A 112891-nucleotide genomic window follows, 5' to 3' on the forward strand; every position below is an offset into this window, starting at 1 on the left:
TCATGCGGGGGCGGTCCTTTCGTTACTTCAGGCAGCTGCCCGCGTCGACGGGAAGCGTGACCCCCGTGATGTACCGGGCCTCGTCGGACGCAAGGAACAGCACAGCGTTGCTGATGTCCTCGGCGGTCACCCACGGGATCGGCAACATGTGGAAGGTCTGGCAGACCGGTGCCATGTCGTCGGGGCCCGGGTTCTCCAGATCCGGCCGGAACATCCGGTACGTCTGCTCGTTGTGTAGCAGCGGTGTGTTCACATGCGTCGGATGCACGGAGTTGACGCGGATGGAGTGCGCGCCGAGTTCGACGGCGAACGTCCGCATCAGCCCGACCACGCCATGTTTTGCCGCCACGTAGTGACCGGTGTGCGGGTAGGTCTTCAGCCCCGCGACCGAACTGGTCAAGATGATCGACCCGCCCCTGCCGCCGGCCAGCAGGTGCGGGACGCCCGCCTTGACCGACTTCCACACCCCGGCGAGGTTGACGTCGATCATCTCCTGCCAGATGTCTTCTTTCATCCGGTCGAGCCTGGTTCCGATCGTTCCGATACCGGCGTTGGCGACGACGATGTCCAACCGGCCTAGCTGTTCGACTCCGCTGTCGACGGCCGACTTGAGCGCGTCGTAATCGCGGACATCGACCTCGGCGGTGACGATGCGGCGATCCAGCGCCTTGACCAGGTCCGCGGTCTCGGCGAGGTCTTCTGGAGTTGCCGGCGGAGCGGGCGAGTCGGCGAAGGGTCGGCAGATGTCGACGGCGATTATGTCGGCGCCTTCCTGCGCCAGGCGCACAGCGTGACTGCGTCCCTGGCCGCGCGCAGCGCCGGTGATGAATGCGACCTTGCCCGCTACTCGACCCGTCATGACCCTCCTCGATGATGTCGATATGCATCATCACCTGACTCCGGCGCCCGTGCTGAGCACTTGCACAAATTCGGCTCGGATCGTCAGTGCATGGCGATGCGAATGTTCTTCACTTGGAGGAATTCGTGCAGCCCTTCCAGGCCGCCGGTCCGCCCGAAGCCGCTCTGCTTGAAGCCGCCGTACGGTCCTTGCGGCGCCATGTCGCTGAAGGTGTTGACCCATACCGACCCGGCCTCGATCCGGCGTGCGACCCGGTGTGCCCGGCGCACATCGTTGGTCTGGACAAATGCGTTCAAGCCGAATCGCGTGTCGTTCGCGATGTGCACCGCTTCGGCTTCGTCGCTGAACTTCATCACCGAGACCACCGGACCGAACGTCTCGGTCTGGGCCAGCGCAGAGGCGTTGTCGACACCGGCGAACACAGTTGGCTCGATGTAGTAGCCGCCGGCGAGTTCGCCAACGAGACGCTGGCCGCCGGTGACCAGCTTCCCGCCGTCGCTGACGGTTTGGTCGATCACCCCGAGGATGCGTTCGACCGCCCCCTGGCTGATCACCGGCCCGAAGACCACCTGCGGGTCGAGCGGATCGCCGATCGCTGACCCCTCGATCACGGCGACGAACTTCTCGAGGAACGCGTCGTACACCGATTCATGCACCAGCACCCGGCTCGCGCACGCGCAGCTCTGCCCCGACTGCATCAACGGTCCCTGATGCGCGGCCAACATCGCGGCCGCGTCGAGGTCTGCGTCGTCGAAGACGATGTTGGCCGATTTGCCTCCCAGCTCGGTCACCACAGGCGTCAGATTGGCGGCCGCCGAGACGAGCACCTTGCGCGCGGTCGCATCTCCCCCGGTGAAGTGGATCTTGCGGACTCCCGGATGCCGCACCAGAGCGTCGCCGCCCTCCGGCCCGGCGGGGACAACATTGACGAGCCCGACGGGCAGACCGACCTCGAGACACAATTCTCCGAAGCGCAGCGCGGCCAGCGGCGCCACCTCGGATGGCTTCAGCACCACCGCATTTCCCGCCGCCAACGCAGGCGCGACGCACGATCCGGTCACCACCAGCGATCCGTTCCACGGGGTGAGGACGCCGACGACACCATATGGCTCGCGCTCGATCAGGTTGACGTCGAACGACCCAGCCACCGGCGTAGAGGTGCCATGCGGCTTGTCGGCGTAACCGGCGAAGTGCCGCAGGAAGCGTTCCAGCAGGATCGCGTTGCCTGCGAAGGAAATTGGCACCGCGTAATCCTGAACGTTGAGCCGGGCCAGCTCGTCGAGGTTCTCATGCACCGCGTCGGCGAGGTCGATCAACAGGTCGCGACGCCGGTCGACGGTCAACGCCATCCATTCTCGATGGGCATCCCACGACGAGGCGACTGCCCGGTCGATCTCGTCGGCGCCTGCCAGCGGGATATGCGCATTCGGCTGGCCGGTCGCCGGGTAGATGTGGGCGTACGTGCCGCCGGACGTTTCTGTCACGCGGTCGCCGGCTATGAGCACTGCTCCTCCTGACGCCACTCGTCGAGCACGCGTTGCTTCTGCTCACCGATCACCTGGTTGAGGTGGGATGCTTTCGCCCAGCCGTAATAGGCACCGAAATGCAAAGCCAGTTCGCCCATTTCGTCGAAGGACACATCTCGGCTCTTCAGGGCGGCGTAGACATGGCTCATGATCGGATACGGTGCGTCCTGGAACGCCACGCACGCTATGGTGATCAACCGCCGTTCCTTCATACCGAGTCCTGGCCGCAGCCACATCTCGCCGAAGACGAAATTCAGAATGCCGGCACCTTGATACGGGTTATCGCGTTGCGGGGCGAACGGTAGGCAGTTGATGTCTTTGAACGACTGTTCGCCGGTGAGCAGCCGTTCTTCGGGGTCGCTCGGCGTGACAAGAGGCAACAGGGGCTCGGGCGGCGGCACGGCCTGTCCGCGTTCATGATGAATCCGCTCCCACAGCTCGTCGACGATCATGTTGAAGCGCGACGCCTTGGGCCAACCGCTGTACACCGCGAAATGTAGTACAGTTTCCCGCATTTCGGCGATGGAGACATCGCCGCTGTTCAGGGCCGCATACACATGGTCTCTCAGCGGCCCCTCAGCGTCGGCCGCCGCCACGCACGGCAGCGTGACGAACCGCCGGTCTCGTCTGCTCAGCCCGGGACGCGACCACACCTCGCCAAACACGAAGTCGATCAGGCCGGTTTCGGTCGCCGGGCTGGAATCGTCGGGCGGCGCAACGGTCATCACTTCCGCGAACGTCCGCCTGCCGCGCTCCACGCGCTCGGTGTCCAGGGTCGTCATCGCAGCGTCACTCCGGCGTCGACCTTGAACTCCAGACCTGTCACAAAGCGGGACTCGTCGGAGACCAGGAACAGCACCGCGTTGCTGATGTCGACGGCCTCGGCCATCACCGCGGGCAGTGCGTTGAGGAAGATCGGGACGAGATCGGGGCGCTGCTCGCCGAGAAGCTCGTGCAGGGACGCGGGCTGCATACCCGTCGCGACGCCGGTCGGGTGCACGGTGTTGACCCGAACATTCTGCGCGGCAAGCTCGTTGGCCAATGCGCGGCTCAACCCGACGACGCCATGCTTGGACGCGGTATACGGAAGGTGCAGCGGAGTGCCCTTCAGACCCGCAGCCGAACTGATATTGACGAGGCTCCCGCCACGCTCCACCAGATGAGGCAGCGCCGCCGCGCAGGTGTTCCAGGTCCCGATCAGGTTGACGTCCAACACCGTTCGCCATTGCTGTTGCGTTGTCTTGTCCCACGTGCCAACTGTCAGCACGCCGGCATTGGCGACGGACGCATCGAGCCCACCCAGTTCGGAAACGCCGTCGTTGACGATCGCGGCCAGCGCTTCCGCGTCGCGCACGTCGACGACAGCCGTGACGACCCGACCGCCGTGCTTTTCGGCTAGTCGCGCGGTCTCGTCCAGATCTTCACGCGTAGACAGCGGGTACTCCAGCTCAGATATCGACTCGCAGATGTCGACGAGGATGAGGTCGGAGCCCTCTTCGGCCAATCGCAACGCGTGGCTGCGACCCATTCCCCTTGCGGCGCCGGTGATCAGGACGCGCTTGCCGTCGACGCGACCGCTCATAATTTGTTGCAAAATCCGGCGTCGACGGGCAACGTCACCCCCGTGACGTATTTGGCCGCATCGGACACCAGGTAGGCGATCGCGTTGCTGATGTCTTCGGGCTCGAGCAGTTCGACCGGCATCGGGTTCTGTAGATGCGGACCGCCGTCGGGATAGTTCTCCAGGAAGGACACCATCGCCGAGTTGACCGCCATCATCGTGTTCACGGCTGTCGGATGCACGGTGTTGACGCGGATGCTATGCGGGGCAAGCGCATTGGCGAGCGTGCGCATCAGCCCGACGATGCCGTGCTTGGATGCCGCATAGCCAAGACCGCCGCCCTGCAGCCCGCCGAAACCCCTCAAACCGGCGGTCGAGCTGGTGAACACGATCGAGCCGCCCTGTCCCCCGGCGATCAGGTGCGGTATCGCAGCCTTGGCGGTGTGGAACGCACCGACGAGATTCACGTTGAGGACGTCGGTCCACATTTCGAGGTCTTCCTCGTCGGTCAGCTCACGAAACGCCATCGTCGCGATGCCCGCGTTGGCCAACACGATGTCGAGCCGGCCGAACTGCTCCACCCCGGCATCCAGTGCCGCCTTCAGCGCGTGGAAATCACGGACATCGGCGACTGAGGCGACCATCTTGCCGCCCTCGGCCTCGACCAGCGCCACCGTCTCGTCGAGCTCGTCGCGAGAAGCCATCGGGTAGCCGTTTGAGGCAATGTCAGCGCAGATGTCCACGCCGATGATGGCGGCACCGTCGGCGGCCAATCGCACCGCGTGGCTTCTGCCCTGGCCACGGGCCACGCCGGTGATGAAGGCGACCTTGCCGTCCAAAGAACCCATCGATCCTCGCTTCGTTGCCTGAGTAACCGCGTTACACCCGGTACGGTAACCTGGTTACTCATGGACGGCAAGGGGCAGGACCGGATTCTCGAGATCGTCGTCGAGTTGCTCGAAACCGAGGGCTACGACGCGGTACAACTGCGCGAGGTCGCCCGGCGGGCCCGCACCTCGCTGGCCACTATCTATAAGCGATACGGCACCCGCGACGAGTTGATCCTGGCCGCGCTGAACTGCTGGATGGAGGAGAACCGGTACTCCGGGTTGACGAAGCCGCATGATGCCGACGAATCGTTGTATGCCGGGTTGATGCGCGTGCTGCGCACGATTTTCGAGCCGTGGGAGCGCCACCCCGCGATGTTGAACGCGTACTTCCGTGCCCGCTCGGCACCCGGCGGTCAGAAGCTGGTTCGGCGTGGCTTCGACGCGGTGGTGCCCGCGGCGATGGAGGTGCTCGCCGACGCCGACCCCGCATTCGTCGAGGACGTCGACGACATCGTGTCCAGCGCCGTCTACGGCTTGATGGGTCGTTTCGCCGCCGGCGAGATCGACATCACCGCGATCCTCCCCAGCCTCGACCGCACGGTGTTCTACCTGACGGCTGGATATGAGGCCTCGCAGTCGCTCAAATAATTGCCGCGTACCGAGCGACAACTGATTTGTCGCTTGCTACGCGGGCACTTTCGAATACTCCCTCAGGACAGCCCGCTCGCGTCCGCCACCATGCGGATAGTTAGACATGCGTCAACTATTTACCACCGCGAATCTGGCTGCTACAGTCGGCCTGTGCCCAAGAACAGCGTGGCTGTAGCGGCTGACGGTGGTCAGCGGCGGGCTTCCTATCAACGCGCGAGGTCCCACGAGACGAAGCGTGCTTTGGTGCAGGCCGCGATGGCGCTATGGCGCACCAACGGCTACGCGAAGACGACGGTGGCCGACATCTGCCGCGCCGCCGGCGTCTCGCGCGCGCTGTTCTACTTCTATTTCCCGGCCAAGGAAGACGTGCTCTTCGAGGTCGGCCTGCTATCCACCCGCGCCGCGCAGAAAACCGTGCGCTCGCTGCTGCAGAAGGACTACGAGGTCGACGCGGTCATCGTCGAAGCACTGCGTAGCCTCGAACGCTCGATGGCACGCAACCCACGTGACCTGATCATCGAAACGATCCTGGAGGGCTACCGCCACGAGCACCGCATCCTCGCCGGCGAGCCACTCGACGACGGCGACGCCGATATGTTCGGCGAACTGTTCGCCAAGGCGCAGCAGGACGGCAAGCTGGCGCCGCATGTCGATGTGCGCCACCTGTCCCACCTCGCCGGCATGCACGTCAGCGAAGGTGTACGGCATTGGGCCGCAGGCACTTACGGCGACCGCTCGTTCACAGAGGTCGTCAGCCGCGATATCACCGCGTTGATCGCCGGCTACAACATCGTCACCTTCAACTGAAAGGACGCCCGCAATGGCGTGGGACTTCGAAACCGACCCCGAATACCAGAAGCTGCTGGACTGGGCCGACGAGTTCGTTCGTGAGGAGTGCGAGCCACTCGATCTTGCGTTTCCGCATCTGCAGTTCGTGCCGCTGGACGACAACCGGCGCAAGGTCATCGACCCGCTCAAGGAGGAGGTGCGCCGAAAGGGTTTGTGGGCCACCCACCTTGGCCCCGAGCTCGGCGGCCAGGGTTACGGACAGCTCAAACTCGCATTGCTCAACGAGATCCTCGGCCGGTCACAATGGGCGCCGATCGTGTTCGGGTGTCAGGCGCCAGATACCGGGAACGCCGAGATCATCGCCCACTATGGCACTGACGAGCAGAAGGAGAAGTATCTGCGTCCGTTGCTGGACGGCGAACTCTTCTCGTGCTACTCGATGACCGAACCGCATGCCGGCGCAGACCCGACGCTGTTCAAGACGAGTGCGGTGCGCGACGGTGACGACTGGGTGATCAACGGCTGGAAGTTCTTCTCCTCCAACGCGAGCACGGCTTCGTTCCTGATCGTGATGGTGGTGACCAATCCCGACGTCAGCGCCTACCAGGGCATGTCGATGTTCCTGGTGCCGACCGACACCCCGGGTGTGAACATCGTCCGCGACGTCGGTCTCTATGGCGAGCCCGAAGGCGAGGGTTCGCACGCACTCATCCACTACGACAATGTGCGGGTACCTGCCGAGGCGCTGCTGGGTGGCGAGGGACAGGCGTTTGTGATCGCGCAGACCCGCTTGGGCGGCGGGCGAATTCACCACGCGATGCGCACCATCGGCATGTCGCACAAGGCGCTGGACATGATGTGCGAGCGCGCGTTGAGCCGCAAGACCCAGGGCAGCCTGCTGTCGGACAAGCAGTTCGTGCAGGGCTACATCGCCGATTCCTACGCGCAGCTGCTGCAGTTCCGGTTGATGGTGCTCTACACCGCGTGGGAGATCGACAAATACAACGACTACAAGAAGGTGCGCAAGGACATCGCGGCCGTCAAAGTGGTGATGCCGACCGTGCTGCACGACATCGCCTGGCGGGCAATGCAAGTGCACGGCGCGCTCGGGGTAACCAACGAGATGCCGTTCATGGGCATGGTCACCGGCGCCGCGGTGATGGGACTGGCCGATGGACCGACCGAGGTCCACAAGACGACGGTCGCCAAGCAGGTGCTGCGCGGCTACCAAGCGACCGAGGACACCTGGCCGACCGAGTGGCTGCCCGCTAAACGCGAAGCCGCCCGCGCCAAGTACGCCGACTTCATGGAGAACGAAGTGGGGAATCTGTGAGCGAGATAGACGTTGTGCGCCTTGCCGATTGGATGGATGGTGAGGCGCTGCCGGGCAAGGGTGAGCCACTCGAGGCTCGTTTCCTGTCGGGCGGAACGCAGAACGTGATCTACGAGTTGCGCCGCAGCGAGGAGCGCTGTGTGCTGCGCATGCCGCCGCCGGGCGCTCCCCCGGACCGCGACAAGGGCATCCTGCGCGAGTGGCGGATCATCGAGGCGCTCGACGGTACCGACGTGCCGCATACGAAGGCCGTTGGGGTGTGCTCGGACGCTTCGGTGTTGGGCCGGCCGTTCTACCTGATGGGGTTCGTCGATGGCTGGTCGCCGATGGATCAGCACGGCAAGTGGCCGGAGCCGTTCGACAGCGATATGAGCACTCGTCCCGGCCTGAGTTATCAACTGGCCGAGGGCATTGCGTTGCTGTCCAAGGTGGACTGGCAGGCGAAAGGACTGCAGGATCTCGGCCGTCCGGACGGTTTCCACGAGCGACAGGTCGACCGGTGGACCGGCTTCCTCGACAGGATCAAGAAGCGCGAGCTACCCGGCCTCGAGGTGGCTACCGCCTGGCTTCGGGCGCACAAGCCGCTGGACTTCATCCCCGGCCTCATGCACGGCGACTATCAGTTCGCCAACGTGATGTATCACCACGGCGCGCCCGCACGGATGGCCGCGATCGTCGACTGGGAGATGGGTACCGTCGGCGACCCGAAGCTGGATCTCGCCTGGATGGTGCAAAGCTGGCCGACGGATACGGCGCAGGCTTCAGAGATGAGCTACGTCGACATGCGCGGAATGCCCACCCGCGACGAGGTAGTCGAGCATTACGCCAAGGTGTCGGGCCGCCAGGTGGACGACCTGGATTACTACCTGGTGCTGGCCAAGTGGAAGCTGGCGATCGTGCTGGAGCAAGGCTTCCAACGCGCGGGCGACGACGAGAAGCTGCTGGCCTTCGGACCCGTCGTGACGGATCTGATGGCCTCGGCGGCCGAGCTGGCCGAATCCAGCGACTATCGCTGACATGCGCGCCGCGGTCTGCCCGGCCTATGGGCCACCAGATGTGGTGTGTGTGGAGGAGCAACCGGCGCCGGCCATCGCGCCGGGACAGGTGCTGGTGAGGGTCGGCGCAGCCGCGGTGAACTTCCCCGACGTGCTGTTGATCGCCGACCAGTATCAGATCAGCGTGCCACCGCCCTTTGTCCCGGGCAGCGAGTTCGCAGGCATGATCGTCGAAATAGACGATGACGCCGCGGAATTCGCTGTCGGCGATCGCGTCACGGGTACCGGACTGTTCGGTGCGTTCGCCGAAGAAGTCGCGGTATCTGTCGGCGCGCTTTCCAGAACACCCGACGGTGTCGACGATCGCACTGCCGCGGCGTTCGGCGTCGCGTATCGCACCGCCTACCACACGCTGAGATCAACGGCCCGGGTGCAGGAGGGCGACGAGGTGGTTGTGCTGGGCGCAGGCGGAGGTGTCGGCCTGGCGGCGGTCCAGCTGGGAGTGCAACTCGGCGCCTCGGTGACAGCGGTCGCATCGTCGACCGAAAAGCTCGATGTGGCAGCGGGTTACGGTGCCAAGCACCTGATCAATCACAGATCAGCCGACGTACGCGCCGCGTTGAAGGAGGCCGTCCCCGGCGGCGCGCACGTCGTCATCGACCCTGTCGGTGGTGAGCTTTCTGAACCCGCCTTGCGGTCGCTGCGCCGCGGCGGGCGGTTTGTGACGGTCGGTTTCGCGTCCGGTGTCATCCCCCGCATCCCGCTCAACCTGGTGCTGGTGAAGGGCATACATGTTCTCGGGTTTCAGTTTCAGGACGTTCCGCCAGATGAATTCGCCCGCAATGAAAACGAACTGCGCGAGCATCTGGTCAGCGGACGAGTGCGCCCGCACGTCTGCGCGGTCTATCCGCTCACCGAAACCGTCGCCGCGCTCAAACATGTCGCCGACGGCCGCGCCATCGGCAAGGTGTTGATCGACCTGACTTAGCTCGCCGGTACCAAATCAGCAGCGACCGACACCGACATGCCGCAGCGGAACGTCTCGGCGTGTGCGACAGCGGCCTCGGCATTGGCCGCTGCCAGCGCCTGCGACTTGAAAGCCCTTGCCGCAGCGCTCAAGTGGTGCTCGACGGAGTCGACGCTCTCATCGAGTTCGGCAGGCAGCCGCTCACCCCACAGCGTCACCTCCGTCGCGCCCTGCTCCAGCGCGTTGAGGACATGCTGATGTACCCGCGGATCGCTGTCGAACAGATCGGCGGCGACCGCGACCGTCTGCGGATGCGGGCGGTCTTCCCACGCCTCGAGCACCGACTCGAGGTCACGAACCCGCGCTCCGAGGATCTCGAGCGGACGCGCGTCATCGTCGTTGCCGATCAGGACGGTGACGTCCCAACCCGCCATCACCCGGTCGTAGATCCAGCCACCCGCGAACGTCACCGCGTCCAGCACGGTCGGGGCCACCACGTCCAGCCGGTATCTCATGTCGTGCTCCTGGGCGCCAGCTCGCGACCCAGCGACTCGGCGTACCCCTTGAACACCTCGGCCAGCGGGATTGATCGATCGAGTAACCATAGGGTCTCCATTCCGGTGATGAAGGCGAGTATTTCTACGGCCTTGCTGGACGCGTCGAGGTCTGGGCGGAACTGTCCATCACTCTGACCGCGCCTGATGATGTCGGTGACGATGTCGACGGCATCGCTGTACCGCTTGTGCATTCGGTCGTGCAGCGGAGCGTCGGGCGCGATGTTCTCGACCAACAGCACGGTGAAGGTGCCGATGAGCTCGGGGGCGCGTTCGAATCGCTCGGGCACCCGGCTGAGTTCGGCGATCAGGTCACCGGACTGATAGTCGGCATGTATCTCGTCGTCGGCGTCGCGCGCATCGAGCACCGCGTTGAGCAGTTGCTCCTTGGATTCGAAGTGGTGCAACAACCCCGCGGGCGTGACACCGGCTTCCTTCGCGATCTGAGCCAACGAGGTGTTACGCCAGCCGTTGCGCGCCAGCAGCCGCTCGGCCACGGAAAGTATCCGCTGCCTGCGGTCCTCCCCCTTGGCGAGGAGAGACTCATACGGCCGTGACACTTGGCTCCTTCGTCGCAACCAACCTAGTGAACACACAGTAGGTAGGTTTGCGGCGTGTGACAAGGGTCTCAACTGAAATTGGCTCAGATCGGTGTCGCGCCGCAGGTCAGACGTCCGGAGGCAGTTCCGCACTACCCGGCGGCGGTCGAAGTTCCCAGGTATCACAAGCCGTCGCCAACATCGCGTACGTCCCGAATACGAAGATGAGCTCCATCGCCTGGTGCGTGCCGAGGCCCTCGACCAGGCGGCCCCACGTCTGCGCGCTGGCTCTGTCGTCGGCGAGCATCTCATCGGTGGCTTCCAGGACGAGCCGATCCACACCACCGAACTCGGCATTACCCCGGGCGAGTTTGGCGATGTCGTCTTCAGACATGCCGCCCGAAGCCGCAATCCGGTAATGCTCTCCCCAGAAGAACGCCGAGCGCCTGGCGTGCGCAAGCCGCAGAATTACCAACTCACGCAACCGCACCGGCAACTCGCCGCGCTGCAACAGAAAAGCGTTGTACCCCAAGAACTCTCGAGCCATCGCCGGGTGGCGCGCCAGCACACCGAGGATGTCGAAATGCGACGGGTCCCTCGGCTGTCCCGACCCGGCCCGCGGCACTTCGTCTGCCGACATGCCGAATAGTCGTCCTACGGCCGCGTATTCATCGTCGCCCCATTCATCCACGGCCAGCGGCGGTAGAAGAGCCACCTTCACCCTCCGTGCAGTTCAGCCAGCGCGTGAAGCTGCTCGAGGTAGTGCTCCAATGAGCGGGCCAGGAAGACGGCGGACACGGTAGTGGTTCCGGCAGCCGCCAGAGCATGCAACGATTCCTCCGCCTGCCCCGGATTGCCCACCGGGTCGAGGAGCTCTTCGGCCATCAAGACGACCTCGAACCCTTCAGGCAACTCCCACGCCTTCAGCCATTCTGCGGCGGTGGCCAACGCAACGTTGAACGGACACCAGCCATCGGCGAGCGTGACCGCCCGCCGCAAGGAGCGCTTGGTGCGGCCGCCGATCCAGAACGGCATGTGCGGCTGCAACGCACAAGGGTCGACGGTGAGCCCACCGAACGAATAGAACTCCCCGTCATAGGCGGGTTCGTTACTCGGCAGTGCCGCTCGCAGTGCGCGCAGCGCATCGTCGCCGCGGGCACCTCGATCATCGAATGGCACACCGAGGAGGTCGAACTCCTCCTTCAGCGACCCGACGCCAAGGCCGAGTATCACTCGGCCATTGCTGACGTGGTCCAGTGTGCCGTAACGCTTTACGATCTCCAACGGATGGTGGTAGCCGAGCACCAACGTCATGGTTGCGAACCGTATCCGGCTGGTGCGAGCCGACACATAACCGAACGTGGCCAGCGGATCCCAGTACCGCGTACCGCGCCTGGCAGCTTCGGAAGAGGGCAAACCGATGTGCTCGCTGCACGTCATGTGGTGATAACCGAGCCGATCCGCGGTCTCGGCGATCCGACCGACATCGTCGACTCCTGCGTTCTTCTCCCATGTCAAGGGGGCGCCCGCGACGTTTGTGACGACGGGCGTCATGATGCCGAGTTTCACTGCAGCGGCTCTTCGCCGGCCAGGATCGTGCGATGCATGAGTCGGCCGCTGTCGACCGGATACTCGCGCACCCGGTGCATGGTTCCGGTGTTGTCCCAGATGAGGAGGTCACCCACTTGCCACTCGTGCCGATAGACATACTGCGGCTGGGTGGCCCAATCACGAAGCCGGGCAAGCAGAGCGCGGCTCTGCTCCACCGGCATTCCGACGACATAGTCGGCCGTCGCGCCGAGAAGCAACGATTTACGCCCCGACTGGTGAGTCCACACCATCGGGCAGACCTTCGTCGGCGACTTCTGCCAGAAGGTGATCTCCTCGTAGCTCATCTCCGGACGGACGTAGTACTGCGACCGTTCGGCACTGTGCACCACTCGAAGGTCTGCGATCAGTTCCTTGTCGGCGGTCGGTAGGTCGTCGTATGCGGCATAGGTATTGCAGAACTCGGTGTCGCCCCCGGTGTCCGACAGCTTGACGGCCCGCAGCAGCGTCGCGAGATTCGGATACGGCTGCAGCGAGCCGTCGAAGTGCCAGAACATGGAGCCCTTCAGGTATTCGGCTCGCTGGTTGACGTTCGTGTCGAGCGAGATCTTATAGATGCCGCTCTCCCCTTCGTTCTGCACAATGTTTCCAAGGGTTTTGGCAATGGCGACCTGTTGCTCGTCGCTGATCTCCTGGCCGCGGAAGAACACCACCCCTCGCTGCTCCAGCGTGGCACGGATGTTGTCTGCTTCCCGTCCACTGAGCAGCGTTTCGAGATCGGTCTTGATCTCGCTGCCGATCCGCGGGCTCAGGTCGACGACATCGAGTTGGGCGGAGGTAAGTCCCATGTTCAGCTCACTCTCGTGAGAATGGTTTTGGCGGAGTGCTTTACGCGCGGTTGCTTCCACAGCTCCACTGCCAGGGAAACGGTGATCAAGGAGTAGAGCAGGTTGCGTAGGTTGGCGACGTCGTCGGGCAGGGGTTCGGAGTAGTCGAACTTGTCGATGTAAGTCACCGCCTCCTCGGCGAGCGGAAACACCTCGTCGTAGAACGCCTGGATTTCTGACATCGAGCTGTTCACCCGTTTCAGGTAGCGCTCGTGCCCGTCTTCGATCGCCCACTCCGGGACCAGGTGCTCCAGCCGTGAAAACTCCGGGGGCAGAGTCGCAGTCATCGCTTTTCACCCGCTTCGACGTATTCTGCGACCGTCTTGTGGAGATGGCGCAACAGGATCTCTTCGTCGTTCATCGTGAAATGGGTGAGCGCACCACTGTTCAGCATCGCCTGTAGCCCTTCCGACGGGCTGGCGTCTTCCAGGATGATGTCGTTGAGGAACGTCACCGTCAGCTCCTGGCCGAGCCGCTCCTTGTGTGTCTTGGGCGGCTGGTAGAACATCTCGACTTCAAAAATGTGCGAGTGGGGACCGGTCGGCCAGTGAGTGTGCGTGGAGAAGCCCGACGACCCGAAGATGAGCACGAAATTGGGAAAGAACTGGAACGAGTCGAAACCGTATTTCTCCGACCGCGTCGGATTGATTCCCGGCGGCATCGGCCCCCGATCGACCCGCTTGTTCCACGGGCCTGCCGCGCTGGCCTCCATCACGCACTCAATCGGCTTGGAGTACGGCGTTTTCTGCGATGGCTCTCCGGAGAACGAGAACATCCGGTGCGGACCCTTGATCTGGTAAGCAAGCGCGTCGGTAAACGGATTCGGTTGATCAAACGCTTCCCTGGCCTCAGCGGTCAGGGCCCCGAACGAGGAGGCATGCAGATAGGGTCCGTGATAGCTCTCGGCGAAGCTGTCGACGAAAATCTTCCAGTTGCACTGTAATTCGGTCTTGAATCGGTACACCTGATGCGGGCCGGCGAAGGGGTAGCCCTCGATGCCGTGCGCCAACTCGCCGAGATACGAGCGCAGCGGTTCGGTGTTGTGCGGGTCGAGGTTGATGAAGATGAAGCCTTCCCACACTTCGCATTGAATGGCAGGCACTCGACAACTATCCGCGTCGAAGTCGAGCAGCAGATCCGTGCGAGTGGCCGAGTGCAGTGAGCCGTCGAGCTTGTAGCGCCAACCATGGAAGCGGCAGTAGAGCAGCGGGGCGCGGCTGGCCACCTCCTGAAACGGGTCGTCCTCCCAGAGCATCTTGTTACCGCGGTGCGGGCAGATGTTGTGGAAGGCACGGATCACGTCATCCTTGCCCCGCACGACGATGACGGAGGTGTTCAGGAACCTCAGTTCGCGGGTGAAGTAGCTGCCGGACTTCGGCACGCGTTCCACCCGGCCGACGTAGAGCCAGGTCTTGGAGAAGACATGCTCACGCTCCTTCTCGTAGAACTCGGGCGAGACGCAGTCTTCGAGTGATACCGGACCTCGGCCGAGTTCGGGATAGGCGTCGGTCCAATGTCCGCTTGCGGGTTTGGTCACCAGGCTGTTGTGACTCATGAGGCCTGACGGTACAACTGGCTGATTGACCGAAATAGCCGCAAAACCGCAACACCCTGTTGCATATTTGGAACACATGGAGCAGAACCTGCCCTTCGACGTCGACGCCTTGCTGGTTTTCGGCAAGGTCGTGGAGTCGCGGAGCTTGTCGAAGGCGGCGACGTTGCTGGGCATGCCCAAGTCGACGGTCAGCCGCAAGCTGACCAGGCTGCAAGCCGACCTTGGCATCAAGCTGCTGCGCAAGAACACCCACCAGCTCACCGTCACCGACCTCGGCCAGCAGGTCTACGCACACGCGATGAACATCCTGACCGAAGCCAACGGCGTGCGCGCCCTGGTCGAGGCCAGCAAGCAGGAACCGCAGGGCGAACTGCGAGTAGCCATACCGGTCTTCGTCGGCATCGATTACGCGTCCAGAGTCGGCGCCACCTTCCTGCAGCGGTATCCCAATTCGCAACTGGACATCCGACTCGTGGACAACATGGTCGACCCGATCAAGGACGGATTCGATGTGGTGTTCGGGACCGGCCCGCTACAGGATTCGACGCTGATCGCACGAAGGGTGTTCAGTCTCGAGCTCTTTCTGTGCGCCTCGCCGGACTTCGTCGCACAGCTGGCGGAGCCGATCGTCGAACCCACGCAGTTGCACGGCCTGCCCTTTATCGAGTTCGGCTTCGGCGGTCCCCACAAGATCGTGCTACGGAACAACCGGCGGCGACATGAGCTTTCGCCTCAGGTTCGGGCGCGGGCCAACAACTTTCAGGTGTGCAAGCAGTACATACTGCACGGGCTCGGAGTCGGCGCGATGCCAACCCAGATCCTCTGCACGGACGAACTCCGCGACGGCACGATCGTGCCCGTACTGCCGAAATGGAAACCCGAACCGTTGGACGTGCACATGATCTATCCGTTCGAGCTGTCGTTCTCCACCCTCATCAGCGCCTTCTACGAGGCGGCGTGCGACATCATCGTCGAGAACATCGCGCGCGCCTAACGTTCTACAGGCCCAACGACTTGGCGATGATCACCTTCATCACCTCGCTGGTGCCGGCGTAGATGCGGGCCACCCTGGCGTCGGTGTACAGCCGGGCGATCGGGTACTCCATCATGTAGCCGTATCCGCCGAACAGCTGCAGACACCGGTCGATGACGCGCTGCTGCATCTCGGTGCAGAACAGCTTGACCCGCGCGGCATCAGCGGCCGACAGTTCGCCGTCGACGTGTAGGGCCACCGCCCGGTCCAGCATCGCCTGGCCTGCCTCGACCTCCGTCGAACAGGCCGCGAGTTCGAACTTCGTGTTCTGGAACGACGCGACGGGTGTGCCGAACGCCTTGCGGTTCTTCGTGTAGTCGATGGCCGCTGCGATCGCCGAGCGGGCCTGCGACACCGAACCGACGGCGACGGTGAGCCGTTCCTGCGGCAGGTTGTGGCCGAGGTATCCGAAGGCCTCGCCCTCCTCCCCCAGCATGTTGGCAGCAGGAACGCGGACGTCGACGAACGACAACTCCGCAGTGTCCTGCACCTTGCAGCCCATCTTCTCCAGCTCGCGGCCGCGGGTGAAGCCGTCCATGCCGTCCTCGACGACGAACAGCGTCAGACCCTTGCGCCGGTTGTCCGGATCGGTCGCAGTACGGGCCACCACGATCACGAGATCGGCCTGCATGCCGCCGGTGATGAATGTCTTGGCGCCGTTGATGATCCAGTCGTCTCCATCGCGCACCGCAGTCGTGCGCATGCCCGCAAGGTCTGAGCCCGTGCCGGGCTCGGTCATCGCGATGGCCGTCAACAGGGTCCCTGCGGCCAGGCCGGGGAACCACCGCTTGCGCTGCTCCTCGTTCGCGTAGTGCAGGAAGTAGGGCAGGATCACCTCGAGTTGGGTGCGTACCGTCGACAGCGTGACCAGCGCGCGCGCCGCCTCCTCCTGCATGACGACGTTGTAGCGATAGTCCGGCTCCCCGCCGCCGCCATACTCGTCGGGGATCGCCATCCCGAGCATGCCGAGAGAGCCCATCCTCTCGAAGACCTCACGGGGCATGCGGCCGCCCTTCTCCCACTCGGGATAGGCGGGCACGACCTCCTTTTCGACGAAGTCGCGGCACAGCTCCCGAAAGGCTTCATGATCCTTGGTGAACAGATCGCGGCGCACTGGTCCTCCTCTTCAGTTCTTGTCTATGCGATGAGTTCGACCAGTGTGGCGTTGGCCGTCCCGCCGCCTTCACACATGGTCTGCAGGCCGAAGCGAATCCCGTTGTCGCGCATGTGATTGATCATGCGCGTCATCAGCACCGCGCCCGAAGCACCGAGCGGGTGGCCGAGCGCGATCGCCCCGCCCAGCGGGTTGAGCTTCTCTTCGTCGGCGCCGGTCTCGGCCAACCAGGCCAAGGGCACGGGCGCGAACGCCTCGTTGACCTCGAACACGCCGACCTCGTCCAGCCCGACACCGGCCTTGTGCAGCACCTTCTCGGTCGCGGGGATCGGCCCGGTCAGCATCAAGACCGGGTCCGCTCCGGTCACGGCACCTGCGCGGTAGCGGACGATCGGCGTCAACCCCATCGCGACCGCATTCTCCGCCGTCATCACCAGCAGTGCGGCCGCGCCGTCGGAGATCTGCGAGGAGTTGCCTGCGTGAATGACGCCGTCCTCCTTGAAGGCAGGCTTCAGGCCGGCCAGCTTCTCGACCGTCGTCCCCCGGCGAATGCCTTCGTCGGCCACAACCGGTTCACCGTCACCGAACACCGGCATGATCTGCGTATCGAACGCGCCGTTGTCCTGCGCCTTGGCCGCCAGGTCATGCGAGCGCGCCGAGTACTCGTCGAGACGGGTGCGCGAAAATCCCCACTTCTGCGCGATCAACTCCGCCGAGATGCCCTGGTTGAACGAGAAATCCCCATAGCGCGCAAGCACTTTCGGTCCGTAGGGCATGCCGGTCGCGCGCGCCGAACCGAGCGGGACCCTGCTCATCACTTCGACGCCGCCTGCCACGACGACGTCTTGCTGGCCGGACATCACGGCGTGCACGGCGAAGTCCAGCGCCTGCTGGCTGGAACCGCACGCGCGGTTGACGGTGGTACCCGGAATGGTCTCCGGCCAGCCGGCGGCAAGCACCGAGTAGCGGCCGATGTTGCTGGACTGGTCGCCGACCTGCGACACGCAGCCCCACACCACGTCGTCGACGATGTCCGGGTCGATGCCCGCGCGTTCGGCGAGCGCGTTGAGCACAATCGCGGACAGGTCGGCGGCGTGCATCTCGGACAGTCCGCCGTTGCGCTTGCCGACCGGTGTGCGCACCGCCTCGACGATTACGGTTTCACGCATCGATCTCACTCCGATCTCGGTACGGCCCATCGGCCGGTGAATGCGGGCTCGCGCTTCTCGGCGAACGCCGCGTACGCCTCTATCGAGTCTGCGGTGGCGAAGTTGCCGGGCTGCGCGCGGGCCTCATTTGCGAGCGCTTGGCGCAGGGTCGCGTCGGCGCCGTCGTTGAGTAGCGCCTTGCTCTGTGCCAGCGCGACGGGTGGGCCTGCCGCCAGCCGACTGGCCAGGTCGGCCACGAAAGCATCGATCTCGCCAGCCGGCTTTACCCAGGTGACCAAGCCCAGCGATTGCGCTTCCTCGGCGTCGATCATGTCGGCCAGCAGCACCAGACGCTTGGCCTGCTGCAGCCCGACCAGCTTGGGCAGCAGCCACGACCCACCGAGGTCCACTGACAGCCCACGCTTCGAAAAGACTTGGCAGAACCGTGATTCGGGCGTCGCGACCACGAAGTCGCAGCCAAGCGCGAGGTTCCACCCCGCGCCGACGGCCACACCGGTCACCTTTGCGATGGTGGGGATGGCCAGCTCATGCAAGGCCAGCGCGACGTCGGTGAGCCTGCGCAGCTTGTGCCTCGGGTGGATGTCCTCCGGCACCGAAATATCCGCACCCGAACAGAAGGCGCCGCCGGCGCCGGTGATCACCAGGGCGCGCACGTCGTCGCGGGCGGTGGCGCGCAGCGCGTCGGCCAGCTCATGCCACAGCTGCGGGTTGATCGCGTTCCTGCGCTCGGGACGGTTCAAGGTCAGCGTCCGGACGCCGTCGTGGTCGGTCGACAGCAGCACCGATTCTTCGCTCATCAGCAGCTATCCAATGACTCCGTCGGCACGCAGCGTGGCGATCTCCTCCTCGGCGAGCCCGAGTTCGGCAAGCACCGCATCCGTGTGTTGGCCCAGCCCGGGCACTGCCCCCATCGGCGGATCGTATCCGGCGATGACGGGCGGCGGCAGCAGCGACGGAATATCGCCCTTGGAGGTGCCGATGCTGCGCCAGCGGTCACGCGCAATCAGGTGAGGGTGGACCACGACTTCGCTCGGAACGTTGTACCGCGAGTTGCCGATGCCCGCGTCGTCGGCGGTCTTCTGGATGTATGCCAGGTCGTGTTGGGCACACCACGATCCGATGGCTTCGTCGAGAATGTCGCGATGCGCGCAGCGCCCCGGGTTGGTGGCGAACCGCGGGTCATCAGCGAGGTCCGGGCGATCGATGATTTCCCTTGCCACCCTTTGCCATTCGCGGTCGTTCGTGGTTCCGAGCACCACCGTCTGGCCGTCGCGGGTAGCAAACGCGCCGTAGGGCGCCACTGCGGGCGAGCCGACGCCGAGCGGTTCCTGGTCAATGCCGGAATGCTGGGTGTAGGTCAGCGCATAGCCCATCACGTCGGTCATCACGTCGAAGAGGCTGAGTTCGACGGACGGCGCCGGCCCGGCCGGGCGATTACCACGCCCGACCAGCAACGCCAGGATCGAGATCGCGGCGTACAGACCCGTGGTGAAGTCCGCCATGGCCGGCCCGGGCTTGGCGGGCATGCCCGGGTAGCCCGTGATCGCGCACGATCCGGATTCCGCCTGTACCAGAAGGTCATACGCCCGCTTGTGCGATATCGGACCGCCCGGTCCGTAACCGTCGATCTCGACGGGAATGACGTTGGGGTGGCTGTGCGCCAGGTCGGCAGCGGCGATGCCCATCCGGGCCGTCGACCCCGGTGCGAGGTTCGACACGAACGCATCGGCGCGATCGAGCAGCCGGTGCAGGATGTCCATACCCTTCGGCGACTTGGTGTTCAGCGTGACCGACTCCTTGCCGCGGTTGCACCAGACGAAGTGCGCGGCGAGTCCGCCGGGGCCGTTGACCACGTCGTCGTAGTCGCGGGCGAAGTCGCCACCGTTGGGGTTTTCCACCTTGATGACGCGCGCACCGAGATCGGCGAGGACGCGCGTGCACATCGGCGCGGCCACGGCCTGTTCCATGGCGACGACGGTGACCCCGGCAAGAGGGGCGTTCACATGACCATTCCGCCGTCGACCGGCAGCACCTGTCCGGTGATGTAGGACGCGGCGTTCGACGCCATGAACACGAACGCTCCTGCGATCTCCGCCGGGTCGGCCCAGCGCTTCATCGGGATTCGGTTCATCATGTTGGCCGCGAATTTCTCGTTGGTGCGGATGGTTTCGGTCATCGGTGTGGCTGCCAGCGGGGCCAGGGCGTTGACGTTGATGTTCTTGGTCGCCAACTCACGGGCCAGAGATTTGGTGAAGCCGATGATGCCGGCCTTGGCCGCCGAGTAGTTGACCTGGCCAAGAGTTCCGGTGAGACCGGCGGCCGACGTCACGTTGATGATGCGTCCGGTTCCGTCGGTCGGGATGTACTGCAGGGCGGCCTGGGTGACGTTGAATGCGCCCATCACGTGGATGTCGAACAGCAGCCGGAACGACTCCTGCGTGGTCTTGTCGAACATCGCCGGTTTGGTGACACCCGCGTTGTTGATCACGATGTGCAGCGCGCCGTCAGCGAGCGCGGCCGCCTGCGCGGCCGCAGCGTCGGCGGAGTCGCGATCCGACACGTCAAGCGCCGCGGCTTCTGCCCTACCACCCGCGCCCGAAATACGTTCGGCCACAGCGGCGGCGCCGTCCTTGTCGAGGTCGGTGACGAGCACAGCTGCGCCCGCCTCCGCCAGCGCGGTCGCGACGGCCGAGCCGATTCCGCCCGCGGCGCCGGTCACCAGCGCCGAGCGGCCGGTCAGGTCGAAGTAGTTCGTCACTAGTAGCTCCTTGGCATTCCGAGAACGTGTTCGCCCAAGAAGTTCAGGATCATCTCCTGACTCACCGGCGCGATCTTCATCAGGCGCGACTCCCGGAAGTACCGGGACACGTGGTACTCCTCGGAATAACCCATCCCGCCATGCAGCTGCAGCGCACGGTCGGCGGCACCGAAGCCGGCGTCGGCGCACAGGTACTTGGCCGTATTCGCCTCGCGCCCACAGGGTTTGCCATTGTCGTACAACCAGGTCGCCTTGCGCAAGACCAGCTCTGCGGCATCGAGCCGGGCCAGCGAATCGGCCAACGGGAATTGCAGGCCTTGGTTCATGCCGATCGGCCGGTTGAACACAACGCGCTCGTTGCCGTAGCGGACGGCCTTCTCGAGTGCCACCCTGCCGATGCCGAGCGCCTCGGCGGCGATCAGCATGCGTTCGGGGTTGAGCCCGTCGAGGATGTACTTGAAGCCCTTGCCCTCTTCGCCGACGCGGTCGGACACCGGCACCATCAGGTCGTCGATGAAAACCTCGTTGGAGCTCACCGCATTTCGGCCCATCTTGTTGATCGGCCGGATGTCGACATGGTCGCGGTTCAGGTCGGTGAGGAACAGCGTCATGCCGTCGGTCTTCTTGGTCACCTCGTCGTAGGGAGTGGTCCGCGTCAGCAGCAGGATCTTCTCCGACTCAAGCGCCTTGGAGATCCAGACCTTGCGGCCGTTGACGCGGTAGTGGTCGCCCTCGCGTTTGGCGAACGTGGTGATGCGCGAAGTATCAAGGCCCGCACCGGGTTCGGTGACACCGAAGCACACATGCAGATCGCCGTTCACGATCCGGGGCAATGTGGCCTTCTTGAGCTCCTCGGAGCCGTGCTTGACCACCGGCTGCATGCCGAAGATCGACAAATGGATGGCGCTGGCGCCGTTCATCGCCGCGCCCGAGCGCGCGACCTCCTCGAGTAGCAGCGTCGCCTCGGTGATGCCCAAGCCGTGGCCGCCGTACTCTTCCGGGATCGTCATGCCCAGCCAGCCGCCCTTGGCAATGGCGTCGTAGAACTCCTGCGGGAACTCGTGCGCCTGATCCTTGGTCATCCAATAGTGATCGTCGAACTTGCCTGCCAACTCGGCGACGGACTTACGGATCAGCTCCTGATCCTCGGTCAGCTCGAAACTCATACCGCCGGGCACGGTGCCCCTCCTCAAGTCACATAGCAGTACGCCGGTGCGTGAACGGTCCGTCCGCACCGGCGCACTTCACCCTTAAAGCTACGACCTAGTCCTTATTGCCCGTCAACTCCTTGGCATTCGCGGCGAAGTCCGCGAAGTTCGCGCCGCCGTGCTCGTGCTTGGACAGCGCCTGGATGGAGACATCGTGGCCCTCGGCCGCCTTGCGCAGCGCGCCAACCGTCGCCTGCTCCTTCGGGATGTGGGTGAACGGATCCCAGTGATACCAGCGCATCGCGTTCTCGAAGGTTATTTTGTTGACCTCGTCGTCGGGCACGTCGTTCTTCTCGAGCACCTCGTGCAGTTGCTCCGGCGCCCCCGGCCACATGCTGTCGCTGTGCGGGTAGTCGGCTTCCCAGCAGATGTTGTCGATGCCGATGTCATTGCGCAGTTTGACGCCAACATGATCGGAGATGAAGCAGGTCAGAAAGTGCTCGCGGAACACCTCACTGGGGAGCTTGCCCTTGAAGTCCTGACCCGTCCACGTCGAGTGCATCTCATAGGTGCGGTCGGCCCGCTCGAGGAAGTAGGGAATCCAGCCGGTGCCGCCCTCACTCAGGGCGATCTTGAGGTCCGGGTACTTCTTGATCGGCTTGGACCACAGCAGATCCGCGGCGGCCTGCACGATGTTCATCGGTTGCAGCGTGATCATCACGTCCATCGGCGCATCCGGGGCAGTGATCGCCAACCGGCCCGACGAACCGATGTGCACGTTCATCACGGTGTCGGTGTCGACAAGCGCCTCCCACAGCGGCGTCCAGTACTCGTCGTGGAAACTCGGATATCCCATTGCCGCCGGGTTCTCGGTGAAGGTCAGCGCATGCACACCCCGCTCGGCGTTGCGGCGCACCTCTTTCGCGCAGGCCTCGGCATCCCAGATCACGGGCAAACACATCGGAATGAACCGAGCCGGATACGCCCCGCACCATTCCTCGACGTGCCAGTCGTTGTATGCCTGCAGCAACGCCAACGAGAACTCAGGATCCTCTGTCGCGAACAGCCGACCCGCGAAGCCCGGGAACGACGGGAAGCAGATCGAGCCGAGGATGCCGCCTGCGTTCATGTCCTTGACGCGCTCATCGACCTGCCAGCAGCCCGGCCTGATCTCGTCGAGGCCCTGCGGTTCCAGGCCGTACTCCTCCTTGGGTCGGCCGGCCACGGCGTTCAACGCGACATTGGGGATCACCACATCACGGAACTGCCAGGTGTCGCTGCCATCGGGGTTGTGCACCAACCGTGGCGCTTCGTCCAGGTACTTCTTCTGCAGATGGTTCTTGAACATGTCCGGCGGCTCGACAACGTGATCATCAACGCTGATCAGGATCATGTCGTCTTTATTCATGCCTCGACTCCTCCTCGACGCCGGGGCGTCATTGGACCAGTGATGTTCTCTATCTGAGGAAACTACCTTCTCATTCCGCGAGAATCAATGTCCGTTACCGGCGTCAGGGCCTCCAGGCAGCACCGTTGCCTCCTTGCGGGCACGGCTGTGACCGGCACGTCTGCTGTCTGGCATTGACCAAATGTCAGAAAAGTGGAAACCTATTGGCGAAATATGAGAACCTGATTCTCGTGCGTGAGAGGAGACCACCCGTGCGGGTGCCACCGCTGCCTGCAGACCAGTGGGACGACGCCGTCGACCACGCGCTGTCCTCGCTGCCTGAAGAGCGGCGCAACCCGCAGGCGTCGGGCAATCTGCTCGCCACGCTCGTCCGTCATCCGAAGCTGACGCGGGCCTTCCTGCGCTTCAACAACCATCTGCTGTATTCGTCAACGCTGCCGCCGCGACTTCGCGAACTGGCGGTGCTGCGAGTCGCCCACCGTGCCCAGTCGGAGTACGAGTGGCGTCACCACGTGCGGATGGGCCTCGAGGCCGGGCTCACCGAAGAGAACATCGACGGCATCCAGCGCGGTGAGGCAACCGACGATCTCGACCGCGCGATCATCCACGCCGTCGACGAACTCCAGGACAAGTCCGTGGTGTCCGACGAGACGTGGGTGGTCCTGACCGAGCACCTCGACGAGCGTCAGTGCATGGATCTCGTCTTCACGATCGGCTGCTATGGCGCACTTGCCATGGCCATCAACACATTCGGCGTAGAACCCGACTCCGAAACGAACTCAGAGAGGTAGTAAACAGTGGGACATTTCCCGAAGCCGGCCGCCGGAAGCTGGACCGAAAATTGGCCAGAACTCGGCACTGCGCCAGTCGATTACACCGACTCCATCGACCCCGAGCACTACAAGCTCGAGCAGCAGGCGATCTTCAAGAAGCTGTGGCTGAACGTCGGGCGGGTGGAACGACTGCCACGCAAGGGCAGCTATTTCACCAGAGAGATGCCGTCGGTCGGCGCAGGCACGTCGGTGATCATCGTCAAGGACACCGACGAGCAGGTCCGCGCGTTCTACAACATGTGCCGCCACCGCGGAAACAAATTGGTGTGGAACGACTATCCGGGCGAAGAGGTTTCGGGCTCGTGCCGTCAGTTCACATGCAAGTACCACGCCTGGCGCTACAGCCTCAAAGGCGACCTGACCTTCGTTCAGCAGGAGGACGAGTTCTTCGATCTGGAAAAAGCGAAGTTCGGTCTTGTGCCGGTGCGTTGCGAGGTTTGGGAAGGGTTCATCTTCATCAACTTCGACAACGACGCCGAGCCGCTGATCGATTACCTCGGTGACTTCGCGAAGGGCCTCGAGGGCTATCCGTTCCACGAGATGACCGAGACCTACACCTATCGTGCGGAAGTCAACGCGAACTGGAAGCTGTTCATCGATGCGTTCACCGAGTTCTACCACGCACCGGTGCTGCACCAGAAGCAGGCGACCAAGGAGGAAGCCGACAAGCTGCTCGGAATCGGCTTCGAGGCATTGAGTTACGACATCAAGGGCGATCACGCGATGATCTCGTCATGGGGCGGGATGTCGCCGCCCAAGGATCTCAACATGGTCAAGCCGATCGAGCGTGTCCTGCACAGCGGTCTGTTCGGACCGTGGGATCGCCCGAAAATCAAGGGCATCCTTCCCGAGGAATTGCCGCCTGCCATCAACCCCGGCCGCTACGACAGCTGGGGCACCGACTCTTTCGAGTTCTTCCCCAACTTCACGCTGCTGTTCTGGGCGCCGGGTTGGTACCTCACCTATCACTACTGGCCGACCGACGTGGACAAGCACATCTTCGAGTGCACGCTGTACTTCGTGCCCGCCACCAACACCCGTGAGCGCCTGGCCCACGAACTCGCCGCGGTGACGTTCAAGGAGTACGCGTTCCAGGACGCCAACACCCTGGAGGCCACCCAGACGATGATCGGCACCAAGGTGGTCACCGACTTCCCATTGTGCGATCAGGAGGTCCTGCTCCGGCACCTGCACAAGACGGCAGGCGACTATGTGGAGAAGTTCAAGAAGGAGAACATCGATGTCTAAGCTCCCTGCCGAGTTCGCCGACCTGGAACGGTTCTCCGACTGGTGCCTGCCCCACGAGGAGGATCGCTATCAAAAGCGGCTCTCCTCAACGATGGCCGAGATGCAAGAGTTCTATGATGTCGCGTTCCCGCGACTCGAAGCCGTCATGGAATACTGCGACTCACGATTCCCTCTGGACGGAATGCCCGACGACGCAAAGGCTCTCATTCACATGATGCAGTCATTGGTCAACGTGTCATTCCCGATCGAGGTATGGAAGCAGCCGCGTGTGCTCGACAGCGGCGCCGCGTACATCCAATGCACAAAGGAGCCGGTGGTCTAACCGTGCCGACCCTCAAAGCAGCGGGTCTAGTTGACGTCGAAGCCGGCGAGATCGTCCGGCCGGGAATCGTCCGGGTCGAAGACGACCGGATCGTCGGTGTTGGCGGCGACCCCGAGGGAGACGTTATCGATCTCGGGGACGCCATCCTGCTGCCCGGGCTGATGGACATGGAGGTCAACCTCCTCATGGGCGGCCGCGGGGAGAATCCCGGCCTGTCCCAGGTGCAGGACGATCCCCCAACCCGGGTGCTGCGCGCGGTCGGCAACGCCCGCCGCACGCTGCGCGCCGGCTTCACGACCGTGCGTAACCTCGGGTTGTTCGTCAAGACAGGCGGTTACCTGCTCGACGTCGCGTTGGGCAAGGCGATCGACGCCGGGTTGATCGAGGGACCGCGGGTGATCCCTGCCGGCCACGCGATCACCCCGACCGGCGGGCATCTCGACCCGACGATGTTCGCCGCGTTCATGCCGGGCGTACTCGAGTTGACGATCGAAGAGGGCATCGCCAACGGCGTCGACGAGATCCGCAAGGCCGTGCGCTATCAGATCAAACACGGCGCCCAGCTGATCAAGGTGTGCTGTTCGGGCGGCGTCATGTCGCTGACCGGAGAGGCTGGCGCACAGCACTATTCGGATGAAGAGCTTCGGGTCATCGTCGACGAGGCACACCGGCGCGGCCTGCGCGTCGCGGCACATACGCATGGCGCGGAGGCGGTCAAGCACGCCATCGAGTGCGGTATCGACTGCATCGAGCACGGCTTCCTGATGGATGACGAGGCCATCAAGATGATGGTCGACAACGACCGGTTTTTGGTGACCACGCGCAGGCTGGCGCAGGCGATGGATGTATCCAAGGCTCCGAAAGAGTTGCGGGACAAGGCCGCCGAGATGTTCCCCAAGGCGGAGACCTCGATCAAGGCCGCCTACGACGCCGGGGTGAAGATCGCCGTGGGTACCGATGCGCCGGCGATCCCGCACGGCCGCAACGCAGATGAACTGGTCACGCTGGTCGAGTGGGGCATGCCGCCGGCAGCGGTGCTGCGCGCGGCCACCGTCGTCGCGGCGGATCTGATCAACAAACCCGACCTGGGCCAGATTGCCGAGGGCTATCTCGCCGACATCATCGCGGTTCCCGGTGATCCTTTGGCGGATGTTACCGTTACACGAAACGTCAACTTTGTAATGAAGGGCGGTAAGGTCTTCCGACATGACGCGCACTGAAGATCTGGTCGAGATCCAGCAGCTCCTGGCGAAATACGCGGTCACCATCACCCAGGGCGACATCGATGGCCTGATCTCGGTGTTCACTCCGGACGGCACTTACAGCGCGTTCGGCTCGACGTACACGCTGAACCGCTTCCCCGAACTCGTCGACGCGGCCCCTAAGGGTCTGTTCATGACCGGCACGTCACTGGTCACCCTCGACCCCGACAACCCGGACGCGGCCACGGGGACACAACCGCTGTGCTTCATCGAGCACTCCAAGCACGACATGCGCATCGGCTACTACAACGACACCTATGTGCGCACCGACGATGGGTGGCGGCTGAAAACCCGTGCCATGACGTTCATTCGGCGCAGCGGCGAGCACGATTCGGGTCGGCCGCACGCGATCGGGAGACCAGAAGCCGGATGACGGATCTGTTCGAACCCGCCGCCTTCCGCACCGCGCTGAGGACGTGGCTCGACGAGAACGATCTGACGCCTCCGCCGGACGGCGCGTCGCTCGACGCACACCAGGCGCAACACCTGCGCGTGTTGAAGGCGCTGTACGACGCGGGCTGGATGCGTTATGGCTGGCCCGAATCGGCTGGTGGGCTGGGAGGTCCGGACATCCTGCGCGCGATCGTCGGCGAGGAGATTGTCGGCCGTGGCATCGACCATCCAGGGCCGTATTCGATGCTCGACGTACTGACCCCGACCATGATCGACTATGCGCAACCCGAACTGGCAGCCGAGATGGTGCCGAAGCTGTTGTCGGGCCAGGAATCGTGGTGCCAGGGCTTCTCCGAACCCGGCGCAGGCAGCGACCTCGCGTCGTTGACCACCCGTGCCGTGCAGGACGGCGATCACTGGATTGTCAACGGGCAGAAGGTGTGGACGAGCTTCGCGCAGTACGCGACTCGGTGTGTGCTGCTGACCCGGACCGGCGGACCGGACACCCCCAATCACGAAGCCATCACCGCGTTCTTCGTCGACCTGGACTCCCCCGGCGTCACGGTGCGACCGCTGCGAACCATGCACGATGTCGACGAGTTCTGCGAGGTGTACTTCGACGACGTGGCGGTGCCGGCCGACCGCATGCTCGGCCGACCTGGGGACGGCTGGCGACTGGCCATGGACCTGCTGCCCTACGAACGCTCGACATGCTTCTGGCAGCGCATCGCCTACCTTTACTCGCGGTTCGACGCGCTGATCGGTGAAGTCAAAGGTCAAGGCCAAGCAGTGGATTCGGATATGGGCGAGGCGTATCTGGCGTTGCACACGCTGCGGTGCCGGTCTCGCGCGACCCAGCACCGTCTTGGCGAAGGCCAGAAGCTGGGCCCAGACACCTCGATCGACAAGGTGCTGCTGGCCGGTGCCGAACAGCGGCTGTACGACACTGCTCACGATCTGCTGCCGGGCGCCATCGAACTCGACGACACCCCGTGGCGCACGGAGTACTTGTACTCGCGCGCGGCCACCATCTACGGCGGCACCGCCGAGGTGCAGCGCAACATCATCGCCCGCCGTCTGCTCGATCTCGGGAAGGAGTGACCGTGGGCGTGAATTCCGAGCTTGAGTTGCTCGAAGACGGACTGCGCAAGACCATGCTGTCGAAGTCCGGGCCGGAACTCGATGCCGCGCTGACCGAACTCGGCTGGGCCGAAATGCTGTCCGACATGCCCGAGGTAGCCGTGCCGATGGTGTTCCGGCTACTCGGCGAAACCGGTTCGCACGCTTCGGTTCTCGTCGACGTCGTGCTGCACGCGACCGGCAACACCATCGGCGACACCGTGGAGTTGCCGCTGCCGTATGCCGGCAACACCTGGGTGGTGTGGGACCGCACCGGTGCCGGCGACGGGTCGACTCTTGGCGGACTGCCGCTGCGCCGGGAGGAGGAGGGCTATCCCATCCGGGTCGCGGAGGCTCGCGTTGCGGTGGGCTGGTGGCTGGTCGGCGCGTCAAGGGCGATGCTGACCCTGGCGCGTCAGCATGCGCTTGATCGCACGCAGTTCGGCCGACCAATCGCGTCGTTCCAAGCGATTCGGCACCGGTTGGCGGAGACGCTGGTGGCGATCGAAGGAGCCGAGGCGACGCTGAATCTGCCCGGCGTCGACAATCCAGATCTGACCGCGCTGCTGGCCAAGGCCGCCGCGGGCAAGGCCGCGCTGACCGCAGCCAAACACTGCCAGCAGGTACTCGGTGGTATCGGCTTCACCGCCGAACACGATCTGCACCGTCACGTGAAGCGGGTCCTGGTGCTCGACGGATTACTCGGCAGCTCAAGGGAACTGACTCGCAAGGCGGGAGCGGGGCTGCGCGCTCGCGGCTCAGCCCCACGCCTGGCCCAGCTCTAAAGACCCTGCTCCAACTACCGCGAGCGACCGTGTCTGCACACGACACGCCGCCAAAATGTGGCATTTCGCGCACGCTCGCGCGGAGTCGACGGTGCGCAGCACGCACGCAGATTTCGGCGTGTCGGCGGGCAGACACGCACGCTCGCGGTAGGTGGTGATGGGGAGGGTGCGCCGCTATTGGATGTTGGCCTTCATCTCCTCGAGGTTCACCAGCACAGGCCATCCACCAACGCTCAGCGCATTGCCGTGGCCGGTCTGGTGAATGTCGAACACGGACTGAATTGCCGCGTAGAAGCCCTGCACGTCGAGCGTCTGGTTGACCGCACGCTTGGCCTGACGCAGCGCGAACGGTGGCATCTTGGCGATCTGCTCGGCCAACGCCCGCGTCTCGGAGTCGAGCGCGTCGCGCGGCACCACCCGGTTGACCATGCCGGTGGCCAGCACCTCGTCGGCGGTCATCGCGCGACCGGTGAACAGAATCTCCTTGGCCTTGCGCGGTCCCAACTCCCAAGTGTGGCCGTGGTATTCGACTCCCCCGATGCCCATCAGCACCACCGGGTCGGAGAACTGCGCGTCGTCGGCGGCGATGATCAGGTCGCACGGCCAACACAACAGCAGCCCGCCGGAGATACACCGGCCCTGCACGGCGGCGATCGACGGCTTCGGCACATTGCGCCAGCGCAACGTGTACTCGAGGTAACGCTTGGCCTCGTGCTGGATGATGAAGTCGAGCGTGATCTTGTCGGGAACGGGTCCGCCGCCACGCAAATCGTGACCAGCCGAGAAGTGTTTTCCGTTGGCGCGCAACACGATCACCGTTACCTCGGGATCCTCTGCGGCGCGGGTCCATGCGGCATCGAGTTCGTCGAGGAGTTCAGGATTCTGCGCGTTGGCGGCCTCGGGGCGGTTCAGTGTGATGGTGCCGATGCGGTCGGCGACCTCATAATCGATGTACACAGTCGTTCCTCAATTTCGGGGTAAGCCCAGCACCCGCTGGGCGATGATGTTTCGTTGGATCTCCGACGTCCCGCCGGCAATGGTGCCGCCGAACGAGCGGACGTAACGCTCGAACCAACCGGTGCGGTACACGTCGAGATGGACGGCGCTATACGGGCCCGAGAACGTCGGGTGCGCCAACGCGTCAGCGCCCGCCGCCGCCAGCGCGTGCTCGGCGGCCAGCTGCGAGGCCTCCGACCCCAACAGCTTGAGCACCGACATCGCCGAGGGATCCTCGTCGCCGCGCGAAGCTGCCGCCAACGCCATTGACCCCATCAGGCGAAGAGCCTGGTTGTCCATCACCAGCGTCGCGTAACGGTCACGGTCCAGCGTCGTGCGCGGACAGAAATCGTCGACGAACTCCTGCAACCGGTCGGCGTAGCTCAGCCACAACATGTTTCGCTCATGGCCGAGCGAACCATTCGCCACCCGCCAGCCTTCGTTGAGCGGTCCGACCAAATTCTCTGCAGGCACCCGCACATCGTTGAAGAACACTTCGTTGAAGTCGAGATCGTCGCGGTCGCATACGGACGCGAACGGCCTGCGCACCACGCCCGGAGCATCGGTCGGGATCAACAGCACGCTGATCCCTTTGTGTTTGGGGGCATTTGGATCGGTGCGAACAAAAGTCAGCAAAACGTCTGCATCGTGGGCGCCAGACGTCCACACCTTCTGGCCGTTGACGACGAACTCGTCACCGTCCAGTACGGCCCTGGTGCGCAGGGACGCCAGGTCCGATCCGGCGCCGGGCTCGCTCATGCCCAGCGACGCCGTGATGTCGGCACGCAGAATCGGGATAGCCCATTTCTGCTGCTGCTCCGGTGTCCCGAAGGAGATCAACGACGCCGCGATGATGCCGACACCCTGCGGGTTGAATGTCAGGTAGGCAGCCCTGCGTGTGAGTTCCACCTGATGCACGTACTGCTGAAGAATGGTGGCGTTGCGGCCGCCGAATTCGGGTGGGTAGCCGGGACACAACCAGCCGTTCTCGAACATCAGCCGTTGCCATCGCCGCGCCCAGTCGGGGACGTCACTGCTCGAGTGGGAGCGAGCCAAGGCCTCTTCGTCGCTGGGCAGATGTCCGTCCAGGAATGCCACGAACTCCGCGCGAAAAGCCTCGACGTCAGCGTCGAAATTCAGCTGCACGGCGCTCCTGGGAAGGAAAAACTAAAGACTTCTGTTATCTCCAAAATGAGAATACTATTCTCATGGTGAGAAAGTTACAATCTCTGACACGTGAACCGCGAGGGGGTCGACGACCGCGATGGCAAGGCGTTCTCCGGTACAGTCAGTGCATGTTTTGCCTAATCGGCCTGGATCCGAGCCGCCGGTGACCAGTCCCAGCGAAGAACCCGCCTGGAAGCAACGCGCGGTCGAGCGATCGATCAAGACAGCGAAGCTCCGGGCCGCGCAGCGCGTTCAGCGGTTCCTGGACGCCGCCCAGGCGATCATCATCGAGAAGGGCAGCACCGACTTCACGGTCCAAGAGGTAGTCGACCGCTCGCGGCAGTCGCTGCGAAGCTTCTACCTGCAGTTTGACGGTAAGCATGAGCTCCTGCTCGCCCTGTTCGAGGATGCCCTCAGCCGGTCGGCCGACCAGATCCGCGCCGCGACGGACAGCCAGAAGGACCCGCTCGAACGCCTCAAAGTAGCCGTCAAGCTGCTGTTCGAGTCCTCGCGACCAGACCCCACCGCAAAGCGGCCGCTGTTCACCGACTTCGCGCCGCGGCTACTTGTCTCCCACCCCACGGAGGTCAACGTCGCCCACGCGCCACTATTGGCCCTGCTCACAGAGCTGATGGAGGCCGCAAGCGAGGCCGGCGAATTGCGGCCCGGCATCAACCCCAAGCGGATGGCCGCGATGACGATGCAGACCGTGATGTTCGTCGCGCAGCACAGCGGCGAGTCCGCCGATGGCGTTGCGCACCCCATCACAGCGGACGAAGTCTGGGACTTCTGCTCCCACGGATTCGCCTCCAGCTAGCGCGAGAATTACGTTCTCACTGACGTAGAATCAGGCTTACACTCAGTGAGTGCCTGATCTCTGGACCGACCTACTGGCCTGTTTTGATCTGCACCCGGTGCCGTCGGGGGGCACCGGACAAGGCAACGTCACCGAGTTCGAGGGCCGCAATCAACATCTGGAATACCATCGCGTGTTCGGCGGCCAACTGCTCGGCCAATTCCTCCGGATAGCGTCGACGATCTGTCCGGACAAGGCCGTCAAATCCCAGCACGTGGTGTTCGCGCGCGAAGGCCACGCCGATGAGCCCATCCACTACCGCGCCACCTGCCACCATGACGGTCGCTCCTTTGCGACGGTGGCCGTCACCGCACAGCAGAGTCGCGGAATCGTGGCGACCTCGTCGATCTCCATGCACGCATTCGAGGATGGTCCACAACGTCAGTCGATCGACGATGTGCCCGCTGTCCTCGGCCCGGAGCATCGAGTCGCACTCGACCTGATCCCGTGGGAGACCCGCGCCGACGTCGATCTGACCGCCACCACCACCGGGCCTCCGGAGTACGAAGTGTGGATGCGCACGCCCGCCGTCGAGCCTGCGCTGGCACCCGCGCTCGCCGCCTACGGCACCGATCTCACGCTCATCGGAACCGCCCTTCGGCCGATGGAAGGCGTCAGCCATCGAGGCAACGGCACATGGTTCACGTCCGCGGTCACATCCCACACGATCTGGTTTCATCGGCCGTTCCGCACCGACTCGTGGTTTCTACTCAGGCAGCACAGCCCGCTACTGGCGCACGGCCGCGGCTTCGGCCGCGGTGACATCCTCACCGAGGACGGCACGCTGGTCGCCTCGTATGCCCAAGAAGCGCTCCTGCGATTCCCGGACTGAACTCGATGTCTCCAAATGCGTTGCCTCATCGGGTCTTTCACCGGCCGATCGGCACCGTCGGCGCCCGCGCACTGCGGGCCGTGATCGAACACCCACGCATGATGCTGATCGGCGGCGCCGACGTAGTGACCTTCCGCAGGTCGCGACAACACTGGCGCGAGAAGCTGATTCTTCTAAGCAGAGAGCTTAAGTTGCAAGAAAAGAGTCTGTTATTGACACCCGCGGCCCGCCGATGCCAGAGTTGTGAGACAAATACAGTCCATATGTCTTACGCCCCTGCTCAGCGAGAGGCAACACCGTGACGATCAGTGCGGAGAATTCCGACGTGCAACACGCCGCGACCGCGGACGAGTTGTACTACGACCCGTACAGCGTCGAGCTCAACATGAACCCGTTTCCGGTGTTCGCCCGCATGCGCGAGGAAGCGCCGCTCTACTTCAACGACAAGCACGACTTCTACGCGTTGAGTCGATTCGACGATGTCAACAAGGCCGTGATCGACCACGAAACATTCATCTCCGGCCGCGGCGCACTGCTCGAGATCATCAAGTCCGGCATGGAGATCCCGCCAGGCACACTGATTTTCGAGGACCCGCCGATTCACAACATCCACCGCAATCTGCTGTCGCGGATGTTCACGCCACGCAAGGTGCTCGCCCTGGAACCCCAGATCCGCGAGTTCACTTCGCGCTGCCTTGACCCGCTGGTTGGCACTGGCCGATTCGACTTCGTCAACGACCTCGGCGAGCAGATGCCGATGCGGGTGATCGGCATGCTGCTGGGCATCCCGGAAGAAGATCAACGCCGAGTGACCGACCACGGCGAAGCCACGCTGCAGAGCAAGGAAGTCAACCTGCTGGCGACGGGCGAGGTGTTCGCCGAGTTCATCGACTACCGCACCGAGCACCCGTCCGACGACATCATGACCGACCTGCTCAATGTCGAATTCACCGACGAGACCGGCACCGTGCGCCGGCTCAGTCGTGACGAACTGCTGATGTACCTGACGGTGGTCGCCACCGCGGGCTCGGAAACCACCACCCGGCTGATCGGCTGGGCAGGCAAGACGTTGGCCGAAAACCCCGACCAGCGTCGGGAACTGGCCGAGAACCCCGCGCTGATTCCGCAGGCGATCGAGGAGATCCTGCGCTGGGAGCCGCCAGCCCTGCAGATCGCCCGATACGTCGCCCGCGACGTCGAGTATTACGGGCAGACCGTGCCAGAAGGTTCCGCAATGCTCATGCTTGTCGGCGCCGCCAACCGCGACCACCGTCGCTTCCCGCCGAACGGCGATGTGTTCGACATTCATCGGGAACCCCACTCGCACATGACGTTCGGGGCGGGCACCCACTTCTGCATGGGCAACGCGCTTGCGCGCCTCGAGGGCCGGATCGCGCTCGAGGAGATCCTCAAGAGATTCCCGACGTGGGAGGTCGACTGGCCCAACGCCCGTCCGTCTCAGACCACGGCGGTCCGCGGCTGGGAATCCATGCCCACCCTGGTTTCGTGAAAAGTGTTCCACTACTGACGAATTGGAGTTGTCAATGACTGGACGTGTTGAAGGCAAGGTCGCTTTCATCACCGGTGCGGCGCGCGGCCAGGGCCGGGCGCATGCGGTGCGCTTGGCGTCCGAGGGTGCCGACATCATCGCCGTCGACATCTGTAAGAAGATCGACACCGTCGACCTGATCGCGGCGTCCACACCGGAGGATCTGGCCGAGACCGCGGATCTCGTCAAGGGCCACAACCGTCGTATCTACACCGCAGAGGTCGACGTCCGCGACTACGACGCGCTGAAAGCCGCGGTCGACACCGGTGTCGAGCAGCTGGGACGCCTCGACATCATCGTGGCCAACGCCGGTATCGGCAACGGCGGCCAAACGCTGGACAAGACCAGCGAAACCGACTGGACCGCAATGCTCGACATCAACCTGGGCGGGGTGTGGAAGACCGTCAAGGCCGGTGTCCCCCACATTCTGGCCGGCGGTCGCGGCGGCTCGATCATCTTGACCAGCTCGGTGGGCGGGCTCAAGGCCTACCCACACACCGGCCACTACGTCGCTGCCAAACACGGTGTGGTGGGTCTGATGCGGACCTTCGCCGTCGAACTGGGCGCCCAGAACATCCGCGTCAACTCGGTGCACCCGACCAACGTGAACACCCCGCTGTTCATGAACGAAGGAACAATGAAGCTGTTCCGACCCGATCTGGAGAATCCGGGTCCCGAGGACATGAAAGTCGTCGGCCAACTGATGCACACCCTGCCCATCGGCTGGGTCGAGCCCGAAGACATCGCCAACGCCGTGCTCTTCCTGGCCTCCGACGAAGCCCGCTACATCACCGGCGTCACTTTGCCTGTCGACGGCGGCAGCTGCCTGAAGTAGCGCGCTCGCTCGCCGAAAGCGACGTGATCACTCGCCCTGGGGTGCTTCGATAGACCCGGGGGTGGAACATGAAGCGACTCAACGGCATGGATGCCATGCTGCTGTACAGCGAGACGCCGAACCTGCACACGCACACACTCAAGGTCGCGATCGTGCACGCCGCCCAGTTCGACGGCGAGTTCAGCTTCGACGTGTTCCGCCGGACCATCGCCCGGCGGCTTCACCTGCTCGAACCGCTGCGCTACCAGCTCATCGACATCCCATGGAAGCTGCATCATCCGATGTGGCTGGAGGACTGCCCGGTCGACCTCGACTATCACCTGCGCCGCGTCCGGGTGCCCGAGCCTGGCGGGCGCAGGGAACTCGACGCGGTGATCGGCGAGATCGCGAGCACACCGCTGGACCGTACCCGCCCGTTGTGGGAGTTCCATTTCGCCGAAGGGATGGCCGACGACCGGTTCGCGCTGATCGGCAAGGTGCATCACACGCTTGCCGACGGCGTGGCGTCGGCCAATCTGCTGGCCCGGCTGATGGACCTTGCCGGTTCCTCACATGACGAGCGTGACGACCACCCCACGTGCGAGGCGCCCACCACCGCCGACCTGCTGCGTGCGGCGGGCCGCGATCACGTCCAGAACATCGCCGCATTGCCCCGCCTGACGCGCGACGCGGTCCGTGGCGCGAGCCGCGTCATGCGGAAAGCCCGCGAGCGGGAGGACGACGAGGGCATGGCCAAGATGCTCAAGACCCCGCCGACCTTCCTCAACCACGTCGTGTCGCCGGTACGGACATTCGCGACGGCTGCCCTGTCCCTAGCCGAAATCAAAGAAACTGCAAAGCATCTCGGCGTCACGTTCAATGACATCGTGTTGTCGATGGCCGCTGGCGGTCTGCGCGAGCTGCTGTTGCGCTACGACGGACAAGCGGATCGCCCCATCCTGGCGAGCGTCCCCGTCAGCACTGACCGATCTGCGGACCGCATCACGGGCAACGAGATCAGCGGCCTGGCCGTTTCACTGCCGGTGCACATCGACGATCCGCTGGAACGGGTACGGCTCACGGCGGTAGCCGCCAACCGGGCCAAGGAAGTCAACGAACTGTTCGGCCCGCAGTTGCACGGGCAGATGATGGAGTACCTACCGCCTCCGCTGACCCCCGCCTTGTTCCGGTGGCAATCCAAACGGGCGGCGCGCAGCATGATCATGAACGTCGCGGTGTCGAATGTGCCCGGACCGCGACAGCGCGGACACATCGGCGGTGCGCCGGTCAGTGAAATCTATTCCGTCGGAGTGCTTTCCGCGGGAAGTGCTTTCAACATGACCGTGTGGAGCTACGTCGACCAACTCGACATCGCGGTGCTGTCCGACGATCGGACCTTCAAAGACACGCACGAGGCTACCGACGCGATGATCCACGCGTTCGGCGAAATTCGAAGGGCGTGTGGACTTTCCGACGCGAGCACCGTCGAGACCGCAATGGCCCCGGCCTAGCCCAGCACGGGGTAGCGGCGTTCGCGGGCGAGTTCGTCGAGCGCCTTCTGCATCACCGCGCGCACGTGCAGGTCGACCTCGTCGACATCGGGATTCTCGCCGAACTCGGCGGCGATGTCGATCGGCTCGAGCACGCGCGCGACGATCTTGGCGGGCAACGGGATGTTCGGCGGAAGGATCACCGAGAGCCCGAACGGGAACCCGACGCTGATCGGGAGGATCTGCGCGCGCAGGCGCTGCAGACCCAGCCTCTTGGCGATCGAATCGCCACGGGCGAGGAACAATTGGGTTTCCTGGCCGCCGATCGACACGACAGGGACGATCGGTACGCCCGTCTCGATGGCGGTTCGGACGTAGCCGGTGCGACCGGCGAAGTCGACGACGTTCTCAGTCAATGTCGGGCGGTATGCGTCGTAGTCGCCGCCGGGGAACACCAACACCACTGCGCCATCCCGCAGTGCCTTCGCGGCGTTCTCGCGGCTGGCCTCGATGACACCGGCACGGCGCAGCCAGTCACCCACGTTGGCCATGAATACGCCCCAGTGCGCGAGCGTGTAGAGCGGCCGATCGAAACCGAACTTCTCATAGAACGCCGGTGCGAAGATCAGCACATCAGGGGTGAACATCCCGCCGGAGTGATTCGACACCACCAGCGCCCCGCCCGCCTTCGGCATCAGTTCCAGGTCGCGCACTTCGGCGCGGAAGTACCGCTTGATGATCGGGCCCACCCGGGTGGTGAGCTGCCTGGTGAAACCCGGATCCCACTTGGCCACCTCTGGCTTGCCCGCCCCGTTGCTGCTCATGTGTAGCCCGTTCCCCGCTGCATTTCCCCCGAATCAGAGTATGGTACTTTCCTAAAAAGAGAATGTCATATCCGCAGGTAGGGAGCCATATGTCGGACACAGTGCTGGTCACGGGCGGCTTCGGTTTGGTCGGCTCGGCGACGGTGCGGCAACTCGCCGCCGACGGCCGCGACGTGGTGATAGCCGACCTCGAAACGCCTGCCAATGTCAAGAAGGCAAATGGGCTCCCCGCCGGTGTCGAGGCGCGCTGGACCGACCTGACGGATCCGGGGCAGGTACAGCGCCTCGTCTCCGACGTCGCACCCGCGGCGATCATCCACCTCGCCGCGATCATCCCGCCGCTGATCTACCGCAATGCCAAGCTCGCGCGTCGCGTCAACGTCGAGGCGACGGCCACCCTGGTCCGCATCGCCGAGGAACAACCCAGTCCGCCCCGCCTCGTGCTGGGATCGAGCAACGCGGTGTTCGGCCCGCGCAATCCGCACCGCACCACCGCGCCCTTGACGGCCGACGATCCGATGCGGCCCTGCGACCTCTACAGCGGCACCAAGGCCGAAGCGGAAGAAATCGTGCGGTCGTCGAAACTGGACTGGGTGGTGCTGCGGTTCGGCGGTGTGCTCACCTCCGATTTGTCGACCATGCCGCTGAGTGGGGACGCAATGCTCTTCGAGAGCGCACTTCCCAGCGACAACCGGGTGCACACCGTCGACGTTCGCGACGTCGCGCGCGCATGTGCCGCTGCGACGACCGCCGACGCCGTCGGGGAGATCTTGCTGATCGCCGGCGACGACTCCCACCGGCACTGCTATGGGGACCTGGCGCCGGCCATGGTGTCAGCGCTCGGCATGCCAGGAGCCATTCCGCCAGGGCGGCGAGGAGACCCCGACAGCGAGAAGGCCTGGTTCGTCACCGACTGGATGGACCCGACGCGGGCACAGGAAGTGCTGCAGTTTCAGCATCACTCGTGGTCCGACATCATGTCCGAGTTGTCCGCGAAGTTCTGGTTCATGCGGTACTGGGGCCGGTTGCTCGCGCCGATCGTGCGCGAGGTGATGAAGCGTCGTTCGGTGTATTGGAATGCACCGGGGCAGTACGCCGATCCGTGGGGTGCGATCAAAGCCAAGTTGGGCGATCCGTCATGGGATCCGCCAACTAAGCCCGCCTGACCGCATAGTGTTCGCGCCGTGGAAAGTTTCGAAGGGCGTGCAACAGTCATCACCGGCGGTGCGAACGGCATCGGACTCGCGACAGCCAAGGAGTTCGGGCGCCGCGGCGCACGGGTGATGCTCGGCGATATCGATCAGGCCGCGCTGGATCAGGCCGTCGGTGCTCTGCGCGACGACGGCGTCGATGCGCACGGTGTCGTCTGCGACGTGCGCAAACTGGATGCCGTGACCAACCTCGCCGATGAGGCGTTCCGGATCTTCGGCGACGTACACGTCGTGTTCAACAATGCCGGCATCGCGTACGCCGGCCCAATCGTGGAGACCAGTCACGACGACTGGCGCTTCGTGATCGACGTCGACCTGTGGGGGCCGATTCACGGCGTCGAAGCGTTCCTGCCGCGCCTCATCGCGCAGGGCGGCGACAGCCACATTGTGTTCACGTCATCGTTCGCTGGGCTCATTCCGAACGTTGGACTCGGCCCGTATTGCGTTGCGAAATATGGTGTTGTCGCCCTTGCGGAGACGCTGTCGCGCGAGGTGCGGCCAAACGGCATCGGTGTCTCGGTGCTGTGCCCGATGATCGTCGAGACCAACCTGCTGGCCAATACCGAACGCGTTCGCAGCGCCGACTACGGGCCTGCCCACTCCGAAGCCGAGACGGTTCAACAGTTGGCGTCAGACCCCACCGACGACTCTGTGCTCAACGTCGACGACGTGGCCCGCCTGACCGCCGACGCGATCCTGGCGAACCGCCTCTACGTGCTGCCACACCGCGCGGCGCGGGACTCGATCAAGCGTCGGTTCGAGCGCATCGACCGCACCTTCGAGGATCAGGTCGCCGAGGGCTGGACGCACTAGCCCGGCCCCAGTTGGTAGTCGCCCGTCTGCGGGTTGTGGTACCAGCCGCCTGCGGCGTGAGTACCGCCGTCGACGTGGATGGTCTGTCCGGTGATATAGCTGGACATGTCCGACGCGAGAAAGACTGCTGCGCCTGCCATTTCGTCGATATGTCCGGGGCGGCCCATCGGAATCATGTAGCTCGCGCTTTCTGATAGACCATTGGGCGCCACCCGCAGCAGGCCTTCGGTGACGGTCAGATCGGGCGCGAGCGCGTTGACGCGAATGTGGTGCGGCGCCAGCTCGAGGGCGGCCGTCTTGGTGTAGTTGATGACACCGGCTTTGGCCGCGGCGTATGCGGCGTAGCCCGGCGCCGCCCGAACGCCTTCGATCGACGTCACGTTGATGATGCTGCCCGGCAGGCCGGACTCGACGAGGCCGCGGGCGATACGTTGCGTGCAGAGCAGCACGTGGCGAAGGTTGCTCTTGTACAAGGCATCCCAGCCGTTTTCGGTGGTTTCGAGAAGCGGCGACGAGAACACGCCGCCCGCGTTGTTGACGAGGATCGACGGGACGCCCAATTCGGCTCTGGTGCGCGCGAGCGCAGCGTCGACCTGCTCGCTGTCTCTGACGTCAGTCACGATGCCAAGCACGCCGATGGCGTTCGCGGCCGAAGCGCAGGTATCGGCGTTGCGTTCCCAAATCGCGACTTGTGCACCGAATGCGGTGAGGCCTTCGGCGATGCCGCGGCCGAGGCCCTCTCCGCCGCCCGTCACGACCGCGACGCGGCCGGTGAGCAGGATGTCGGACGGATCGATGGCCATCGGCTGGAAGCTATCAGACCTTTGAGCTGTGCATGGCCGGAGCCGTGCCGATCACGCCCTTGGCTTCCAGGTCGTCGATCTCCTTCTCGGTGAGCCCGAGTTCGGCGAGCACCTCGCGGTTGTGCTGTCCGAGCAACGGCGCGGGCTGGCGATGGATCCGGTCGGGCCCACGTGTCGCCCGGAACGGCAGCGTGCTGTGCGGCGTCCTGGCGTTCACGGGATGGTCTACGTCCTCGAAGAATCCGCGAGCGGCGAGTTGCGGTAGCTCGGATTGGCGGTGCGGCTGGATGACCTTGGCCACCGGTACGCCGTGGCGCCACAGCGTGTTGACGATGTCGTCGCCCGTGCGGGTTTCACACCATGCGGTGAGCTGCCGGTCGATCAGGTCGTGGTTCTTGCGCCGACAATCGGCGGATGTCAGGGCGGGATCGGCGGCCCACTCCGGATGGCCGAGCGCCTCGGTCAGCCCGGCCCACTGCTCGTCGGTGGCGACGGCCACCGCGACCCAGCAGTCGCGTCTGCCGAACTCGTCGATCTCGTTGGTGCGGTACGAGTTTTGCGGTGCCGCCGCCGGTCCCCTGTTCCCGTCACGCTGAAGGAGCGCACCGTACGCGGAGTATTCGATCACCTGCTCGGCGGCGACGTTGAGCGCCGCGTCGACCATCGCCGCCTCGATGTGCACACCCTGCCCGGTGCGGCGGCGGTGTTCCAGCGCGAGCAGCAGTGCATTGAGCGCATGCACGCCCGCGTTGGGGTCACCGACCGAATACGGCTCGTATGGGTTGGCGTCGGAATAGCCGGTCAGCCAACTGATCCCGGATGCTGCCTCGATGACATAGGCGAACGCGGGGTTGTCGCGCCATGGCCCGTCCAGACCGAAGCCCGGCATGCGCAGCATGATCGCATCTGGCCGAACCGCTTGCACCGCAGCGAAGTCCAGGCCGATCTGCTCGAGCACCCTCGGCGTGAAGTTCTCGACGATGACGTCGGACGTCGCGATCAGCCGCAGGAGAAGATCGCGTCCGGCGGTGCTCTGCAGGTCGAGCGTCAGCCCCTTCTTGTTGGTGTTGAGTCCCGAAAAGATCGGCGACCTCTCCCACCACTGCTCCTCGGTGATCGGGATACCCGCGATGAGCCGGGTGCCGTCGGGTCGTCGGGTCGACTCAACGTGAATGACCTCGGCGCCGAGCATGGCGAGCATGTGGGTGCACGACGGCCCGGCCCAGAACGTTGTCATGTCGACAATCCGCAAGCCCTCGAACGACATTGGCCCGGCCATCTCTCGCTGACGTGGACCGCGCCTGCGGTAGTGGTCGGTGTGCTCGCCCAACCGCGGGGCGGCCTTTGGTTGCTGCAACAACTCCGGCTGGGTCCGGTACGGCGGCCCGGGCTGGGTGAAGCCGTCGCGTGGATTGGCGACGAACGAACCACGCTCGACGAAGTGATCGAGGGACTCGATGTTGGCGCCGTTGGCGACCGGTGCGTTGGGTATCCGGAACGCTGTTGCCAAGTCGCGGATCTCGTCGACGGTTTGGCTCTCGACCCAGGCGTACAGTTCGTCGGCCTTCTCATTGGCCTGTTCGGTGATCGACAGCGGCGACTCCTCGTCGATCCAGTCCTGATGCCCGGTCATCGCGCACAGGTCGAACCACTGCTGTGCGGTGCCGCAGCCGATGTCGATCAGGCCGTCCTTGGCCCTGGCGATGCCGGGCACGGTGAGCCGACGCGTGTCACGCCATGGCCTGCCCAGCATCTGGAAGTAACTCACCGGATAATAAGTCAGGCCGAGGATCTGGGTTTCCAGCATCGACAGGTCGATCAGTTCTGCGCCGCCCCGCAGCCGGGAGGCCATCGTCGCCGCGCTCGCATATGCCCCGGCAAGGTACTCGCCTACCTGGCCGCCGACGAAAACCGGTGCGCGGTCGGCCGATCCGCGGCCAAGGCCGACAATTCCGCCGGACCATGCCTGCAGCGTGAATTCGGTGGCAGGGCGGTCGCGCCATGGCCCTTCGAGTCCGAACGGCGTGATCGCCGTGACCGTCAGATGGGGGTATGCCTGGTGGATATCGGCGGGTGTGAGGATCGAGCCGGCTGACCATACGACGGCATCCGCATCCGCAAGCAGGGTATGGATGAAGTCCATGTCGGTCTCGGGCCTGGCGACGACACTGTGCTTGGAACACGCAAGGAAAGTGAACAGTGCACCGTCGCCATCGGCCGGAATCGCAGCCCCGGATGCGGACCATCGTCGCAGCGGATCACCCTCGGGCGCTTCGACTTTGACGATCTGGGCCCCGCCGTCGGCCAGCAGCTTGGTGCAGTACGCGCCGGCGATGCCACTCGATAGGTCGACGACGAGGTACCCGTCAAGCGGGCCGTTCACGACAACCGGTCCAACCCCTGCGCGAGATCGCAGTTGTTGCGAGCAAGTGCGAGTGAGCCGCGCAGAAAGTGCAGTTTCGCGGAATCGCGCCTCACGCCACTAGTCCTTCTTCTTGCGGTTCGACTTGCTGAGCCTGAAATCCGGCGGGAACTTGTCGTCGTTGTCGTTGACGGCGTCGGCCAATCCGCTGTCGATCGCTTCCATCATGTCCAGGTCGTCGGCGTCGTCGTTGGTGACACCGCTGCCCATCGACTCGAAGAAAGCGGACAGCAGGCTGCCCATGTACTCACCCTGATGCTGCTTGTAGACCTCGAAGAAGACCTTCTGCTGAAAAACGGTGTCGACAGGCCGGTTTCGCGCGCATGCCCGCGCGTACTTGCCTACCTCGGCTTCGAGTTGATCCCGCGCCACGACCTTGTTGAGGAAGTTGCAGTCATACATCTCCTCGGCGGTGAACGGACGTCCGGTGAATACCATCTCCTGGAACTTGCGCAGCCCCATCATCTGCACCCACGTCCACATCCGCGGACCCCAGCCGTAGTACCGGAACGACGGGTGGCCGAACAGCGCGTCCTCGGAGGAGATCACCAGATCGGCATCGGCGCACTGGTAGAAGTGCCAGCCGTAGCAGTAGCCCTTCGCTTCGACGATGCTGATCTTCTTCAGCTCCTGCAGCGGCCGGTTACCGGCCTGGACGTTCGCGTACCAGGCGCTGATCGTCGCGCCGTGCCGGAACGACCCCTTCGGCGGGTAGCTGACCTCACCGACACCGTCGTCCTCCAGCCGCAGCTCGGCCAGTCGCAGGTCGGTGTTGTCGTTGCCCTCCATGAACTCCGGAAGATCCGCACCGCTGCCGAGGTTGTCGCCGACGCCGCGGATCACGACCACCTTCACGTCGTTGTCGACGGTGGCCGCGCGCAGCAGATCGGCATAACGCAGCCGCGCCGCCGATGTCGGGGCGTTCAAGTACTCCGGACGGTTGAAGGTGATGGTCGCGATCTTGGTCTTGGGATCCTTCTCGTACAGGATCAGCTCTTCGGGCTTGGGCCGCTCAGCCATTGGTTGCTCCTACTGCCGCCGGAGATGGGCTTGACGTCAGCACCTCGGGACCGTCGGGTGTGACGAGGACCGCCTCGCGGCCGAACACCGCGCCGACGCCCTCCTGCCAGACATAGCCAGTGACGGACAGCACCATGCCCGGCTCCAGGATTTCAGCCGCGGCAGTGGCCTGCAGTTGCGGCGTCACCACCGGGGGGTCGAATCCCAGCCCCAGACCGTGGGCAACCGGCATCGGCGGCAGCGGCTCGCCCGCGGCCTGATACGCAGAGAGAAGATCACTGGCGGGCCGGCCGGGGCGGCACGCCGCGGAGAGCTTGTCCCACAGTACATTCCAACGGTCGAACAGCGCCGACGCGTCGACGTCGACGGGCCACGTCCGGCCCACTTCGCCGACGTACCCGTCTGCCAGTACACCCGCGGAGAAGGCGACCAGGTCGCCCTGCTCGATCCGCCGGTCGCTGCGAACCGCCCGCCACGGATGCTCGCGCGATGTCACCCAGGCACCGTCCTGCGTCGCAGGAGTGCTCACCCCGCCTGCGGCCTGCGCCTCGAGCATGAGGCCGGTGAGTTCCTGCTCGGTGGTGCCCGCCCGCAGTTCAGCGACCGCGGTGGCCAGGGACTCCTCGGCCACCCGAAGCGAGCCACGCAGTGCAGTCACTTCGTCCGGCGTCTTGATTCGCCGGGCGGCCCGCATTGCGAGTTCGCCGTCGACGAGCTCCGCATTGGGAAACGCCATCGGAAGCAACTTCGCGAACGATGGTGTGAGAGCGTCGGTTCCGACACGGCGAGCGGTGGCGGCACCCTCGATGTCCTTCAACACGTCGATCAACGTCATCGGGTTCCACGCAAGACCGTAGAGATGGTCGTGCGGGATGTCGGCGGGGATGCCTTCGTCCCAGGTGCTGTTCAGGTGTATCTCGCCCGTGGACCGCACGACCGTGCAGATCGGCCCGAATGGGCGAGTGCCGGCCACCCACAGCTGCGGTGCGCCCGAAATGTATCGAACGTTCGCCTGTCGCCCGAGCACCAGCACGTCGAGATCGTGTGCTTCCATCTGGGCCAGCGCACGCTCGCGCCTGCCGTTTCGCAGTGCCCGCTCGTCGGGCAGGATCTCAGTCTTCATAGGGGGCATAGGGGTAGTCGGTCAACGGCACGTAGCCGTCCTCGGTGATCACCACAATCTCCTCGCTTCGATAGCCGCCGGTGCCGTCCTCCCAGACCACCGGCTCGAGCACAAGCACCATCCCGGCCGGGAACACGAAGTTGTCGTCGAACTCCTCGCCGAGATCCGTTCCGATCATCGGCATTTCGGCCGCGTTGGTGCCGATGCCGTGGCCGAGATAGAAGTGCGGCAGCCATGGCTTCTGCCCGCCGTTGGCGGCGATTGCCGCGCGGGCCAGGTCACCAGAGGTCGCGCCGGCTTTCGTCACCTTCAGCACCGCGTCGAGGATGTGTCGCCATTGGTGGAACTGATCCTGCTGACGGGCCGACGGCGTTTCGCCGACCAGCCACGTGCGACCGAAGTCGGAGCAGAACCCGGTGTAGGTGATGCTGACGTCGGTCCACAGCACATCGCCCGCAGCCAGTTCACGTTCGGTCGTCAACAGCGGAAGCGCGAGATCGCCGTGCGTCGTCCAGGTGCCCTCGGCCTTGGAGGTCGGCATCACCTGCCAGATGGCCTCGAGCATGTTCGCCGTCGCGCCCAGTTCGAATGCCCTGCGCACGAATTGTGCCGACAGATCGATCTGGCGCACACCCGGCGCCAGCGCCTTCTGCACGTCGACGACCGCCTCTTCGGTGATGCGGCACGCCTTTCGGATGCAGGCGATCTGATCGGGTGTCTTCACCAGCTTGGCGGCGCCGACGACGGGCGCGGCGTCAGCCGGAGCGCCGCCGGGGAACAGCCGATTCGAGGCGCGGCGCATCGCGCCGGTGAGCTCGTCGACGGCGACCGTCGCGCCCGCCGGGATCAGCTCCGCGAGGACCCGCGCGAAATGGTCGACGCCTTCGTCGAATTCGAGGAAGAGCGCGGAGTGCAGATGGTCGGACGGAATCTCGGCCGCCGACGCGACCCCCTCCCTGAACGGCATGAACAAATGCGGGTGCTCGTCGTCGGCCAGCACGACGGCGATCGGGCGTTCGACATGGGAGAGCCCGGCGTCCAGCAGCGGCCAACTCGCCCCGGTGGCGTACACCACGTTGCCGTTGCCCAGCAGGATCAGCGCGTCAACGCCGTTGTCGGCCATCGCCGCCCGCAACCGGGCACCGCTCTCGCGGTACATTCGGGACCGGTCAGGCAGACCAGGGATGTCAGCGGCCGTGGTGACCGCGGTCAGAGATGTGGTCATCCGTCGATACCCAGGAATTTCTTGATGTTTCCCCCGACGATCTTGACGGCGTTGTCGGGGCCGACCGCGTCGACGACCGTGGCCAACGACTTCTCGGAGTAGCCGAATGTGCTCTCGTTGTGCGGGTAATCCGACGACCAGAACACGTTGTCCACGCCGATCCGGTCGATCAACTGCAGACCGAGCGGGTCCACCATGAACGAGGCAGCCATGTGGTGGTTCCAGTAGTACTGAACGTCGTGGGCGAGCTCATGGTTGAACATGTGCCGGTACGAGGCCAGCATGTGCTCGGCGTCCTGTAATGCCGTTGGTACCCAGGCGATTCCACCTTCGAACCAGCCGATCTTGAGTGTCGGGTGCCGGTCGAGGATGCCCGAGAAGACGTACTTGGCGAATTGCTCACGAAACGAGTCGACGTTGATCATCATGCCGACGACCACGCTGTTGTTCTCGCATGGCGTCTTCGGCGGGGTCTCGCCGATGTGATGCGTGACGGGCAGGCCCGCGGCCTCGATCTCGTCCCATACGGCGTCCATCGACGCGCCGCCGTAGTCGTAGACGTTGCCCTCATCGTCCTTGCCGGGATTCAGCGGCAGCAGGAACGTCTTGAGTCCCAACGCCTTCAGTTCCTCGAGCGTGCTCCTCGTGCCCTTCGGATCCCACCAGTTGATCAGACCGACGCCGTAGAAATGGCCGTTCGACCGCTCCTGCAGGTCCGCCATGTACTCGTTGTAGATCCGGAAGACCCGCTCGCGTATCGCCTTGTCGGGATAGTGGAACAGTGCCAGCACGGCGTTCGGGAAGGCGAGTTCGGTGTCAATGCCGTCCTCGGCGAGCTCTTGGATGCGTGCCTCGATGTTGTTCGACGCGGCGCCCGCCAGGTCGTCGTATTGCATCAGCACCCGGCCGAAGTCGCCGCCTACCCACGATTTGCCCTTCATGCCGACCATGTATGCACCGTCCTCGTACCAGATGCGCGGGGCTTGGCCCTTGAGGTCGTCGGGAAAGCGTTCGAAGAAGATGTCGTCGGCGACCGAGATGTGGTTGTCGGCTGAGAAGATCTCGGTTCCTTGAGGAAGACCGGTGAGGCCGCCCTCCAGGGCGTGGCCGCGCCGATTCTTCGGTGCCCCCCAGCCTTCGGCCGGATAGAGAGTCGTTGTTGACGCGGTGGACATCGGTACTCCAATCACCAGGTAACGGGAAGTTCGTAGACGCCGTAGGCGAGGCGGTCGTGCTTGAAGGGCACCTCGTCGAACGGCACGGCCAGGCGCAGAGTCGGAATGCGCCGCAGCAATGTGTGGAACACGATCTGCAGTTCGGCGCGCGCCAGCTGCTGTCCGACGCACTGGTGACGGCCGTAACCGAAGCCGAGCTGCTGACCCGCGTCACGGGTGAGGTCGAGCTTGTCGGGCTCCGGATACGCGTTGGCATCCCAGTTCGCGGGGGCAAGGTCGAGGATGATGCCCTCGCCGGCACGGATCGTCTCGCCACCGATCTCGATGTCCTCGATGGCCACCCGGCGCTGCCCGTTCTGGATGATCGACAGGTAACGCATCAACTCCTCGACGGCGTTGGCGATGAACTTCGGGTCATCCGAATCACGCAGCAGCGCAGCCTGGTCGGGGTTCTCCAGCAGGGCAAGCACCCCGATGCCGATCATGTTGGCGGTGGTCTCGTGCCCGGCGATCAACAACCCCGTGCCCAGCTGCGCGGCTTCCTTGACGTTGATCTCGCCGGCGTTGACCCGCTCGGCCAGATCCGAAACGGCGTCCTCTGACGGGTGCTCCATCTTCTTCTTGACGAGGTCGATCAGGTACCCCGCCAGGCTCATCGCGCCCTTCTGGCCGTCCTCCGCGGTGGCATACCGGGCGAGTCCGACGTTGGCGTGATGCTGGAAGAATTCATGGTCTTCGTATGGCACGCCGAGCATTTCGCTGATCACCCTGGTCGGCACCGGCAACGCGAGCTTTGCGACGATGTCGGCGGGCTGCGGGCCTGCCAGGATCGCGTCGATGCACTCGTCGGTGACTTCTTGGATGGCTGGGCGCAGGCCCTCAACGCGCTTGAACGTGAACGGCTTTGACAGCATCCGGCGGAACCGGGTGTGCTCCTCGGCGTCGGAGGTGAACACCGACCGGGGCCGCTTGTACACCGTCGAGAGCATGTGCTCGTTCCAGTGCGGGAAGCCCTCGCGGCGGTCGTCGACGCTGACGCGCGAGTCGGCGAACAATTCGCGCGCCACCTCGTGGCCGGTGATCAGCCACGGGGTGCTGCCATCCCAAATGCGCACCCGCGACAGCGGTTTGGCCGTACCCATGTCGAGCACCTGCGGCGGCGGCGCGAAGGGGCAGCGCGCGTCACGGTCCATGGGGTATTCGGGGATGTCCAATTGCGTCAGGGTTTCCGACATGTCATTCCTCGATATCGATGGCCAGGGCGGGGCAGGCCGCGGCGGCCTTACGGACGTTCTCGGCCTGCTCGGCAGGCGGGTTGTCGGTTAGGAGCAGCACGACGCCGTCGTCGTCGCGCTGGTCGAACACCTCGCCGGCGTTGAGCACGCACTGGCCAGAAGAGACGCATTTGTCTTGATCGACAGTCACTTTCACGTCAGGGGTGCTCCGTCACCGGTGCGCGCCACATTCCGACGATCGCATCGATCAGGCCCGTGCCGACCGCACCCCAACTGGTTCGGGGCACGTCGGCGCCTTCGGCGAAGGCACGCTCGAAGTCGGCACAGGTATGCATCATCAGGTTGCGTGCCATGATGTTGCGTTCGGTCACCACGGCCATCGGCAGATCCGGCAGGCAACGGGTGATCCCGTCGACCACTAGCACCAGCGACGGCGACGCGAGCGCATCCTTGATGACGATCTTGTGATACTCCGGGTCGGTCAGCGCCTGGGCGGCGAACCGCGCATACCAGGTGGGATTGCCGAGCTGCGCCAGGTGCTCGGTGAGCGAGCACACCAGACAGGCGATCCAGTCACGCAACTCCGTCGAATCGCCGGTGTCGGCGACCATCCGCTCGAGCAGCCGCTCGATGGACGCTCGGTGTTTCTGCTCGATCGCCCGAACCAGGTCGGTCTTGGTGCCGAAGTGATAACCGACGGCCGCGTTGTTGCCTTGCCCGGCGGCCTCGCTGACCTGCCTGTTCGACACGGCGAACACGCCGTGCTCGGCGTACAGCCGCTCGGCGGCCTTCAGTATTGCCTCCTGGGTACTGCTGGCCCGATCGGCGCGCACGGTCCTGGCGGTAGTCACCTGCCCAGTCAACGCCGCCGTGCGTCTTAAGTCAAGCGACTGATTTAAACAGCTCACTTGCGCGGAATCACCTTGCCCGCGACCGTGCCGCCGTCCACCGGCAACACCGTTCCGGTGACATACCGCGAGCGATCGGTGGCGAAGTACAGCGCCGCCTCGGCCACATCCTCGGCGGTGCCCTCGCGCTTGAGTGGGCGATCGTTGCGCATCTGCGCGCGGATCTTGTCCTCGAACTCCGCGAGCTTCTCCAGGTCCTCGCCCGCCGCCGACTTGCGGACAATCGCGGTGCGGATATTGCCGGGGGCGATAGCGTTGACGCGAATCTCGTAGTGCGCCAACTCGATTGCGGCGGACTTGGTGAACTGGATGACCGCGGCCTTGGAAGCGCGGTACGTCATGACGCCGCCGCCGGCCTGGATGCCGCCAATCGAGGTGATGTTGATGATCGATCCGCCGCCGTGCTCGGACATGTGCCGCGCCGCGTCGCGCGTCCCCGCCATCACGGCACCGACGTTGATCGCCATCACCTTGTGGAAGTCAGCCAGGTCGTCATCCATGAAGCGCCGGTGCATCGTCCCGGAAATGCCTGCGTTGTTGACCATCACATGCAGTCCGCCGTAGCGCTCGACCGCCGTCGAAACCAGCCGGCCGACCTGCTCGAAGTCGGCTACGTCGCTGTCGACGAACGATGCGTCGCCACCGAGTTCTGCCGCCAGCGCCTTGCCGCCGTCGCGGTCCACGTCGCCGATCACGACCTTGGCGCCTTCTGCTGCGAACCGCCGCACCAGTCCTTCGCCCAGCCCCGAGGCGCCGCCGGTGACGACGGCGACCTTGCCCGTCAGTTCGTTGACCATGACGCAGGCACCTTTCGTTGCACCTCGCTCAGGAAGTCGACCAACACGTGGTTGACCATCGACGCCTGCTCAATCTGCGGACAGTGACCGGCCTTTGGGATCACCACCGAGCGACCGCCGGGTATCTGGCCGGCGACCTCGGCCGCCCATCCGGGCGGCAGGAGCTTGTCGCACTCCCCCTCCACCACCAACGTCGGCACTGCGATGCGCTCGTAGGCTCGCTTGCTCGACGGCAGCGCGGGCGGCTCCAGACCCGGTCGCCGAAACCGTGCCGCCGCCAACGCCTCCCACGCGCCTGGTGCGATGCTGGACTCGTAGCGGCGGTGCACGTAGGCGTCATCGGCAGGATATGACGGGTCGTGAAAGAGCGCCTCGACGATGCGGCGCATCCCGGGAAGCGTTGCGTCGTAGTCGTAGAGCGCGGCCGAGTGCTCGTTGCGCTGGATCTCACCGCCTCCGCAGATCATCACCAAGCTGCGGGCGGGCAATACCGGAGCTTCCGAGGTGGTGTCGACGAAGAGGTTGATGGCGCCCATCGAGTTGCCCACGAAATGCGCCGATTCGACACCGACCGCCGCGCAGAACCGCGCGATGTGCCTGATGCGCATGCCGCGGCCGTCGTTGAAGTCGATGACCTTCGCGGAGCCACCGAACCCCAGCATGTCCGGTGCGAGCACGCGATGGTGCTCCGCCAGCGCGGCGATGCTGCGCTCCCACCCGATCTCTGCGCTGACGCCGAACTCGCCACCGTGCAGCAGGACAACGGGATCGCCCTGTCCCGCTTCGAGATAGCTGGTAACCAACCCGTCGACCAGAATCGTCTTGCGCGCGACGTCCATCACGCCGTTTCCCAGGCGGCGCGGGCGAACGTGAGTAACTGGGTGGCGAGCAGGTCAAGCTGTCCCTGCACGCCGGTGTCGGCAAGCCGGCCCGCGCTGTCCCAGATTTGGTCGGCCGAGTTGATCGCGACTCCGAGTGGGGTCGGCCACGCGCGCAGGGCGTGTCCGATGCTGCGCAATTGGCCCAGGGTTCCGACCGCCGCCTGCCATCCGTATGCACAGCTGATGCAGCCCCACGGGGTGTTGTCGAGATAGACCCGAGGATCTTCGCGGAGATCTTCGATGTAATCCAGTGCGTTCTTGACGAGTCCGGACACCGCTCCGTGATAACCGGGTGAGCCGACGACGACGGCATCGGCTGCTCGTAGTGCGCCGACCAGTTCGAGCGCCTTGGGCGTGCGCTCTAGTTCATGCGGCGCATACATCGGCAGGTCGAGGTCCTCGCCAGAGAAGAACTTCGTCCGCCCGCCTTGGCGTTCAACGGATTCCAGGCAGTACCGCAGCGCGCGCTCGGTGGACGAGTTGGCCCTCAGCGTTCCGCCGAGCCCGACGACCAGTGGCGCACCGCCCGTGGTTGTACTTGCAGTCATGTCCTCACCTACTTGATGGCGATCGGGTTGATGGGTGAGCCGACGGCACCGGTCACTCGTAACGGTGGTGCGACGAGCTGGAATTCATAGACACCGTCGGCGGCGCAGTCCGCTGCCAGCGCGGTCAGGTCCCAATACTCGCCGAGCATCAGGCCCATGTCTCGCAGGCAGAGCATGTGCATCGGCAGAAACGCGCCTTCGACCCCGGACACCGGGTTCTCGACCATCAGGTTGTCGGCCGCGACTGCCGCGACCTCGTGGTCGTGCAGCCACTGCGCGCATGTCCAGTCGAGGCCCGCTCCGGGTTCGCCGCCATCGCCGGTCTCCAGAAAGCGTGCCCACCAACCGGTTCGGACCAGGACGATGTCACCGCGCGTGACGATGACGCCTTGTGCTTTCGCGGCCGCGTCGAGCTCGTCGGGCGTGATCGGATCGCCCATTCCGCAGAAGGTCTCCACACCGCGGAGCGCGACGATGTCGAGCAGCACGCCGCGGGAGGTGATGCCCTTGCCGTCCACCTTGTCGATACCGCAGTAGAAGGCGCCGGCACTCGTGACGGAGTTCGCCGGAAAGCCGTTGTACAGGTAGTCCTCGTAGTAGACGTGCGACAACGCATCCCACTGGGTGGCGGCCTGCAGCGGCATGATGATGATGTCGTCGTTGAACCGCATCGGGTTGCCCTCGAAATATCCGGCCAGCTGGCCGGCCGCGGGGTTGGTCAACCATTTGGGTCCGTACTCAAGCAACGTCGCGGCGTCGCCGCCGTCGATGGTCATCACGTGTAGCGGGTTCTGCCGGAAATGAAAAGCGCCCTGCGGCCCCGACGATCCGAAATCGACGCCAAGCGGAAATACCTTGCCGTGCTTGACGAGACCGGCCGCCTCGGCGACCTTGGCCGCCGTGATGAAATTCAGCGTGCCGAGCTCGTCGGCGTCACCCCAGCGTCCCCAGTTGCGAACGTCGTCGGCCACCCGACGGAAATCGGTCATGCCTGCCATCACTCGCCTCCCGGCTTCATCGTCGCGGCGCCGACCGTGCCGCCGTCCACCCAGATCACCTGTCCGGTGAGGTAACTGGCGGCCCGGCTGTTCAAGAAGACCAGCACACTGGCCTGTTCATCGGGTTCAGCGGCCCGGCCCAGCGGCGTACTGAACGAATCGAGGAACTCCGGGCCGTACGCCGTCCGCAGCTGGTCGAGAATCGGGGTGTCGGTGACACCCGGTGCGGTGCAGTTGATCCGGATTCCCTTGGCGCCGAGGGCTGTGACATTGGCCATCCCGTAGAGGATGATCGCCTCCTTGGACAGCCGGTAGCCGCCACCGTCAGCGACCGGCCGCGGATTGCGCTCGCACCATTCGATGCCCGCGGCCATCGACTCAGTGTCCAGCAGGCCGGCGGTCACAGAGGCGTTTTCCCGGTAGGCCGACGCCGCCAGCGACGACACGTTGGCGATCGCGGATCCGGGCGGCATCTTGGGCACCAATGCCTCGGTGAATCGCCGGGTGCCGAGGAAGTTGATGGTGACCACGCGCAGCGGGTCGCCGATGCCCGACGAAACGCCCGCGATGTTGAACAGGGAGTCTATTGGACCGGCTATCGCCGCGGCGGCCCGATCGATCGACTCGGCGTCGCCCAGATCGACCGCGTGAAACTCCTTGAGCTGCAGCGCAGGCCGTTGAACGTCGAGGCCGACGACCTGAGCGCCGAGATCGGTCAGCTGCCGTGCAACGGATGCACCGATACCGGACGCACATCCGGTGACAACGGCGCGGCGGCCGTCGTAACGGAACAGCTCATCGGTCTGCGTCACTTGTCCGCGTTCGGATTCCTGCTCGTCCAGCCCTCTCCCGACTTGAGTTTGGCGGCCGCGGCCTCGATACCGGCGTTCATTTCCTCCATCGCCAGCGACACCTCGTTGGCGGTGTAGTTCTCACGACCGGTAGGCAGACCGCCGAATGAGTAGGTCTCGTCGAACAGCGGAGCCGTCGACGTCGGCCTGCGCGCCTCTGCCTTCTCCAGAATCGGCGCCATCCGCTTGGCTTTCTCGGCGGCCGCCTTCTCCTCGCGCTCGATGAACTCGGGCAACACTTCGGAGCCCATCAGCTCGATCGACTCCATCGTCTCTTCGTGGCGGCGTGGAGTCAGCAGCAGGATCAGTTCGTCGACCCCGCTCTCCTCGTAGCCCCGCAGGAACTCCCGCACGGTGGCGGGGCTGCCGATCGGACCGCGGTCAGGCCCGTAGACGATGCTCGGATCCTTTTCGATCTCCTCGAGGTGGCGCTGCCACACGCCGGTGCGGCCGGGCGTGTGCATGCCGGTCATGTAGTAGTGCATGATGCCGAACGCGAAGAACCCGCCGCCCTTGCCGAGGCGCTCGATGGCCTGCTCGTCTGTGGGTGCCACCATCATCGACAAATCGCCGCCGATGGCGAGGATGTTCGGGTTCATCTGCGGCGTGACGGGCACGGCACTCTCCTCGAACTCCTTGTAGTAGCCGTTCACCCGCTCTGTCAGAGGGCCCGGTCCGGTGTACGCGAAACTCAATGCGCCGAGACCCTTTTGCGCGGCCATCGACACCGACGCCGGGCGGGTGCATGCGACCCATACCGGCGGGTGTGGCTTCTGTAGCGGCTTGGGAACCACATTGCGCGGCGGCATTTCGACGTGCTCGCCCTTGAATCCGGTGAACGGCTCTTCGATCATGCAGCGGATCGAAACCTCGAGAGCCTCTTCCCACATCTTGCGTTTGTCGGCCGGATCGATGCCGAAGCCGCCGAGCTCGCCCACCGATGACGACTCGCCGGTGCCGAACTCCACGCGGCCATTGGACAGCAGGTCCAGTGTCGAGACGCGCTCGGCGACGCGAGCGGGGTGATTGACCGCGGGCGGCAGATGCATGATGCCGAAGCCGAGCCGAATGTCCTTGGTGCGCTGGCTCGCTGCGGCGAGGAAGATCTCCGGTGCGGTGGAGTGGCAGTACTCCTCGAGGAAGTGGTGTTCGGTCAGCCACACCGTCGAGAAGCCCGCCTTGTCTGCGGCCTCGACCTCGTCGAGCCCGTCCTGGAAAAGCTTGTGCTCATCGTCGGGCGTCCACGGCCGCGGCAGCGGGAATTCGTAGAACAGGGAAATCTTCACTTGCTTCCTCCTTGGGAGATCGAGCGGTCTTGTCGGTTGATCCCGGATGTCGCTGCGATGTGTGTGGCCGCGACGTAACCGAACGTCATGGCCGGGCCGATGGTTGCGCCCGCTCCCGCGTAGCTGCGTCCCATCACAGCAGCTGACGCATTACCAACGGCGTAAAGGCCTTTCACGATGCTGTCGTCCTCGCGCAGCACGCGCGCGAACTCGTCGGTGCGCAGGCCGCCCGACGTGCCGAGGTCACCGAGGATGATCTGGAACGCGTAGTAAGGCGGCTTGCCCAGCGGATACAGGTTGGGGTTGGGCAACGTCGGGTCGCCGTAGTAGTTGTCGTAGGCGGAGTCGCCGCGGTTGAAGTCGTCGTCGTGGCCCCTGCGCGCCAACTCGTTGAAGCGCTCGGCCGTGGCAAGCAGATTGGCCGCAGGCACGCCGATCTTCGCGGCGAGTTCATCAAAGCTGTTGGCCTCCTTGACCACACCGGAGTCCAGCCACGCCTTCGGCACTTTCCAGCCGGTGGGTACCGGCGCGAACGGAATCTTGGGGATCGGGAGATGACCGGCGACGACGTATCGGTGAAACGACCGGATGTCGGTGATCAGCCAGCAAGGGATATGGGTGACGCCGGAGCGCTGGCCGTCGATCATCGCGTGGGCGAAGTCCATGTACGGCGCCGCCTCGTTGATGAAGCGCTTGCCATCGCCATTGACGACGAACTGGGACGGCATCATGCGCTCGTTGAGCATGAACTGCAGTCGTCCATCGGGCCAGCAGATCGCAGGGAACCACCACGCTTCGTCGAGCAGGTCGGTCGAGCCGCCGACCTTCTCCCCCGCCCTGATTCCGTCGCCGGTAGCAGCGGGATTGCCGAAACTCCAATCCTTCTCGAGCACCGGAAGATGCTGCCGGCGCCAGGCCATGTCATGGTCGAACCCACCGCTGGCGAGGATCACCCCGCGCCGGGCCTGGATGCGCACCAGCTTGCCGTCCTTCTCGACGACGGCGCCCGTAACGGTTCCGTCGACATCGGTGATGAGCTCGGTCATCGGTGAGTGCAGCCACAGCGGAACGCCTTGCTGTTTGAGCGCCAGCCGCATCCGAGCAGCAAGTGACTGGCCGATGGCCGCCATCCGGTCACCGAACACCCGTGCGCGAAACATCCGCCAAATCAGTTTCAGCAGCACCGCTTTGCCTCGCCAGTTCTGCCGCACCTGGTAGAACAGCCGAAGATCTTTCGGGGCGAACCAAATTCCCTTCGGTGCAAGCGCCAACGGGTGCAGCAGGTTCTGCTCCTCGTCGCCGAGCTTGCGCAGGTCGATGGCGGGCACGTTGATGGTGCTGCCGAGCTCGGAGCCGCCGGGCAGTTCCGGGTAGTAGTCGGCGTATCCCGGTTTCCACACGAATTCGAACCACGGGCTGAGTTTTTCGAGGAACTCCATCATCTTCGGCGCACTGTCGACGTACTGCCGCAGCCGCCCATCGCTGACCAGGCCGCCGGTGATCTGCTTGAGGTAGCCGAACACCTCGTCGGGATCGGGAACGTAGCCCTCCTTGCGCTGGCTCGGCGCACCCGGCACCCAGATGCCACCGCCGGACAACGCGGTCGAACCGCCGAACTGCGGAGACTTCTCGACCACGAGCGTCTCGAATCCCGACGCGTCGGCGGCCAGTGCCGCAGTCATGCCGCCGCCGCCGGAGCCGATGACCAGCACGTCGACGGTGTGATCGAAGTGGTCAGACATCGAGCACCGCCGTTCGGATCGCAAAACCGGCGATCAGTTCCGGTGCCGCCCGGTAGAAGCGATGCTGTGTCTGATAGGGCCCGTGCGCGGCCAAGGCCGCGAAAGCGGCCACCCACGTGCGGATTTCGTGTGCCGAGTGGCCGGCTTCCTTCTCGATCCACGCGTTCGACCACGCGTCGACGTCGGCAAGCCGGTTGGAGTCGAGCAGTTCCAGAAAGGCATGGTCCCAGTCGGGGTTCAGGGCTTGCAGCGAGCCTTGACCGTGTGCGAACTCGCGCGCGGCCTCCATCACGGCGACCTGCCTGGCCTGTCGCTGCTCGGCTGTCATCGGGTTGCCGTGCACGATCCGGTCCAACGCCGCAGGAGGTGCCGTCGCCAATGTCGGCACCGGCGGATCGTGCGACAGCCCACCGGATCCGATGACCAGCACCCGCTTGCCGAGCGTCGCAAGGTACGTCCCCACAACGGAACCCAACGTCCGCACCCGACGCAGTGGACCAAGCGGGGTGGCGACCGAGTTGATGAAGATCGGGATCACCGGGCGGGCCGTCGCGTCGCCGAACAACTTCTGCAGCGGTTGCACTGTGCCGTGATCGACATCCATGCTGGCCGAGATCGCCACGTCGACACCGGATTCGAGAACAGCCTCGGCACATTCGGTCGCGATGTCCTCGGGCACATCGAGTGGTCCGGCATGGGTGCCGTAGTCACCGACGCCTTGCGCCGCGGTACCGATGCAGAACGGCGGCATCGTCCGGTAGAAGAAGCCGTTGTAGTGATCAGGCGAGAAGATGACGACCAGTTCGGGGTCGTACGCGGCGACGAAGTCGCGCGCCTGCCCCAGCGCGGAGTCGATGTCGTCAAGCAGTTCCTGCGACGGTCCCGGAAGGTTCAGCAGTGGGCTGTGCGACATGCAACAGAGGGCGAGTGGCACCGTTACCTCCTCCCTGGGTCAGACAAAGGACTTTGAACAGTGATGTGGACATCTCTGGTGCGCGTTGGGCGATGCAAGCGCCCGCGATGCAGCGATCGGGCCGCAGGAACAGCACCGACTCGGTGTGCGCGTCGAACCACGATTTCAGCGCGCCGGTGCGATCACCGACGATCACGACGTCGGGGTCGTCGTGCCCAGTCCAGTGCAACTGTGTCATCGGCCGAGCGGCAAAGAACTTGGTGCCCAACGCCTTCCAGCGGTCGAACACCTCGGCGCCGAGGAACGCGCGTGGGTTGTTGCTCCAACACAGCACGGCGAAGCCCGGCCCCAGCACATCGTCGAGCAGAACATTCTGCTGTTCACGAGTGTCGACTCGCGGCTGGATGAACAGGGTGCCCGTCGGTGAGGTGTCCTCACCGACGTGGACCACCGCGCCGTCTGTGTACCGCGGCATGGGCTTGAACCGCATCTCGAGGATGTAGCGCTTGAGCGTGGGCACCACGGAGGCCGCGTGGATGACGCGGTCGCGCAGCGCCGCAACCCGCCGGTTGGTCGGCGAGATGACTCGGCCCACCAACGTCGACAGGTCGATCATCGCGCGGGCGTGCTTGCGACGTTCGACGTCATAGGTGTCGAGCAGCGCGTCGTCGGCGTGGCCGTTGACGACCGCGGCGAGTTTCCAGCCGAGGTTCGCCGCGTCCCGGATGCCGCTGTTGTAACCCTGTCCCTGCCACACCGGCATCAGGTGCGCGGCGTCGCCGGCCAGCATCAGCCGTCCTTTCCGGAACGCCCCTGCGATGCGCGAGTGGTGGGTGTAGACGCGGTGCCGGATGATGTCGACGCGCTCCGGATGCGGAACAAGTTGCGCGAGCATCCGTCTGACGAAGGCAGGATCCTCGGCCTCTTCGTCGGACTCGTCGCCGTGGATCATGAACTCGAAGCGTCGAATTCCGTGCGCGATGGCGATCGAGACATACGGGCGCGCAGGATCGGCGCCGACTTCGCTGTTGGGGTGGCCGAGCGGATCATTGGCACAGTCGATGACGAGCCACCGCGTCGAGGACGTGGTGCCGTCGAACGACACCCCCATCAGGCGGCGGGTGACACTGCGACCGCCGTCGCACCCCACCACATAGCGTGTCCGCACGGGCTGCTGCCCGTCGGCGAACTCGAGCGTCACGCCCTCTTCGGTTTCGACGCACGTCTGCATCCGATGCCCGAATCGAACCTCGACGTGGTCGAATCGCTCGAGGCCGCCGAACAATTCAGCGTCGACCATCGGCTGAACGAAGCCGTTGCGCTTGGGCCAGCCGAACCGCGCATCGGGCGGGGCCATCTCGGCAAGCAGCTTGCGCTTGGCATCGAAGAATCGCAGGATCTGGTTCGGGACAGTGTGTGGCAGGACGCGGTCGACAAGGCCGATCGACTGGAAGGTGCGCAGCGCCTCATCGTCGAGGCCGACGCCGCGGGGATAGTCGATGAGAGTGTCGCGTTCCTCCACGACTAGTGTCCGAACACCCTGCAGGCCAAGGATGTTCGCCAGAGTCAGGCCCGAAGGGCCTGCCCCGACGATGACGACGTCCGCCTCGTTGGTCATCGTCAACGGCCCAACAGGAACTCGAGGTGAAGCGAGTTGAACGTCTTGGGATCCTCGTACTGCGGCCAGTGCCCGCAGCCCGGCATCACTTCGAAGCGGGCGCCGCGGATCATCGATGCCATGCGGCGACCTTCAGCGACGTCGGCGGTCGGGTCGTCGCTGGTCCACACCACCAGCGTCGGCGCGGTGATCGCGCCATACTCTGCCGGGCCGAGCAGGTTGCGTGCGCGAATCTCCGGATCCTGCAGCGCCATAATGTCTTTCATTGCCGCAACGAAGCCGGGTTGGCGGTAGACGCGTTGTCTGCTTGCGACGATGTCGTCGTAATCCTTGGACTTGTCGGCCATCAGCCATTTGATCCGCGCCTGCACGGTTTCCCATGACGGATTCTCCGCGGCCGCCATCGACAACGTGATGATCCGCTTCATCACCTCGGGGTCGGCTTGTGAGCCGCCTGCGGTGTTGAGCACCAGCCTGTCGATCCGATCGGGGTGGTCGATCGCGGCGCGCGCGGCGACCCAACCCCCGAGCGACTCGCCGCTGATGTGAGCACGCTCTGCACCGATCGCATGAAGGAACGCCATCAGGTGATCCACATAGTGCCGCACCTCGAGCGGATGCCCCGGCTTGTCGGTGTAGCCGTGGCCGAGCATGTCGATCGACCAGGTGGAGAAGTGTTCGGCGTGGGCTTCGAGGTTGCGCACGTACGCCTCGGCGTGACCGCCGGAGCCGTGCAGAAACACCAGCGCAGGACTGCCGGGATCACCGGCGTGCAGGTAGCGGGTGCGCACTCCGCCCGCGTCGAGGTAACCCTGCGAGAACGGGACGCCCTGAAGGTCGCTCCAGATGCTCTCGAAGTCCGTCACTGCTTCCCCTCTTGACGGCGAGAATCCGATTCTCGTATTTTGTAAGCACTCTGCTCATTTATCGCACATCCATGTGCACTATAGTCAGAGCATCACTCTCGCAGAGTGGATCTGTCAAGGAAGGGGCGCGATGTCGTCGGAGGGCGCAGCCCGGCATGGAACCGAGCCGACACCGAACGGTGCGCCGGGCTCGCAGACCCTGGCCAGGGGCTTGGCGGCATTGCAACTGGTCGCCGCGTCCCCGAACGGGTTGACGGTGCAGCAGGTCGCCGACGACATCGGCGTCCATCGCACGATCGCCTACCGACTGCTCAGCACGCTCGCGCAGTTCCGGATGTTGGTAAAAGGCGAGGACGGCAGGTATCGATCAGCCGCCGGACTCGCGGTGCTGGGCGCGTCGTACGACAACAACGTGCGGCAGCTGAGTGTGCCGACGCTGCGCAAACTGGCCGACGGACTCGGCACGACGGTGTCCCTGCTCGTCGCCGAGGGCGATCAGCAGGTGGCGATCGCGGTCATCGTGCCAACCAATGTCTTCTATCAGCTGAACTTCCACGAGGGCAGCCGATACCCGCTGGAACGCGGCGCCGCTGGTATCGCGCTGCTCGCCAGCATGCCGCCGCGCCCAGGCGAACGTGAACTCGTTCCCCAAGCGCGACAACAGGGTTGGATCATCACCCACGGTGAAGTCGAGCCGAACACCTTCGGCCTTGCGGTACCGGTGAGGCGCCGGCCACCGTCTCCGCCGACGTGCATCAATCTCATCTCGCATCGCGAGGACGTCGTGATGGACGGCAGAGACGCGGTCATCAAGGCCGCCGACGAACTTTCCGCGATCCTGAGCTGAAGGGAGCCTCGAACATGAGCGACTGGGACACCGAAGTCGACGTGGTCGTGCTGGGCAGCGGCGGTGCGGGTTTGACCGCCGCACTGACCGCGGCGAGCAACGGCGCGTCGGTGGAGGTCTACGAGAAGGCGGCGACGGTCGGTGGCACGACGGCGGTTTCCGGGGGCATCGTCTGGATTCCGGCGCACAGTCGGGCGTCCGATGGCGAGTTGCCGGTCGAGGACGCGATGGCGTACTTGCGTGCCCAGTCTCTCGGTTTCATGGACGACGAGCTGATGGAGACATTTGTCCGGACCGGCGCCGAAATGTTGGATTACGTTGAGGCGCATAGCGAGCTGCAATTCGAGATCGCCGAGGGGTTTCCCGACTACAAGCCGGAACTGCCCGGCGGACGACCCGGCGGCGGGCGGTCGCTGAACGCCCGACCCTTTGACCTGGCGCGACTCGGCGAGTGGCGGGACCGAATCACGTCGTTCCCAGCAGATTTCAGCAACGTCGGCATCGACGCGGAGACACGGGCGAGGATCCACGCGTCGGTCGACAACGAAGACGGCGACTTCTGCGTGGCGGGCACCGCGTTGATCGCCGGGCTCCTAAAGGGTCTGCTCGACGTCGGCGCCGCGCCGCGGACGAATGCCCGTGCGGTGGAGCTGATTGGCGACTCGTCGTCGATCACGGGCGTGCGGATCGATGTGGACGGCATGGATATTCGCGTTGGTGCCCGACGCGGTGTGGTGCTGGCGACCGGCGGGTTCGAATGGGACACCAAGCTCGTCGAAGCATATCTGCGCGGACCGATGCACGGTGCGGTGTCACCGCCGAACAACACCGGCGACGGGCTGCGGATGGCGATGGCACATGGCGCCGACCTGGCGAACATGGGCGAGGCGTGGTGGGTGCCGATCGTGCAGCTGCCCGGCGACACGTTCCAGGGGCATCCGCGCAGTCGCAGTGTGCGCCTCGAGCGGACCCGGCCGCGCAGCATCATCGTCAACCGTTCCGGCAAGCGGTTTCTCAACGAGGCGGGCGAATACAACTCGATGGCGGGACCGTTCCAATACCTCGACCCGCGCGGCGGGTACGCGAACGACCCGGCGTGGATCGTGTTCGACTCGCTGCATCTCAAACGCTACGGCTTCCTCGGTGTCGCGCCCGGCGAGCCTGCCCCTGAGTGGTTCTGCCCGTCGGCCGACCTCGCCGAACTCGAGGCGAAGACCGGCATAGACGCCGACGGCCTCGCCCGCACGCTGGCGGCGTGGAACGACAACGTCGCTCACGACACCGACCCCGACTTCGGCAGGGGCTCAAGCGCTTACGACGGATACTGGGGCGACGACAAAGCGACCACGACCGCGGGCAAGACGCTTGGCCCCATCGACACCGCGCCGTACTACGCCGTGCCGGTGTCCGTCGGCGCGATGGGCACCAAGGGGGGCCCACGAACCGACCGCGACGGTCGCGTCCTCCACGTCAACGGCTCCGTCATTCCCGGGTTGTTTGCCGCGGGCAACGCGATGGCGGGGGCAACCGGCAAGGCATACGGCGGCGCGGGCGGGACGCTGGGCCCGGCGATGGTCTTCGGCTACCGTGCGGGTCTCGCCGCTTCAGCCAGCTAACGCCGAGGCGATGAAGTAGCTGCCGAGCAACATCGTCGCCATCAGCAGAACCCACCCGTCAGTGAGGCGACGCAGCAGCACCGGAGCGTGTCGCACCTCCATGAACTCCCGAAAGATGATGCGCACCTTCACAAGAGCGATGACGATAGCGGCGACCGTGACGACCGTGCTCGCCTTCAGCGCCCCGTGGTCATCGGCCGAGTGGTCCAGCCAGATGTAAGCCAGCGTCATGGCGGTGAGCACGAGCCAGACGATCGCCAGCCTCTTGTTGAAAGTTCCGCTCACGGCTCACCTCACCACGTAGAGCAATGCGAAGATCAGCACCCACAGGAAATCGACGGTGTGCCAATAGGTGGCGCAGGTCTCGACCAACTGCTGCGATCGCCTGGCGGGACTCCACAACTGGTAGACCGCAACACCCATCACAATGAAGCCGATCAGCAGATGCAGCAGGTGGATCGATGTCAGAAAGAAGAAGTGCTGGAAGAACTCGTTGCTGGTGAATGTGTTGCCGAGCCGAATCTCCCTGCCCCATTCGAGCACCTTGGAGACCAGGAATGCGACACCGAACCCGATCGTCAGGAACGCGTCTCTCAGTGCGTCCCGGTACGCCCCTTCGCGAGAAGCCTGGACGCATCGCGCGATCGCCCACGAACTCAGCAGCAGGGCAATGGTGTTGAACACCCCGAAGCGGAGATCCAACGCGGCCTGGGACTGCAGGTAGAGCTCCCGGTTCTGAATCCGGCCGACGAGATAGACCGAGAAGTACCCCGTGAAGAGAAGTGATTCGAAAAGAACGAACACCCACATGTCCGGTTGCCCCGGCACGAACCGGGTAGCCTGGCGTCCGGCTTCCGTTGAGGAGTCTTCCTGCAGATTCGTCACTGCATCGCCCCCACCGAATCAGGTTGGGTGCGTTGATGTTTGGGCGGTACTTCAGGCAGGGGTCCGGTGCCGAAATCCTCGCGAACAATCATCCTGCGCAGCAGCACGATGAAGCAGGCGGTGTAGGTGACGAAGACGACCATGTTGATCCACCATGCGATCGCACCGTTCCAGGCGAAGACGCCGCGTTGGAAGATCCATGCAGGCGCGACGACGAATTCGGTCAGCGCATTGCACAGGCCCAGATAGCCGAACCACTTCGGGAACACGTCGTTCTTGTCGATCAGGATCGCAACCAACCACACCAAAGAGCCGATCATGAACACACCCATGGTCCCGCTGAACGACAGGAACGCGAAGTCGTAGAGCCAACGGATCATCTCGGGATCGCGGTCTGGCCGCATGGCCCCGGCGGTCATCGCAATGGCCATCACCAACATGCCAGGAATGGCGCTGAGCGAATACATGACGAGGTACGAGTATCCGAAAATCCGGCTCACCGACATACGCCGCATCGAATATGCGAGAAGAGCATTCATCGGCGCGCACAACCCCGAGATGAGAAACACGATTCCGAACCCGGCGAGAATCCCGTAGTGCCGCGCGTCGAACCATTGCACGACCATCGGGGTGGTCCAGGCCGGGCTCGGCGGCGGCTGAACGCGGGTGACCAGGAAGAACAGCACACCGTACAGCTGGTAGAAGATGACCATCACCCACCACGCGAACCACAACTCGCGCTTGGGATGATCGCGCACGTTCCACAACAACCGGCGCAGCGTACTCATGCGGTGATCCGCTCCTCGGCGCGCCGACGCAAGATGGATTGGCCGAGAACGACTCCCATCACAACGATCCAAGCGGCGATCGCGATGTTCTTGACCCAGAACGACAGCAGTCCGTCCCACGCCAGCGGCCCGCTGAACGTCAGCGCCGTGAACGCGGCAGGCGCCAAGGCAACCGCGACAAGAATATTGAAATGCGCCACCCACATCTTGAAGACGGGTTGCTCCTGACGGTCCCAGTAGATCGCCAGTGCAAGAAGCAGGCATTGCGCGATCAGGTACGGAACCGAAATGGTGAACGTGATCCAGGCAAGGTCATTGAGCAGCTGGGTCAGCTCCGGCGCACGTTCCGGACGAAACGAGCCCAGCAGCCAGAACATGTTGGCGATCAAGAAGAGACAGGGCGGCCCGCCCGCGCAGGCGATCAGACTGTAGGACAAGATCGGCGTGCGGTGCGCCATTCGACGTACCTGCATCGCCAGCAGCATGACCGTCGGGATCAGACCAACACCGAACCAGTTGAACAAGATCATGCTGTAACGAATCCGCGCGGTCTCGTCGCGATAGAAGCTCGCGATTTGGTCCGCGGACATCGTCGGTGACATCGGGTGCACGAAGCCAGGGAAGATGAAGAAGGCGGATACCCAAATGATGGCGATCGCGGGCAGGGTCCAGAACAGGATCAACTCGCCATCCGTGCGTCTCATCGTCGAACCCCTCGCTCAGCGTCGGTAGCCGATCGGCAACTGGGACGGTAGCCGATCGGCTACTAGACGGTCAATCCTCGGTTACCCTCGTGGCTGTGACCTCCACCCACGAGGACCGCAGATTCAGCGCAATCACACGGACCGCCGCGCAGACACGTGTATTGGACGCCGCGTTGAAACTCATTGCCGAGCGCGGTGTCAGCGGCACGTCCCTGCAGATGATCGCCGACGAAATGGGTGTGACGAAGGCGGCCGTCTACCGCCAGTTCAAAACGAAGGACGAGATCGTCATCGCCATCACCGAGCGGGAGATGAGCAGGCTCGAGGATGCCGTCGAAGCCGCCGAGACGCAGGGCCACCCGCTGCGGGCGCGCCAGGTTCTGCTCGACAGGATGATCGAGCAGGCCATCGAGCGCCGCGGCGACTTCAGTGTTCCGCTCTTCGATCCCGTCATCATTCGGCTGCAGGCCGAGTACGAACCGTTCCAGCGGTTCATCGAACGTCTCTACGCCGCGCTGCTCGGCACGGAGGCCGGCGTCGAGGCGCGCCTGCACGCTGCGATGCTGTCGAGCGCGATCAGCGTCGCGGTGATGCACCCGCTGCTGGCCGACGTCGACGGTGAGACACTGCGCGCGCAGCTCAACGAAATGACACGACGGATGCTCAACCTGCCCGCGTCAGCCGGTGGCGGCTAGGTTGTCACGCTTGACCTTTCGTATTGGTCAGCTGCTCCGCGGCTGTATACGGATCGTCCAAACCCTCGGCGACTTGTTTCGCCAGTCGGTCTAACTCCGAATGGTTCCGCAGCTGTGTTTGTGCCAACGACAAGATCTGCGCCCTGGCACGCGCGATTCGACGTTCCGGGCTGTCCGCCCGATGATGCTCCTCGATTGCGTCCACCAGCTTGTCGATGCCTTCGCCCTGCGCGGCAACGAGTTTGAGGATCGGCGCCATGGTCTCGCCGCGAAGGTCACGCACTGTTTGGTCAGCGCCCTCGCGGTCCGCCTTGTTGACGACGACGATGTCCGCCACTTCCAACAAGCCGGCCTTCGCGGCCTGAACCGCATCGCCCGCACCGGGATTCAGGATCACGACCGTCGGGTCGGCGACCGCAGCGATCTCGATCTCCGACTGACCGACGCCCACAGTCTCCAGCACGATCTGCTCATACGACAGCGCGGCCAACAGCCTGATCGCCGCCGGAACCGAGGCCGCCAGCCCGCCAAGATGTCCCCGGGTGGCCACCGACCGGATCAATACATCGGAGTCGTTGATATGTGCGGCCATTCGAATGCGGTCACCAAGCAGCGCTCCCCCGCTGTACGGCGACGACGGGTCAACGGCGAGCACCGCGACGCGCATGTCTCGCTCCCGGTAGGCACCGACCAATGCGCCGACCGTCGTCGACTTGCCGGCGCCCGGCGGTCCAGTCACGCCGACGATGCGGGGCGGCGTCGTCGGCCCGACCGCATCGAGAACCTCATTGCGGCGCGGACTCTCGACCAGGCTCAGCAACCGGCCGGCGGCACGGATGGACCCGTTGCGCGCCGACTCGATGAGCTCGTCGATGGTCATCGCCCTCAGTCTAGGGAGCCGGAACCTCGATCACGGTGGCGGAACCCATTCCGCCGCCCGCACACATCGCCGCGACACCGATACCGCCGCCGCGCCTGCGCAGTTCATGCACCAGCGTCACAAGCATCCGGGCTCCCGTCGCCGCGACGGGGTGGCCGAGCGAGCAGCCACTGCCGTTGGGGTTGACCTTCTCGGGGTCGAGGTCGAGCATCTTGATCGTGGCCACGCACATCGAGGCGAACGCCTCGTTGATCTCGAACAGATCGACATCGGCGAGTGAAAGTCGAGCCCTGCCAAGCGCTTTCGGGATCGCTTCGACAGGCGCAAGGCCCGTCGACGCAGGGTCCACGCCTACCGACGCCCACGACCGGATGGTCGCCAACGCGTGCAGCCCCAGGCGATCGCTGGCGATGCCAAGTATTGCGGCGGCGTCGTTGCCGCCGCAGGCGTTGCCCGCGGTAATCGAAAACCCTTCGATCTCGGGGTGAAGCGGCTTTAGCGCGGCCAGCTTCTCCAGAGTGGTGTCGCGCCGCGGATGCTCGTCGACCTCGAACAGGCCGTGCGGCGTCTCGATGGGAACGATCTCGTGCTTGAACCGTCCCTCGTCAATGGCCTGAATCGCCTTGCGGTGCGAGCCGAGCGCCCACTCGTCCATCTCCTCCCGAGACACCCCGGCCTTGACGGCGGCGTTCCATCCAACGGTGATCGACATGTCCATGTTCGGCGCGTCCGGCCGGTTCGGATGGGTCGGCGGGAACCAGTCGACTACTTCGTCACCGACCCGACGCGTGAACCGCGGTGACGTCGACGCCGAGTTCACCCCGCCCGCCAGGATCAGCTGATCCATACCGGCGCGGATGCTCGCCGCTGCGCTCTGCACGGCGGCCTGGCCCGCGGCGCAGTGCCGGTTCACCGCAAGGCCCGGCACCGACGGCAGCCCGGCGGTGATCGCCGCGTGGCGGGCGACGACACCGCCGCCGTAGAGGCCCTCGCCGAGAATCACGTCGTCGATTTGCGAGCTGTCGAGATCGGATACCGCGGCGCCGACAACGTGCTCTGCCAGCTGATACGCGTCGGTGTCACGCAGTGTGCCCTTCACGGCGGTGCCGATGGGTGTGCGCAGCGCGGACACGATGACTGCGTCAGGCATGGGTGTCTCCGTTTCGTATGAGAATGCTATTCTCTCAGTTCGAGAGTGCCAGTTGCAAGAAGGGGAACCACATGCAAATCGCAGGTAGCTCGGCGATCGTTGTCGGCGGAGCCGGTGGCCTGGGTGAGGCAACCGTTCGCCGCCTGCACGACGCGGGAGCCAAGGTCGTCGTTGCCGACCTCGCCGATGACAAAGGCAAGGAACTCGAAAACGAGCTCGGCGTGCGCTACGTCCGCACGGACGCCACGTCCGAAGAGTCGGTCAACGCGGCCATCGCGGAAGCGACGTCGCTGGCTCCCCTGCGAATCTCGGTCGACACCCATGGCGGCCCGGCCGGCGGCGGGCGGCTGGTCGGCAAGGACGGTTCTCCGCTGAGCATGGAGGCCTTCGAGAAGACCATCACGTTTTATCTGACCGCGGTGTTCAACGTGATGCGGTTGGCGGCAGCCGAGATCGCGAAGTCCGAGCCGCTGGAAGAGGGCGGGCGTGGCGTGATCGTCAACACCGCATCGATCGCGGGCTATGAGGGGCAAATCGGCCAGCTGCCCTACTCCGCCGCCAAGGGTGGCGTGCTGGGCATGACACTCGTTGCGGCGCGCGACCTTTCGCCACTCGGGATCCGCGTCGTCACCATTGCGCCCGGCACCATCAACACCCCGGCATACGGCAAGGCTGCCGATCAGCTGGAGCAGTACTGGGCGCCGCAGATTCCGTTCCCCAAGCGCATGGGTCGCTCGACTGAGTATGCGCAACTGGCGCAGAGCATCATCGAAAACGACTATCTCAATGGGGAAATCATTCGTCTCGACGGGGCGCTGCGGTTCCCCCCGAAATGACCCTGGCGGGGAAAGTCGCGTTCGTCGCCGGCGCCAGCCGAGGCATCGGGGCGACGATCGCCCAGGCGTTGGCCCGCGAAGGTGCGGCCGTCGCGGTTGCTGCGCGCTCCGAACACGAGGGCAAGGTACCGGGCACGATCCACACGGTCGCCGACCGAATCACGTCGGCCGGTGGCCGCGCCATCGCTGTCTCGTGCGATGTCACGAGCGAGGATTCGGTCGAAGCAGCTGTCGCACAAACGGTTTCGGAGTTCGGTGGGATCGACATCCTGATCGCGAATGCGGGGGTGCTGTGGCTCGGCCCGATCGAGTCGACTCCGCTGAAGCGTTGGCAGCTGTGTCTGAACGTCAACCTGACCGGTGTCTTCTTGGTGACGAAGGCCGTGATCCCGCACGTGAAGGTGCGCGGCGGCGGGTCGCTGATCGCGATCACGACGACCGGCGTCGGTATGGTCGAGCACGGCTCGAACGCGTATTGGGTGTCGAAGGCCGGCGCCGAGCGGTTGTACCTCGGCCTGGCCGCGGATCTCAAGGCCGACAACATCGCGGTGAACTGCCTCAGCCCCTCGCGGGTGGTCCTCACCGAGGGCTGGGCCGCCGGTGGCGGCGGCATGCAGATTCCTGACGAGATGGTCGAGCCACCCGAGGCGATGGCCAACGCCGCAGTGCTCTTGGCGCATCAGGATGCAACTGGCATCACCGGTACGATCCAGCGCTCAGAAGAACTCGTCCCCTAGCACTGTTTGGGAAAGGGCCCGCGAATGAATCAGGTCTCCGTAATCACCGGTGGCGCAGGCGGAATGGGGGTGGCCACGGCCAAGGTCGTCGGCCAAACCCACACAGTCGTCCTCTGCGACGTCCGGCAGAACCGGCTTGATGATGCGACCGCCACGCTCAAGGACCTTGGAATTGCGCCAATAGTCGTCAACTGCGACGTCACCGACCGGCAGGCGGTCAACCGTCTGCTCGCGACCGCGGCCGATCTCGGAAAGATCGCCTCGGTCATCCACACTGCTGGGGTCAGCCCCAGCATGGGCGACGCCGAGTTCGTCATGAGGACCAACGCGATTGGCACGGTGAATGTCAACGAGGCCTTCTTCGCGTCCGCCGGCGAGGGATCGGCGATCGTCAACGTGGCGTCAATGGCGGCCCACATGCTTCCCGAGGAAATGATTCCGGCAGAGCGATTTCCGCTTGCCTTGCAGGACGAAGCGGCCTTCATGGACCACATGATCTCGGCCTGCAACCTCGTACCCGAGGAGGCGCGATCTGGCATCGCCTACGCCGTGAGCAAAAGCTTTGTCAGGTGGTACAGCACGTCGCAGGCCGAAAGGTTCAACGGTCGGGGCCTGCGCGTCGTGTCGGTCTCCCCAGGGTCGATCGACACCGAAATGGGCAGGCTCGAGGAGCAGGCAGGCGCCGGTGCGATGGTCGCGGACGCCGCGGTGCCGCGGTGGGGCAAGCCGGAGGAGATGGCGGAACTGCTGGCCTTCTGTGCAAGTGATCGAGCCGGATACCTCACCGGCACCGATATCCTCAACGACGGTGGAGTGATCGCCTCGATGAGAGAGCGCGCCAGAATCGCCGCCCAAAACACTTGAGCGAGCGTGCGTGTCTGCACGCCGACACGCCGCGAAATGCGTACAGACCGCGCACGTTCGGCGCCGTCGAACGTGACAAAACGGCGCGTCCACGGTTGGAGTCCTCTTCATCGACGCGGGAGAGCTGGCCCAGCAGTCAGCCGAAGGGCGTGTTCCGCAGCTGACTTCACGATTCCTCAGCCAAACCCGTTCGTTCGGCGCAGTCTGTGGCGTAGTGGTGCAAGGCCGCGTGGGGAGGAAGTGCTATGCCACGAATCATGGGGTTCTCGCATGTCGAGTTGACGGTTTCAGACTGCGACCGGGCTGCCGTCTGGTGGATCGACGTGCTGGGCTTCACGCTGGTGCACCGGGTCTCCACGGATGTATTCGAGATCCGATCGCTGCTACATCCCTCGGGTATCAACGTCAACGTGATGACTCATACCGCGACCGCGGAGGGTGGCGCGTTCGATGAACGGCGCGTGGGCCTCGATCATCTCGCATTCCAAGTCTCGGATCGAGACGAATTGCAACAGTGGGTAGAGCATTTGGACGCACTGGCTGTACCGAACTCGGGAATCATCGACATTGGGTATGGACCTACAGTCGTGTTCCGCGATCCCGACAACATGCAGCTCGAGCTGTATGTCCACCCAGATCCGAATACCATACAGATGACCGAAGCGGATTCCCCTGAGGCGCAGAAGATCTTGGGCCGCGGGTAGCGAGCGACCGCAGAATGCCACCAAACCGCGGCATGTCGTGCACAGACACGGTCGCTCGCGGTAGTTGGGGTGTGCGGTAGTTGGGGTGTGCGGTAGTCGGCTTACTTCTCCTTGGCGATGAGTCCGTCGACGATCTTGTTGAAATCGGCGGTCCCGAAGGACACGTATTCGGACAAGTTCGCGTAGTCCAACGACGCCATCACCGACTTCTCGAGTTGCATGTTCATCAGCCGCTTGGTGCTCTCCAGCGCTTGTTGCGGCAACTCCATGATCTTCTTCGCGCATGCGATCGCCTCGGCCAACGGGTCGGCGACCACATGGTTGGCCATTCCCAACTCGAGCGCTCGCGCCGCCTTGATCCGCACACCGGTGAACGCGAACTCCTTGGCCTGCAACAAGCTGATCTGCGACGGCCATACCAGCGGCCCGCCGTCGGCGGCGACCAATCCGATCGACACATGTGGGTCGGCGAAGAACGCCGTCTCCGCCATGTAGACGATGTCCGAGAGCGCCGCCAGGCTGCAGCCCAACCCGACAGCCGGACCGTTGACCGCGGCGACCACCGGAATGCGGCAGCGCACCATGCCGATGACAAGGTCGCGGCCGTGCTTGATGGTCTTCTGGCGCAGCGCCTCGTCGTTGCGCAACTCGTCGAGGTAGTTGAAATCACCACCTGCCGAAAAGGCCCGGCCAGCGCCGGTGATCACGGCCGCCCGCGCGCCGACATCCTCGTTGAGCTCCTCCCAGATCCGGGCCAGCCCCACGTGCAGCGCGTCATTGACCGCATTGAGCTCATCCGGGCGATTGAGCGTGATGATGCGCAGACCGCCGTCGGCCTTGACATCGATTTCCGCTGGCATGCCATACATTTCAGACCCCTAATCCCAGAATGCGCGATGCGATGATGTTCTTCTGAATCTGGCTCGTGCCGCCCATCACGCTCTGCGCGCGGCTGTACATGTAGGCGGCGAACAACTCGGGGTCGCTGGTGCCGACGGTCTTCAGCGCGGCATGGCCGACGGACTGCTCGACCCACGTCATCAGCAGCTTGTCCAGCGATCCCTGCGGACCATGGGTGATGCCGTCAAGTTGCTCGGACAACCGCCTGCGCACATGCAATCGCAGCATCTCGGTCTGCACCCACGCCCACGACAACTCTTCGGGCGCAGGGCCGTCCACTCGGGTTGCCAACTGCCGCACCAGTTTTCCGTACCGTGCCGAGAAGCCGAGCGTCGACGGCTCCCGCTCATGGCTGACAACCGTCATCGCCAACTTCCAGCCCTCACCCGGTGCGCCCACCATGTTCTCGGCAGACACCCGAGCACCGTCGAATTCGACCTGACCGAATTCCTTGGTGACCCCGCTGATCATCTTCAACGGTCGCTGGGTGACACCCGGCTGATGCATATTGACGATGAAGGCCGAGATGCCCCGGTGCTTGGGCACATCCTTGTCCGTGCGCGCCAACAACAGACACCAGTCTGCGACATCCGAATAGCTCGTCCAGATCTTGTGCCCGTGGATGACGTACTCATCGCCCTCGCGTGTCGCAGTGGTGGTCAGCGACGCCAGGTCGGACCCCGCACCCGGCTCGGAGAAGCCCTGGCACCATCGCTCGGTGCCATTGATCATGCCGGGCAGGAAACGCTGCTGTATTTCCTTGCTGCCGTGGTGGCCGAACGCGACGACTAGATATCCCAGGCTCGGCCGGGCGGGGGCGCCGGCCTTCGCGATCTCCTCGTCGACGATGACGTCGTACACCGGCGGAAGGTCCTGGCCACCATATTCTTTGGGCCACGACGTGCCGAAGAAACCGGCCTGGTAGAGCGCCTTGTGCCAGTCACCCTGAGCGGCCCAATAGTCGTCGCCCGACGTCGGGAACTTGCCCTTCTGCTCCGTCAGCCAACCGCGTAACCGTTCCCTGAACGCGGCCTCGTCCGGTGAATCACGAAAGTCCAATGGTCAAATCCTCCGGTGTCACTGGCCATGTCTCGGTGGCCGTCAGCACCCGGCGCAGGTAGACATGGGCCAGGCATTCCCAAGTGTTGCCGATACCGCCGTGCACCTGGATCGATGTCTCGCAGACCGTGAGTGCCGCACGCGCACAGTAGATCTTGGCTACCTTCGCCGCCTCGATCGCCTCCGCGGCGGGCAGTTCGTCGACAGCCCACGCCGCGTGGCGCAGCACGCTGATCGACCCTTCGATCAGCGCCAAGCTTTCCGCCAGCAGATGTCCGACCGCCTGATAGGACCCGATGGTCGCGCCGTATTGCTCGCGCACCTTCGCATAGTCGACTGCGAGCGCCTGCGCGCCACGCGCTGCACCGACCAGGTCGGCACACGTCACCGCGAGCGCCAGCGTGCGCCAGCGGGCGGCGTCATCTTCGGAAAGCTCGCTCAGCTCAGCCCGTGATTCGACCACTCCCCCAAGGCTTCCCGTCAAATCCACCGATGCCGGCGCGCGGTCCGGGACCGACGGCTCCAGACCCAGGCGGGTCAATTCGTCGGCAAGCACCGGCCCCAGGAAAGGCACATCGACGAGGCCACGCGCGAATTCCTCAGCCACGATAGCGACCTCGACGCCTGATGCGCCGTCAGACCGCAACGTCCGAAAGCCCGTTGCCTCGACGGCCTTCTCCAGCCGGGCGATCCGACTCGCGTCGTCGAGGTCAGCAACCGAACCCGGCCCGAGGTCATCGGCCAGCTTGGCTGCGGCCTCCCGCAGCTGTTGCTGTTCACTGGTCAGACGGACGTCCACAGACGCTCCTTTAGCACTCGACGCAATACCTTCCCCGATGGCAGGCGCGGTATTTCGGGTACGAACACCACGCGGTTCGGCCGCTTGTAGGACGCTAGCCGGTCTGCCACCAAGGCCACCAGCACGTCCGCCTCGACCGGGCGACATGTCTTCACGGCAGCAACGATGGCCTCACCGTTCGCCGCGTCGGGCACCCCGAACACCGCACAGTCTTCGACGGCTGGATGTCCGTGCAGCACGGCCTCGATCTCCGCCGGAGCCACCTGAAACCCCCGCACCTTGATCATCTCCTTGGCTCGATCGGTGATCCGCAGCCAGCCGCCGACATCCAGATAGCCGACATCGCCGGTCCGATACCAGTCCCCCGAAAATGCCTGCGCCGTCGCCTCACTCGGCAGGTAGCCCGCCATCACCGAATCCGAGCGCACCTGGATCTCCCCGATCGCGCCCGGCGACAGCACCTCGCCGTCGTCCAGTGACACGATGCGCACGCTGACCCCCGGCACCGGCCGACCCACGGTGTCGAGCCGCGCCCCGTCGAGGTCGTTACACGCAATGACCGGCAATTCGCTGGTCCCGTACGCAGTTACCCAGCTCACGCGCGTCCTGGCGGTGACGGCCTCGGCGACGCTCTGCGTGACGGGCGTTGCGCACCACATGATGTAGCGCAGTGACGACAGGTCATAGTTCTCCAGCTGCGGATGCGCGGCCAATGCCAAAGCGATTGGCGCGACGGCCATCTCGACAGTGATCCGATCTGTCTCGATATGGTGCAACATCAGGTCGATGTCGAACCGGCGGTGCAGTCGGATCCATGTTCCGGTGTCGAGCGCCATCGCGATGTTCAGCAGACCCAAGATGTGCGACGGCGGCGTCATCACCTGCATGCGATCGGCCGACGTCAGCTGCAGCGCATCACGCCAGTGCCGCACCGCGACGGCGAACGAACCGTGGGTGTGCCGCACCGCCTTGGGCATGCCGGTCGTGCCGGAGCTGAACACGAACAGCGCGTCGCTATCGGGAGCAGGTTCCTCGAAGGTTCGTTGCCCAGGTGTGATCGTCTCGTCCAGCGAGAGCATCGGCATCACTTCGGCGAGCACCGGATGATCGCCGACCGCATGTGACGGCCCAGTCAGCGTCACGGCGTTGGAGACCTCGGTTCGCTTCCAGGCCGGACTCAGCAGTACCGCTGCCGCACCGAGCCGCCAGATGGCCCATAGTGCGATCACGAACTCTGGGCGGTTCGACGACATCAGTGCGACCCGACTGCCCGACCGCACGCCGCGGTGTTCCAGCACTGTGGCCATCCCGTTGGCGAGTGCGTCGAGCTGCGGGAGGGTGTATTCCCGCTGGTCGAAGGCGAGCGCCGTCCGCTCACTCACGTCGCGCCCGCTCCTTTCCGCCCGTTGAGAAGGTTTCCGTTGTCGAGGAGAATGGTATTCTCTTATTATCAGAATGACAATGCCAGGCGACAGGGGGACCATGCCGAAGCCGCACCTGTTCCACCGTGCGACGGTGTCTCGGATCATCAAGGAGACGGCCGACGCCAGGACCTACGTGCTGGCCCCCGACGAGTCGCCGTTCCCCTACAAGGCCGGACAGTTCTGCACGTTCAAGGTGTGCGTCGACGGCGAGGACCTGTACCGGTCCTATTCGATGTCGAGCGCCCCGGAGACCGACTCCGAGATGGCGACGACGGTCAAGCGGGTGCCTGGCGGCAAGGTGTCGAACTGGATGCTCGACAACCTCGTCGAGGGTGACGAGGTCACGCTCACGCGGGCCGCGGGCACCTTCTGTCTGACTGAATCGACCGGACCGCTGCTGGGGTTCAGCGGCGGAAGCGGCGTGACACCCATCCTCTCGCTCGTCAAAAGCGCGTTGGCGACTACCGATCGCCCCGTGCGACTGCTGTGCGCCGACAAGGACCGGGCGTCGGTGATCTTCGACGCGGTGCTCGACGACCTGGTCACGCGCTACCCGGACCGACTGTCGGTGGTTCGGCATATCGATGCCGAGAGCGGGCTGATCGATCCCGCCGCGATCGTCGGCTTCGTCGGCGCCGACACCGCTGCTGAATGCTATGTCTGTGGCCCAGAGGGTTTCATGTCCGTCGTGACATCAGCGCTGCCAGGCCCGGGACAGATCTTCATCGAGGACTTCGACGCGACGCCGCAGGCTCACGAGCCCGCAACCACTGAGCAGGTCGGCGACACCGGCGGCATCATCACGATTCACATTGACCGCAAGAAGGCCGAGGTGCCTCGGGTGCCCGGCGAAACACTGCTGGAAAGCGCGCGGCGTGCCGGAGTTTCGCCGCCGTTCTCATGCGAGGCGGGCAATTGCGGTACCTGCATGGCGCGGCTGTCCGAAGGCCACGCGACCATGAAGGTCAACGACGCGCTGGAGCCGGACGAGGTCGAGGACGGCTATGTGCTGACCTGCCAGGCGATTCCGGATACGCCGTCGGTCACTGTGCACTACGAAGACTAAGACTCGACGTCGCCATGCTCGTCGAGCGACGGTGGCGGCCGGAACTGCGGCTCGTAGCCCGCGATGCGAATCGGGCTGCCCACCAACCTGAAATCCCCCGCCGTGACCAGCGCCTCGGGTGTTGCCTCCAACGCTTCGGGAAGCGTGCGGACCGCCGCCGCCGGAATGCCGAGTGGACGCAGCCTCGATTCCCAGCCGAGCGCGGTGTCGGTGGCCAGCGCCGCGGTGACGACCTTCAGGACCTGATCACGCTTGGCAGCGCGCTCCGCCATCGTCGGGAATCCATCGATTTTCGCCTCGTCGGCGAACGCCTTCCAGAACGCGTCGTGCGTGATGAACAGCGCCAGATATCCGTCGGCTGTCGAAAAGAGTTGCGCTGGAACATAATACGAGTGTGCTCCGTATGGGTAGCGCTGCGGCGCCGCGCCGTCGTTGAGGTAGGCCGACGCCCGGTAGTTCAGCTGCGACAACATCACGTCGCGCAGACACACGTCCACCTGGCCGCCGCGCCCCGAGACGATCTGAGCGAGCAACCCGAGCGCCGCGGCGAGCCCGGTCGAGTTGTCGGCCGACGAGTAGCCGGGCAACGTCGGAGGCCCAGCGGGATCACCTGTCATGGCGGCGACACCTGTGGCCGCCTGGATGACGTAGTCGAACGCCGGGTCATCGCCGCCGTCCAACCCGAAACCGGTCATCGCAACGCAGACGATCTTTTCGTTGAACTCTCGCAACGCTTCGTACGTGAGCCCCAGCCGCTTGATCGCCGACGGCTTCATATTCACCAGCAGCGCATGCGAATTCGCGACGAGCTCACCCAAGCGCCTGCGCCCCTCCTCCGAACGCAGGTCGAGGCACACGCTCTGCTTGTTGCGGTTCAGGCTGGCGAAGTAGCTGTCGCTGACTTGCCGCGAGATCTCGCCGCCGGGCGGTTCGATCTTGATGACCTCTGCGCCCAGATCGGCGAGCAACATCGTTGCGTACGGGCCGGCCAGCATGACACCGACCTCGAGGATGCGGATGCCGGCGAGGGGGCCTTGATTCATCGCACTGCGGCGGCCAACTGCGAAATGACTTCGCGTGTACGGTATTTCGAGGCGATCAGCTCGTCACGGTTCTCACCGATCGGCAACAACCGCACCGAAAGGTCGGTGACACCAGCGTCGGCGAATTGCCGGAACCGCGCCAGAATCGCCTCTTCATCGCCGGCGGCGGTCAGGTCGCCGACGTCGCGGGCATCGCCGCGATCGAGCAACTTCTGATAGTTCGGCGACGTTTCCGCCTCGGCCAAAATCCGATTAGCCCGCTCCTTCGCCGCGTCGATCTCAGAATTGGCACACAGGCACACCGGAATGCCCGCGACGATCCGTGGCGCCGGACGGCCCGCGTTATCGGCGGCCTTGGTGATCCGCGGGGCGATGTGGTCGCCGATCGCCCGCTCGTCGGCCATCCACAACACCGTCCCGTCGGCGAGTTCGCCTGCAATCTGCAGCATCACCGGCCCGAGCGCCGCAATCAGCACAGGCATCGGTGAATCAGCGCCAAGCACAGTCGGATTGTGCACGGTGAACGAGTCGTTCTCCACGTCGACGTCACCTGGACCCGCGAGCGCCTTGTTGAGCACCTCGAGATAATCGCGGGTGTAGGCCGCTGGCTTCTCATACGGGATGCCGAGCATGTCGCGCACGATCCAGTGGTGTGACGGGCCCACGCCCAGCGCCAGCCGTCCGCCGGTGCCTGCATGAACCGACAGCGCCTGGCGCGCCAACGCGATTGGATGCTGAGCCTGCAGCGGCACGACCGCGGTGCCGAGTTCGATGCGCGATGTGCGTGCGCCCATCAGCGACACCATGGTGAGGCAGTCGAAGTCGTTGGGCACCTGCGGCATCCACGCAGTGTCCAGCCCCGCCTGTTCAGCCCACTCGATGTCCTCGAGCAGCTTCTTGACCTTGCGCGCCATGTCACCGCGCTCGGCCCCGATCATCACGCCAAGGCGCATGTCAGTCCACCTTCTCCGATGTCAGCTTGCGCACCTCAGCGACGAGAACGTCCAGCGCTGTGCCGGTGGGAAAGACCGCTGCCGCGCCCGCATCCAAGAGTTTCGGGACGTCGCCCTGCGGGATGGTGCCGCCGACGACAACGGCGATGTCACCTGCGTCTGCGGCCCGTAAGGCTTCCACCGTGCGCGTCGTCAGCGCGACGTGCGCTCCGGACAGGATCGAAAGGCCAACCAGTGCAACGTCTTCCTGCAGCGCGATCGACACGATGTCCTCGATGCGCTGACGGATGCCGGTGTAGATGACCTCGAAACCGGCGTCCCGCAACGTGCGCGCGACGATCTTCGCGCCTCGGTCGTGACCGTCGAGGCCCGGTTTTGCGACAAGAACACGAACGGCCATCTAGAACACCACCGGTTGCTGGAACTCGCCCCACACGGCCTTGAGAGCCGAGACCATCTCACCGACAGTGCAATAGACATTGGCGCAGTCGATCAGCTTGTGCATCAAATTGTCATCGCCTTCCGCCGAACGCGACAGCGCGGCCAGCGCATCGGCCACCGCCGCCGGATCGCGCTCCGCCTTGACCTTGGACAGCCGCTTGAGTTGAAGATCGCGGCCCTCGGCATCCAGTTCATAGGTCGCGATCTCCGGTGGCGGTTCGTCGGCGACGAACTTGTTGACGCCCACGACCGGGCGCTCGCCGGACTCGATCTCCTGGTGGATCTTGAACGCCTCGTCGGCGATCAGACCCTGCAGATAGCCGTCCTCGATGGCGCGCACCATGCCGCCATGGTTCTCGAGATCAGCCATGATCTCGACGATCTTCGCTTCGGTGGCATCGGTGAGCGCCTCGACGAAGTACGACCCGCCCAGCGGGTCGGCCACCTTCGTCACCCCGGTCTCGAAGGCCAGGATCTGCTGCGTGCGCAGCGCCAGCGTCGCCGACTCCTCGCTGGGCAGCGCGAACGGCTCATCCCATGCGGCGGTGAACATCGACTGCACCCCGCCCAGCACCGCGGCCATCGCCTCATACGCCACCCGCACGAGGTTGTTCTGGGCCTGCGGCGCATACAACGACGCCCCGCCGGCCACACAGCCGAACCGGAACATCGACGCCTTGTCCGTGGTGGCACCGTAGCGCTCACGCACGATCGTGGCCCAGCGCCGGCGGCCCGCCCGATACTTGGCGATCTCCTCGAAGAAATCCCCATGGGTGTAGAAGAAGAACGAAATCTGCGGCGCGAACTGGTCGATGCTCATCCGGCCGCGCTCCACCACCGTGTCGCAATAGGTGACGCCGTCGGCGAGCGTGAAGGCCATCTCCTGCACCGCATTGGCGCCCGCGTCGCGAAAGTGCGCACCGGCCACCGAGATCGCGTTGAACTTGGGGACCTCGGCCGCACAGAACTCGATCGTGTCGGCGATCAACCGCAGCGAGGGCTCCGGCGGCCAGATCCAGGTGCCGCGCGAGGCGTACTCCTTGAGGATGTCGTTCTGGATGGTGCCGGTGAGCTTGGCCCGCGGCACACCCTTCTTCTCCGCGGCCGCAACATAAAAGGCCAACAGGATCGCCGCCGTGCCGTTGATCGTGAAACTGGTGCTGATCGCGTCCAACGGGATGCCGTCGAACAAGATCTCGGCGTCGGCCAGCGTGTCCACCGCGACACCGACGCGGCCGACCTCCTCCCCGTACTCGGGATCGTCGGAGTCATACCCGCACTGCGTCGGCAGATCCAGCGCCACCGACAACCCGGTGCCGCCCTGATCCAACAGATAGCGATAGCGGCGGTTGGATTCCTCGGCGGTCCCGAAGCCCGAATACTGCCGAAACGTCCACGTCTTACCGCGATACCCGCTGGCGAAGTTGCCCCGGGTGAACGGATAGGTACCCGGCGCAGGCGGATCGCCCGCGCGGTCGGCCGGTCCGTACACCGGCTCCAGCGGGATCCCGGAGGGGGTCTGTACTGGGTCGTTCATCAATGGATAACGTACTTGCAAAAAATGAGAATGCCAATACCGCTCTGTGGAAACATGCACTGGGCGCGGGGCGCGGAAGAGGGGTTCGCACCGGCGAAGGGCCGGTACACAGCGATTATGAGACTTGCTTAGAATGAGAATGCCAATTCCAATCGGGTAGCATCCCGGTGAGGCACCCGAGGAGGCCCATGTCCACCTTCACTGACCGCACGCTCGTCGTCTCGGGCGGCAGTCGCGGCATCGGGCTGGCGATCGCAATCGGTGCCGCCAAGCAGGGCGCCAACGTCGTGCTGCTGGCCAAGACCGCCGAACCGCACCCCAAGCTGCCGGGCACCGTGCACACCGCCGTCGCCGACGTCGAGGCCGCAGGCGGCAAGGGCGTCGCGGTGGTGGGCGATGTCCGCAAGGAGGAGGACGTGCAGCGCGCCGTTGACACCGCGGTCGAGCACTTCGGCGGCGTCGACATCGTGATCAACAACGCCAGCGCGATCGCCACCGAGCCGACGGAACAGCTGTCCGCCAAGAAGTTCGACCTGATGATGGACATCAATGTCCGGGGCACGTTCCTGCTGACGAAAGCGGCGCTGCCGCACCTGCGTAGGTCGGTGAACGCGCATGTCGTGACGCTGGCCCCACCGCTGAACATGAATCCCTACTGGCTGGGCGCGCACCCGTCCTACACGCTGTCGAAGTACGGGATGACGCTGCTGTCGCTGGGCTGGGCCGCCGAGTATGCCGATACCGGCATCGGGTTCTCCTGCCTGTGGCCGGAGACGTATATCGCGACGTCGGCGGTGGCCAACCTCGCCGAGGGCAAGCTGATGTCCTCATCGCGCAGCCCGGACATCATGGGCGACGCCGCGGTCGAGATCCTGTCGCGTGCTCCTGCCGATGTGAACGGCAAATGCTTCATCGACTCTGCGGTGCTGGCCGAAGCCGGTGTCACCGACCTTTCCAGCTACGGCGGCGGCGACGATCCCATCCTTGATATCTTCGTCGACAAGCCATGAGTATTTCGTTGCTGCTGGAAATGGCAGCGTCGTCGAATCCGGACCGCACCGCGGTGGTTTCCGGCGAGATCCGGCTGACCACAAGTGAACTGAGCGACCTCGCCGACGGCGGCGCCGGGGTCATCGCGGCGTCCGGCGCCCAGCACGCGGCGTATGTCGGTACCGGTGGGGCGATGCTGCCGCTGCTGTTGTTCTCCTCGGCACGCGCAGGGGTCGCCTTCACGCCGCTGAACTACCGACTCAGCGAGGACGGCCTGCGCCAGTTGATCGACCGGTTGCCGACGCCGCTGGTGATCGCCGACGACGAATACCGCGATGTCGTCGCGGGCGCGGGCAAGCAGGTCCTCAGCTCCGACGAGTTCATCGACGCGGCCCGAACCGCAGACCCCGCCGCCGAATTCGCCGACCCTGACGACGTCGGCGTGGTGTTGTTCACCTCAGGCACCACATCGAAGCCCAAAGCCGTTGAGCTGACGCATAACAACCTGACCAGTTACATCACCGGTACCGTCGAATTCGATTCCGCCGAACCTTGCGATGCCGCCCTGATCTGCGTGCCGCCGTATCACATCGCAGGAGTCAGCGCAGCGCTGTCGAATCTCTACGCGGGCCGAAAGATGGTCTATCTACAGCAGTTCGACGCCAACGAGTGGGTACGCCTGGTGCGCGACGAGGGTGTCACATCGGCCACCGTCGTGCCGACCATGCTGGACCGCATCGTTTCGGTGCTCGAGACCGAACCGGTCGCCCTTCCGACCCTGCGCAACCTGGCCTATGGCGGTTCGAAGGTGGCACTTCCCTTGGTACGCAAGGCACTTGGTCTGCTGCCCCACGTCGGCTTTGTCAACGCCTACGGCCTCACCGAGACCAGTTCGACCATCGCGGTGCTCACCCCCGACGATCATCGGGAGGCGCTGGCCGCAGCCGACGAAGCGGTCGCTCGTCGCCTGGGATCGGTTGGCCAACCGGTGCCCAGTATCGAGGTGCAGATCCGCGGCGAGGACGGCAGCGTCCTCGGGCCGGGTGAAACCGGAGAGCTGTTCGTGCGTGGCGAGCAGGTTTCGGGCCGCTACACGGACATCGGTTCGGTGCTCGATGCGGACGGCTGGTTCCCCACCAAAGACGTTGCCATGCTTGACGAAGGCGGCTACCTGTTCATCGGCGGTCGATCCGACGACACGATCATCCGCGGCGGCGAGAACATCGCGCCCGCCGAGATCGAGGACGTCCTCGTCGAGCATCCCTCGGTGCGCGACTGTGTGGTCGTCGGTCCCGAGGATCCCGAATGGGGCCAGATCATCGTCGCCGTGGTGGTTCCCGCTTCGGGCGCCGCACCTGACCCTGACGAACTGCGCGAGCATGTGCGCGCGCAACTACGTGGATCTCGCACACCCGATCGGGTGGTGTTCCGCGACGAACTGCCGACGAACGCGACCGGCAAGGTGCTGCGCCGCGAACTGGTCGACGAATTCCAAAGGAGTCGAACATGATCAAGAACGGCACCCGGCTGCAAAGCCAGGTCTGCGACACCCAGGTGATCGTTGTGCGCAGCGCCGACAGCCTGGACGATCTGCGAGCCGGCGGCGTGCCGATGGTGCCGCTCGACGCCGAAAAGTCAGCCGACGCCAAGTTGGACCCCGACTTTGCCGACGGCAACGTGATGGGCAAGCGCTACGTCGACGAGAACGGCGCCGAGGTGCTTGTCACCAAGGCCGGTGCGGGCACGCTGAGCATCGGTACCACCGCGCTGAATCTGAAGGAAGCCAAGCCGCTGCCTGCCAGCGACTGACACTATGGGCCGATGAGGCCACGTAGCCTGGTCGTTCGATATGCGGCAGGCCTTGCGTTCGCCTACCTGCTGTCGGCTGCTGAGGTCGTCGCGATCGTCATATCGGTCAGCCGTGAAACGGTCCTCGAGGCGCAATCCGTCCTGAACGTCACGAATCTGATCGCGACCGCCGCGATCATCGTCGTCGGAACTCTCTCGGTCGGGCTGAGCGGCGTGGCATTGGTAGCTCGTGCACTCGGCCGCGCTGCGAATCCGCCAAAGACGCCCAACATCACCAGGCGGCAGTCCGCAATTCTGTTGACGCCGTGGGTCCTCGCAGCCGCGGTGATGATTCCCCTGAACGTCGACGCGGGCCTACGTGTGCTGATCCTGATTGTTTCAGCGATCATGTTCGGTTCCACCGCGACCGTATGCACCGGGTTCCTGTTCACCCAGCGTGCTCTGCGCGCGTTGATGGTTGCCGCCACATGGGATTTGGAGCATGCGGAGCGAGCGCCTGGCGTTCGTGCCCGTTTGATATTGATGTGGACGATGTGTTCGGCGCTCCCGGGCGCCGGGATAGTCGTGCTGGTGATGTTGCGGGCCAACGGCTGGATCATTCAGCGCGACGCGCCAATTGAGGTGCCGGTGTTGGTGCTCGCATTGGTCGCCGTGGTGCTGGGCATGCGCGCGATGATTCTGGTCGCGTCGTCGATTTCGGATCCGATCCGCGATGTCGTCGACGCAATGGCGGAGGTCGAACGCGGCCATCTCGGCGACAAAATCGAGGTGTATGAACGATCCGAACTCGGCCAACTACAGAGCGGGTTCAACCGCATGGTGGCGGGTCTGCAGGAACGCGACCGGCTGCGGGATCTGTTCGGCCGGCACGTCGGTGAAGAAGTCGTCCGTCGCGCGATCGAGGAACACGAGTCGGTATCGGAAGACGAGCGCGAGGTCGCGATCCTGTTCATCGATCTGGTCGGCTCAACGCAACTGGCGACGAAGCGCGAACCGCATCAAGTGGCCGCCGTGCTCAATGATTTCTTCCGCATCGTGGTCGCGCAGGTGGACAAGCGCGAGGGCTTGATCAACAAGTTCCAGGGCGATGCCGCGCTGGCGGTGTTCGGCGCACCGCTGCACATCGACGATCCGGCGACCGCAGCCTTGGCCACGGCACGCGCTTTGGCCGACGAATTGCGGCTGCTTCTCGTCGACTTCGGAATCGGGGTATCCGCCGGGCCGGTCTTCGCGGGCAACATCGGAGCGGAAAACCGCTATGAATACACGGTTGTCGGCGACGCGGTCAACGAGGCCGCACGGCTGGCCGACCGGGCCAAGGACTTCGAGAGCCGGGTGTTGTGTTCGAGCGCCGCGATCGAGCGCGCCGATCAGGCCGAGCAGAGGTGCTGGAAGCTTCAGGGCTCGGAGCTGCTGCGCGGGCGATCAGAACTCACGCAGATCTCGGTTCCCGTTCGGTAATCGCCAACTTGAGTTAGTTACCCGGCCCGAACGGGAATGCAAGGGCATGTCGCCTGACGTCCGCACAAACGAGACCGGCCGCGCCGACCCGGGCCCCGAAGCCGTGCGTAGAGCGGTTCGCGGCGCGTCGATCGGCAACCTGGTGGAGTGGTACGACTTCGCGGTCTATGGCTTCCTAGCGACCTACATCGCACAGAAGTTCTTCCCGCCCGGCAACGAGACCACGGCACTGCTCAACACTTTCGCGATCTTCGCGGCCGCGTTCTTCATGCGACCGCTCGGCGGATTCTTCTTCGGGCCGCTCGCTGACCGGATCGGCCGCCAACGGGTCCTGGCCCTTGTCATCTTGCTGATGTCGGGCTCGACATTCGTCATCGGTCTCGTTCCCAGCTACGCCGTCATCGGCGTGGCGGCACCACTGCTGTTGCTGCTGCTGCGCTGCGTCCAAGGCTTTTCGGCGGGCGGCGAGTACGGCAGCGGCGCATGTTTCCTGGCCGAGTACGCACCCGACAAGCATCGCGGGTTCGTGGTGTCGTTCCTGGTTTGGTCTGTAATCGTCGGATTCCTATTGGGATCGCTCACCGTCACCGGCCTCGAAGCGGTGCTTTCCGACGCCGCGATGGACCACTACGGCTGGCGGATTCCGTTCCTGATCGCCGGCGTACTGGGTGCGGTAGGCCTCTACATCCGGCTGCGACTCGAGGACACACCGGATTTCGAGGCGCTCCGTGAGGGCGGAGAGGTGTCCGCCTCGCCGCTCAAAGAAGCGATCTCCTCGTCGTGGCGGCCGATCCTCCAGATCGCCGGACTCGTAGTGATTCACAACGTCGGTTTCTACGTCGTGTTCACTTTCCTGCCGAGCTACTTCACAAAGACCCTTGGCTTCACCAAGGTGGACGCCTTCGTCTCCATCGCCGTGGCCAGCCTCGTCGCGATCGTTCTGATCCCGCCCCTTGGCGCGCTGTCAGACCGGATCGGGCGCAAACCTCTGCTCATCACGGGGGCGGTCGGATTCGCAGTATTTGCCTATCCCCTTTTCCTGCTGCTGAATACCGGCAACTTGGCCGCGGCGATCACCGCTCACGCCTGCCTGTCGGCGATCGAGTCGGTGTTCGTTTCCGCGTCGCTGGCGGCCGGCGCCGAACTGTTCGCCACCAGGGTGCGCTCCAGCGGCTATTCCATCGGCTACAACCTCTCCGTAGCGGTGTTCGGCGGGACGGCGCCGTATGTCGCCACCTGGCTGGTGGCTCGCACCGGCAACGACGTCGCGCCGGCCTACTACGTCATCGCCGCGGCCATCGTCTCGCTCGTCACCCTGCTCACCATGCGCGAAACCGCAGGCCGTCCGCTGCGGCAACTCGTATCCGTGGACGCCTCTAGGTGAACACCCGCAGTTCGTCGCAATAACACCGGCGCGCCGCCGACATGCAAAGATGCTGGGACATGCGAGTCGACGGGCGGGACATCACCGTTTCGGGCAACTTGCTGCAACCGCTCACCCGGCGTACGAACGACATCCTGCGACTGGCCCTTGCGACGGTGTTCCTGGCTGCCGTCGTCACAAGCTCGCTGATCACCCGCTACGAATGGGTGACGCTCGAGAAGTCCATCTCCGAGATCGTCGGCGTGCTGACACCCACCCAGTCGAATCTGGTGTATCTGGTGTACGGCCTTGCGATCCTGGCACTGCCGTTCGCGATCCTGATCGGGTTGATCGTCTCTCGGCAGTGGAAGCTGCTTGCCGCGTATGCCGCCGCGGCGTTCCTGGCGTTCATTTCACTGTCGATCACCGGCAACGGCATCTCCGCGCCGCGATGGCATTTCGACTTGTCTGACCGGTTGGACACGCTGCTCTCGCAGTTCCTCGACGACCCGCGATGGATCGCGATGCTGGCCGCCGTGCTGACGGTTTCCGGGCCGTGGCTGCCCGCCCGGTGGCGGCGGTGGTGGTGGGCGCTGCTGCTCGCCTTTGTGCCGATTCACCTCGTGGTCAGCGCGGTGGTGCCGGCCCGCTCGCTGCTCGGTCTGGCGGTCGGTTGGTTCGTCGGCGCATTGGTGGTGCTTGTGGTCGGGACGCCGGCACTCGAAGTGCCGCTCGACGGCGCGGTGCGCGCGCTGGCCCGGCGCGACTTCTTGCCGTCGACGCTGACCGTGGTGCGCCCCGCCGGCCGTGGACCGTTGCTGCTGTCCGCCAAGTCCGACGAGCCCGACGCGGTGGCCGTCGTCGAGATGTATGGCCCAAATCAGCGCAGCGGCGGGTTCATCCGCCAGTTCTGGCGTTGGCTGCGGTTGCGCAACCGCGAGACGGCGCCACTGCAGCCCTCCATGCGGCGCGCGGTCGAGCATCGCGCGTTGATGGCGATCGCGATCGGCGACCTGGGCGTCGCGAGCACGTCGACACTGGCGATGGCGCCGCTCGACCGCGGTTGGACGCTGTACGCACACACTCCGCCATCCGGTACCCCGATCACCGATTGCCGCGACGACAACGACGCGGTCACGCGGGTGTGGGAATCGCTTCGCACCCTGCACAACTGCCAGATCTCCCATGGCGACCTACGCGGTAAGGAGATCAGGATCGACGGCGGCACCGCGCGCTTCGGCGGATTCGGCAGCGCCGAATTCGGTGCGACGGACGAACAGCTACAGGCAGACGTCGCCCAGTTGCTCGTGACGACGACCGACTTGTACGGCGCTGAACCCGCGGTCACCGCGGCCGTCGACGTCTTCGGCAAGGGCCCGGTGTTGAGGGCGTCGCGACGACTGACCAAGTCCGCCATGCCAAGACGCATCCGCAAGTCGGTTGGCGATGTAGGCGCGGTGATGTCGGCCGCGCGTGACGAGGTGAAGCGTCAGACCGGGGCCGATCAGATCAAGTCCGAGACCATCACGAGGTTTACCCGCAGTCAGGTCGTCCGGCTGGTCTTGCTCGTCGCGCTGGTGTACGTCGCCTACCCGTTCATCAGCACGGTGCCCGCGTTCGTCTCCGCGCTGAAGACGGCGAACTGGTGGTGGGCGTTGCTGGGCCTCGCGGTGTCGGCAACGACGTATGTCGGTGCGGCAGCGGCATTGTGGGCCTGCGCCGACGGGCTTGTCAGCTTCAAGAACCTCACCATCATGCAGGTGGCCAACACGTTCGCAGCGACCACCACACCTGCCGGCGTGGGAGGCCTGGCGTTGTCCACGCGGTTTCTGCAGAAAGGCGGTCTTGGCGCGCTGCGTGCGACCGCGGCCGTCGCACTGCAACAGAGCGTGCAGGTCATCACCCACGTCGCGCTGCTGATCTTCTTCAGCGCCGTTGCGGGAGCCTCGGCCGATCTGAGGCACTTCGTCCCGTCCACCACGGTGTTGTATCTGATCGCAGGCGTGCTGCTCGGGCTCGTCGGCACCTTTCTGTTCGTGCCAAAGCTGCGACGATGGTTGGCGACGGCGGTGCGGCCGCGCCTGGCGGAGGTGCTCGTCGACCTCGCGGAATTGGCGCGCGAGCCCAAGCGCCTCGCGATCATCGTGTTGGGTTGTGCTGCAACCACTCTCGGCATGGCGCTGACGTTGTGGGCCAGCATCGAGGCGTTCGGCGGCACCACATCGTTTGTCACGGTGACAGTCGTGACGATGGTCGGTGGCACACTCGCGTCGGCGGCGCCCACTCCCGGTGGCGTCGGCGCCGTAGAGGCGGCGTTGATCGGCGGTCTTGCCGCGTTCAGCGTGCCCACCGCCATCGCGGTGCCGTCGGTGCTGCTCTACCGCGTGCTGACCTGCTGGCTGCCGGTGTTCCTCGGTTGGCCGATCATGCGATGGCTCACGGAAAAAGACATGATCTAGGGCTTGGCGAATCCCGCTGCGGTGAGAGTCTTTTGGCCCGCCTCACCCGTGACGAGGTCGACGAACTTGCGTGCCAGTTCCTGGCTCTTGGATTGTTTCAGCACCGCGATCGGATACATATTGACGGCGCCTGCGGCCTCGGGAAAGGGCACCTCGGCGACCTTGTCTTCCGCGCCTTTGGCGTCGGTGACGTACACGAGGCCGGCATCGGCTTGCCCGGTTTCCACCTTGTTCAGCACATCGGTGACGGCCGACTCCTCGCTCACGGGATTCAGCTTGACTCCGGTGGACTGTTCCACCTTCTGAGTCGCCGACCCACACGGCACCTGCGGCGCGCACACCACCACGTTGAGTCCTTGCCGCGTCAGGTCTTTGAACGAGGTGATCTTCTTCGGGTTGCCGGGTGCGACGGCAATCGTGAGGGTGTTGGAGGCGAAGTTGACCGGGTTGTCTGTCAGCAGACCCGCCTGCGCTGCCTTGTCCATGTTCTTGGTGTCGGCCGAGGCGAACACGTCGGCCTGTGCGCCCTGGGTCAGCTGGGTGACCAGATCCGACGAGCCCGCGAACGAGAATTCCACTGAGCTGCCGGGGTTTTGGGTTTTGAATTGCTCGCCGAGATCAGTGAAGGTCGTCTTCAGGGAGGCCGCGGCGAACACGACGATCTTTGTGTTCGAGGCCGCAGGCTGTTCGGTGGAGGTGCAGCCGCTGATCAGAAGTAGTGTCAGCGCGGCAGTCGCCAGCCGCCTCAAGATTGCCCTCCGGTGGTTTCGACGATCACGGTGGTGGCCTTGACGACGGCGACGGCGACGCTGCCCGGCTCGAGTCCCAATTCGCGAACCGCGTCCGCGCTCATCAGCGAGACGACGGTGAAAGGCCCGCACTGCATTTCGACCTGCGCCATGACCTTGTCGGCGATGACCTTGGTGACCAGTCCGGCGAAGCGGTTGCGCGCAGAGCTGGCGATGGTCAGTGGATCCTTGGGCGCCGCAGCCGCGTTCGCGCTCGCGAACTTGGCCAGCACGTCACCGGCGATGACCTTGCGGCCTGATTCGTCGAGTGTCGCCGTCAGACTGCCTTCGTCAATCCAGCGCCGCACGGTGTCGTCGCTGACACCGAACAGTTCGGCTGCCTCACGCACACGAATGAATGCCACGGCGGCATCTTATCCGCAAATGCGTTCGTAAGACCTAGTTTGATCCGCAAATGCGGATCTAGGCCTTGGCGAGTTGCTTCTGCTCGTACAGCCGAGCCCACTCCTTGCGCGGCCGGATCGACACGTCCACGTCGGCACCTTTGGCGCGCAACGCTGCGACGTTCGCCTCCTCGCGCGGCGTGCGCGCGAACGGATCCCAACTGAAGAAGCGGCAGGCGTTCTGCCACGTGATCTTGTCGATGTCGTTGTCATCGGCGCCGGCGGCGTTGAGTTCGGCCAGCACCTGCTCGGGCGCGTCGGGCCAGAAGCAGTCGGAGTGCGGGTAGTCGCACTCCCACGCGATGATGTCGATGCCGATCTCGTGGCGCAGCTTCAGCGACGTCTTGTCGGTGACATAGCAGGCCAGCGAGTGCTCGCGGAACACGTCGCTGGGCAGCTTGTCGCCGAAGTCGCGACGCAGCCACTTCTGGTTGGTGTAGTGCCGGTCGCTGCGGTCCAGATAGAACGGGATCCAGCCGATGCCGCCCTCGGAGAACGCGAACTTCAAGTCGGGATAGCTGCGCATTGCGGGGCCCCACAACAGATCCTGCGCACACATCGCCGAAATCTGGGTTGCGAGAATGATCATGTTGTCGATCGGGGCGTTGGGCGCCATGCTGATCGCCCCGAAGCCGGTGCCGATGTGCAGACACATCACCACGTTCTCTTCCGACAATGTCCGGAACACTGGGCCCCAGTACTCGTCGTCGTGGTAGCTCGGAAGGCCTTCCAGGTGCGGCAGTTCCGGCATCGTGACGGCGCGGCAGCCCTTGGCGGCGACGCGGCGGATCTCGGCGCACATCGCTTCGGGATTCCACGTCGGCAGCACGGCGATCGGAATGAAGCGATCCGGGTAGCTGCCCGCCCATTCGTCGATGTGCCAGTCGTTGTAGGCCGACACCATCACCAGCGTGACCTCCTCGCGGTGCATGTTGAGGTGCCGGGCGGAGAAACCGGTGAAGGTCGGGAAGCACATCGAGGCGAGGATGCCGTTGCGGTTCATATCGCGAACGCGCTCGTGGACGTCGTACACACCGGGCCGCATCTCGGCGAAGCCGGCGGGGTCACGACCCCACTCCTCCGGAGGCCACGACACGACAGCATTGAGGCCGCTGACGCCTTGAGGTCGGCCCTGATACATCCATTGATCGACGCCCTTGTCGTCGGTGACGACGACCGGCGCCTCGGCCTTGTACTTGGCAGGCACGTGGTTGAGGAACATGTCGGGCGGTTCCACCACGTGGTCGTCGATGCTCACCAGGATCAGGTCGTCGGTCTGCATAGCTTCAAGTAGTACCGTCTAGCGGTGTGACCGTCTCTGCGCTTTCGGACAAGGTTTTAGCCGAATCGGCCAGTGGGCTCGACCTTTCCCACCACCCCACCCGCCGGGTCATCGAGTTGCGCCGCGGCGGGTGGGCCCTTGGCGGCAGTTACCTCTACGAGGGCGACGCGCTGATCACCGGTTGGCACTCGCACGAGGTGCATCAGATCGAGTACGCGATCGGCGGGGTCGTCGAGGTCGAGACGGCCTCGGCGCACTACCTGCTGCCTCCGCAGCAGGCGGCGTGGATTCCGGCCGGACTGGAGCACCAGGCCACGATGAACCCGGATGTCCGGACCGTCGCGGTGATGTTCGACCGCGAGTTGGTCAGCGATGGCGGGGACCGCGCGCGCATCCTCGCGGTGTCACCATTGATCCGGGAAATGATGATCTACGGGCTGCGGTGGCCGATCGACCGCCCACAGGGCGACACCGTTTCCGACGCGTTCTTTCAGACGCTGGCGAACTTGGTCGTCGAGGCACTCGATCATGAGGCGCCGCTGAGCCTGCCGACGTCCGACAACCCGATCGTGGCGGCGGCCATGGCGTACACGAAGGAGAATCTGGATTCGGTGACGGCGGCCGACGTCGGGCGCGCGGTGTCGGTGTCGGAACGGACCCTACGGCGCCTGTTTCAAGACACACTCGGATTGCCTTGGCGGACATACCTATTACATGCCAGGATGCTGCGGGCGATGGCCCTGCTGGCGGGGCCGGGGCAGTCGGTGCAGGAGACGTCGTCGGCCGTCGGCTTCGAGAGCCTGAGCGCATTCACCCGCGCATTCACGCAGTTCTGCGGGGAGACACCAACCACGTACCGGAAAAGGGTTGGGTTTCAACAGCGGCCGTAGCGGGCAATCTCTGCGCCATGAGCGAGGAGGGGATGGCCGAGGCCATCGCGACAACCGGGCTGTTTCTGAACGTCATCGCGGTGATCGCGGTTGCGGTCTGTCTGGCGAGCTGGGGGGCATCACATGTGGCGACGGCAGCCGTCGCGGGGGCGGTGGCCCTGGTCAGCTTCGGCGCCAGCATCGCATGCTTTCGCGCCCAGGCTGACGACGCGGAAGAGGTTGCCGTCAGCTGAGGGGCCGAAAAAGCCCGTCGCGCAACAACATGTTGACCGACTGCTGCCAACGTTCTAGTTGAGTCGGTGCGGTGAGCGGCTCGGGAAGCTGCCGCTCGATATGCCCGCGCATGATCATGGTGCCCAGCGCGAGCACAAGCGAGTTGAGAGCGCCCCACGTCACGTCGACTTCGGGACGCGTTTCGCCCCGCTCGGCTCGTTGGTTCCACCGGGCGATGCCGAACGCCGTGAGGGTGTCGAAGATCGCCGCACCCAGGGGGCTGCCGTCGATGAGCGCGCGGCCGACGTAGTCTGCGATCTCCGGATGATCGGCGACGATTCGGGTGACGCGGCTGCCCATCTCGGCGATCGAGTCGGCCGGCGGCGGCGGAATCGGTTGGGAGATGGTCGATATGACGACTCCCATGACGTGGTCGTCGACCGCTTGGATGAGGCCGGCCTTGTTGATGAAGTGGTGCTGGACCAGGCCGACGGAAACCCCTGCGGCTTCGGCGACGGTGCGCAAGGACGTCGACGAGGTCCCGTAGGTACCGAAGGTTTTCAGCGCCGCGTTGCGGATGCGCTCGATGCTCGAGCGGTCCTCCGCGGTAACCCCGCCAAGCTCCGACAACACAGAGTTCATTCATACACCTATGTGATATGCCCGCTCATTCGGCGCGGTCGACAATATGGCTGTACCGCTCATACAATATAGGCATATTGTCCGTTTACGTGCGACTTTGGAAGGCAAACTCGGTGCTAGACGTCTTGTGTGCGCGCGATCCAGACCGATGGACGACGGTCGCCGACGAGGGCGCCAAGGAGTTGTGCCGGGCATGTCCACGACGCTGGCAATGCGCTCAGGACGCGTGTGAGACGCCGGGCGCACAGGGGGTGTGGGCCGGCGTCCTCATCCCCCCGGCGGGACGCGGACGACGGTTCGCGCTGAAGCAATTGCGGTCTTTGGCGGAGCAGAACGGATATCCAGTCCGGAAAGCGGGCTGACCGGTCTCTCTGAGGCATGTGCCGTCCGCGGACTGTCGTCAATTGTTGACAGCTCCTGGAAGAACACATCTCCAGAGATGGTGCGCGAGGGGGGACTCGAACCCCCACGTCCGAAGACACGGGTACCTAAAACCCGGGCGTCTGCCAATTCCGCCACTCGCGCGTGAGCGTCCCAAGAGTAGCGCGGTACCGTTGAACGGTGTCCACTACACGGCGTAGGAGACCAGCGCTGATCGCGTTGGTCGTCGTCGCCGCCGCTGGTTGCCTGGCCCTGGCTTGGTGGCAGTGGACCCGCTTCGAGTCGGCCTCTGGCACATTTCAGAACCTCGGCTACGCCCTGCAATGGCCGCTGTTCGCCGGGTTCTGCTTTTATGCCTATTACAAGTTCGTCCGCTACGAGGACGCGCCACCCGAGCCGCGAAAGCACGACACCGTGACCGAGATCCCATCCGGACTCCTGCCCGAAAGACCCAAGGCCGCAACGCCTTCCGACGACAACGACCCCACCCTCCGCGAGTACAACGCCTACCTTGCCGAGCTCGCCGACAAAGACAAGGAAAGAAAGACACCATGACCGAAGCCCCCACGCCGACCACGGTCGAGTCAATCCGCAAGGCGCTGTTGGCATACCGCGTCATGGCCTGGACAACCGGCGTTTGGCTCATCGCCTTGTGCTACGAGATCTACATCCGCTACGTGGTCAAAGTCGACAATCCCCCGACCTGGATCGGCGTCGTGCACGGCTGGGTGTACTTCATCTATCTGATCGCCACCGCGAATCTCGCGGTCAAGGTGCGCTGGCCGATCGCCAAGACCATCGGAGTGCTGCTGGCAGGCACCATCCCGCTTGTCGGCATCATCGTCGAAAACATTCAGACACGAAACATCAAGTCGCAGTTCGGGTTCTAAAGGCACCGACACCGCATCGGTACACTCGATGCAGTGTCAGCCAACCCCGGGGTGTGCTGTAACCGCACCCCGACGAGCGGTGTGACAGCGGCCACTTCCCCATCCCGTGTTCCCGCTCTGACGGGCCTGCGCGCCGTCGCGGCGCTGCTCGTCGTCGGCACTCACGCCGCCTTCGCAACCGGCAAGCTCACCCACGGCTACGTCGGAGCCGTCTATGCCCACCTCGAAGTCGGCGTCGCGATCTTCTTCGTCCTCACCGGGTTCCTGTTGTTCCGGCCATGGGTGCGCGCGGCAGCGGCAGGCTCAGCGCCACCCGACCTGACCCGATACGCGCGGCACCGGTTCCGCCGCATCCTGCCCGGCTACGTGCTGACAGTGTTGACGGTCTTCGCGCTGTACACCGTTTTCACTCCCGGTCCCAACCCGGGACAGACGTGGTACGGCTTGCTGCGTTATCTCACGTTCACGCAGATCTACACCGACGACTACCTCATCACGCTGTTGCACACGGGCCTGTCGCAGACGTGGAGCCTGGCCGTGGAGGTTTCCTTCTACGCGGTGCTCCCCGGTCTTGCCCACCTGCTGCTGCGCTGCGGTTGGCGACCGTGGCGCACCCTGGCCGCCCTCGCGGCGCTCGCCGCGATCACACCGCTCTGGCTCCTGGTCACCGACGCCGAATTCCTGCCGAACTCCGCCGGGATGTGGCTGCCCGCCCACCTCGCATGGTTCGTGGGCGGCATGGCGTTGGCCGTTCTCGAAGTTGCCGGTGCCCACTGCAGACCCAACGCGGCGATCAGCCTTGCGGTCGTTCTCTACCTCGCCGTCTCGACGATGGACACCGCATCCGCTCCGGTAGTCAAGGCGCTGGCATACGCCGCCATCGCGACGCTCGTGGTGGCACCGATAGCACTCAACGAGTCGGGTTGGTACACAAAGCTTCTGAGCACGCGACCGATGGTGTGGCTGGGCGAGATCTCCTACGAAATCTTCCTGTTGCACGTGCCGATCATGGCGGTGACAACATATTTGGTATTGCGGTGGCCGTTGTTCACCGGCTCACTGCCAGGCCTTATTGCCGCGACGTTGGCCCTGACGATTCCGGCAGCATGGATGCTGCACCGGTACACCGTCAGGCGGACGCCAACTGTCGCAGCGCCGGAAGCATTGCCGACAGTGCGCGGCCCCGGTGTGACACCGAGTCCTTCTCCTCGGCACTGAGTTCCGCCGCGGTGCGATACCAGCCCTGCGGCAGGAAAACCGGGTCGTAGCCGAAGCCATTCGCGCCGCGTGGCTCGCGCGCAATGTCGCCGGGCCACCGCCCGCGCACCACGAGCTCCCGCGACTCGGACACCAACGCGCACGCCGATACGAACGCCGCTCCTCGCCGGGAGTCCGGCACGTCGGCCAGCTGGGCCAGTAGCAGTGCGGTGTTGGCCGCGTCATCGCCGTGCCGCCCCGACCACCGCGCCGACAACACGCCGGGCATCCCGTTCAACGCATCGACTTCCAGCCCCGAATCGTCTGCGACCGACGGCAGCCCCGAAGCGCGGAACGCGTCGCGCGCCTTGGCCAATGCGTTCTCCTCGAACGTCGCGCCCGTCTCGGGAGCCTCGTCGAACGGCGCGACGTCCTCCAACGACAGGAGCGTCAGCGCGACTCCGGCGCTGTCGAGCACGCGTCGCAGTTCGGCCAGCTTCTTGTGGTTGCGGCTGGCAACCAGGAGTTCGGTCAGCTTCCGAACGCCTTCTTCGTCGGCTCCGCAGACTCGGGCAACACACCGGGATACGGCAACTCCAACGCCTCGCGCTGAATCGCGAACAACTGCTCACACGCCACCATGGCCGCGTCGAGCATCTTGTCCAACGTCGTGCGCGGGAACGTCGCGCCCTCGCCTGTGCCCTGGATCTCGACCAGCGTCCCGGTGTCCGTCGCGACGACGTTCATGTCGACCTCGGCCCGCGAGTCCTCGGAGTACGGCAGGTCCACCCGGACGCGCCCGTCGACGACGCCGACACTCACAGCGGCGATCGCGCACGACAGCGGCCGCGGATCCGACAGCCGGCCCGCCGCGCCCAGGTACGTCACCGCATCGGCCAGCGCCACGTATGCACCGGTGATCGCCGCGGTTCGGGTGCCGCCGTCGGCCTGCAATACGTCGCAGTCGAGTGCGATCGTGTTCTCGCCGAGCGCCGCCAGGTCGATGCACGCCCGCAACGACCGGCCGACCAGCCGGCTGATCTCCTGCGTGCGCCCGCCGACGCGGCCCTTTACCGACTCCCGGTCCGATCGCTCGTGGGTGGCCGCGGGCAGCATCGCGTACTCGGCCGTCAACCAGCCAAGGCCGGAGCCCTTGCGCCAGCGCGGCACGCCCTCGGTCACGCTCGCCGTGCACATCACCCTGGTCTGACCGAACTCCACCAAGACCGATCCGGCGGGGTGCGAGGTGAAACCACGGGTGATGCGGACCGGACGAAGCTCGTCGTCGAGTCGGCCGTCTTCTCGTCTGGACACGGGCCAACCCTAACCGGTCGGCCCGACTGCAATCAGGAGCGAGTGACGTCGAACGCCTCGTTGCACACCACCGCGTGCACGGGCCCGTCGAACTCCGCCTTCGCCTCGCTGATGACGTCCTCGCGCGACGTCCACGGCGGAATGTGGGTCAGCAACAGCTCGCGGACGCCGGCCTGCTTGGCGGCGCGGCCCGCCTCGGTGCCCGACAGATGCAACTTCGGCGGGCGCGACGCATCGTGCGTCCACGACGCCTCGCACAGGAACACATCGGCGTCGCGAGCCAGGTCGATCAGCTGATCGCAATAGCCGGTGTCGCCGCTGTAAACGAGCGTCGCGCCAGAGGGGTCACTGATGCGCAGTCCGTAGGACTCCGTCGGATGGCACACCAACTTGGGCACGATCGAAAGCGAGCCGATCTGCACCGCTTCGTTGTCGACCCAATGCCGGATGTCGAAGATGTCTGAGAAGTCGTCGATCTCGCCGCCCTCGGGCGAGGACGCCGCACCGAGTCGAGCCCACGTGTTGGCCGGGCCGTACATCAGGCCGCGCTCGGCGGCGGGCGTCGGGTGATAGCGCCGCCAAACGAAAAGGCCGGGCAGGTCCAGGCAGTGGTCGGCATGCAGGTGCGACAGCAATACGTGCACCGCGTTGGGATCGGCGTGGCGCTGCAGGGCGCCGAGCACGCCGCCGCCGAAATCGATCACCATAGGCGGGGTGTCAGGGGCGGTCAGAAGGTACCCCGAGGCTGGCGAATCTGGCCCGACAACACTGCCGGAGCAACCGAGTACGGTGATTCGCACGCTCACTAGCTTGCCATGCCCGCTATCCGCTTGACGAAAACATCGCCCGTTTACGCGACACAAATCATCTTTGAGCCGCAACGTGACGCTGAACAGGCCGAACGCCATCCAGCGTCGGACCGAGGAATCTCGCCGCAAGTGTGGTGAAGGCCTCAGGATCACCGGTGGACTCGAACAGCCGGCGTGCCTGCGGCGCGTCATGCGGGCGCAGCAAATCAAGCTCGGTGAGCACTCTCAGCAAGTCCTTGGCAGTCTCTTCCGCACTGGACACCAGCGTGACCTGATCGCCCATCGCCAACTGGATCAGCCCGGACAGCATCGGGTAGTGCGTGCAGCCAAGCACCAACGTGTCGACCTCGGCGCGCTGCAGCGGCTCCAGGTACCCCTCCGCCAGGCCCAACACCTGCCGTCCGCTGGTCACCCCGCGCTCGACGAAGTCGACGAACCGCGGGCACGCCACGCCGATCACCTCGGTGTCGCGGGCCGCTGCGAACGCGTCCTGATACGCACGGGACGCGATCGTCGCCTCGGTTCCGATCACTCCGATGCGGCCGTTGCGCGTCGCGGCCACGGCCCGTCGGACGGCAGGCAGGATCACCTCGACCACCGGGACGGGCGCATACCGTTCGCGCGCATCGCGCAGCATCGCCGAGGACGCGGTGTTGCACGCGATCACGAGAGCCTTGACGCCCCGCGCGACGAGGTCGTCGCCGATCGCCAGCGCGTGCGCACGGATCTCCGGAATGGTCAGCGGGCCGTACGGGCCGTTCGCGGTGTCGCCGACGTAGATGATGTCCTCGTCGGGCAACTGGTCGATGATCGCGCGCGCAACGGTGAGGCCGCCGACGCCGGAATCGAATATCCCGACGGGCGCCAACTGTGCGCTCACGACGTCAGATATGGGTTGGCCGCTTTGCGCTTGCGTTGCTCGCGCGACTTACGTTCGGGGCCGGACAGCAGATACGCGGCGAGCACGCCGGCAACCGCTCCGCAGAAGTGCCCCTGCCATGACACCCCTGGCGTGCCGGGCAGCACGCCGAGCAGCACGCTGCCGTAGACGAGCAGCACGATGACGCCGACCACGATCTCCCACACCTTGCGGGTGAAGAAGCCGAACACGATCAGGAACGCCAGCCAGCCGAAGATCAGGCCCGACGCCCCGATGTGGTTGGTTTCGCATTGCACCCCGACGTATGGGCAATGTGCGCCGATATTGCCGATCAGCCACGTGCCGAAACCGCCGAGGACCCAAATGATCACGGTCGCGTAGACGAAGCGGGACATCCCCGCGAGTGTCATCAGGAAGCCGAGGATCAGCGCCGGAATGGTGTTGGCGATCAAGTGATCCCAGTTCGAATGCAGCAGCGGCGCGAAGAGGATTCCGAGGAGGCCGTCGCTCTCCAGTGGCCGGATGCCGTTGTCGTCCAGGCGATGATTCGACAGTGAATCGAACAGCTCGATGATCCACAGCAGCGCCACAAATGTGACGATCGTGACCCCACCAACGAGCCAGGCCGGCCGCTTCTTCGGCTGCGGCTGAGTCGGCGTGTATCCCGGGCCTACGCCCATAGCTGCCCTTCCAATGCGTCCTCGGCATCATCCAGGCTACCGGCGTACGCACCGGTCGACAGGTACTTCCAGCCGGCGTCGGCCACGACGAACGCGATATCAGCGCGTTCACCGGCCTTGACCGCCTTGGCGGCCATCCCGAGGGCGGCATGCAGCACGGCACCGGTGGAGATTCCGGCGAAGATGCCTTCGACCTGAACCAGCTCACGCGTGCGCTTGACCGCGTCGTAGGACCCGACGGAGTAGCGGGTGGTCAGCACGTCGGGGTCGTACAACTCGGGGATGAAACCCTCGTCGATGTTTCGCAGCGCGTAAACACCCTCGCCGTAACGGGGTTCGGCGGCGACGATCTGCACGCCGGGCACCTGCTCGCGCAGATACCGCCCTGTCCCCATCAACGTGCCGGTGGTCCCGAGGCCCGCAACGAAATGTGTGATCTCGGGCAGGTCGGCCAGCAGCTCGGGCCCGGTGCCCTCGTAATGGGCCAGCGTGTTGGATTCGTTGCCGTACTGGTACAGCATTACCCACGAAGGATTCTGGGCCGCAAGCTCTTTCGCGTGTGCAACCGCGGTGTTCGACCCGCCCTCGGCCGGGGAGTAGATGATTTTGGCGCCGTAGAGCTCGAGCAGTTGACGACGCTCGATCGACGTGTTCTCCGGCATCACGCAGATCATCTGATAGCCCTTGAGCAGCGCGGCCATCGCGAGCGAGATGCCGGTGTTGCCGCTCGTCGGCTCCAGGATCGTCGCACCGGGTGACAGCACCCCGCTGCGTTCGGCGTCCTCGATCATCCGCAGGGCGGGCCGATCCTTGATGGACCCGGTCGGGTTGCGGTCCTCGAGCTTGGCCCACAACCGCACATGCGGTTGGTCATTCCACTTCGGCGAAAGCCGTTGCAGCCCAACCAGAGGCGTGTCGCCGAGCGCCTGCAGCAGCGAGTCGTAGCGCGTCAACCTAGCCGCCTGCGACGGCGGGCAGGATGGTCACCGAGTCGCCGTCGGAGATCTCGGTGTCCAGCCCGCCGGAGAACCGCACATCCTCGTCGTTGACGTAGATGTTCACGAAGCGGTGCAGCTTGCCGTTATCGACAAGGCGCTCGGAGATGCCCGAGTAGTTCGACTCCAGGTCGCTGATGACCGCCTGCAGCGTGGCGCCGGTTGCCGAGACTCGCTTCTCGCCGCCGGTATGGGTGCGCAGGATGGTCGGGATCGACACGGTTACAGACATGGGGTCAAACCTTTCTAGTACTGCTCAACGATTTTGACGGGTTCTTCGGTGACGACGCCGTCGACGATGCGATAGCTGCGCAGCTCGTGATCGTCGGGATCGCGCGTCGACACCAGCACGTAATGGGCGTCGGGCTCGGACGCGTAGGAGATGTCGGTGCGGCTCGGGTAGGCCTCGGTGGCGGTGTGCGAGTGATAGATGACGACCGGCACCTCGTCGGCCTCGTCCATCGAGCGCCACACCTTGAGTTGTTCCATCGAGTCGAACCGGTAGAACGTCGGCGACCGCTCGGCGTTGACCATCGCGATGAACCGCTCGGGACGATCGGCCCCCTGCGGGCCCGCGATCACCCCGCACGCCTCGTCGGGATGGTCGGCGCGCGCATGCGCGACCATGGCGTCGACCAGGTCGGCGCGGATCACCAACACGGTTGTTTCCCTCTCATTCGAACGCTCCGGGCAACATGTCCCGGTACGACGGTATTCCGGCGACCGACTCGGCGGCCAATACGCCCACCACCACCGCGCGGGCCAGGCAGTCGGCGGCGGCGGAGCCGACATCGGTGATCAGCGGCGTCTCGGGTGACATCGACGCCGGTGTCAGCGGGTCCGGCGGTATCTCGATGGCCCCGGTGGCCAGCGCGAATACCGTATCGCCATCCAGTGGGGTGTGGCATGGGCGGATGGTGCGGGACAGGCCGCTGTGGGCCGCGACCGCCACTCGCCGGCATCCCGCCGGGCTCAACGCGGCGTCTGTGGCCACCACCGCGATCGTGGTGTTGAGCGGGCTGAACTCGGCCCGTCTGGCGGCGTATGCCGCGATCTGCTCGGCAGGCGGTGAAACAAGGCCGAACTCCTCGATCTGATAGGCCAGCCAGGGCAGTCCCGTATCGGTATCGACCACGTCACCCGCGGCGTTGACCACGACGATCGCGCCGACCGTGACCCCCGAATCCAGCCGGATCGAGGCGGTTCCGACGCCACCCTTGAGCACGCCGACGCGTGCGCCGGTGCCCGCGCCCACGGTCCCGACGGCAACCTCGGTGCCAGCGCTGCGGGCGGCGGCATAGCCGAACTCAGCGGTCGGCCGGCACTGCCACCCGCCGACGGGCAGATCGAAGATCACCGCTGCGGGCACGATCGGCACCACACCGGCCTCCATCGCGACGCCGCGGCCCTGCTCCTCGCAGAAGGTCATCACGCCGTCGGCGGCCGCAAGCCCGAACGCACTGCCACCGCTCAACACGATCGCGTCGACATGGCACACCGAGTTCATCGGGTCCAGCAGGTCGGTCTCGCGGGTGCCCGGCGCCCCGCCGCGACCGTCGACCGCGCCGACCGTGCCGGGTGGTGTCAGCACGACCGTGGTGCCGGTGGCCCAGCCACTGCCGATCGAGGCATCGGGGTCGAGACGATGATGCTGGCCGACGAGGATGCCGCTGACATCGGTGATGGAGCTCATTTCTTGCCCATCAGCCCCAGCACGAGGTACTCCTGCAGCACGGTCAGCCATTGATACACGTCGAGGTGTCCGGCCATCGGATGGTCAGTGGGCAACGCATCTGGGCCATTCGGACCGATGTCGAGCATGGTGCCGAGCGCCAATCTCACGTCGTTGACGGCGGCCGCCCAGGCGTGCGCGTCATCCTCGTTGAGTTCGAACTTGCCCCCGCCCGGCGGGCAGGTGTCCAACAACCGTTGCGCCGCTTGACGTTTCGCGTCGATGATTTCCGGCTCATGCAAACTGCGCAGCGCACTGTTGAGGCTCTCCGCGGTGCCAGTGCCTGCCGGATGGTCTCGCTGCGTGCGGTAGAAGTTGGGCAGCAACCGCTTCATCGTTTCGTCTTCCGGCGGCCGCGAATTACCGGTCTTCATGCCCGTGATTTCTTCGAGTTCATCTGAGGGAGCGGATGATTCACGCTCCTCGAGCATTCCGAGCATCGACGTCACCAGGCTGTTGAGAAGTCCGGCCTCGTGCGCGGCAAGCGCGGACCGAAAGCGCGGGCCGTCGGGGGTGTCGACCCGCTTCCACTTACGCACAGCGAGATCAGCGGTCCTGCTGCAGGGTCGCCCACAAACCGGCGGCGTGGAGCTTGGACACGTCGACCTCCATGGATTCCCGGCTGCCTGCGGACACCACGGCCTTGCCTTCGTTGTGCACCTGAAGCATGAGCTTGGTTGCGTGCGGCTCGCTGTAGCCGAACAGCTTCTGGAAGACGTACGTCACGTATGTCATTAGGTTGACGGGGTCGTCCCAGACGATCGTCACCCATGGGGAGTCGGTCGCGTCGACACTCTTGACGTCGCGTTCCTCGCGGGTTCCCGGTCGGGTCTTCGCCGGAGTCGCCATGTTGGTAAGGATACCGAGGCGAACAAACCGATACCGTTGCGGTGTGGCTTCGTCGTTTTCAGCGTTGTTGACCGACAAATACGAGCTCACCATGCTCGCAGCGGCGCTGCACGACGGCAGCGCACACCGTCGCGCCACCTTCGAGATCTTCGCCCGCCGGCTGCCCGAGGGCAGGCGCTACGGCATCGTCGCGGGCACCGCGCGCTTCGTGGAAGCGTTGGCGCACTTCAGATTCGACGACGCCGCTCTGGCATCACTGAAGGGGTTTCTCGATCCTGAAACGCTCGCGTACCTCGCCGACTACCGGTTCGCCGGCGACGTCGACGGCTACGCCGAAGGCGAGCTGTACTTCCCCGGTTCCCCCGTGCTGTCGGTGCACGGCACCTTCGGCGAATGCGTGGTGCTGGAGACGCTGGCGCTGTCGATCTTCAACCACGACACGGCGATCGCGTCCGCTGCTGCACGCATGGTCAGCGCGGCCAAGGAGCGCCCGCTGATCGAGATGGGCTCGCGGCGCACCCACGAGCAGGCGGCCGTCGCCGCGGCGCGCGCCGCCTACATCGCCGGTTTCACGGCGTCGTCGAATCTCGAGGCGCAACGGCGCTACGGCGTGCCCGCGCTCGGCACCAGCGCGCACGCGTTCACGCTGCTGCACACGACTGAAAGCGGCCCGGACGAAAAGGCCGCGTTCAAGGCGCAGGTCGACGCGCTCGGGGTCGGCACCACACTGCTGGTCGACACCTACGACATCACGCAGGGCGTGGCGAACGCCATTGAGGTGGCAGGCACGGAACTCGGCGCGGTGCGCATCGACTCCGGCGACCTCGGCGTGATGGCCCGCCAAGTCCGCGAGCAGCTCGACGGGCTCGGCGCCACCAAGACCCGCATCGTGGTGTCGGGTGATCTCGACGAGTACTCGATCGCTGCGCTGCGCGCGGAGCCCGCCGACATCTTCGGCGTGGGCACCTCGGTGGTCACCGGCTCGGGCGCCCCGACCGCCAGCATGGTCTACAAGCTGGTCGAGGTCGACGGCATGCCCGTCGAGAAGCGCAGCAGCCACAAGGAATCCCACGGCGGCCGTAAGCAGGCGCTGCGGACGTGCAAACCCACGGGCACCATCCTCGAGGAGATCGTCCACCCCTATGGCCACCCGCCGGATGAGTCAGGGCGGGCGCTGACGGTCGACCTCGTGCGCGGCGGTGAACCGGTCGGCGACCTTTCGCTCGACGCGGCCCGGCGTCGGGTGAAGGAAGGCCTGCACAGCCTGCCGTGGGACGGCCTCAAACTGTCTAAAGGAGAACCAGCCATTCCGACCCGGATGATCCCGCCCGCCAGCTAGGAGCAATCACGTCGCACGTCACTGAACTGCTGGGCAAGGCGGTCGCCGCGCTGGGCGGCAGCGAGCGCAGCGGCCAGATCGAGATGGCCGAGGCCGTCGCGCGCGCTTTCGAAAGCGGCGAGCACCTGGCCGTCCAGGCGGGCACAGGAACCGGCAAGTCGCTGGCATACCTGGTGCCCGCGATCGCGCGGGCCATCGAGACCGAGGAGCCGGTCGTGGTTTCGACCGCGACCATCGCGCTGCAGCGCCAACTCGTCGACCGCGACCTGCCGCGACTGGCCGACGCGCTGACCGACACGCTGCCGCGGCGGCCGGAGTTCGCGCTGCTGAAGGGTCGCGGAAACTATTTGTGCCTGAACAAGATTCACAACGGTGCGGCGACGGAACCGGAAGATAGGCCGCAGGAGGAGCTGTTCGAGCCGATGGCCGCCAGCGCCCTTGGCCGCGATGTGCAGCGGCTCATCGCCTGGTCGTGTGATACCGAGACCGGTGACCGCGACGAGCTCACGCCGGGCGTGCCGGACAGGTCGTGGTCGCAAGTGTCCGTCTCGGCACGGGAGTGCATCGGCGTGGCGCGCTGCCCGTTCGGCACCGACTGCTTCGCCGAACGCGCCAGGGACAAGGCCGGCCACGTCGACGTCGTCGTCACCAATCACGCGCTGCTCGCGATCGACGCGATGACCGATGCCGCCGTGCTGCCCGAACATCATCTGCTGGTGGTCGACGAGGCACACGAACTGGCCGACCGCGTCACGGGTGTGGCCACCGGAGAATTGTCGGCCAGCTCCCTCGGCATCGCCCATCGCCGGGTCGGCAGGCTCATCGACCCCGAGCTCGCGGAGCGCCTCGAGGCGACGATCGCGGTGCTGTCGTCGGCGATCCATGACGCCACCCCGGGGCGCATCGATGTCCTCGACGACGAGATGGCCACCTACCTGACCGCGCTGCGCGACGCCGCGAGCAAGGCCCGCTCGGCCATCGACACCGCACCGAGCGATCCGCAGGCAGCCTCCGCACGCGCCGAAGCGGTGACCGCGCTGACCGACATCAGCGATACCGCGACGCGGATCCTTTCGTCGTTCGTCCCGGCGATCCCCGACCGAACGGATGTGGTGTGGCTGGACCATGAGGACAACCGCGGCAGCATTCGCGCGGTGCTGCGGGTTGCGCCGTTGTCGGTCGCAGGATTGTTGCGCGCCAGGCTCTTTGAGCACACGACCGCCGTGCTCACGTCTGCGACACTGACCATCGGCGGCAACTTCGAGGCGATGGCTTCGGCGTGGGGGCTGGCCGGTGAAGACGCGGCCAAGTGGCGCGGCCTCGACGTCGGCTCGCCGTTCGAGCACGCGAAGTCAGGCATCCTCTACGTCGCCGCGCATCTTCCCCCGCCCGGTCGCGACGGCACCGGCTCCGCCGAGCAACTCGAAGAGATCCAGGCGCTCATCACCGCGGCGGGAGGGCGCACGCTTGGGCTGTTCTCGTCGATGCGGGCCGCGAAGGCCGCCGCCGAGATCATGCGGGAGCGGCTGAAGACGCCCGTGTTGTGCCAGGGCGAGGACACCACGTCGGCATTGGTGCAGCGGTTCGCCGATGATCCCGAGACGTCGCTGTTCGGCACGCTGTCGCTGTGGCAGGGCGTCGACGTGCCCGGCCCGTCGCTGTCGCTGGTGCTCATCGACCGCATTCCGTTTCCCCGGCCCGACGACCCGCTGCTGACCGCGCGGCAGCGCGCCGTGGCGGCCCGCGGCGGGAACGGGTTCATGGCCGTGGCCGCCAGCCATGCCGCGCTGCTGTTGGCGCAGGGCGCGGGGCGCCTGCTGCGCCGCATGGACGACCGCGGAGTGGTCGCGGTGCTGGACTCGCGGATGGCTACCGCGCGATACGGCGGCTACCTGCGCGCGTCGCTGCCGCCGTTCTGGGCGACGACGGACTCACGTCGGGTGCGGGAAGCGCTCGAACGTCTGCGCGCAGGCTGACAGCTTTCATTAAGCTGCGTCCATGAGGCGACGCCGCGTAGTTGCTGCCGTGATCGCGACCTGCACGACGCTGCTGATACCCGCGTGCACCACAACCCTTCAGGGCAAAGCGGTCTCGGTGTTCGACGACCCGTTCCACGTGGCGGGGCTGCCTGCCAGCGACGGCCCGACCGGGCTGCGACCCGACGCGCACGGGGACGTGCGCGACGTCGAGGGCACCGACCACGGACAGATGGACAAGCTGGCCGCGAACGCCGTGAGCGACATCGAGGAATACTGGGGCCAGGTGTACGGCGATACCTTCGACGGTCAGTTCAAACCCGTCGAGGCGCTGATCTCGTGGGACGCCAACGGTTTCGAGGGCACCACGTTCTGCGGCGACGACACCTATGGACTCGTCAACGCGGCGTTCTGCTTCGACGACGAAACCATCGGCTGGGACCGCGGCGAGCTGCTGCCGTCGCTGCGAAAGGCGAACGGGGACATGGGCGTCGCGATGGTTCTCGCCCACGAGTACGGCCACGCGATACAACACCAGGCGGGGTTGACCACCAAGAAGACACCGACGCTGGTCTCCGAACAACAGGCCGACTGCTTTGCGGGCGCGTATATGCGCTGGGTGGCCGAGGACAAGTCGCCACGCTTCACGCTGTCGACCGCCGACGGGCTGAACAATGTACTTGCCGCGGTGATCGCGTTCCGCGATCCCCTTCTGGCAGAAGGTGATCCAGAAGCCGGCATCGATGAACACGGTTCTGCGTTCGAGCGACTGTCGGCCTTCCAGTTCGGATTCACCGACGGCCCCTCGGCGTGTGCGGCGATCGACATGCGCGAGATCGGCCAGCGTCGCGGGGATCTGCCTGTGCTGCTGCCGGAGGACCAGACCGGCGAGTTGCCGGTCACCGAGGAATCGGCGCGCTCGATCATCGACGCGATGGGCATCGTATTCTCGCCCGCCGATCCACCCAAGCTCAGCTTCAAGACATCCGACGCCGAAAAGTGTCCGGACGCCAGGCCAAGCCCGCCTGCGTCCTTCTGCCCCGCGACGAACACCATCGTCGTCGACCTGAAGGAGCTGCAGGCGATGGGTACGCAATCCGACAATGCCGACGGCGGCGGTCTTGCGAGCGGCGACAACACCGCCTACTCGGTGCTGGTCTCGCGCTACATGCAGGCGCTGCAGCACGCACACGGTGGCGTACTGCTCGACAACGCCGAGGCAGCGCTGCGCACGGCGTGCCTCACCGGCGTCGCCACCGTGAAGATGTCGAAGACCATCACCACACCCGACGGCAACACCATCGCGCTGACCGCCGGTGACGTCGACGAGGCGGTGTCGGGCATCTTGACCAACGGCCTTGCCGCAAGCGATGTCAACGGCGAATCGGTGCCATCGGGCTTCTCGCGGATCGACGCGTTTCGGGTCGGTGTGCTCGGCGATCAGGACCGCTGCTTCAAGCGCTTCCCCTAATTCACCGCGAGCGACCGCAAAATGCCGTGCAAATGCGGTGTGTCTGCGTGCAAACACGGTCGCTCGCCGAGAACAACTAGACCTTCTTCGTCACGCCGTACCACGCTGAGACCGCGTCGGACTCATCGGTCGAACGGGTCAGGAACGCATACGAGCGAATGAAAGACTCGCCGACGCAGCCGTCGATCTTGATGCGGAATCCGTCAACCATGATCCAGGGGCTGTCGCCCCTGAACTCCTTCTTCGACACCGGGATGGTGTTGATGAGCCCTGGCTTGAGGCCGACGGTGACACCACCGCCGACGTTCGCGCCGACTCCCGGGATGATCCCTTCCGGCAGCGGCGAGATGATGTCGGTTCCAACGACTCCGATCGACGGGTTGAGCCCCACAGTGCCCGTCAGGGACACACCGTTGGACGTACTCATATCGATGCCGCAGCCGATCTGATAACCCACTTCGAGGGTCCCCTGCGCGCCCTCCTCGTCCTCCTCGGGGCCGACCAGTGAGCCGCTGTAGATGCCGCCCACCTCGTACTCGCGGGTCGAGATCGCGGTTGTCAGCGGCGCGGTGACCCTCTGAGTCTCGTCTTTGGCTGACACCGTGAGGGTCCAGCCGTCCGGCGAGTAAGTCGTCTTGGGAGGCGACGACTCGACCCGGCCGTCATCGGGGGGCGCCGCCTCAGGCGCAGGCACTTCGGCGGAAACGGCTTCCGTCTCAGGGTCGGCTGATGCGATCGGAACGACCAACGCGCCGGTCACTACGCACGCAGCCAGTACGGCCATGGGACGAACCAGCACAGCGCAGCCTCCTCGGCCGGAACACATTCCGCCTTGGATCATTACCCCGCAGTTGAGCCGCCTGCCGCGAAGGCGTGCCGCATGTCGGCAAGTCTTTATCCGAGCGTGACCCCGCCGAGTTCACGTGGACATGCGCAGCACGAACCCCGACTCCAGCGCGACCCATGCCACGCCGTCGTGGTCGATCGCCAAGCCATGCGGCTCGCTGCCCGGCGGAAGATCGATCGTGACGACGTCCGCGCCGTCACCGCTGATGCGCGCGATCTGGTTGGCACCCCACAGGCTCACCCAGACACCGTCGTCGGGGTCCGCGACCACCGCGTGCGGTTTACCCGGCAGCTCCATCTCCTGGATCGCGTCGTCCATCGGGATCCGGCCGATCTTCTCGCCGAGGATCTCGGTGAACCACACCGCGTCGTCGTGCGTGGCGGCGATACCGACGGGACCTGCTCCCGCAGTTGGCAATTCACGCACGGTCAGTCCGTCTGTCGGTGTGAACCGGCCAATTGCGTTGCCCTGATTGAGCGTGAACCACAACGCGTGGTCCGGCCCCACGGTGATCATCGACGGAGCACCGCCGACGGTCGTGCCCGCCGACAGCTCGCCGTCGACCGAGATACGGCCGATCTCACCCGACGTCATCCCCGTGAACCACAGCGCGCCATCCGGGCCCGCGGTGATGCCGTACGGCCCCGTGTCCTCCCCCAGCTCGAACGCGCTCAGTTCGCCGTCCGTCGTGATCCGTCCGATGCGGTCGTCGCCAGTGCGGGTGAACCACAGCGCACCGTCGGGGCCAGCGGTGATGATCGACGGCCGCGATTGCGGATCGACCGGGTACAAGCTGACATCGCCGCTCTTCGTCACCCGGGCGATCGCGCCGCTGTGCACCAGCGTCACCCACATCGCGCCGTCGGTACCGGCCGCCAGCGCACACGGCCCGCCGTCGAGTGCGACCTTGAGGGCGGCGCTCACGCCAGCGTGACGAGGCCGAGTTCGTTGTCCCCGGCCAGCAGTGGATGGTGCGGCAGGACCCGCACGGTGTACCCGACAGGACCTGCCACCGGCAACGGCGTCGTCGTGGAGAACACCTCGTTGCCGCCGTCAGCGGTACCGGTGTGCGCCATCTGCACGGTGATCGGATTCACCAGCACGTCGCTGCCGTTCACGCGGCCCAGCACCGCCTGAACCACCACCTCGTCCGCTCCCAGCCCGGCCAACTGCACCGTCGCGGTCAGCGTGAGCTTCGAGCCGAGCAGCGGGGTATCAGGGAGGCCGTAGCTGTCGACATCGGTGATCTGGATCTTCGGCCACGCCTCGTTCGCGCGCTGCCGGTAGGCCGCCAGCTCGCGAGCCGCGCCGAACGGCTCGCCATCGGCGCCCGGTTCGACTGTCTTGCGCAGCGACGCCGCCGCCGGGGCGTAGTACTTCTCCGTGTAGTCGGTCACCATCCGCGACGCCAGTACCTTCGGCCCCAGCTCCATCAGGGTGTGACGCACCATCTCCACCCATCGCGTCGGGACGCCGTGCTCGTCGCGGTCGTAGAACTTCGGCGCCACCGACTGCTCGAGCAGGTCGTAGAGGGCGGCGGCCTCGATGTCGTCGCGGCGGCCTTCATCGAGCAGCCCATCGGCCGTCGGGATTTCCCAGCCGTTCTCGCCGTCGTACCACTCGTCCCACCAGCCGTCGCGGATGGACAGATTCAGGCCGCCGTTGAGCGCGCTCTTCATGCCCGAAGTCCCGCACGCCTCCAGCGGCCGCAGCGGATTGTTCAGCCAGACATCGCAGCCGTAGTACAGCTGCCGGGCCATCGACATGTCGTAGTCCGGCAGGAACGCGATGCGGTGCCGCACCTCCGGCCGGTCGGCGAACTTCACGATCTGTTGGATGAGCGCCTTTCCGCCGTCGTCTGCCGGGTGCGACTTACCGGCGACGATCAGCTGAATCGGGCGCTTCTCGTCGAGCAGCAGCTTCTCCAGCCGCTCCGGGTCGCGCAGCATCAACGTCAGCCGCTTGTACGTCGGCACTCGGCGGGCGAACCCGATGGTCAGCACATTGGGATCGAATGCCGTTGCGATCCAGCCCAATTCGGCATCCGACGCGCCCCGGTCGTGCCATGACCGGCGCAGCCGGGCCCGCACGTCCTCGACGAGCGCCTCGCGCAGCTGCGACCGGATCCACCACATGTGGCCCGGGTCGACCTCCTTGAGCCGCTGCCACGTCTCAGGCTCGGTGAGCGAACCGAGATCGTCGCTGCCCAGTAGTTCACGGCCCAGCTCGAGCCACTGCGGCGCAGCCCACGTCGGCCCGTGCACACCGTTGGTGATGGAGCCGATCGGCACCTCGGCCGCATCGAAGCCCGGCCACAGCTCGTTGAACATGTAGCGGCTGACCTGCCCATGCAGCAGCGACACGCCGTTGGCGCGCTGTGCGAGCCGCAGGCCCATGTGGGCCATGTTGAACTTCGACGGGTCGTCCTCGGCGCCGAAGGCGATGATCCGGTCCAGCGGCACACCGGGCAGCAGCCGCGACATCGCGCCCAACGGGCCGTCCGTCGACCCGCCGAAGTACCGCTTGACCATCTCCACCGGGAACCGGTCGATGCCCGCTGGCACCGGGGTGTGCGTGGTGAACACAGTGGACGAACGAACCACCGTCAGCGCGGTGTCGAAGTCGAGCCCGGCGTCGATCAGCTCGCGGATACGTTCGACACCGAGGAAGCCTGCGTGGCCCTCGTTCATGTGGAACACCTCGGGCGCGGGCAGGCCCTCGATCTCGGTGTAGGCGCGGATAGCGCGCACCCCGCCGATGCCTGCCAGGATCTCCTGCTTGATCCGGTGCTCCTGGTCGCCGCCGTAAAGCCGGTCGGTGACGCCCCGCAGCTCGTGCTCGTTCTCCGGAATGTCGGAATCCAACAGCAGCAACGGAATTCGGCCAACCTGTGCGATCCAGACCCGTGCCCGCAGCTGGGTGGCGTCGGGCATCGCAAGCTCGACCAACACCGGGTCGCCCCGGTGGTCGGCGAGCAGCCGCAGCGGCAGACCCTGCGGATCCAGCGACGGATAGTCCTCGTGCTGCCACCCGTCGGCCGTCAGCGACTGCCGGAAGTACCCCGAGCGGTACAGCAAGCCGACCGCGATGAGAGGAAGCCCGAGGTCCGAAGCGGACTTCAGGTGATCGCCGGCCAGGATTCCCAGGCCGCCGGAGTAGTTCGGCAGCACCTCGGCAACGCCGAACTCCATCGAGAAGTAGGCGATGCCGTGCGGCAACTGTGCGCCCTCGTCTTGTTGCTGCTGGTACCACAACGGCCGGGTCAGGTAGTTGTCCAGATCGGCCGCCAGCCCGTCGAGTCGCCGCAGGAAGGATTCGTCGACGGCGAGTTCGTCGAGGCGCTTGGGCGTGACCTGCCCGAGCAGCGCGACGGGGTCGCACCCGACCTGCTTCCACAGCTCCGGGTCGATGGCCGTGAAGAGGTCCTGGGTGGGTTTATCCCACGACCATCGCAGGTTGATGGAAAGGCGTTCGAGCGCGGTCAGACGATCGGGCAGATGCGTGCGGACCGTGAACCGGCGGAGAGCTTTCACGCGAGTCAACCTTACTGACAAATCGGCTGACCGCAGCGTGGTGTGGTGATCGCTTCACCCGCATTGGGTTGGGCCGACCACTACGGTGGGTATAGGGCGCCCAGGACGATGAAGCGACGACGAGCACAGCCAGCGTAAGGAGTGATGGGGTGGCCGGTCGTATCGAGATCGATGACGTCGCACCCGTAGTTTCAGGCGGACGGTACCCGGCCAAAGCGGTAGTCGGTGAGATCGTCCCCGTTCGTGCCACGGTGTGGCGCGAAGGCCATGACGCGGTATCGGCCACGCTGGTGGTGCGTTACCACGGCACGAGCTATCCGAAGCTCGCCGACGATCCGCCGGGCCGAGCCAAACAGCCGGCGCCGGTGCCGATCGAAGAGGTGGTCATCCCGGCGCCGCGCATCAAGCCACAGCAGCTGCCGATGTCGGCCGGTCGAACGCCCGATGTGTTCCACGGCCAGTTCAGTCCCACCAGCGTGGGGTTGTGGACCTTCCGTGTCGACGGTTGGGGCGACCCGATCGCGACGTGGCGCAAGAACGTCACCGCAAAGTTGGACGCCGGCCAGAGCGAAAGCGAACTGTCCAACGACCTGCTCGTCGGAGCGAAGCTCTTGGAGCGCGCCGCGACGGGTGCACCGCGTCAACACCGCTATCCCCTGATCGACGCCGCGGCGCGGTTGCGTACCCCTGGTGACCCGTTCACCCGCGCGGGCGCCGCCCTTTCGCCGGAAGTGGCCGAGGTGCTCGATCAGTATCCGCTGCGCGAATTGATCACGCGCGGAGAGCAATACGGTGTCTGGGTGGATCGGCCGGCGGCCCGGTTCAGTTCGTGGTACGAGATGTTTCCGCGGTCGACCGGCGGCTGGGACGCCAAGGGCAATCCCGTGCACGGCACCTTCGCCACCGCAACCAAGGACCTGTCCCGCATCGCGAAGATGGGCTTCGACGTGGTCTACCTGCCGCCGATCCACCCGATCGGCAAGGTGCACCGCAAGGGCCGCAACAACAGTGTGACCGCCGCACCCAACGACGTCGGCTCCCCGTGGGCCATCGGCAGCGACGAGGGCGGCCACGACGCGGTGCATCCGAAGCTCGGCACGGTCGAGGATTTCGACGACTTCGTGGCGGCGGCCCGCGACGAGGGCATGGAGGTGGCCCTCGATCTGGCGCTGCAGTGCGCGCCCGACCACCCGTGGGCGCGCAAGCATCCGGAGTGGTTCACCGTGCTGCCCGACGGCACGATCGCCTATGCCGAAAATCCTCCGAAGAAGTACCAGGACATCTACCCGCTGAACTTCGACAACGATCCGGCCGGGCTCTACGAAGAAGTGCTTCGGGTGGTGCGGTTCTGGATCTCGCACGGCGTCAACGTGTTTCGGGTGGACAACCCCCACACCAAACCGCCGAACTTCTGGGCATGGCTGATCGGTGAGGTGAAGAACGAGAACCCCGACGTGCTGTTCCTGGCCGAAGCGTTCACCCGACCGGCGCGGCTCTACGGGTTGGCCAAACTCGGCTTCACGCAGTCGTATACCTATTTCACCTGGCGCACAGCGAAATGGGAGCTGACCGAATTCGGGGAGCAGATCGCCGAGCACGCCGACGAGGCCCGGCCGAATC

Annotated in this window: 118 protein-coding genes and 1 tRNA gene (2 of these 119 running past the window's edge); 44 read left to right on the forward strand and 75 right to left on the reverse strand. The window is 65.1% G+C overall.

The features are described from left to right. From GGC64_RS17150 to GGC64_RS17175, 6 genes are all read right to left on the reverse strand, one after another. On the reverse strand, positions 1–4 hold the start of the coding sequence (locus GGC64_RS17150; protein WP_192723668.1) for a cytochrome P450. Its footprint begins 1193 nt before the window's first position; 4 of the gene's 1197 nt are visible here — the first part of the coding sequence; its start codon is at positions 2–4; the stop codon falls past the left edge of the window. An 18-nt stretch (positions 5–22) separates the two neighbouring features. Then, the gene (locus tag GGC64_RS17155) at positions 23–859 is read right to left on the reverse strand and encodes a mycofactocin-coupled SDR family oxidoreductase (RefSeq protein ID WP_192723669.1); all 837 of its coding nucleotides are present in this window, start codon (positions 857–859) and stop codon (positions 23–25) included. A gap of 83 nt (positions 860–942) precedes the next feature. Continuing rightward, positions 943–2382: an aldehyde dehydrogenase family protein gene (locus GGC64_RS17160; RefSeq protein WP_192723670.1), complete on the reverse strand. Its 1440-nt coding sequence runs from the start codon at positions 2380–2382 to the stop codon at positions 943–945. Beyond that, positions 2355–3167: a carboxymuconolactone decarboxylase family protein gene (locus tag GGC64_RS17165; protein WP_192723671.1), complete on the reverse strand. Its 813-nt coding sequence runs from the start codon at positions 3165–3167 to the stop codon at positions 2355–2357. The genes GGC64_RS17160 and GGC64_RS17165 overlap by 28 nt, the downstream gene beginning before the upstream one ends. After that, entirely contained in the window at positions 3164–3967 is an 804-nt protein-coding gene (locus GGC64_RS17170; RefSeq protein ID WP_192723672.1) for a mycofactocin-coupled SDR family oxidoreductase, read from the reverse strand. Before GGC64_RS17170 ends, GGC64_RS17165 begins: the two co-directional genes overlap by 4 nt. Then, positions 3964–4794, reverse strand: coding sequence for a mycofactocin-coupled SDR family oxidoreductase (locus GGC64_RS17175; protein ID WP_192723673.1), 831 nt, complete (start codon positions 4792–4794; stop codon positions 3964–3966). The genes GGC64_RS17170 and GGC64_RS17175 overlap by 4 nt, the downstream gene beginning before the upstream one ends. Positions 4795–4854: 60 nt before the next feature. Between GGC64_RS17175 and GGC64_RS17180 the strand changes: the two genes are divergently transcribed. The 5 genes from GGC64_RS17180 to GGC64_RS17200 all read left to right on the forward strand — a co-directional run bounded on the left by GGC64_RS17180 (position 4855) and on the right by GGC64_RS17200 (position 9532). Then, a complete protein-coding gene (locus tag GGC64_RS17180; protein ID WP_192723674.1) occupies positions 4855–5424 on the forward strand; it encodes a TetR/AcrR family transcriptional regulator in 570 nt (189 codons plus the stop codon). 153 nt (positions 5425–5577) lie between these two features. Next, positions 5578–6234, forward strand: a complete 657-nt coding sequence (locus tag GGC64_RS17185; RefSeq protein WP_192723675.1) for a TetR/AcrR family transcriptional regulator — start codon at positions 5578–5580, stop codon at positions 6232–6234. Positions 6235–6247: 13 nt separating this feature from the next. Further along, the gene (locus GGC64_RS17190) at positions 6248–7549 is read left to right on the forward strand and encodes an acyl-CoA dehydrogenase family protein (RefSeq protein ID WP_192723676.1); all 1302 of its coding nucleotides are present in this window, start codon (positions 6248–6250) and stop codon (positions 7547–7549) included. Between the two features lie 32 nt (positions 7550–7581). Beyond that, positions 7582–8565, forward strand: coding sequence for a phosphotransferase family protein (locus tag GGC64_RS17195; protein ID WP_225952046.1), 984 nt, complete (start codon positions 7582–7584; stop codon positions 8563–8565). A gap of 1 nt (position 8566) precedes the next feature. Next, positions 8567–9532 carry an NADPH:quinone oxidoreductase family protein gene (locus tag GGC64_RS17200; protein ID WP_192723678.1) on the forward strand — a complete coding sequence of 322 codons (966 nt, stop codon included), beginning with the start codon at positions 8567–8569 and terminating at the stop codon, positions 9530–9532. Here the strand turns inward: GGC64_RS17200 and GGC64_RS17205 are convergent. The 7 genes from GGC64_RS17205 to GGC64_RS17235 form a co-directional block, all read right to left on the reverse strand. Further along, positions 9529–10026, reverse strand: coding sequence for a hypothetical protein (locus GGC64_RS17205; RefSeq protein ID WP_192723679.1), 498 nt, complete (start codon positions 10024–10026; stop codon positions 9529–9531). The genes GGC64_RS17200 and GGC64_RS17205 overlap by 4 nt on opposite strands. Beyond that, the gene (locus GGC64_RS17210; protein ID WP_370582145.1) at positions 10023–10625 is read right to left on the reverse strand and encodes a TetR/AcrR family transcriptional regulator; all 603 of its coding nucleotides are present in this window, start codon (positions 10623–10625) and stop codon (positions 10023–10025) included. The genes GGC64_RS17205 and GGC64_RS17210 overlap by 4 nt, the downstream gene beginning before the upstream one ends. Before the next feature lie 106 nt (positions 10626–10731). After that, entirely contained in the window at positions 10732–11319 is a 588-nt protein-coding gene (locus tag GGC64_RS17215; protein ID WP_192723681.1) for a carboxymuconolactone decarboxylase family protein, read from the reverse strand. Positions 11320–11321: 2 nt separating this feature from the next. Next, positions 11322–12173 carry a TIGR03619 family F420-dependent LLM class oxidoreductase gene (locus GGC64_RS17220; RefSeq protein WP_192723682.1) on the reverse strand — a complete coding sequence of 284 codons (852 nt, stop codon included), beginning with the start codon at positions 12171–12173 and terminating at the stop codon, positions 11322–11324. Next, complete coding sequence (locus GGC64_RS17225) at positions 12170–13000, reverse strand: TauD/TfdA family dioxygenase (protein ID WP_192723683.1); 831 nt, start codon at positions 12998–13000, stop codon at positions 12170–12172. The genes GGC64_RS17220 and GGC64_RS17225 overlap by 4 nt, the downstream gene beginning before the upstream one ends. Before the next feature lie 2 nt (positions 13001–13002). Continuing rightward, positions 13003–13326 carry a hypothetical protein gene (locus GGC64_RS17230; protein ID WP_192723684.1) on the reverse strand — a complete coding sequence of 108 codons (324 nt, stop codon included), beginning with the start codon at positions 13324–13326 and terminating at the stop codon, positions 13003–13005. Then, entirely contained in the window at positions 13323–14594 is a 1272-nt protein-coding gene (locus tag GGC64_RS17235; protein ID WP_192723685.1) for an SRPBCC family protein, read from the reverse strand. The genes GGC64_RS17230 and GGC64_RS17235 overlap by 4 nt, the downstream gene beginning before the upstream one ends. A 76-nt stretch (positions 14595–14670) precedes the next feature. Between GGC64_RS17235 and GGC64_RS17240 the strand changes: the two genes are divergently transcribed. Then, on the forward strand, positions 14671–15588 hold the full coding sequence (locus tag GGC64_RS17240) for a LysR family transcriptional regulator (protein WP_192723686.1): 918 nt from the start codon (positions 14671–14673) through the stop codon (positions 15586–15588). A 4-nt stretch (positions 15589–15592) separates the two neighbouring features. Here GGC64_RS17240 and GGC64_RS17245 read toward each other — a convergent pair whose 3' ends face one another. The 7 genes from GGC64_RS17245 to GGC64_RS17275 all read right to left on the reverse strand — a co-directional run bounded on the left by GGC64_RS17245 (position 15593) and on the right by GGC64_RS17275 (position 23224). Beyond that, complete coding sequence (locus tag GGC64_RS17245) at positions 15593–16741, reverse strand: acyl-CoA dehydrogenase family protein (RefSeq protein ID WP_192723687.1); 1149 nt, start codon at positions 16739–16741, stop codon at positions 15593–15595. Between the two features lie 23 nt (positions 16742–16764). Next, complete coding sequence (locus GGC64_RS17250) at positions 16765–17910, reverse strand: thiolase family protein (protein ID WP_192723688.1); 1146 nt, start codon at positions 17908–17910, stop codon at positions 16765–16767. Positions 17911–17915: 5 nt separating this feature from the next. Then, complete coding sequence (locus tag GGC64_RS17255; protein WP_192723689.1) at positions 17916–18707, reverse strand: enoyl-CoA hydratase/isomerase family protein; 792 nt, start codon at positions 18705–18707, stop codon at positions 17916–17918. Positions 18708–18713: 6 nt separating this feature from the next. Further along, positions 18714–19913 (reverse strand): CaiB/BaiF CoA-transferase family protein, encoded by a 1200-nt coding sequence (locus GGC64_RS17260; RefSeq protein WP_192723690.1) that lies wholly within the window; start codon positions 19911–19913, stop codon positions 18714–18716. Further along, on the reverse strand, positions 19910–20668 hold the full coding sequence (locus GGC64_RS17265; protein WP_192723691.1) for an SDR family NAD(P)-dependent oxidoreductase: 759 nt from the start codon (positions 20666–20668) through the stop codon (positions 19910–19912). The genes GGC64_RS17260 and GGC64_RS17265 overlap by 4 nt, the downstream gene beginning before the upstream one ends. Further along, positions 20668–21834 carry an acyl-CoA dehydrogenase family protein gene (locus GGC64_RS17270; RefSeq protein ID WP_041312526.1) on the reverse strand — a complete coding sequence of 389 codons (1167 nt, stop codon included), beginning with the start codon at positions 21832–21834 and terminating at the stop codon, positions 20668–20670. The genes GGC64_RS17265 and GGC64_RS17270 overlap by 1 nt, the downstream gene beginning before the upstream one ends. 97 nt (positions 21835–21931) lie before the next feature. Continuing rightward, a complete protein-coding gene (locus tag GGC64_RS17275) occupies positions 21932–23224 on the reverse strand; it encodes an amidohydrolase family protein (protein ID WP_192723692.1) in 1293 nt (430 codons plus the stop codon). A gap of 251 nt (positions 23225–23475) precedes the next feature. Between GGC64_RS17275 and GGC64_RS17280 the strand changes: the two genes are divergently transcribed. The 7 genes from GGC64_RS17280 to GGC64_RS17310 are packed head-to-tail and all read left to right on the forward strand — an operon-like array spanning position 23476 to position 29186. Then, a complete protein-coding gene (locus GGC64_RS17280) occupies positions 23476–24015 on the forward strand; it encodes a carboxymuconolactone decarboxylase family protein (RefSeq protein WP_192723693.1) in 540 nt (179 codons plus the stop codon). A 6-nt stretch (positions 24016–24021) separates the two neighbouring features. Further along, a complete protein-coding gene (locus tag GGC64_RS17285) occupies positions 24022–25305 on the forward strand; it encodes an aromatic ring-hydroxylating dioxygenase subunit alpha (protein WP_192723694.1) in 1284 nt (427 codons plus the stop codon). Continuing rightward, complete coding sequence (locus GGC64_RS17290) at positions 25298–25627, forward strand: hypothetical protein (protein WP_192723695.1); 330 nt, start codon at positions 25298–25300, stop codon at positions 25625–25627. The genes GGC64_RS17285 and GGC64_RS17290 overlap by 8 nt, the downstream gene beginning before the upstream one ends. Positions 25628–25629: 2 nt before the next feature. Beyond that, a complete protein-coding gene (locus GGC64_RS17295; protein ID WP_192723696.1) occupies positions 25630–26847 on the forward strand; it encodes an amidohydrolase family protein in 1218 nt (405 codons plus the stop codon). Further along, positions 26834–27262, forward strand: coding sequence for a nuclear transport factor 2 family protein (locus tag GGC64_RS17300; RefSeq protein WP_192723697.1), 429 nt, complete (start codon positions 26834–26836; stop codon positions 27260–27262). The genes GGC64_RS17295 and GGC64_RS17300 overlap by 14 nt, the downstream gene beginning before the upstream one ends. Continuing rightward, positions 27259–28383 carry an acyl-CoA dehydrogenase family protein gene (locus GGC64_RS17305; RefSeq protein ID WP_192723698.1) on the forward strand — a complete coding sequence of 375 codons (1125 nt, stop codon included), beginning with the start codon at positions 27259–27261 and terminating at the stop codon, positions 28381–28383. The genes GGC64_RS17300 and GGC64_RS17305 overlap by 4 nt, the downstream gene beginning before the upstream one ends. 53 nt (positions 28384–28436) lie before the next feature. After that, positions 28437–29186, forward strand: coding sequence for an acyl-CoA dehydrogenase family protein (locus tag GGC64_RS17310; RefSeq protein WP_192723931.1), 750 nt, complete (start codon positions 28437–28439; stop codon positions 29184–29186). A 174-nt stretch (positions 29187–29360) separates the two neighbouring features. Here the strand turns inward: GGC64_RS17310 and GGC64_RS17315 are convergent, their stop codons facing one another. Together GGC64_RS17315 and GGC64_RS17320 are read right to left on the reverse strand one after the other, a co-directional pair. Beyond that, entirely contained in the window at positions 29361–30143 is a 783-nt protein-coding gene (locus tag GGC64_RS17315) for an enoyl-CoA hydratase (protein ID WP_192723699.1), read from the reverse strand. Between the two features lie 9 nt (positions 30144–30152). Further along, positions 30153–31328 (reverse strand): acyl-CoA dehydrogenase family protein, encoded by a 1176-nt coding sequence (locus tag GGC64_RS17320; protein ID WP_192723700.1) that lies wholly within the window; start codon positions 31326–31328, stop codon positions 30153–30155. A gap of 184 nt (positions 31329–31512) precedes the next feature. On the opposite strand from GGC64_RS17320, the gene GGC64_RS17325 reads away from it, so the two are divergent. From GGC64_RS17325 to GGC64_RS17345, 5 genes are all read left to right on the forward strand, one after another. Further along, positions 31513–32166, forward strand: a complete 654-nt coding sequence (locus tag GGC64_RS17325; RefSeq protein WP_192723701.1) for a TetR/AcrR family transcriptional regulator — start codon at positions 31513–31515, stop codon at positions 32164–32166. Between the two features lie 49 nt (positions 32167–32215). Then, positions 32216–33037, forward strand: coding sequence for an acyl-CoA thioesterase domain-containing protein (locus tag GGC64_RS17330; RefSeq protein ID WP_192723702.1), 822 nt, complete (start codon positions 32216–32218; stop codon positions 33035–33037). A gap of 385 nt (positions 33038–33422) precedes the next feature. Further along, the gene (locus GGC64_RS17335; RefSeq protein WP_225952054.1) at positions 33423–34547 is read left to right on the forward strand and encodes a cytochrome P450; all 1125 of its coding nucleotides are present in this window, start codon (positions 33423–33425) and stop codon (positions 34545–34547) included. Between the two features lie 34 nt (positions 34548–34581). Then, positions 34582–35421: a mycofactocin-coupled SDR family oxidoreductase gene (locus GGC64_RS17340; RefSeq protein ID WP_192723704.1), complete on the forward strand. Its 840-nt coding sequence runs from the start codon at positions 34582–34584 to the stop codon at positions 35419–35421. 68 nt (positions 35422–35489) lie between these two features. Then, complete coding sequence (locus GGC64_RS17345; protein WP_192723705.1) at positions 35490–36911, forward strand: wax ester/triacylglycerol synthase family O-acyltransferase; 1422 nt, start codon at positions 35490–35492, stop codon at positions 36909–36911. Here GGC64_RS17345 and GGC64_RS17350 read toward each other — a convergent pair. Then, positions 36908–37714, reverse strand: coding sequence for a lysophospholipid acyltransferase family protein (locus GGC64_RS17350; protein WP_192723706.1), 807 nt, complete (start codon positions 37712–37714; stop codon positions 36908–36910). The two genes, GGC64_RS17345 and GGC64_RS17350, sit on opposite strands and share 4 nt — an antisense overlap. Before the next feature lie 89 nt (positions 37715–37803). On the opposite strand from GGC64_RS17350, the gene GGC64_RS17355 reads away from it, so the two are divergent. Further along, positions 37804–38880: an NAD(P)-dependent oxidoreductase gene (locus tag GGC64_RS17355; RefSeq protein WP_192723707.1), complete on the forward strand. Its 1077-nt coding sequence runs from the start codon at positions 37804–37806 to the stop codon at positions 38878–38880. Positions 38881–38898: 18 nt separating this feature from the next. Next, on the forward strand, positions 38899–39738 hold the full coding sequence (locus GGC64_RS17360) for an SDR family NAD(P)-dependent oxidoreductase (RefSeq protein WP_192723708.1): 840 nt from the start codon (positions 38899–38901) through the stop codon (positions 39736–39738). Here the strand turns inward: GGC64_RS17360 and GGC64_RS17365 are convergent. The 19 genes from GGC64_RS17365 to GGC64_RS17455 all read right to left on the reverse strand — a co-directional run bounded on the left by GGC64_RS17365 (position 39735) and on the right by GGC64_RS17455 (position 60149). Further along, positions 39735–40541: an SDR family NAD(P)-dependent oxidoreductase gene (locus tag GGC64_RS17365; protein WP_192723709.1), complete on the reverse strand. Its 807-nt coding sequence runs from the start codon at positions 40539–40541 to the stop codon at positions 39735–39737. The two genes, GGC64_RS17360 and GGC64_RS17365, sit on opposite strands and share 4 nt — an antisense overlap. Positions 40542–40554: 13 nt before the next feature. Further along, positions 40555–42924: a CoA transferase gene (locus GGC64_RS17370; protein WP_192723710.1), complete on the reverse strand. Its 2370-nt coding sequence runs from the start codon at positions 42922–42924 to the stop codon at positions 40555–40557. Between the two features lie 99 nt (positions 42925–43023). Then, on the reverse strand, positions 43024–43983 hold the full coding sequence (locus GGC64_RS17375; RefSeq protein WP_192723711.1) for an enoyl-CoA hydratase/isomerase family protein: 960 nt from the start codon (positions 43981–43983) through the stop codon (positions 43024–43026). Continuing rightward, complete coding sequence (locus GGC64_RS17380; protein WP_192723712.1) at positions 43976–45106, reverse strand: Xaa-Pro peptidase family protein; 1131 nt, start codon at positions 45104–45106, stop codon at positions 43976–43978. The genes GGC64_RS17375 and GGC64_RS17380 overlap by 8 nt, the downstream gene beginning before the upstream one ends. Then, complete coding sequence (locus GGC64_RS17385; protein ID WP_192723713.1) at positions 45096–46331, reverse strand: Xaa-Pro peptidase family protein; 1236 nt, start codon at positions 46329–46331, stop codon at positions 45096–45098. Before GGC64_RS17385 ends, GGC64_RS17380 begins: the two co-directional genes overlap by 11 nt. Continuing rightward, complete coding sequence (locus GGC64_RS17390) at positions 46328–47506, reverse strand: amidohydrolase family protein (RefSeq protein ID WP_192723714.1); 1179 nt, start codon at positions 47504–47506, stop codon at positions 46328–46330. The genes GGC64_RS17385 and GGC64_RS17390 overlap by 4 nt, the downstream gene beginning before the upstream one ends. Before the next feature lie 11 nt (positions 47507–47517). Next, complete coding sequence (locus tag GGC64_RS17395; RefSeq protein WP_192723715.1) at positions 47518–48741, reverse strand: cytochrome P450; 1224 nt, start codon at positions 48739–48741, stop codon at positions 47518–47520. Position 48742: 1 nt separating this feature from the next. Then, the gene (locus GGC64_RS17400; RefSeq protein WP_192723716.1) at positions 48743–48937 is read right to left on the reverse strand and encodes a ferredoxin; all 195 of its coding nucleotides are present in this window, start codon (positions 48935–48937) and stop codon (positions 48743–48745) included. 1 nt (position 48938) lies between these two features. Continuing rightward, positions 48939–49592, reverse strand: coding sequence for a TetR family transcriptional regulator (locus tag GGC64_RS17405; protein ID WP_370582149.1), 654 nt, complete (start codon positions 49590–49592; stop codon positions 48939–48941). 53 nt (positions 49593–49645) lie between these two features. After that, on the reverse strand, positions 49646–50446 hold the full coding sequence (locus GGC64_RS17410) for an SDR family NAD(P)-dependent oxidoreductase (RefSeq protein WP_192723718.1): 801 nt from the start codon (positions 50444–50446) through the stop codon (positions 49646–49648). Next, complete coding sequence (locus tag GGC64_RS17415) at positions 50431–51285, reverse strand: alpha/beta fold hydrolase (RefSeq protein WP_192723932.1); 855 nt, start codon at positions 51283–51285, stop codon at positions 50431–50433. Before GGC64_RS17415 ends, GGC64_RS17410 begins: the two co-directional genes overlap by 16 nt. After that, on the reverse strand, positions 51285–51875 hold the full coding sequence (locus GGC64_RS17420) for an NADPH-dependent FMN reductase (protein WP_192723719.1): 591 nt from the start codon (positions 51873–51875) through the stop codon (positions 51285–51287). The genes GGC64_RS17415 and GGC64_RS17420 overlap by 1 nt, the downstream gene beginning before the upstream one ends. Before the next feature lie 8 nt (positions 51876–51883). Then, positions 51884–52873 (reverse strand): cyclase family protein, encoded by a 990-nt coding sequence (locus GGC64_RS17425; RefSeq protein WP_192723720.1) that lies wholly within the window; start codon positions 52871–52873, stop codon positions 51884–51886. After that, complete coding sequence (locus GGC64_RS17430) at positions 52873–53685, reverse strand: coniferyl-alcohol dehydrogenase (RefSeq protein WP_192723721.1); 813 nt, start codon at positions 53683–53685, stop codon at positions 52873–52875. The genes GGC64_RS17425 and GGC64_RS17430 overlap by 1 nt, the downstream gene beginning before the upstream one ends. After that, positions 53682–55010 (reverse strand): LLM class flavin-dependent oxidoreductase, encoded by a 1329-nt coding sequence (locus tag GGC64_RS17435; RefSeq protein ID WP_192723722.1) that lies wholly within the window; start codon positions 55008–55010, stop codon positions 53682–53684. Before GGC64_RS17435 ends, GGC64_RS17430 begins: the two co-directional genes overlap by 4 nt. Next, positions 55007–56752, reverse strand: coding sequence for an FAD-binding protein (locus tag GGC64_RS17440; protein WP_192723723.1), 1746 nt, complete (start codon positions 56750–56752; stop codon positions 55007–55009). The genes GGC64_RS17435 and GGC64_RS17440 overlap by 4 nt, the downstream gene beginning before the upstream one ends. Continuing rightward, positions 56745–57665 (reverse strand): 3-carboxyethylcatechol 2,3-dioxygenase, encoded by a 921-nt coding sequence (locus GGC64_RS17445; protein WP_192723724.1) that lies wholly within the window; start codon positions 57663–57665, stop codon positions 56745–56747. Before GGC64_RS17445 ends, GGC64_RS17440 begins: the two co-directional genes overlap by 8 nt. Then, positions 57613–59283: a bifunctional 3-(3-hydroxy-phenyl)propionate/3-hydroxycinnamic acid hydroxylase gene (locus GGC64_RS17450; protein ID WP_192723725.1), complete on the reverse strand. Its 1671-nt coding sequence runs from the start codon at positions 59281–59283 to the stop codon at positions 57613–57615. Before GGC64_RS17450 ends, GGC64_RS17445 begins: the two co-directional genes overlap by 53 nt. A gap of 2 nt (positions 59284–59285) precedes the next feature. Continuing rightward, positions 59286–60149, reverse strand: coding sequence for an alpha/beta fold hydrolase (locus GGC64_RS17455; RefSeq protein ID WP_192723726.1), 864 nt, complete (start codon positions 60147–60149; stop codon positions 59286–59288). Between the two features lie 130 nt (positions 60150–60279). On the opposite strand from GGC64_RS17455, the gene GGC64_RS17460 reads away from it, so the two are divergent. Beyond that, positions 60280–60996 (forward strand): IclR family transcriptional regulator, encoded by a 717-nt coding sequence (locus GGC64_RS17460; protein ID WP_192723727.1) that lies wholly within the window; start codon positions 60280–60282, stop codon positions 60994–60996. 14 nt (positions 60997–61010) lie between these two features. Then, a complete protein-coding gene (locus GGC64_RS17465) occupies positions 61011–62612 on the forward strand; it encodes an FAD-dependent oxidoreductase (protein ID WP_192723728.1) in 1602 nt (533 codons plus the stop codon). Here the strand turns inward: GGC64_RS17465 and GGC64_RS17470 are convergent. The 4 genes from GGC64_RS17470 to GGC64_RS17485 all read right to left on the reverse strand — a co-directional run bounded on the left by GGC64_RS17470 (position 62601) and on the right by GGC64_RS17485 (position 64989). Further along, positions 62601–62897, reverse strand: coding sequence for a cytochrome C oxidase subunit IV family protein (locus GGC64_RS17470; protein WP_192723729.1), 297 nt, complete (start codon positions 62895–62897; stop codon positions 62601–62603). The genes GGC64_RS17465 and GGC64_RS17470 overlap by 12 nt on opposite strands. Positions 62898–62900: 3 nt before the next feature. After that, positions 62901–63422, reverse strand: a complete 522-nt coding sequence (locus tag GGC64_RS17475) for a cytochrome c oxidase subunit 3 (RefSeq protein WP_192723933.1) — start codon at positions 63420–63422, stop codon at positions 62901–62903. Positions 63423–63493: 71 nt separating this feature from the next. After that, positions 63494–64285, reverse strand: a complete 792-nt coding sequence (locus tag GGC64_RS17480; RefSeq protein WP_192723730.1) for a hypothetical protein — start codon at positions 64283–64285, stop codon at positions 63494–63496. Continuing rightward, positions 64282–64989, reverse strand: a complete 708-nt coding sequence (locus GGC64_RS17485) for a hypothetical protein (protein WP_192723731.1) — start codon at positions 64987–64989, stop codon at positions 64282–64284. The genes GGC64_RS17480 and GGC64_RS17485 overlap by 4 nt, the downstream gene beginning before the upstream one ends. Positions 64990–65078: 89 nt before the next feature. Here GGC64_RS17485 and GGC64_RS17490 point away from each other — a divergent pair, with 89 nt between their 5' ends. Then, positions 65079–65684 carry a TetR/AcrR family transcriptional regulator gene (locus GGC64_RS17490; protein WP_192723732.1) on the forward strand — a complete coding sequence of 202 codons (606 nt, stop codon included), beginning with the start codon at positions 65079–65081 and terminating at the stop codon, positions 65682–65684. 4 nt (positions 65685–65688) lie between these two features. Here GGC64_RS17490 and meaB read toward each other — a convergent pair whose 3' ends face one another. Beyond that, a complete protein-coding gene (gene meaB / locus GGC64_RS17495) occupies positions 65689–66564 on the reverse strand; it encodes a methylmalonyl Co-A mutase-associated GTPase MeaB (protein ID WP_192723733.1) in 876 nt (291 codons plus the stop codon). 10 nt (positions 66565–66574) lie between these two features. Next, positions 66575–67714, reverse strand: coding sequence for a thiolase family protein (locus GGC64_RS17500; RefSeq protein ID WP_192723734.1), 1140 nt, complete (start codon positions 67712–67714; stop codon positions 66575–66577). A 71-nt stretch (positions 67715–67785) separates the two neighbouring features. Here GGC64_RS17500 and GGC64_RS17505 point away from each other — a divergent pair, with 71 nt between their 5' ends. The 4 genes from GGC64_RS17505 (at position 67786) to GGC64_RS17520 (ending at position 70855) form a co-directional block, all read left to right on the forward strand. Then, positions 67786–68550, forward strand: a complete 765-nt coding sequence (locus GGC64_RS17505) for an SDR family NAD(P)-dependent oxidoreductase (RefSeq protein WP_192723735.1) — start codon at positions 67786–67788, stop codon at positions 68548–68550. Beyond that, positions 68547–69287, forward strand: coding sequence for an SDR family NAD(P)-dependent oxidoreductase (locus tag GGC64_RS17510; protein ID WP_192723736.1), 741 nt, complete (start codon positions 68547–68549; stop codon positions 69285–69287). The genes GGC64_RS17505 and GGC64_RS17510 overlap by 4 nt, the downstream gene beginning before the upstream one ends. A gap of 24 nt (positions 69288–69311) precedes the next feature. Then, entirely contained in the window at positions 69312–70151 is an 840-nt protein-coding gene (locus tag GGC64_RS17515) for an SDR family oxidoreductase (RefSeq protein ID WP_192723737.1), read from the forward strand. Between the two features lie 245 nt (positions 70152–70396). Beyond that, positions 70397–70855: a VOC family protein gene (locus tag GGC64_RS17520; protein ID WP_192723738.1), complete on the forward strand. Its 459-nt coding sequence runs from the start codon at positions 70397–70399 to the stop codon at positions 70853–70855. Between the two features lie 101 nt (positions 70856–70956). Here the strand turns inward: GGC64_RS17520 and GGC64_RS17525 are convergent, their stop codons facing one another. Genes GGC64_RS17525 through GGC64_RS17540 form a run of 4 tightly spaced genes read right to left on the reverse strand, consistent with a single transcriptional unit; the run spans position 70957 to position 74995 of the window. Next, entirely contained in the window at positions 70957–71724 is a 768-nt protein-coding gene (locus tag GGC64_RS17525; RefSeq protein ID WP_192723739.1) for an enoyl-CoA hydratase/isomerase family protein, read from the reverse strand. Position 71725: 1 nt separating this feature from the next. Then, a complete protein-coding gene (locus GGC64_RS17530; RefSeq protein WP_192723740.1) occupies positions 71726–72814 on the reverse strand; it encodes an acyl-CoA dehydrogenase family protein in 1089 nt (362 codons plus the stop codon). Beyond that, on the reverse strand, positions 72801–73613 hold the full coding sequence (locus GGC64_RS17535) for an acyl-CoA dehydrogenase family protein (RefSeq protein WP_192723741.1): 813 nt from the start codon (positions 73611–73613) through the stop codon (positions 72801–72803). The genes GGC64_RS17530 and GGC64_RS17535 overlap by 14 nt, the downstream gene beginning before the upstream one ends. After that, the gene (locus tag GGC64_RS17540; protein WP_192723742.1) at positions 73598–74995 is read right to left on the reverse strand and encodes a class I adenylate-forming enzyme family protein; all 1398 of its coding nucleotides are present in this window, start codon (positions 74993–74995) and stop codon (positions 73598–73600) included. The genes GGC64_RS17535 and GGC64_RS17540 overlap by 16 nt, the downstream gene beginning before the upstream one ends. A gap of 100 nt (positions 74996–75095) precedes the next feature. Between GGC64_RS17540 and GGC64_RS17545 the strand changes: the two genes are divergently transcribed. Further along, positions 75096–76103, forward strand: coding sequence for a ferredoxin--NADP reductase (locus tag GGC64_RS17545; protein ID WP_192723934.1), 1008 nt, complete (start codon positions 75096–75098; stop codon positions 76101–76103). Here the strand turns inward: GGC64_RS17545 and GGC64_RS17550 are convergent. From GGC64_RS17550 to GGC64_RS17565, 4 genes are read right to left on the reverse strand one after another with little or no spacing between them, the layout of a single operon-like run. Then, positions 76100–77146: a CaiB/BaiF CoA-transferase family protein gene (locus tag GGC64_RS17550; RefSeq protein WP_192723743.1), complete on the reverse strand. Its 1047-nt coding sequence runs from the start codon at positions 77144–77146 to the stop codon at positions 76100–76102. The genes GGC64_RS17545 and GGC64_RS17550 overlap by 4 nt on opposite strands. Beyond that, on the reverse strand, positions 77143–78099 hold the full coding sequence (locus tag GGC64_RS17555) for an LLM class F420-dependent oxidoreductase (RefSeq protein WP_192723744.1): 957 nt from the start codon (positions 78097–78099) through the stop codon (positions 77143–77145). Before GGC64_RS17555 ends, GGC64_RS17550 begins: the two co-directional genes overlap by 4 nt. Position 78100: 1 nt before the next feature. Continuing rightward, complete coding sequence (locus tag GGC64_RS17560; protein WP_192723745.1) at positions 78101–78499, reverse strand: cobalamin B12-binding domain-containing protein; 399 nt, start codon at positions 78497–78499, stop codon at positions 78101–78103. After that, positions 78500–80077 carry a methylmalonyl-CoA mutase family protein gene (locus tag GGC64_RS17565; RefSeq protein ID WP_192723746.1) on the reverse strand — a complete coding sequence of 526 codons (1578 nt, stop codon included), beginning with the start codon at positions 80075–80077 and terminating at the stop codon, positions 78500–78502. 188 nt (positions 80078–80265) lie between these two features. On the opposite strand from GGC64_RS17565, the gene GGC64_RS17570 reads away from it, so the two are divergent. The 6 genes from GGC64_RS17570 to GGC64_RS17595 are packed head-to-tail and all read left to right on the forward strand — an operon-like array spanning position 80266 to position 88159. Further along, positions 80266–81087: an NAD(P)-dependent oxidoreductase gene (locus tag GGC64_RS17570; RefSeq protein WP_192723747.1), complete on the forward strand. Its 822-nt coding sequence runs from the start codon at positions 80266–80268 to the stop codon at positions 81085–81087. After that, positions 81084–82577: a class I adenylate-forming enzyme family protein gene (locus GGC64_RS17575; protein WP_192723748.1), complete on the forward strand. Its 1494-nt coding sequence runs from the start codon at positions 81084–81086 to the stop codon at positions 82575–82577. Before GGC64_RS17570 ends, GGC64_RS17575 begins: the two co-directional genes overlap by 4 nt. Then, on the forward strand, positions 82574–82876 hold the full coding sequence (locus tag GGC64_RS17580; RefSeq protein WP_192723749.1) for a hypothetical protein: 303 nt from the start codon (positions 82574–82576) through the stop codon (positions 82874–82876). Before GGC64_RS17575 ends, GGC64_RS17580 begins: the two co-directional genes overlap by 4 nt. 12 nt (positions 82877–82888) lie before the next feature. Further along, positions 82889–84337 (forward strand): adenylate/guanylate cyclase domain-containing protein, encoded by a 1449-nt coding sequence (locus GGC64_RS17585; RefSeq protein WP_192723750.1) that lies wholly within the window; start codon positions 82889–82891, stop codon positions 84335–84337. A gap of 46 nt (positions 84338–84383) precedes the next feature. Further along, positions 84384–85721, forward strand: a complete 1338-nt coding sequence (locus tag GGC64_RS17590) for an MFS transporter (RefSeq protein WP_192723751.1) — start codon at positions 84384–84386, stop codon at positions 85719–85721. A 59-nt stretch (positions 85722–85780) separates the two neighbouring features. Further along, entirely contained in the window at positions 85781–88159 is a 2379-nt protein-coding gene (locus GGC64_RS17595; protein WP_192723752.1) for a lysylphosphatidylglycerol synthase transmembrane domain-containing protein, read from the forward strand. Here the strand turns inward: GGC64_RS17595 and modA are convergent. The 3 genes from modA to GGC64_RS17610 are packed head-to-tail and all read right to left on the reverse strand — an operon-like array spanning position 88156 to position 90633. Next, positions 88156–88908 (reverse strand): molybdate ABC transporter substrate-binding protein, encoded by a 753-nt coding sequence (modA, locus tag GGC64_RS17600; RefSeq protein ID WP_192723753.1) that lies wholly within the window; start codon positions 88906–88908, stop codon positions 88156–88158. The genes GGC64_RS17595 and modA overlap by 4 nt on opposite strands. Continuing rightward, complete coding sequence (locus GGC64_RS17605) at positions 88905–89312, reverse strand: TOBE domain-containing protein (protein ID WP_192723754.1); 408 nt, start codon at positions 89310–89312, stop codon at positions 88905–88907. The genes modA and GGC64_RS17605 overlap by 4 nt, the downstream gene beginning before the upstream one ends. A gap of 58 nt (positions 89313–89370) precedes the next feature. Further along, positions 89371–90633, reverse strand: coding sequence for an amidohydrolase family protein (locus GGC64_RS17610; protein ID WP_192723755.1), 1263 nt, complete (start codon positions 90631–90633; stop codon positions 89371–89373). Positions 90634–90659: 26 nt separating this feature from the next. Between GGC64_RS17610 and GGC64_RS17615 the strand changes: the two genes are divergently transcribed. Next, on the forward strand, positions 90660–91523 hold the full coding sequence (locus GGC64_RS17615; protein WP_192723756.1) for a helix-turn-helix transcriptional regulator: 864 nt from the start codon (positions 90660–90662) through the stop codon (positions 91521–91523). 17 nt (positions 91524–91540) lie between these two features. Next, a complete protein-coding gene (locus GGC64_RS17620) occupies positions 91541–91756 on the forward strand; it encodes a hypothetical protein (RefSeq protein ID WP_192723757.1) in 216 nt (71 codons plus the stop codon). Here the strand turns inward: GGC64_RS17620 and GGC64_RS17625 are convergent. Further along, positions 91749–92378, reverse strand: a complete 630-nt coding sequence (locus GGC64_RS17625; RefSeq protein ID WP_192723758.1) for a TetR/AcrR family transcriptional regulator — start codon at positions 92376–92378, stop codon at positions 91749–91751. The genes GGC64_RS17620 and GGC64_RS17625 overlap by 8 nt on opposite strands. Before the next feature lie 89 nt (positions 92379–92467). Between GGC64_RS17625 and GGC64_RS17630 the strand changes: the two genes are divergently transcribed. Beyond that, on the forward strand, positions 92468–92740 hold the full coding sequence (locus GGC64_RS17630; RefSeq protein WP_370582151.1) for a WhiB family transcriptional regulator: 273 nt from the start codon (positions 92468–92470) through the stop codon (positions 92738–92740). Between the two features lie 78 nt (positions 92741–92818). On the opposite strand, the gene GGC64_RS17635 is transcribed toward GGC64_RS17630, so the two are convergent. Next, positions 92819–92903 (reverse strand) — tRNA-Leu (locus tag GGC64_RS17635). 36 nt (positions 92904–92939) lie between these two features. On the opposite strand from GGC64_RS17635, the gene GGC64_RS17640 reads away from it, so the two are divergent. The 3 genes from GGC64_RS17640 to GGC64_RS17650 are packed head-to-tail and all read left to right on the forward strand — an operon-like array spanning position 92940 to position 94867. After that, a complete protein-coding gene (locus tag GGC64_RS17640; protein WP_192723760.1) occupies positions 92940–93314 on the forward strand; it encodes a hypothetical protein in 375 nt (124 codons plus the stop codon). Beyond that, the gene (locus GGC64_RS17645) at positions 93311–93649 is read left to right on the forward strand and encodes a DUF3817 domain-containing protein (RefSeq protein WP_192723761.1); all 339 of its coding nucleotides are present in this window, start codon (positions 93311–93313) and stop codon (positions 93647–93649) included. The genes GGC64_RS17640 and GGC64_RS17645 overlap by 4 nt, the downstream gene beginning before the upstream one ends. 33 nt (positions 93650–93682) lie before the next feature. Next, positions 93683–94867, forward strand: coding sequence for an acyltransferase family protein (locus GGC64_RS17650; RefSeq protein WP_370582152.1), 1185 nt, complete (start codon positions 93683–93685; stop codon positions 94865–94867). Here GGC64_RS17650 and rdgB read toward each other — a convergent pair. Genes rdgB through clpS form a run of 11 tightly spaced genes read right to left on the reverse strand, consistent with a single transcriptional unit; the run spans position 94779 to position 102105 of the window. After that, positions 94779–95381 carry an RdgB/HAM1 family non-canonical purine NTP pyrophosphatase gene (gene rdgB / locus GGC64_RS17655; protein ID WP_192723935.1) on the reverse strand — a complete coding sequence of 201 codons (603 nt, stop codon included), beginning with the start codon at positions 95379–95381 and terminating at the stop codon, positions 94779–94781. The genes GGC64_RS17650 and rdgB overlap by 89 nt on opposite strands. Continuing rightward, the gene (gene rph, locus GGC64_RS17660) at positions 95378–96160 is read right to left on the reverse strand and encodes a ribonuclease PH (RefSeq protein WP_192723762.1); all 783 of its coding nucleotides are present in this window, start codon (positions 96158–96160) and stop codon (positions 95378–95380) included. The genes rdgB and rph overlap by 4 nt, the downstream gene beginning before the upstream one ends. 32 nt (positions 96161–96192) lie before the next feature. Continuing rightward, a complete protein-coding gene (locus GGC64_RS17665; RefSeq protein WP_192723763.1) occupies positions 96193–96966 on the reverse strand; it encodes a cyclic nucleotide-degrading phosphodiesterase in 774 nt (257 codons plus the stop codon). A 58-nt stretch (positions 96967–97024) separates the two neighbouring features. Next, a complete protein-coding gene (gene murI, locus GGC64_RS17670) occupies positions 97025–97849 on the reverse strand; it encodes a glutamate racemase (RefSeq protein WP_192723764.1) in 825 nt (274 codons plus the stop codon). Then, on the reverse strand, positions 97846–98529 hold the full coding sequence (locus GGC64_RS17675) for a rhomboid family intramembrane serine protease (RefSeq protein ID WP_192723765.1): 684 nt from the start codon (positions 98527–98529) through the stop codon (positions 97846–97848). The genes murI and GGC64_RS17675 overlap by 4 nt, the downstream gene beginning before the upstream one ends. Continuing rightward, positions 98520–99482 (reverse strand): cysteine synthase, encoded by a 963-nt coding sequence (locus tag GGC64_RS17680; RefSeq protein WP_192723766.1) that lies wholly within the window; start codon positions 99480–99482, stop codon positions 98520–98522. The genes GGC64_RS17675 and GGC64_RS17680 overlap by 10 nt, the downstream gene beginning before the upstream one ends. Position 99483: 1 nt before the next feature. Continuing rightward, positions 99484–99756 carry a MoaD/ThiS family protein gene (locus GGC64_RS17685; RefSeq protein ID WP_192723767.1) on the reverse strand — a complete coding sequence of 91 codons (273 nt, stop codon included), beginning with the start codon at positions 99754–99756 and terminating at the stop codon, positions 99484–99486. 14 nt (positions 99757–99770) lie between these two features. Continuing rightward, a complete protein-coding gene (locus tag GGC64_RS17690) occupies positions 99771–100184 on the reverse strand; it encodes a M67 family metallopeptidase (protein WP_192723768.1) in 414 nt (137 codons plus the stop codon). Positions 100185–100197: 13 nt separating this feature from the next. Next, entirely contained in the window at positions 100198–101217 is a 1020-nt protein-coding gene (locus GGC64_RS17695; RefSeq protein WP_192723769.1) for a P1 family peptidase, read from the reverse strand. Next, a complete protein-coding gene (locus GGC64_RS17700; RefSeq protein ID WP_192723770.1) occupies positions 101214–101795 on the reverse strand; it encodes a DUF2017 domain-containing protein in 582 nt (193 codons plus the stop codon). The genes GGC64_RS17695 and GGC64_RS17700 overlap by 4 nt, the downstream gene beginning before the upstream one ends. 7 nt (positions 101796–101802) lie before the next feature. After that, on the reverse strand, positions 101803–102105 hold the full coding sequence (gene clpS / locus GGC64_RS17705; protein ID WP_192723771.1) for an ATP-dependent Clp protease adapter ClpS: 303 nt from the start codon (positions 102103–102105) through the stop codon (positions 101803–101805). Here clpS and GGC64_RS17710 point away from each other — a divergent pair. Genes GGC64_RS17710 through GGC64_RS17720 form a run of 3 tightly spaced genes read left to right on the forward strand, consistent with a single transcriptional unit; the run spans position 102104 to position 106891 of the window. After that, complete coding sequence (locus GGC64_RS17710; protein ID WP_192723772.1) at positions 102104–103444, forward strand: nicotinate phosphoribosyltransferase; 1341 nt, start codon at positions 102104–102106, stop codon at positions 103442–103444. The genes clpS and GGC64_RS17710 overlap by 2 nt on opposite strands. A gap of 5 nt (positions 103445–103449) precedes the next feature. Beyond that, positions 103450–105420 (forward strand): ATP-dependent DNA helicase, encoded by a 1971-nt coding sequence (locus tag GGC64_RS17715; RefSeq protein WP_192723937.1) that lies wholly within the window; start codon positions 103450–103452, stop codon positions 105418–105420. A 22-nt stretch (positions 105421–105442) separates the two neighbouring features. Continuing rightward, positions 105443–106891: a neutral zinc metallopeptidase gene (locus GGC64_RS17720; protein ID WP_192723773.1), complete on the forward strand. Its 1449-nt coding sequence runs from the start codon at positions 105443–105445 to the stop codon at positions 106889–106891. A 76-nt stretch (positions 106892–106967) separates the two neighbouring features. Here GGC64_RS17720 and GGC64_RS17725 read toward each other — a convergent pair whose 3' ends face one another. The 3 genes from GGC64_RS17725 to glgP form a co-directional block, all read right to left on the reverse strand. Then, positions 106968–107675 carry an MspA family porin gene (locus tag GGC64_RS17725; protein ID WP_192723774.1) on the reverse strand — a complete coding sequence of 236 codons (708 nt, stop codon included), beginning with the start codon at positions 107673–107675 and terminating at the stop codon, positions 106968–106970. A 135-nt stretch (positions 107676–107810) separates the two neighbouring features. Continuing rightward, entirely contained in the window at positions 107811–108593 is a 783-nt protein-coding gene (locus tag GGC64_RS17730; protein WP_225952069.1) for a virginiamycin B lyase, read from the reverse strand. A gap of 65 nt (positions 108594–108658) precedes the next feature. Next, a complete protein-coding gene (glgP, locus tag GGC64_RS17735) occupies positions 108659–111271 on the reverse strand; it encodes an alpha-glucan family phosphorylase (protein ID WP_192723776.1) in 2613 nt (870 codons plus the stop codon). A 149-nt stretch (positions 111272–111420) separates the two neighbouring features. On the opposite strand from glgP, the gene GGC64_RS17740 reads away from it, so the two are divergent. Further along, positions 111421–112891: the 5' portion of an alpha-1,4-glucan--maltose-1-phosphate maltosyltransferase gene (locus tag GGC64_RS17740; RefSeq protein WP_192723777.1), read on the forward strand. Its footprint extends 617 nt past the window's final position; the window shows 1471 of its 2088 coding nt (coding positions 1–1471); the start codon lies at positions 111421–111423; its stop codon lies off the right edge, out of view.

The sequence above is a fragment of the Mycobacterium sp. OAS707 genome (assembly GCF_014873705.1).
Taxonomy (GTDB): Bacteria; Actinomycetota; Actinomycetes; order Mycobacteriales; family Mycobacteriaceae; genus Mycobacterium.

Excerpts from the sequence above, each read along its gene's own strand:
- GGC64_RS17155 (WP_192723669.1), bottom strand. The coding sequence starts at position 859 with ATGACGGGTCGAGTAGCGGGCAAGGTCGCATTCATCACCGGCGCTGCG.
- GGC64_RS17165 (WP_192723671.1), bottom strand. The coding sequence starts at position 3,167 with ATGACGACCCTGGACACCGAGCGCGTGGAGCGCGGCAGGCGGACGTTC.
- GGC64_RS17170 (WP_192723672.1), bottom strand. The coding sequence starts at position 3,967 with ATGAGCGGTCGCGTCGACGGCAAGCGCGTCCTGATCACCGGCGCCGCA.
- GGC64_RS17175 (WP_192723673.1), bottom strand. The coding sequence starts at position 4,794 with ATGGGTTCTTTGGACGGCAAGGTCGCCTTCATCACCGGCGTGGCCCGT.
- GGC64_RS17180 (WP_192723674.1), top strand. The coding sequence starts at position 4,855 with ATGGACGGCAAGGGGCAGGACCGGATTCTCGAGATCGTCGTCGAGTTG.
- GGC64_RS17190 (WP_192723676.1), top strand. The coding sequence starts at position 6,248 with ATGGCGTGGGACTTCGAAACCGACCCCGAATACCAGAAGCTGCTGGAC.
- GGC64_RS17195 (WP_225952046.1), top strand. The coding sequence starts at position 7,582 with ATGGATGGTGAGGCGCTGCCGGGCAAGGGTGAGCCACTCGAGGCTCGT.
- GGC64_RS17200 (WP_192723678.1), top strand. The coding sequence starts at position 8,567 with ATGCGCGCCGCGGTCTGCCCGGCCTATGGGCCACCAGATGTGGTGTGT.
- GGC64_RS17205 (WP_192723679.1), bottom strand. The coding sequence starts at position 10,026 with ATGAGATACCGGCTGGACGTGGTGGCCCCGACCGTGCTGGACGCGGTG.
- GGC64_RS17225 (WP_192723683.1), bottom strand. The coding sequence starts at position 13,000 with ATGGGACTTACCTCCGCCCAACTCGATGTCGTCGACCTGAGCCCGCGG.
- GGC64_RS17230 (WP_192723684.1), bottom strand. The coding sequence starts at position 13,326 with ATGACTGCGACTCTGCCCCCGGAGTTTTCACGGCTGGAGCACCTGGTC.
- GGC64_RS17235 (WP_192723685.1), bottom strand. The coding sequence starts at position 14,594 with ATGAGTCACAACAGCCTGGTGACCAAACCCGCAAGCGGACATTGGACC.
- GGC64_RS17240 (WP_192723686.1), top strand. The coding sequence starts at position 14,671 with ATGGAGCAGAACCTGCCCTTCGACGTCGACGCCTTGCTGGTTTTCGGC.
- GGC64_RS17250 (WP_192723688.1), bottom strand. The coding sequence starts at position 17,910 with ATGCGTGAAACCGTAATCGTCGAGGCGGTGCGCACACCGGTCGGCAAG.
- GGC64_RS17255 (WP_192723689.1), bottom strand. The coding sequence starts at position 18,707 with ATGAGCGAAGAATCGGTGCTGCTGTCGACCGACCACGACGGCGTCCGG.
- GGC64_RS17270 (WP_041312526.1), bottom strand. The coding sequence starts at position 21,834 with ATGAGTTTCGAGCTGACCGAGGATCAGGAGCTGATCCGTAAGTCCGTC.
- GGC64_RS17275 (WP_192723692.1), bottom strand. The coding sequence starts at position 23,224 with ATGAATAAAGACGACATGATCCTGATCAGCGTTGATGATCACGTTGTC.
- GGC64_RS17290 (WP_192723695.1), top strand. The coding sequence starts at position 25,298 with ATGTCTAAGCTCCCTGCCGAGTTCGCCGACCTGGAACGGTTCTCCGAC.
- GGC64_RS17300 (WP_192723697.1), top strand. The coding sequence starts at position 26,834 with ATGACGCGCACTGAAGATCTGGTCGAGATCCAGCAGCTCCTGGCGAAA.
- GGC64_RS17305 (WP_192723698.1), top strand. The coding sequence starts at position 27,259 with ATGACGGATCTGTTCGAACCCGCCGCCTTCCGCACCGCGCTGAGGACG.
- GGC64_RS17310 (WP_192723931.1), top strand. The coding sequence starts at position 28,437 with ATGCTGTCGAAGTCCGGGCCGGAACTCGATGCCGCGCTGACCGAACTC.
- GGC64_RS17335 (WP_225952054.1), top strand. The coding sequence starts at position 33,423 with ATGAACCCGTTTCCGGTGTTCGCCCGCATGCGCGAGGAAGCGCCGCTC.
- GGC64_RS17340 (WP_192723704.1), top strand. The coding sequence starts at position 34,582 with ATGACTGGACGTGTTGAAGGCAAGGTCGCTTTCATCACCGGTGCGGCG.
- GGC64_RS17345 (WP_192723705.1), top strand. The coding sequence starts at position 35,490 with ATGAAGCGACTCAACGGCATGGATGCCATGCTGCTGTACAGCGAGACG.
- GGC64_RS17350 (WP_192723706.1), bottom strand. The coding sequence starts at position 37,714 with ATGAGCAGCAACGGGGCGGGCAAGCCAGAGGTGGCCAAGTGGGATCCG.
- GGC64_RS17355 (WP_192723707.1), top strand. The coding sequence starts at position 37,804 with ATGTCGGACACAGTGCTGGTCACGGGCGGCTTCGGTTTGGTCGGCTCG.
- GGC64_RS17365 (WP_192723709.1), bottom strand. The coding sequence starts at position 40,541 with ATGGCCATCGATCCGTCCGACATCCTGCTCACCGGCCGCGTCGCGGTC.
- GGC64_RS17375 (WP_192723711.1), bottom strand. The coding sequence starts at position 43,983 with ATGGCTGAGCGGCCCAAGCCCGAAGAGCTGATCCTGTACGAGAAGGAT.
- GGC64_RS17380 (WP_192723712.1), bottom strand. The coding sequence starts at position 45,106 with ATGAAGACTGAGATCCTGCCCGACGAGCGGGCACTGCGAAACGGCAGG.
- GGC64_RS17385 (WP_192723713.1), bottom strand. The coding sequence starts at position 46,331 with ATGACCACATCTCTGACCGCGGTCACCACGGCCGCTGACATCCCTGGT.
- GGC64_RS17390 (WP_192723714.1), bottom strand. The coding sequence starts at position 47,506 with ATGTCCACCGCGTCAACAACGACTCTCTATCCGGCCGAAGGCTGGGGG.
- GGC64_RS17395 (WP_192723715.1), bottom strand. The coding sequence starts at position 48,741 with ATGTCGGAAACCCTGACGCAATTGGACATCCCCGAATACCCCATGGAC.
- GGC64_RS17410 (WP_192723718.1), bottom strand. The coding sequence starts at position 50,446 with ATGGTCAACGAACTGACGGGCAAGGTCGCCGTCGTCACCGGCGGCGCC.
- GGC64_RS17415 (WP_192723932.1), bottom strand. The coding sequence starts at position 51,285 with ATGGACGTCGCGCGCAAGACGATTCTGGTCGACGGGTTGGTTACCAGC.
- GGC64_RS17420 (WP_192723719.1), bottom strand. The coding sequence starts at position 51,875 with ATGACTGCAAGTACAACCACGGGCGGTGCGCCACTGGTCGTCGGGCTC.
- GGC64_RS17425 (WP_192723720.1), bottom strand. The coding sequence starts at position 52,873 with ATGGCAGGCATGACCGATTTCCGTCGGGTGGCCGACGACGTTCGCAAC.
- GGC64_RS17440 (WP_192723723.1), bottom strand. The coding sequence starts at position 56,752 with ATGTCTGACCACTTCGATCACACCGTCGACGTGCTGGTCATCGGCTCC.
- GGC64_RS17445 (WP_192723724.1), bottom strand. The coding sequence starts at position 57,665 with ATGTCGCACAGCCCACTGCTGAACCTTCCGGGACCGTCGCAGGAACTG.
- GGC64_RS17450 (WP_192723725.1), bottom strand. The coding sequence starts at position 59,283 with ATGACCAACGAGGCGGACGTCGTCATCGTCGGGGCAGGCCCTTCGGGC.
- GGC64_RS17460 (WP_192723727.1), top strand. The coding sequence starts at position 60,280 with ATGTCGTCGGAGGGCGCAGCCCGGCATGGAACCGAGCCGACACCGAAC.
- GGC64_RS17465 (WP_192723728.1), top strand. The coding sequence starts at position 61,011 with ATGAGCGACTGGGACACCGAAGTCGACGTGGTCGTGCTGGGCAGCGGC.
- GGC64_RS17475 (WP_192723933.1), bottom strand. The coding sequence starts at position 63,422 with ATGTGGGTGTTCGTTCTTTTCGAATCACTTCTCTTCACGGGGTACTTC.
- GGC64_RS17480 (WP_192723730.1), bottom strand. The coding sequence starts at position 64,285 with ATGAGTACGCTGCGCCGGTTGTTGTGGAACGTGCGCGATCATCCCAAG.
- GGC64_RS17485 (WP_192723731.1), bottom strand. The coding sequence starts at position 64,989 with ATGAGACGCACGGATGGCGAGTTGATCCTGTTCTGGACCCTGCCCGCG.
- meaB (WP_192723733.1), bottom strand. The coding sequence starts at position 66,564 with ATGACCATCGACGAGCTCATCGAGTCGGCGCGCAACGGGTCCATCCGT.
- GGC64_RS17500 (WP_192723734.1), bottom strand. The coding sequence starts at position 67,714 with ATGCCTGACGCAGTCATCGTGTCCGCGCTGCGCACACCCATCGGCACC.
- GGC64_RS17505 (WP_192723735.1), top strand. The coding sequence starts at position 67,786 with ATGCAAATCGCAGGTAGCTCGGCGATCGTTGTCGGCGGAGCCGGTGGC.
- GGC64_RS17510 (WP_192723736.1), top strand. The coding sequence starts at position 68,547 with ATGACCCTGGCGGGGAAAGTCGCGTTCGTCGCCGGCGCCAGCCGAGGC.
- GGC64_RS17515 (WP_192723737.1), top strand. The coding sequence starts at position 69,312 with ATGAATCAGGTCTCCGTAATCACCGGTGGCGCAGGCGGAATGGGGGTG.
- GGC64_RS17520 (WP_192723738.1), top strand. The coding sequence starts at position 70,397 with ATGCCACGAATCATGGGGTTCTCGCATGTCGAGTTGACGGTTTCAGAC.
- GGC64_RS17525 (WP_192723739.1), bottom strand. The coding sequence starts at position 71,724 with ATGTATGGCATGCCAGCGGAAATCGATGTCAAGGCCGACGGCGGTCTG.
- GGC64_RS17545 (WP_192723934.1), top strand. The coding sequence starts at position 75,096 with ATGCCGAAGCCGCACCTGTTCCACCGTGCGACGGTGTCTCGGATCATC.
- GGC64_RS17550 (WP_192723743.1), bottom strand. The coding sequence starts at position 77,146 with ATGAATCAAGGCCCCCTCGCCGGCATCCGCATCCTCGAGGTCGGTGTC.
- GGC64_RS17555 (WP_192723744.1), bottom strand. The coding sequence starts at position 78,099 with ATGCGCCTTGGCGTGATGATCGGGGCCGAGCGCGGTGACATGGCGCGC.
- GGC64_RS17560 (WP_192723745.1), bottom strand. The coding sequence starts at position 78,499 with ATGGCCGTTCGTGTTCTTGTCGCAAAACCGGGCCTCGACGGTCACGAC.
- GGC64_RS17565 (WP_192723746.1), bottom strand. The coding sequence starts at position 80,077 with ATGAACGACCCAGTACAGACCCCCTCCGGGATCCCGCTGGAGCCGGTG.
- GGC64_RS17570 (WP_192723747.1), top strand. The coding sequence starts at position 80,266 with ATGTCCACCTTCACTGACCGCACGCTCGTCGTCTCGGGCGGCAGTCGC.
- GGC64_RS17575 (WP_192723748.1), top strand. The coding sequence starts at position 81,084 with ATGAGTATTTCGTTGCTGCTGGAAATGGCAGCGTCGTCGAATCCGGAC.
- GGC64_RS17580 (WP_192723749.1), top strand. The coding sequence starts at position 82,574 with ATGATCAAGAACGGCACCCGGCTGCAAAGCCAGGTCTGCGACACCCAG.
- GGC64_RS17585 (WP_192723750.1), top strand. The coding sequence starts at position 82,889 with ATGAGGCCACGTAGCCTGGTCGTTCGATATGCGGCAGGCCTTGCGTTC.
- GGC64_RS17590 (WP_192723751.1), top strand. The coding sequence starts at position 84,384 with ATGTCGCCTGACGTCCGCACAAACGAGACCGGCCGCGCCGACCCGGGC.
- GGC64_RS17595 (WP_192723752.1), top strand. The coding sequence starts at position 85,781 with ATGCGAGTCGACGGGCGGGACATCACCGTTTCGGGCAACTTGCTGCAA.
- GGC64_RS17610 (WP_192723755.1), bottom strand. The coding sequence starts at position 90,633 with ATGCAGACCGACGACCTGATCCTGGTGAGCATCGACGACCACGTGGTG.
- GGC64_RS17620 (WP_192723757.1), top strand. The coding sequence starts at position 91,541 with ATGAGCGAGGAGGGGATGGCCGAGGCCATCGCGACAACCGGGCTGTTT.
- GGC64_RS17625 (WP_192723758.1), bottom strand. The coding sequence starts at position 92,378 with ATGAACTCTGTGTTGTCGGAGCTTGGCGGGGTTACCGCGGAGGACCGC.
- GGC64_RS17645 (WP_192723761.1), top strand. The coding sequence starts at position 93,311 with ATGACCGAAGCCCCCACGCCGACCACGGTCGAGTCAATCCGCAAGGCG.
- GGC64_RS17675 (WP_192723765.1), bottom strand. The coding sequence starts at position 98,529 with ATGGGCGTAGGCCCGGGATACACGCCGACTCAGCCGCAGCCGAAGAAG.
- GGC64_RS17685 (WP_192723767.1), bottom strand. The coding sequence starts at position 99,756 with ATGTCTGTAACCGTGTCGATCCCGACCATCCTGCGCACCCATACCGGC.
- GGC64_RS17695 (WP_192723769.1), bottom strand. The coding sequence starts at position 101,217 with ATGAGCTCCATCACCGATGTCAGCGGCATCCTCGTCGGCCAGCATCAT.
- GGC64_RS17710 (WP_192723772.1), top strand. The coding sequence starts at position 102,104 with ATGTTGGTAAGGATACCGAGGCGAACAAACCGATACCGTTGCGGTGTG.
- clpS (WP_192723771.1), bottom strand. The coding sequence starts at position 102,105 with ATGGCGACTCCGGCGAAGACCCGACCGGGAACCCGCGAGGAACGCGAC.
- GGC64_RS17720 (WP_192723773.1), top strand. The coding sequence starts at position 105,443 with ATGAGGCGACGCCGCGTAGTTGCTGCCGTGATCGCGACCTGCACGACG.
- GGC64_RS17725 (WP_192723774.1), bottom strand. The coding sequence starts at position 107,675 with ATGGCCGTACTGGCTGCGTGCGTAGTGACCGGCGCGTTGGTCGTTCCG.
- GGC64_RS17730 (WP_225952069.1), bottom strand. The coding sequence starts at position 108,593 with ATGTGGGTGACGCTGGTGCACAGCGGCGCGATCGCCCGGGTGACGAAG.